General features: G+C 71.8%; 104 protein-coding genes, 1 tRNA gene and 2 riboswitches. Of the genes, 49 read left to right on the top strand and 56 right to left on the bottom strand.

From position 1 onward, the window contains the following. Positions 1-54 precede the first annotated feature (54 nt). Positions 55-1,290, top strand: a complete 1,236-nt coding sequence (locus EBO15_RS02685; protein WP_233615885.1) for a L,D-transpeptidase — start codon at positions 55-57, stop codon at positions 1,288-1,290. Between the two features lie 202 nt (positions 1,291-1,492). Next, complete coding sequence (locus tag EBO15_RS02680; protein WP_122192662.1) at positions 1,493-2,146, top strand: rhomboid-like protein; 654 nt, start codon at positions 1,493-1,495, stop codon at positions 2,144-2,146. Positions 2,147-2,171: 25 nt separating this feature from the next. Here EBO15_RS02680 and EBO15_RS02675 read toward each other — a convergent pair whose 3' ends face one another. The 7 genes from EBO15_RS02675 to EBO15_RS02645 form a co-directional block, all read right to left on the bottom strand. Then, positions 2,172-3,398: a hypothetical protein gene (locus EBO15_RS02675; protein ID WP_147481352.1), complete on the bottom strand. Its 1,227-nt coding sequence runs from the start codon at positions 3,396-3,398 to the stop codon at positions 2,172-2,174. Positions 3,399-3,735: 337 nt separating this feature from the next. After that, positions 3,736-4,446 carry a hypothetical protein gene (locus EBO15_RS02670; protein WP_122192660.1) on the bottom strand — a complete coding sequence of 237 codons (711 nt, stop codon included), beginning with the start codon at positions 4,444-4,446 and terminating at the stop codon, positions 3,736-3,738. A gap of 83 nt (positions 4,447-4,529) precedes the next feature. Then, on the bottom strand, positions 4,530-5,807 hold the full coding sequence (locus EBO15_RS02665; RefSeq protein WP_233615883.1) for a molybdopterin-dependent oxidoreductase: 1,278 nt from the start codon (positions 5,805-5,807) through the stop codon (positions 4,530-4,532). Then, entirely contained in the window at positions 5,804-6,430 is a 627-nt protein-coding gene (locus EBO15_RS02660; protein ID WP_122192659.1) for a class I SAM-dependent methyltransferase, read from the bottom strand. The genes EBO15_RS02665 and EBO15_RS02660 overlap by 4 nt, the downstream gene beginning before the upstream one ends. Continuing rightward, a complete protein-coding gene (locus EBO15_RS02655) occupies positions 6,427-7,443 on the bottom strand; it encodes a TIGR04282 family arsenosugar biosynthesis glycosyltransferase (RefSeq protein WP_233615882.1) in 1,017 nt (338 codons plus the stop codon). The genes EBO15_RS02660 and EBO15_RS02655 overlap by 4 nt, the downstream gene beginning before the upstream one ends. Next, a complete protein-coding gene (locus EBO15_RS45705; protein ID WP_233615881.1) occupies positions 7,440-8,216 on the bottom strand; it encodes a glycosyltransferase family 2 protein in 777 nt (258 codons plus the stop codon). Before EBO15_RS45705 ends, EBO15_RS02655 begins: the two co-directional genes overlap by 4 nt. Continuing rightward, positions 8,213-9,220 (bottom strand): NAD-dependent epimerase/dehydratase family protein, encoded by a 1,008-nt coding sequence (locus EBO15_RS02645; protein ID WP_122192658.1) that lies wholly within the window; start codon positions 9,218-9,220, stop codon positions 8,213-8,215. The genes EBO15_RS45705 and EBO15_RS02645 overlap by 4 nt, the downstream gene beginning before the upstream one ends. 164 nt (positions 9,221-9,384) lie before the next feature. Here EBO15_RS02645 and EBO15_RS02640 point away from each other — a divergent pair, with 164 nt between their 5' ends. Next, complete coding sequence (locus EBO15_RS02640) at positions 9,385-11,346, top strand: ABC1 kinase family protein (RefSeq protein ID WP_122192657.1); 1,962 nt, start codon at positions 9,385-9,387, stop codon at positions 11,344-11,346. Positions 11,347-11,354: 8 nt separating this feature from the next. On the opposite strand, the gene EBO15_RS02635 is transcribed toward EBO15_RS02640, so the two are convergent. The 3 genes from EBO15_RS02635 to EBO15_RS02625 form a co-directional block, all read right to left on the bottom strand. Further along, positions 11,355-12,443 carry a lysylphosphatidylglycerol synthase transmembrane domain-containing protein gene (locus EBO15_RS02635; protein ID WP_122192656.1) on the bottom strand — a complete coding sequence of 363 codons (1,089 nt, stop codon included), beginning with the start codon at positions 12,441-12,443 and terminating at the stop codon, positions 11,355-11,357. Positions 12,444-12,490: 47 nt separating this feature from the next. Then, positions 12,491-13,213, bottom strand: coding sequence for a phosphatase PAP2 family protein (locus tag EBO15_RS02630; protein ID WP_122192655.1), 723 nt, complete (start codon positions 13,211-13,213; stop codon positions 12,491-12,493). A gap of 112 nt (positions 13,214-13,325) precedes the next feature. After that, a complete protein-coding gene (locus tag EBO15_RS02625; protein ID WP_122192750.1) occupies positions 13,326-14,495 on the bottom strand; it encodes an FAD-dependent monooxygenase in 1,170 nt (389 codons plus the stop codon). Between the two features lie 578 nt (positions 14,496-15,073). Here EBO15_RS02625 and EBO15_RS02620 point away from each other — a divergent pair. Continuing rightward, on the top strand, positions 15,074-15,475 hold the full coding sequence (locus EBO15_RS02620; protein ID WP_233615880.1) for an ATP-binding protein: 402 nt from the start codon (positions 15,074-15,076) through the stop codon (positions 15,473-15,475). A gap of 30 nt (positions 15,476-15,505) precedes the next feature. Here the strand turns inward: EBO15_RS02620 and EBO15_RS02615 are convergent, their stop codons facing one another. Beyond that, on the bottom strand, positions 15,506-17,239 hold the full coding sequence (locus EBO15_RS02615; protein WP_122192653.1) for a pyruvate dehydrogenase: 1,734 nt from the start codon (positions 17,237-17,239) through the stop codon (positions 15,506-15,508). A gap of 89 nt (positions 17,240-17,328) precedes the next feature. Here EBO15_RS02615 and EBO15_RS02610 point away from each other — a divergent pair, with 89 nt between their 5' ends. The 3 genes from EBO15_RS02610 (at position 17,329) to EBO15_RS02600 (ending at position 19,165) form a co-directional block, all read left to right on the top strand. Further along, positions 17,329-17,682, top strand: a complete 354-nt coding sequence (locus EBO15_RS02610; protein ID WP_233615878.1) for a DUF488 domain-containing protein — start codon at positions 17,329-17,331, stop codon at positions 17,680-17,682. Between the two features lie 130 nt (positions 17,683-17,812). Next, positions 17,813-18,478 carry a hypothetical protein gene (locus tag EBO15_RS02605; protein ID WP_122192651.1) on the top strand — a complete coding sequence of 222 codons (666 nt, stop codon included), beginning with the start codon at positions 17,813-17,815 and terminating at the stop codon, positions 18,476-18,478. A 111-nt stretch (positions 18,479-18,589) separates the two neighbouring features. Further along, positions 18,590-19,165 carry a hypothetical protein gene (locus EBO15_RS02600; RefSeq protein ID WP_122192650.1) on the top strand — a complete coding sequence of 192 codons (576 nt, stop codon included), beginning with the start codon at positions 18,590-18,592 and terminating at the stop codon, positions 19,163-19,165. 91 nt (positions 19,166-19,256) lie between these two features. Here the strand turns inward: EBO15_RS02600 and EBO15_RS02595 are convergent, their stop codons facing one another. Both EBO15_RS02595 and EBO15_RS02590 read right to left on the bottom strand, forming a co-directional pair. Beyond that, the gene (locus tag EBO15_RS02595) at positions 19,257-19,469 is read right to left on the bottom strand and encodes a hypothetical protein (protein WP_122192649.1); all 213 of its coding nucleotides are present in this window, start codon (positions 19,467-19,469) and stop codon (positions 19,257-19,259) included. 164 nt (positions 19,470-19,633) lie between these two features. After that, positions 19,634-20,236: a TetR/AcrR family transcriptional regulator C-terminal domain-containing protein gene (locus EBO15_RS02590; protein ID WP_199744292.1), complete on the bottom strand. Its 603-nt coding sequence runs from the start codon at positions 20,234-20,236 to the stop codon at positions 19,634-19,636. 88 nt (positions 20,237-20,324) lie between these two features. Between EBO15_RS02590 and EBO15_RS02585 the strand changes: the two genes are divergently transcribed. Next, a complete protein-coding gene (locus EBO15_RS02585; RefSeq protein WP_122192648.1) occupies positions 20,325-20,744 on the top strand; it encodes an ester cyclase in 420 nt (139 codons plus the stop codon). Between the two features lie 113 nt (positions 20,745-20,857). On the opposite strand, the gene EBO15_RS02580 is transcribed toward EBO15_RS02585, so the two are convergent. From EBO15_RS02580 to EBO15_RS02570, 3 genes are all read right to left on the bottom strand, one after another. Then, positions 20,858-21,463 (bottom strand): dihydrofolate reductase family protein, encoded by a 606-nt coding sequence (locus tag EBO15_RS02580; protein WP_122192647.1) that lies wholly within the window; start codon positions 21,461-21,463, stop codon positions 20,858-20,860. 243 nt (positions 21,464-21,706) lie between these two features. After that, complete coding sequence (locus EBO15_RS02575) at positions 21,707-24,010, bottom strand: hypothetical protein (protein WP_158628106.1); 2,304 nt, start codon at positions 24,008-24,010, stop codon at positions 21,707-21,709. A gap of 361 nt (positions 24,011-24,371) precedes the next feature. Then, positions 24,372-24,602 carry a DUF6243 family protein gene (locus tag EBO15_RS02570; RefSeq protein WP_122192645.1) on the bottom strand — a complete coding sequence of 77 codons (231 nt, stop codon included), beginning with the start codon at positions 24,600-24,602 and terminating at the stop codon, positions 24,372-24,374. Between the two features lie 231 nt (positions 24,603-24,833). Here EBO15_RS02570 and EBO15_RS02565 point away from each other — a divergent pair, with 231 nt between their 5' ends. After that, positions 24,834-25,940, top strand: coding sequence for a quinone-dependent dihydroorotate dehydrogenase (locus tag EBO15_RS02565; RefSeq protein WP_199744291.1), 1,107 nt, complete (start codon positions 24,834-24,836; stop codon positions 25,938-25,940). A gap of 353 nt (positions 25,941-26,293) precedes the next feature. Then, complete coding sequence (locus tag EBO15_RS02560; protein WP_233615876.1) at positions 26,294-27,634, top strand: sodium:proton exchanger; 1,341 nt, start codon at positions 26,294-26,296, stop codon at positions 27,632-27,634. Here EBO15_RS02560 and EBO15_RS02555 read toward each other — a convergent pair. The 4 genes from EBO15_RS02555 to EBO15_RS02540 all read right to left on the bottom strand — a co-directional run bounded on the left by EBO15_RS02555 (position 27,623) and on the right by EBO15_RS02540 (position 32,101). Continuing rightward, positions 27,623-29,125 carry a DUF7059 domain-containing protein gene (locus EBO15_RS02555; RefSeq protein WP_122192643.1) on the bottom strand — a complete coding sequence of 501 codons (1,503 nt, stop codon included), beginning with the start codon at positions 29,123-29,125 and terminating at the stop codon, positions 27,623-27,625. The genes EBO15_RS02560 and EBO15_RS02555 overlap by 12 nt on opposite strands. A gap of 150 nt (positions 29,126-29,275) precedes the next feature. Beyond that, positions 29,276-30,142, bottom strand: coding sequence for an N-acetylmuramoyl-L-alanine amidase (locus EBO15_RS02550; RefSeq protein WP_325051862.1), 867 nt, complete (start codon positions 30,140-30,142; stop codon positions 29,276-29,278). Between the two features lie 302 nt (positions 30,143-30,444). Further along, positions 30,445-30,678 (bottom strand): hypothetical protein, encoded by a 234-nt coding sequence (locus EBO15_RS02545; protein WP_122192641.1) that lies wholly within the window; start codon positions 30,676-30,678, stop codon positions 30,445-30,447. A 322-nt stretch (positions 30,679-31,000) separates the two neighbouring features. Continuing rightward, on the bottom strand, positions 31,001-32,101 hold the full coding sequence (locus EBO15_RS02540; RefSeq protein WP_233615875.1) for a LacI family DNA-binding transcriptional regulator: 1,101 nt from the start codon (positions 32,099-32,101) through the stop codon (positions 31,001-31,003). Between the two features lie 301 nt (positions 32,102-32,402). On the opposite strand from EBO15_RS02540, the gene EBO15_RS02535 reads away from it, so the two are divergent. After that, a complete protein-coding gene (locus EBO15_RS02535; protein ID WP_122192747.1) occupies positions 32,403-33,119 on the top strand; it encodes a TetR family transcriptional regulator in 717 nt (238 codons plus the stop codon). Between the two features lie 390 nt (positions 33,120-33,509). On the opposite strand, the gene bldC is transcribed toward EBO15_RS02535, so the two are convergent. Both bldC and EBO15_RS02525 read right to left on the bottom strand, forming a co-directional pair. Then, positions 33,510-33,713, bottom strand: a complete 204-nt coding sequence (gene bldC / locus EBO15_RS02530; RefSeq protein ID WP_012850682.1) for a developmental transcriptional regulator BldC — start codon at positions 33,711-33,713, stop codon at positions 33,510-33,512. Between the two features lie 255 nt (positions 33,714-33,968). Next, positions 33,969-34,988 carry a hypothetical protein gene (locus EBO15_RS02525; RefSeq protein ID WP_233615874.1) on the bottom strand — a complete coding sequence of 340 codons (1,020 nt, stop codon included), beginning with the start codon at positions 34,986-34,988 and terminating at the stop codon, positions 33,969-33,971. Positions 34,989-35,241: 253 nt separating this feature from the next. Between EBO15_RS02525 and EBO15_RS02520 the strand changes: the two genes are divergently transcribed. Then, on the top strand, positions 35,242-36,324 hold the full coding sequence (locus EBO15_RS02520; protein ID WP_122192640.1) for a Glu/Leu/Phe/Val family dehydrogenase: 1,083 nt from the start codon (positions 35,242-35,244) through the stop codon (positions 36,322-36,324). 366 nt (positions 36,325-36,690) lie between these two features. Beyond that, the gene (locus tag EBO15_RS02515; RefSeq protein WP_026412776.1) at positions 36,691-36,903 is read left to right on the top strand and encodes a DUF3073 domain-containing protein; all 213 of its coding nucleotides are present in this window, start codon (positions 36,691-36,693) and stop codon (positions 36,901-36,903) included. Positions 36,904-37,039: 136 nt separating this feature from the next. Here EBO15_RS02515 and EBO15_RS02510 read toward each other — a convergent pair whose 3' ends face one another. Both EBO15_RS02510 and EBO15_RS02505 read right to left on the bottom strand, forming a co-directional pair. After that, positions 37,040-37,660 carry a SanA/YdcF family protein gene (locus EBO15_RS02510; protein WP_233615873.1) on the bottom strand — a complete coding sequence of 207 codons (621 nt, stop codon included), beginning with the start codon at positions 37,658-37,660 and terminating at the stop codon, positions 37,040-37,042. A 186-nt stretch (positions 37,661-37,846) separates the two neighbouring features. After that, the gene (locus EBO15_RS02505) at positions 37,847-38,725 is read right to left on the bottom strand and encodes a helix-turn-helix domain-containing protein (RefSeq protein WP_122192639.1); all 879 of its coding nucleotides are present in this window, start codon (positions 38,723-38,725) and stop codon (positions 37,847-37,849) included. Positions 38,726-39,199: 474 nt separating this feature from the next. Here EBO15_RS02505 and EBO15_RS02500 point away from each other — a divergent pair, with 474 nt between their 5' ends. Beyond that, positions 39,200-39,853, top strand: coding sequence for a hypothetical protein (locus EBO15_RS02500; RefSeq protein WP_147481351.1), 654 nt, complete (start codon positions 39,200-39,202; stop codon positions 39,851-39,853). On the opposite strand, the gene purM is transcribed toward EBO15_RS02500, so the two are convergent. Both purM and purF read right to left on the bottom strand, forming a co-directional pair. Next, positions 39,844-40,875 carry a phosphoribosylformylglycinamidine cyclo-ligase gene (gene purM, locus EBO15_RS02495; RefSeq protein WP_122192744.1) on the bottom strand — a complete coding sequence of 344 codons (1,032 nt, stop codon included), beginning with the start codon at positions 40,873-40,875 and terminating at the stop codon, positions 39,844-39,846. The genes EBO15_RS02500 and purM overlap by 10 nt on opposite strands. Before the next feature lie 147 nt (positions 40,876-41,022). Next, complete coding sequence (gene purF / locus EBO15_RS02490) at positions 41,023-42,480, bottom strand: amidophosphoribosyltransferase (protein ID WP_122192637.1); 1,458 nt, start codon at positions 42,478-42,480, stop codon at positions 41,023-41,025. A 138-nt stretch (positions 42,481-42,618) separates the two neighbouring features. Between purF and EBO15_RS02485 the strand changes: the two genes are divergently transcribed. Continuing rightward, on the top strand, positions 42,619-43,023 hold the full coding sequence (locus tag EBO15_RS02485; RefSeq protein ID WP_122192636.1) for a hypothetical protein: 405 nt from the start codon (positions 42,619-42,621) through the stop codon (positions 43,021-43,023). A 67-nt stretch (positions 43,024-43,090) separates the two neighbouring features. Here EBO15_RS02485 and EBO15_RS02480 read toward each other — a convergent pair whose 3' ends face one another. Together EBO15_RS02480 and EBO15_RS02475 are read right to left on the bottom strand one after the other, a co-directional pair. Beyond that, on the bottom strand, positions 43,091-43,738 hold the full coding sequence (locus tag EBO15_RS02480; protein WP_122192635.1) for a LamG domain-containing protein: 648 nt from the start codon (positions 43,736-43,738) through the stop codon (positions 43,091-43,093). A 100-nt stretch (positions 43,739-43,838) separates the two neighbouring features. Beyond that, complete coding sequence (locus tag EBO15_RS02475) at positions 43,839-44,279, bottom strand: sterol carrier family protein (RefSeq protein WP_199744290.1); 441 nt, start codon at positions 44,277-44,279, stop codon at positions 43,839-43,841. A 346-nt stretch (positions 44,280-44,625) separates the two neighbouring features. Here EBO15_RS02475 and EBO15_RS02470 point away from each other — a divergent pair, with 346 nt between their 5' ends. The 7 genes from EBO15_RS02470 to EBO15_RS02440 all read left to right on the top strand — a co-directional run bounded on the left by EBO15_RS02470 (position 44,626) and on the right by EBO15_RS02440 (position 53,718). After that, positions 44,626-46,761 carry a serine/threonine-protein kinase gene (locus EBO15_RS02470; protein ID WP_158628105.1) on the top strand — a complete coding sequence of 712 codons (2,136 nt, stop codon included), beginning with the start codon at positions 44,626-44,628 and terminating at the stop codon, positions 46,759-46,761. A gap of 153 nt (positions 46,762-46,914) precedes the next feature. Beyond that, positions 46,915-48,090 carry a S8 family peptidase gene (locus EBO15_RS02465; RefSeq protein ID WP_122192633.1) on the top strand — a complete coding sequence of 392 codons (1,176 nt, stop codon included), beginning with the start codon at positions 46,915-46,917 and terminating at the stop codon, positions 48,088-48,090. Positions 48,091-48,295: 205 nt separating this feature from the next. Continuing rightward, positions 48,296-48,463: riboswitch (cyclic di-AMP (ydaO/yuaA leader) on the top strand. Positions 48,464-48,469: 6 nt separating this feature from the next. Then, positions 48,470-49,441: a coiled-coil domain-containing protein gene (locus EBO15_RS02460; RefSeq protein WP_233615872.1), complete on the top strand. Its 972-nt coding sequence runs from the start codon at positions 48,470-48,472 to the stop codon at positions 49,439-49,441. Between the two features lie 201 nt (positions 49,442-49,642). Beyond that, the gene (locus tag EBO15_RS02455) at positions 49,643-50,743 is read left to right on the top strand and encodes a tyrosine-type recombinase/integrase (RefSeq protein ID WP_199744289.1); all 1,101 of its coding nucleotides are present in this window, start codon (positions 49,643-49,645) and stop codon (positions 50,741-50,743) included. Then, entirely contained in the window at positions 50,743-51,078 is a 336-nt protein-coding gene (locus EBO15_RS02450; protein ID WP_122192632.1) for a helix-turn-helix domain-containing protein, read from the top strand. Before EBO15_RS02455 ends, EBO15_RS02450 begins: the two co-directional genes overlap by 1 nt. Next, the gene (locus tag EBO15_RS02445; protein ID WP_122192631.1) at positions 51,075-52,862 is read left to right on the top strand and encodes a hypothetical protein; all 1,788 of its coding nucleotides are present in this window, start codon (positions 51,075-51,077) and stop codon (positions 52,860-52,862) included. Before EBO15_RS02450 ends, EBO15_RS02445 begins: the two co-directional genes overlap by 4 nt. 271 nt (positions 52,863-53,133) lie before the next feature. Further along, entirely contained in the window at positions 53,134-53,718 is a 585-nt protein-coding gene (locus EBO15_RS02440; RefSeq protein ID WP_122192630.1) for a LysE family translocator, read from the top strand. A 54-nt stretch (positions 53,719-53,772) separates the two neighbouring features. Here EBO15_RS02440 and purL read toward each other — a convergent pair whose 3' ends face one another. From purL to purS, 4 genes are all read right to left on the bottom strand, one after another. Beyond that, positions 53,773-55,962 carry a phosphoribosylformylglycinamidine synthase subunit PurL gene (gene purL, locus EBO15_RS02435; protein ID WP_233615892.1) on the bottom strand — a complete coding sequence of 730 codons (2,190 nt, stop codon included), beginning with the start codon at positions 55,960-55,962 and terminating at the stop codon, positions 53,773-53,775. 1,172 nt (positions 55,963-57,134) lie between these two features. Next, complete coding sequence (gene purQ / locus EBO15_RS02430) at positions 57,135-57,815, bottom strand: phosphoribosylformylglycinamidine synthase subunit PurQ (RefSeq protein WP_122192629.1); 681 nt, start codon at positions 57,813-57,815, stop codon at positions 57,135-57,137. A 119-nt stretch (positions 57,816-57,934) separates the two neighbouring features. Then, a complete protein-coding gene (locus EBO15_RS02425) occupies positions 57,935-58,513 on the bottom strand; it encodes an ATP-binding protein (RefSeq protein WP_158628104.1) in 579 nt (192 codons plus the stop codon). A gap of 419 nt (positions 58,514-58,932) precedes the next feature. Continuing rightward, positions 58,933-59,175, bottom strand: a complete 243-nt coding sequence (gene purS / locus EBO15_RS02420) for a phosphoribosylformylglycinamidine synthase subunit PurS (protein ID WP_122192627.1) — start codon at positions 59,173-59,175, stop codon at positions 58,933-58,935. Between the two features lie 113 nt (positions 59,176-59,288). Here purS and EBO15_RS02415 point away from each other — a divergent pair, with 113 nt between their 5' ends. Together EBO15_RS02415 and EBO15_RS02410 are read left to right on the top strand one after the other, a co-directional pair. Then, positions 59,289-60,902, top strand: coding sequence for a hypothetical protein (locus tag EBO15_RS02415; RefSeq protein ID WP_122192626.1), 1,614 nt, complete (start codon positions 59,289-59,291; stop codon positions 60,900-60,902). A gap of 65 nt (positions 60,903-60,967) precedes the next feature. Next, entirely contained in the window at positions 60,968-62,659 is a 1,692-nt protein-coding gene (locus EBO15_RS02410) for a plasmid pRiA4b ORF-3 family protein (RefSeq protein WP_199744287.1), read from the top strand. A 37-nt stretch (positions 62,660-62,696) separates the two neighbouring features. Here the strand turns inward: EBO15_RS02410 and EBO15_RS02405 are convergent, their stop codons facing one another. Further along, complete coding sequence (locus EBO15_RS02405) at positions 62,697-62,948, bottom strand: DUF397 domain-containing protein (protein WP_122192625.1); 252 nt, start codon at positions 62,946-62,948, stop codon at positions 62,697-62,699. A gap of 14 nt (positions 62,949-62,962) precedes the next feature. Further along, a complete protein-coding gene (locus tag EBO15_RS02400) occupies positions 62,963-63,844 on the bottom strand; it encodes a helix-turn-helix domain-containing protein (protein ID WP_122192624.1) in 882 nt (293 codons plus the stop codon). A 160-nt stretch (positions 63,845-64,004) separates the two neighbouring features. On the opposite strand from EBO15_RS02400, the gene EBO15_RS02395 reads away from it, so the two are divergent. From EBO15_RS02395 to EBO15_RS02375, 5 genes are all read left to right on the top strand, one after another. Further along, positions 64,005-64,808: an ATP-binding protein gene (locus EBO15_RS02395; RefSeq protein ID WP_122192623.1), complete on the top strand. Its 804-nt coding sequence runs from the start codon at positions 64,005-64,007 to the stop codon at positions 64,806-64,808. 60 nt (positions 64,809-64,868) lie between these two features. Then, a complete protein-coding gene (locus EBO15_RS02390) occupies positions 64,869-66,452 on the top strand; it encodes a P-loop NTPase family protein (RefSeq protein ID WP_199744286.1) in 1,584 nt (527 codons plus the stop codon). 451 nt (positions 66,453-66,903) lie between these two features. After that, entirely contained in the window at positions 66,904-68,040 is a 1,137-nt protein-coding gene (pdhA, locus tag EBO15_RS02385) for a pyruvate dehydrogenase (acetyl-transferring) E1 component subunit alpha (RefSeq protein WP_122192621.1), read from the top strand. Then, positions 68,037-69,026, top strand: coding sequence for an alpha-ketoacid dehydrogenase subunit beta (locus tag EBO15_RS02380; protein WP_122192620.1), 990 nt, complete (start codon positions 68,037-68,039; stop codon positions 69,024-69,026). The genes pdhA and EBO15_RS02380 overlap by 4 nt, the downstream gene beginning before the upstream one ends. 5 nt (positions 69,027-69,031) lie before the next feature. Further along, positions 69,032-70,507 carry a dihydrolipoamide acetyltransferase family protein gene (locus tag EBO15_RS02375; RefSeq protein WP_122192619.1) on the top strand — a complete coding sequence of 492 codons (1,476 nt, stop codon included), beginning with the start codon at positions 69,032-69,034 and terminating at the stop codon, positions 70,505-70,507. Positions 70,508-70,604: 97 nt separating this feature from the next. Here EBO15_RS02375 and EBO15_RS02370 read toward each other — a convergent pair whose 3' ends face one another. After that, on the bottom strand, positions 70,605-70,847 hold the full coding sequence (locus EBO15_RS02370) for a DUF6458 family protein (protein WP_122192618.1): 243 nt from the start codon (positions 70,845-70,847) through the stop codon (positions 70,605-70,607). A gap of 227 nt (positions 70,848-71,074) precedes the next feature. Then, the gene (locus EBO15_RS02365; protein ID WP_122192617.1) at positions 71,075-72,910 is read right to left on the bottom strand and encodes an acyl-CoA dehydrogenase; all 1,836 of its coding nucleotides are present in this window, start codon (positions 72,908-72,910) and stop codon (positions 71,075-71,077) included. Positions 72,911-73,207: 297 nt separating this feature from the next. Then, positions 73,208-73,273: riboswitch (guanidine-III (ykkC-III) riboswitch) on the top strand. A gap of 35 nt (positions 73,274-73,308) precedes the next feature. Between EBO15_RS02365 and EBO15_RS02360 the strand changes: the two genes are divergently transcribed. The 3 genes from EBO15_RS02360 to EBO15_RS02350 all read left to right on the top strand — a co-directional run bounded on the left by EBO15_RS02360 (position 73,309) and on the right by EBO15_RS02350 (position 76,057). Then, positions 73,309-73,635, top strand: a complete 327-nt coding sequence (locus tag EBO15_RS02360) for a DMT family transporter (RefSeq protein ID WP_122192616.1) — start codon at positions 73,309-73,311, stop codon at positions 73,633-73,635. 91 nt (positions 73,636-73,726) lie between these two features. Next, positions 73,727-75,187 (top strand): hypothetical protein, encoded by a 1,461-nt coding sequence (locus EBO15_RS02355; RefSeq protein ID WP_122192615.1) that lies wholly within the window; start codon positions 73,727-73,729, stop codon positions 75,185-75,187. 90 nt (positions 75,188-75,277) lie between these two features. After that, the gene (locus tag EBO15_RS02350; protein WP_122192614.1) at positions 75,278-76,057 is read left to right on the top strand and encodes an SDR family oxidoreductase; all 780 of its coding nucleotides are present in this window, start codon (positions 75,278-75,280) and stop codon (positions 76,055-76,057) included. 66 nt (positions 76,058-76,123) lie between these two features. Here the strand turns inward: EBO15_RS02350 and EBO15_RS02345 are convergent, their stop codons facing one another. Together EBO15_RS02345 and EBO15_RS02340 are read right to left on the bottom strand one after the other, a co-directional pair. Next, positions 76,124-76,726 (bottom strand): rhomboid family intramembrane serine protease, encoded by a 603-nt coding sequence (locus EBO15_RS02345; RefSeq protein ID WP_122192613.1) that lies wholly within the window; start codon positions 76,724-76,726, stop codon positions 76,124-76,126. Between the two features lie 266 nt (positions 76,727-76,992). After that, positions 76,993-77,313: a WhiB family transcriptional regulator gene (locus EBO15_RS02340; RefSeq protein ID WP_122192612.1), complete on the bottom strand. Its 321-nt coding sequence runs from the start codon at positions 77,311-77,313 to the stop codon at positions 76,993-76,995. Between the two features lie 154 nt (positions 77,314-77,467). Here EBO15_RS02340 and EBO15_RS02335 point away from each other — a divergent pair, with 154 nt between their 5' ends. Together EBO15_RS02335 and EBO15_RS02330 are read left to right on the top strand one after the other, a co-directional pair. Then, positions 77,468-77,968, top strand: coding sequence for a GNAT family N-acetyltransferase (locus EBO15_RS02335; protein WP_233615871.1), 501 nt, complete (start codon positions 77,468-77,470; stop codon positions 77,966-77,968). Between the two features lie 104 nt (positions 77,969-78,072). Further along, positions 78,073-79,587 carry a CYTH and CHAD domain-containing protein gene (locus EBO15_RS02330; protein ID WP_122192610.1) on the top strand — a complete coding sequence of 505 codons (1,515 nt, stop codon included), beginning with the start codon at positions 78,073-78,075 and terminating at the stop codon, positions 79,585-79,587. A 9-nt stretch (positions 79,588-79,596) separates the two neighbouring features. Here EBO15_RS02330 and EBO15_RS02325 read toward each other — a convergent pair whose 3' ends face one another. After that, positions 79,597-80,574, bottom strand: coding sequence for an NUDIX hydrolase (locus tag EBO15_RS02325; RefSeq protein ID WP_122192609.1), 978 nt, complete (start codon positions 80,572-80,574; stop codon positions 79,597-79,599). Further along, positions 80,567-82,657: an RNA degradosome polyphosphate kinase gene (locus EBO15_RS02320; protein WP_122192608.1), complete on the bottom strand. Its 2,091-nt coding sequence runs from the start codon at positions 82,655-82,657 to the stop codon at positions 80,567-80,569. The genes EBO15_RS02325 and EBO15_RS02320 overlap by 8 nt, the downstream gene beginning before the upstream one ends. A gap of 416 nt (positions 82,658-83,073) precedes the next feature. On the opposite strand from EBO15_RS02320, the gene EBO15_RS02315 reads away from it, so the two are divergent. After that, positions 83,074-84,675: a pentapeptide repeat-containing protein gene (locus EBO15_RS02315; RefSeq protein ID WP_158628103.1), complete on the top strand. Its 1,602-nt coding sequence runs from the start codon at positions 83,074-83,076 to the stop codon at positions 84,673-84,675. Positions 84,676-85,386: 711 nt separating this feature from the next. Here the strand turns inward: EBO15_RS02315 and EBO15_RS02305 are convergent. Next, complete coding sequence (locus tag EBO15_RS02305) at positions 85,387-86,538, bottom strand: CU044_5270 family protein (RefSeq protein ID WP_122192606.1); 1,152 nt, start codon at positions 86,536-86,538, stop codon at positions 85,387-85,389. Positions 86,539-86,557: 19 nt separating this feature from the next. Continuing rightward, the gene (locus EBO15_RS02300) at positions 86,558-87,127 is read right to left on the bottom strand and encodes an RNA polymerase sigma factor (protein ID WP_233615870.1); all 570 of its coding nucleotides are present in this window, start codon (positions 87,125-87,127) and stop codon (positions 86,558-86,560) included. A gap of 317 nt (positions 87,128-87,444) precedes the next feature. Here EBO15_RS02300 and EBO15_RS02295 point away from each other — a divergent pair, with 317 nt between their 5' ends. Beyond that, positions 87,445-88,221: a L,D-transpeptidase gene (locus EBO15_RS02295; RefSeq protein WP_122192605.1), complete on the top strand. Its 777-nt coding sequence runs from the start codon at positions 87,445-87,447 to the stop codon at positions 88,219-88,221. A gap of 117 nt (positions 88,222-88,338) precedes the next feature. Then, positions 88,339-89,172, top strand: coding sequence for a choice-of-anchor P family protein (locus EBO15_RS02290; RefSeq protein ID WP_122192604.1), 834 nt, complete (start codon positions 88,339-88,341; stop codon positions 89,170-89,172). A 120-nt stretch (positions 89,173-89,292) separates the two neighbouring features. On the opposite strand, the gene EBO15_RS02285 is transcribed toward EBO15_RS02290, so the two are convergent. Together EBO15_RS02285 and EBO15_RS43510 are read right to left on the bottom strand one after the other, a co-directional pair. After that, on the bottom strand, positions 89,293-89,694 hold the full coding sequence (locus tag EBO15_RS02285; protein WP_122192603.1) for an ATP-binding protein: 402 nt from the start codon (positions 89,692-89,694) through the stop codon (positions 89,293-89,295). 160 nt (positions 89,695-89,854) lie between these two features. After that, positions 89,855-91,537 carry a helix-turn-helix domain-containing protein gene (locus EBO15_RS43510; protein ID WP_199744285.1) on the bottom strand — a complete coding sequence of 561 codons (1,683 nt, stop codon included), beginning with the start codon at positions 91,535-91,537 and terminating at the stop codon, positions 89,855-89,857. 192 nt (positions 91,538-91,729) lie between these two features. Between EBO15_RS43510 and EBO15_RS02270 the strand changes: the two genes are divergently transcribed. After that, on the top strand, positions 91,730-93,418 hold the full coding sequence (locus EBO15_RS02270; protein WP_158628102.1) for a BTAD domain-containing putative transcriptional regulator: 1,689 nt from the start codon (positions 91,730-91,732) through the stop codon (positions 93,416-93,418). Between the two features lie 54 nt (positions 93,419-93,472). Next, entirely contained in the window at positions 93,473-93,694 is a 222-nt protein-coding gene (locus EBO15_RS02265) for a hypothetical protein (protein WP_122192601.1), read from the top strand. Positions 93,695-93,702: 8 nt separating this feature from the next. On the opposite strand, the gene EBO15_RS02260 is transcribed toward EBO15_RS02265, so the two are convergent. Together EBO15_RS02260 and EBO15_RS02255 are read right to left on the bottom strand one after the other, a co-directional pair. Then, positions 93,703-94,473, bottom strand: coding sequence for a methyltransferase domain-containing protein (locus EBO15_RS02260; protein WP_122192600.1), 771 nt, complete (start codon positions 94,471-94,473; stop codon positions 93,703-93,705). Positions 94,474-94,475: 2 nt separating this feature from the next. Continuing rightward, the gene (locus EBO15_RS02255; RefSeq protein WP_122192599.1) at positions 94,476-94,658 is read right to left on the bottom strand and encodes a DUF1737 domain-containing protein; all 183 of its coding nucleotides are present in this window, start codon (positions 94,656-94,658) and stop codon (positions 94,476-94,478) included. Positions 94,659-94,709: 51 nt separating this feature from the next. Here EBO15_RS02255 and EBO15_RS02250 point away from each other — a divergent pair, with 51 nt between their 5' ends. After that, a complete protein-coding gene (locus EBO15_RS02250) occupies positions 94,710-95,048 on the top strand; it encodes an Imm51 family immunity protein (protein WP_122192598.1) in 339 nt (112 codons plus the stop codon). Between the two features lie 26 nt (positions 95,049-95,074). Here EBO15_RS02250 and EBO15_RS02245 read toward each other — a convergent pair whose 3' ends face one another. Further along, positions 95,075-95,545, bottom strand: coding sequence for a hypothetical protein (locus EBO15_RS02245; RefSeq protein ID WP_122192597.1), 471 nt, complete (start codon positions 95,543-95,545; stop codon positions 95,075-95,077). A gap of 76 nt (positions 95,546-95,621) precedes the next feature. Between EBO15_RS02245 and EBO15_RS02240 the strand changes: the two genes are divergently transcribed. From EBO15_RS02240 to EBO15_RS02230, 3 genes are all read left to right on the top strand, one after another. After that, entirely contained in the window at positions 95,622-96,161 is a 540-nt protein-coding gene (locus EBO15_RS02240) for a hypothetical protein (protein WP_122192596.1), read from the top strand. 33 nt (positions 96,162-96,194) lie between these two features. Further along, on the top strand, positions 96,195-96,779 hold the full coding sequence (locus EBO15_RS02235; RefSeq protein WP_122192595.1) for a flavoprotein: 585 nt from the start codon (positions 96,195-96,197) through the stop codon (positions 96,777-96,779). Positions 96,780-96,864: 85 nt separating this feature from the next. After that, entirely contained in the window at positions 96,865-97,071 is a 207-nt protein-coding gene (locus tag EBO15_RS02230; RefSeq protein ID WP_122192594.1) for a hypothetical protein, read from the top strand. A 147-nt stretch (positions 97,072-97,218) separates the two neighbouring features. Here the strand turns inward: EBO15_RS02230 and EBO15_RS02225 are convergent, their stop codons facing one another. Then, complete coding sequence (locus tag EBO15_RS02225) at positions 97,219-97,434, bottom strand: hypothetical protein (protein ID WP_122192593.1); 216 nt, start codon at positions 97,432-97,434, stop codon at positions 97,219-97,221. A gap of 126 nt (positions 97,435-97,560) precedes the next feature. Between EBO15_RS02225 and EBO15_RS02220 the strand changes: the two genes are divergently transcribed. After that, on the top strand, positions 97,561-98,121 hold the full coding sequence (locus EBO15_RS02220; protein WP_122192592.1) for a hypothetical protein: 561 nt from the start codon (positions 97,561-97,563) through the stop codon (positions 98,119-98,121). Positions 98,122-98,269: 148 nt separating this feature from the next. Here EBO15_RS02220 and EBO15_RS02215 read toward each other — a convergent pair. Continuing rightward, positions 98,270-98,343 (bottom strand) — tRNA-Gly (locus EBO15_RS02215). A gap of 113 nt (positions 98,344-98,456) precedes the next feature. On the opposite strand from EBO15_RS02215, the gene dcd reads away from it, so the two are divergent. The 3 genes from dcd to EBO15_RS45700 all read left to right on the top strand — a co-directional run bounded on the left by dcd (position 98,457) and on the right by EBO15_RS45700 (position 102,379). Further along, positions 98,457-99,032, top strand: coding sequence for a dCTP deaminase (gene dcd, locus EBO15_RS02210; RefSeq protein WP_122192591.1), 576 nt, complete (start codon positions 98,457-98,459; stop codon positions 99,030-99,032). A 241-nt stretch (positions 99,033-99,273) separates the two neighbouring features. Beyond that, positions 99,274-100,614, top strand: coding sequence for a quaternary amine ABC transporter ATP-binding protein (locus EBO15_RS02205; RefSeq protein ID WP_456047862.1), 1,341 nt, complete (start codon positions 99,274-99,276; stop codon positions 100,612-100,614). Next, positions 100,607-102,379, top strand: coding sequence for an ABC transporter permease/substrate binding protein (locus EBO15_RS45700; protein WP_122192589.1), 1,773 nt, complete (start codon positions 100,607-100,609; stop codon positions 102,377-102,379). Before EBO15_RS02205 ends, EBO15_RS45700 begins: the two co-directional genes overlap by 8 nt. 126 nt (positions 102,380-102,505) lie before the next feature. On the opposite strand, the gene EBO15_RS02195 is transcribed toward EBO15_RS45700, so the two are convergent. Continuing rightward, the gene (locus EBO15_RS02195) at positions 102,506-103,261 is read right to left on the bottom strand and encodes a ZIP family metal transporter (RefSeq protein ID WP_122192588.1); all 756 of its coding nucleotides are present in this window, start codon (positions 103,259-103,261) and stop codon (positions 102,506-102,508) included. A 383-nt stretch (positions 103,262-103,644) separates the two neighbouring features. Further along, complete coding sequence (locus EBO15_RS02190; RefSeq protein ID WP_233615869.1) at positions 103,645-105,780, bottom strand: (Fe-S)-binding protein; 2,136 nt, start codon at positions 105,778-105,780, stop codon at positions 103,645-103,647. A gap of 236 nt (positions 105,781-106,016) precedes the next feature. Between EBO15_RS02190 and EBO15_RS02185 the strand changes: the two genes are divergently transcribed. Further along, positions 106,017-106,613, top strand: a complete 597-nt coding sequence (locus EBO15_RS02185; protein ID WP_122192587.1) for a TIGR03086 family metal-binding protein — start codon at positions 106,017-106,019, stop codon at positions 106,611-106,613. 24 nt (positions 106,614-106,637) lie between these two features. Here EBO15_RS02185 and EBO15_RS02180 read toward each other — a convergent pair whose 3' ends face one another. Continuing rightward, on the bottom strand, positions 106,638-107,849 hold the full coding sequence (locus EBO15_RS02180; RefSeq protein ID WP_122192586.1) for an acetyl-CoA C-acetyltransferase: 1,212 nt from the start codon (positions 107,847-107,849) through the stop codon (positions 106,638-106,640). Positions 107,850-107,985: 136 nt separating this feature from the next. On the opposite strand from EBO15_RS02180, the gene EBO15_RS02175 reads away from it, so the two are divergent. Further along, positions 107,986-109,554, top strand: coding sequence for a 3-hydroxyacyl-CoA dehydrogenase (locus EBO15_RS02175; RefSeq protein ID WP_122192585.1), 1,569 nt, complete (start codon positions 107,986-107,988; stop codon positions 109,552-109,554). Here the strand turns inward: EBO15_RS02175 and EBO15_RS02170 are convergent. From EBO15_RS02170 to EBO15_RS44005, 4 genes are all read right to left on the bottom strand, one after another. Beyond that, on the bottom strand, positions 109,512-110,564 hold the full coding sequence (locus EBO15_RS02170) for a CU044_5270 family protein (protein WP_147481348.1): 1,053 nt from the start codon (positions 110,562-110,564) through the stop codon (positions 109,512-109,514). The genes EBO15_RS02175 and EBO15_RS02170 overlap by 43 nt on opposite strands. A gap of 2 nt (positions 110,565-110,566) precedes the next feature. After that, complete coding sequence (locus tag EBO15_RS02165) at positions 110,567-111,130, bottom strand: RNA polymerase sigma factor (RefSeq protein WP_122192583.1); 564 nt, start codon at positions 111,128-111,130, stop codon at positions 110,567-110,569. A 153-nt stretch (positions 111,131-111,283) separates the two neighbouring features. Beyond that, complete coding sequence (locus EBO15_RS45085) at positions 111,284-112,777, bottom strand: CU044_5270 family protein (RefSeq protein WP_199744284.1); 1,494 nt, start codon at positions 112,775-112,777, stop codon at positions 111,284-111,286. 150 nt (positions 112,778-112,927) lie between these two features. After that, on the bottom strand, positions 112,928-114,043 hold a 1,116-nt coding region (locus EBO15_RS44005), incomplete at its 5' end, for a CU044_5270 family protein (protein WP_158628101.1).

Here is a 114,043-nt window from a genome sequence, read left to right as displayed (position 1 = left end):
GCATTCTTGTCGCTAATGTGCTTTCTGCGGATTGCGTGCTGATGAGGGAGAACCGTGCGAGGTAAGGCCCTGGTGGTGGCGACGCTGGTCCTGGGACTGGCGACGGCGTGCGGCGGCGGTACGGACGGCAAGGCCAAGACCGCCGGACACGACGAAGGCGTCCCCGAGATCTCGATCACCCCGGCGAACGGCTCCGCGAAGGCGAAACCGGACGCCGGCGTGACCGTGACGGCGTCCGGCGGAACGTTGAGCCAGGTGCTGGTCAAGCTGAAGGACGCCGACGTGCCCGGCGTCCTCTCGGCCGACAAGAAGACGTGGAAGTCGTCCTGGACGCTGATCCCGGGCGGGAAGTACACCGTCCAGGCGGTCGCGGCGTCCAGCAAGGGCAAGACGGCGACGGCGACCAGCTCGTTCAAGACCGTGAACGACACCGCGCGGACGACGATCAGCAACGTCATCCCGAGTCCGGGCGAGAAGGTCGGCACGGGCATGCCGATCTTCATCCAGTTCAACAAGGAGGTCCCGGACAAGGCCAAGCCGACCATCGAGAAGGCCATCGAGATCACCTCGACCTACCCGACGGTGGGCGGCTGGCGGTGGCTGAGCGCCGGCGAGTCGTTCAACGGGCTGCCCTCGGTGGTGTTCCGCCCGAAGAACCCGTGGCAGGCGAACCAGAAGGTCGAGCTCAAGGTCCACTACGCGGGCCTGAAGATCGGCGACTCGGTCTACGGCGACAAGGACGTCACCCGCAAGTTCAAGATCGGTGACTCGCACGTGATCACGGTCAACAACTCGACGCACCGGCTGACCGTGAAGAAGAACGGCACCGTCGTCCGCAAGTGGGGCGTCAGCCTCGGCAGCGGCGGCGAGGTCCAGAGCGACGGCGTCGACCACCTGAAGACCACGGCGGGGGTCCACCTGACCATGGACCACGTCCGGCTGGAGCGGATGGTCGCGCCCGGCAAGAAGAAGGGCGAACCCGGCTACTACGACGAGCAGGTGCCCTTCGCCACGCGCATCTCCAACAGCGGCGAGTACATCCACCAGAACATGGACGACCCGTCCTGCCTGGGCAACCGCAACTGCTCGCACGGCTGCGTCCGTTCGCCCGCCTCCGACGCGGAGTGGTTCATGAGCTGGTCCTACCGGGGCGACATGGTGACCATCGCCGGGACCGGCCGCAAGCTGCAGTGGTCCAACGGCTGGGGCTACTGGCAGATGCCGTTCCAGCAGTGGGTGGGCGGCAGCAAGATCGGCCAGGCCATCACCACCGCCGCCCTCGGCCAGTAACTCCCCGCCGACGACGTCACCCCCGCCCCTCCGGCTCCCCGACGCGGCCCGGTGCCTCTCCTCCCCGAGAGCGCCGGGCCGTCTGCTTTGTCCGGACGGGTGCGATCCGGCCGGTTCCGAATCCGCTCTGAAGGCGCTCTGAAGGCGCTCTGAGGGCGCGCTCCGCCCTCGTGGCGGGTCCCCGAAGGTGCACTATGGAAGCGTGCTGAGGACCAGAGCGGCCACCTGGGGATACGTCGCGGCACTCGTCGTGGCCGAGGTCGCGGTCTGGTTACTGTCACCCGAGGGCAAGGCACATGTCGTCGACTGGGTGAGCACCAATGTGGCCAACCTGTCCCACCATCCCCTGGGCTCCCTGGCCGGATCCGCGCTCGTCCCCGACTCCTATCCCCTCGTCTGGGCGGGCATGGCGGTCGTGGCCCTGCTCCCCGTCAACGCGCTGCTCGGCAACCGCCGGACGGTGCTGCTGTTCGTCCTGCTGCACGTGGTCGGGACGCTGGTCAGCGAGGGCATCGTCGCGTGGCGCGTCACGCACGGGGCGCTCCCGGAGGCCGCCCGGCACCAGCTCGACACCGGTCCCTCGTTCGTCCTGGTCCCCGGCCTCGTCCTGGTGATCATGTTCGGGACGTGGTGGTGGCGTCTCGCCGCGGCGGCCGGCCTGTGGGCCCTGTGGCCCTACCTGTTCGAGGGGCTTCGCCAACTGGACGTCGCCGCGGTCGGCCACGTCACCGTGATGCTGCTGGCCGTCCCCCTGTTCCTGGTGTTCCGCCGCGGCCGCCGCGCCGCCATCGCCCGCGACGCCGAGGCCGCGTCCCCGCCAACGGACACCCCCGCGACCGAACCCTCGTCCCGCTAGGCGGGTCTTTTGCGGGTGGCTCGGCTCACCACTCGGAGAGCACGAGGGCCTGGACGAGGATGGCGGTCACGGCCTGCGCGGCCAGCCAGCCTCGCGCGGGCGCGCGGAGAACGCTCGCCATCGGCAGCAGCCACGCCGCGAACGGAAGCCAGATGCGTTCGACCTCGCCTTTCGTCACGCCCGCCACGTCCAGGCTGAGGACGGCGACTGCGGCGGCGGCCGCCAAGAGGAGAACCGGCTCCGTGCGTAGTTCTCGCCGGGTCGCGACGCCCCGCTTGATACATGAGGGCAGCACATAGGCGATGGCCGGCCCCGTGAGGATTCCTAGGACGGCGAGGTCCGCGACCAGGAAGTAGGAGTAGGACCTGCGCGCCGAGCCGCCGCTGACGAGATACGTGTCGAGCGTGGCGTGAACGCCGTTCGGCCACCAGAAGCCTCCGAGCGTGAAGGCCGTGGGAACGACGGCGAATCCGAGCGCCATCACTAGCCAGAACCTCACAGGTGGACGCGTCATCCACAGAACGACGCTCGGTACGGCCAGCAGGGGGAGCAGTCCATAGCTTAGGAAGGGCAGGGCACCGAGCAGCAGACCACCGGTCAGTGGCCGGCGCAACGCGAGGAACGCGACGCCCCAGGCCCCGACCGCGAGGAAGAACGCGTCCATCGACGTCGCGATCCAGAGCGAGAGAGGAGACAGCGCCAGGAACGGCAGCGCCCGACGCGCCACCCGTTCCCCGGCCAGCACCCGCACCGTCACCGCGATGGCCACCGCGGACGACGCCCCGGCGACGATGATCAGCGACGCGGCCCAGAGCGTGCCGTGGAGCCCCACCGCGTCCAACGCCCAGAACAGCAGCGTCGGCAGCGGCGGATGGCCCCGCACATGCGTCGGGTACGCGTTCAGGTCATGAGTGAACGTGCGCAGCCAGCGCAACGGATGACCACCGATGGCCGCCAGCCCCGCCGGGTACTCGGTCGGCGCGTCCAGCGGACGCGCCAGCGCCCCCGGCCCGTCACTGACCGCCAACGCGACGGCCCACCCGGCCGCCGCCCCCCACGACACCGCAAGGAGGCTCCGCCATGGCATCACCCGCACGAGAACCGGCAGCACCCCGACCGCGACGACCGCGTACCCGACGGCCGGCGCCATCTGCCAGGTCAGCAACCGCGCCTTCGCGTGCAGCGGCGGCAACGCGTCCTCCGTGGCCAACCCGGCCCGCCGCATCACCTCCCCGACGACGAACGCCCCCACGATCACCCCGGCCCAGACCCCGAGCCCCCACCTCCCACCGGGCCGAAGGCTCCGAACCAGCCCTCCAACACCGAAGCCCCCCTCAGCAAGGGCCCCGGCACTGCAGGCCTTGGCACCAGAGACCCTGGTGTCGGAGACCCTGGTGTCGGAGACCCTGGTGCTGGAGGCGTCCGCATCGGACGTCCCGGAGCCAGAGGCGTGTGAAACGGAGGTCCCCAAGCCCGACGCCTCAACGTCGCCTGCCGACACCGTGCCGACAACCGATCCGTCATGACCCGCCACCGACGCGCCGACGTCCGACTCCGTCGTCCGCATGCCACCGGGTCCAGGCCTCTGCTCAGTCATCCGTCCCACCTCCCGCTTCCTGCTCACCGGCCCGGCCGTCCCCTCGTCCATCCCGCCGGTCGGCAGATTCGCCGCCCGAGCGCCCGCCGTCCGACTCGTCCGCCCGACCAGCGCCCTGCCCCTCGGCTTGGCCTGAGGGGCGCTCGTTCACTCGGCCTGGGGCCGAGGTGTCGGCTCGGCCTGGGGCGTGCTCGTTCGGCCGGTCGGCGTGGGAGTCGTGCTCGGCGTGGGAGTCGTCCTTGGCGTCGGGCTGCGGGCGGGGCTCTTCGGTTCGAGCTCCTGGTGGACGGTCTCGACCGGCAGGGCCTCGCGTGATCGCGGTGGTCAGGGCGTGGGCGGTCTTGCGCCACGGAACCGCTGCCGCGACCGCGACGAGCGCCACGGCGACGATCAAGTTGGGGAGGTAGTGCAAGGGCAGGATCGAGGGATTGTCCGGGTGGCGGCCGTAGCCGAGCACGAGCGGCAGGGCCACGAGCGCCAGGACGCCGGCCACGAACAGCCAGAGCCGGAACCGCCACCACCACCGCCGCACCACCATCCCGGCGAGGAGCACGACCGGCGTCAGCACGCCGTCGTGCGCGACGACCGCGCCGCCGACCCACACCGCCCACCCGATCGGACTCGAATGCGCCACCAGACCGGAAAGGCCCAGAGCGATGAACGCTCCACCCACCACGTACGCGACCAGACGCCCGGCACCCACCTGCGGCAACCTGAATGCACCGCTCCTCGCGTCGCCGATACGCGGCTTACCGCCCGAGGGGCGCTGGGGGCCGGTGTCGTGACTCATTCGGCGACCAAGGTCGTGAGCCATTTGGTCTGGAGGACGCCGGGGCGATCGGGGGCGATCAGGCGGCATGGGAAGCCGTGGTCCAAGTCCAGGGGCTCGCCGTTCAGCGACAGGGCCAGAAGCGTGTCGGGGTCATGCCAGTGCCTGGGGTCCACCTCGGACGTCCGGTAGGCGCCGCCGCCCTGCAGGGACACGGCTCGGATACGTGCGTCAGCCGGCGCTTCGGCCCTGGTCAGGACGTCGCGCATGCGGACGCCCGTCCAGTCGCCGGACGCGGACCAGCCTTCGACGCACGTGATCGGCAGGCGGACGGTGTGCTGCGGCATCGCGCGCAACTGAGCGAGCGAGAGCGAGAGCTCCCGTCGGACGCTTCCGGTCACCTGGAGCCTCCAGCCCGGGTCGCGAGCGGTCTGTGTGACCCCGGCCTCGAGCGCGGTGCGGTTCACCGGGAGTCGCTGCGGGCCGACGCCCGGACGGCGCGGAGCCAGCAGGGCCAGGCGAGCGAGGGGCGAGACCGCCTCGCCGACGGTGAACAGGGCCACCGCGCCCGACGCCGCGAAGACCGAGAGGAGGAAGGAGCGGCGGTCGAGGCCGTCCTCGGGTTTGCGCATCACGGTCCGGCGCGCCTTGGCCCACTCGTTCGCGATGTGGATGATCAGCGCCCCGAAGACGACGTAGGCCGTCCAGTAGTGGGCGACCGTGAAGAAGAACGGGAAGGGGTACCAGTAGGCGATGTCCAGGACACCCGTGACCAGCTGGAACAGGGCTCCGCCGATCAGCAGGAGGATCAGGCCTCGCTCCACGGCATGGGCCGCTGAGCGGAACGGCGGCCACTGGAGGAGCTTCGGGTAGACCGTCCAGAGCTTGGCCAGGAGAAGCGGCACCGTCGCCAGTCCGCCGATGACGTGGACGCCCTGGGTGACGCGGTACAGGTTCACCGGACGGGACGGCCAGTGCAGCCAGTCCGGCGGATACTGCATGAAGTGGCTGATCAGGCCGGTGATGAACGCCGTCCCGAACGAGACGCCGAGTGCCATGCCCAGCCACGCCGCGATCCGCTCATCGTGGAAGCGGCTGGTGAAGCGTGATCCGGCGGCCGTGACGAGATGGCCCACCTGATCGTTCACCTGCCGGACCGACCCGGCGCGCGGTCGATCGCCCATGGCCCTGGCCACCGAGGACGCACGGCCGGCCAGCGCGCCGCCGGGTTTCCAGACGGCGCGGAGGCGCCCGGGACGTCCCAGGTCGTCGAGGGCTGAGTGGGGCGGAGTCATGGCGTCAGGGCGACGAAACATCGGGTTGCCTCTTCCCAGCGTTCGGACACGGTCAGGCCGCTTTGGGGGAGGTCGTCGGCGGCCACCTGGGCCCAGGGAAACCAGGGGCCCACGGTCGCGCCGCTGCGCAGGCGGACGCGTTCGCGCCGGGACGTGCCACCGGGGGCGTTCACTTCGGCGAGGATCAGGCCGCCGGGGGCGAGGAGCAGGGCCAGGCGGCGGAGCAGCGTGGCCGGGTCGCCGCCGATGCCGATGTTGCCGTCCGCGAGCAGGATCGTCCGCCAGAGCCCCGCACCGGGGATCTGCTCGAACACGTCCCCGACCAGCGCGGGGGCTCCGGCGGCCACGGTCATCGCGACGGCGGCAGGCGCGTTGTCGATGCCGACGGCGAGGACGCCCCGTTCGGTGAGCGCGACGGTCAGCCTGCCCGGTCCTGAACCGACGTCCAGGACGGGGCCCTCGGAACGTGACAGCAGGCCCTCGTCGCCCGGACGCAGCCGCAGCCAGTCCGTCACCGGCAGCGGACGCCGCGCGCCCGTCGCGTCCTCGATCTGGACGGACGCGGCTCCTCGTTCGCCGAGGAGCTGCTCGTCCAGTGCCCTCTCGTACAGCTCACCGATCATCGACGGTCACCGCCCGTCCCCGGGCCGAGCCGCAGCACGTCGGGAGGTCCACCGCCAGCGCCATCCCTACCAACCGCCTCATGACGTTCAGAGACCTCGTGCTGTTCGGAAGGCTCACGTGTCGGAGGCTTCTGCATGCCGCCGGTTCTCGGGGCCGAGGGCCCGGGGGAGTCGGTGGCGATCGGGCCGGAGCGCACAGTGCGCGACGGCCGCCGCTGCGACGGCTGCGGCTGCGGCTGCTCTGCGGGCTGGTGAGGATGCGCTGGTTCGGCCTGTTGGGGATGAACGTTGGCGGGGGTTTCGGGTGTGAGGTCGCTGGTGCGAAGGGGGGTGGTGAGGGTGCGGTAGGTGGTGGCGAAATGTGTTGTGGGGGCTTGCGCGGCTACTTGAGCGGCCTCTTTGTGGGTGTCCACGTCGGTGAGTTCGGGGAGGTGCGCGACGGTCAGGGCGGCCTCGGCAAGACGACACAGTTGGAAGTGGCCGGTGTCCGGACGGGACATGGGGACGCCTCGGAGGAGGGTCGCGTCCGGGGTGCGGAGGCCGAGGAGCCAGAAGCCTCCGTCGGCGGCACGGCCGAAGGCGGCGTCGTGGCTGGTCAGGGCGGCAGCGGCGGTGGCCAGCAGGGTCGAGGTCAGCTGCGGCGTGTCCATGCCGACCAGGAGCAGGGGACGGCCTCGGTGGGCGTCGTCGAAGGCGTTGGCCAGACGCTCGTCCAGCCCGTCCCCGCGTTGCGGGATGACGTCGAAGCCGTCCGGGAGCCAGGGGCCTGGCGAGCCCGCGAGGGCCAGGACGCGGCGGACGGCCGGGGTCGCGGCCACGCACGCGAGGGTGTCCTTGAGAGCGGCCTCGGCGAGGGCGGCGGCCTGGTGCGGGGTGAACGGCGGGGTCAGGCGCGTCTTGACGCGGCCCGGCACCGGCTCCTTCGCGATGACGATCAGGTCGACGTCGTCCGGGACGGCGGAGTGCGCGGCCGGGTCCGAGGCCGTCCCGGGGGCGGCGGGTGCGGTGTTCACGCGCCACCGACCTTGGTCAGGACGTCGCGCATGTCGTGGACGGCCCGGATCGTGCCGCGGAGCGTGCCGGTGACCTTGGAGCGGCCCGTCCTCGGGTGGTAGGGGACGTCCAGTTCGGTGATGTGCCAGTTCGCGCGGGCGGCCTTGAGGACCATCTCCAGCGGGTAGCCGAAGCGGCGGTCGGTCAGCGCGAGGGCGAGCAGGTCGGTGCGGCGCGCGGCGCGCATCGGGCCGAGGTCGTGGAGGGACGTGCGGGCACGGCGGTTCAGCTCGCGGGCCAGGATCCGGTTGGCGACGCGGGCGTGCGGCGGCCAGGAGCGCCATCCGGTCGGGCGGCGGCGTCCCAGAACGAGAATCGGCCGGTCGACGACGTCTTGAGAGGAGGGCCCGGTCACACGCCCCGACGCCGGGGTGGCGGCGGTGAAGGTGGTGGCGGTGCCGGTGTGAGGGCTGGTCAGAGGCGCCGCCCCTCGGCCTTCTCCAAGGACGGCGACCAGAAGCGGAAGGTCTTGAGGGTCCAGCGAGGCGTCGGCGTCCATGAAGCAGACGGTGTCGGCGGTGGAGGCGAGGAGGCCGGTGTGGCAGGCCTCGCCGAAGCCCCGGCGGGCGGCGTGGACGACGCGGGCGCCATGCCCGGCCGCGATCTCGGCGGACGCGTCGGTGGAGGCGTTGTCCACCACGATCGGGGCGTAGCCGGACGGCATCCGGTCCAGGACCCAGGGCAGGGCGTCGGCCTCGTTCAGGCACGGCAGGATCACGTCGATGGTGGTCACGCGGTCACCGCCGCGAACTCGGCCATGCCGTCCTCGAAGCCGATCTCCGCGGAGAAGCCGAGGTCGGCGGCGGCGCGGCGGGGGCTGGCGACGATGTGCCGGACGTCGCCCAGCCGGTACGCCCCGGTGACCACGGGCCGCGGGCCGTCGCACGCGGTCGACAGCGCTTCGGCGAGGTCGCCGATCGTGCGCGGGCGTCCGCTCGCGATGTTGTAGGCGGCGAAGGGCGCGTGGGACGGGTGTTCCAGTGCCAGGACGTTCGCCCGTGCGACGTCCCGGACGTGGATGAAGTCACGGCGTTGGAGGCCGTCCTCGAAGACTTTGGGTGCCTCGCCGCGTAGCAGGGCCGAGCGGAAGAGCGCGGCCACGCCCGCATAGGGGGTGTCGCGCGGCATTCGTGGTCCGTACACGTTGTGGTAGCGGAGAGCGAGGACGGAGCCGCCCGTCATGCGCGCCCATGAGGTGGCCAGGTGCTCCTGGGCGAGTTTGGTGTCCGCGTACACGTTGCGCGGGTCTGCGGGTGCGTCCTCGTCGATCGTTCTGGGGCTCAAGAGCTGGGCGCAGCGTGGACAGGCCGGTTCGAAGACGCCCGACGCCAAAGCCGACTCGGCGCGTGGGCGCGGCCGGACCGAACCGTGGACGGCGCACTCGTACGTGCCTTCGCCATAGACGACCATGGACGACGCCAGCACGAGCTTCCGGACGCCCACGCGGGCCATCTCCGCCAGAAGAACGGATGTCCCCAGCACGTTGACAGACGCGTATCCGGGCAGGTCGTACACGTCCACACCCAATCCAACCATCGCGGCCTGGTGGCAGACGGCGTCCACGCCTTGGAGGGCGCGCGCGACCGTCGCCGCGTCCCGCACATCGCCGGGCATGCCTCCGCCACCGTCCGCCGGTGTGGCCAGATCCAGGGGCAGGACGTCATGGCCGGACGCTTCCAGAGCGTCCGCGATGTGCGAACCGATGAAGCCCGCCGATCCTGTGAGCAGCACTCGCATGGCCCGAACGTAGGTCGCGGACGCGGCCGTCAGCGCGAATCCACGCGAGCCGTATGAACCTCGTAAGAACTTCTGAACCGCAGATAGAACTTCGCCCGGACGGGGGAAGCGTCTCGCTCGGACGGGGGATCCCCCCAGGTCACAGCGCCCCTACGTTATCGATCATGGCGATCTGGATAGGTTTCGTCGCGGGTTCCGCGCTGATCACCGGGTTCCTGGCCTTCGGGGCCAGGCGGTTGCTCAACACACGGTTCTCGCTGTTCAGGACGGTTCTGGCGGCGTCCGCCGGGGAGACCGTGGCGAGTCCCGTCCTCAAGGGCCTGATGCACGGGCTGAACCCGGACAGGCCGGACCACACGGCGGCGATCTGGTTCCTCGTGCTCGGCTGGGCGTGCGCGCTGCTCATCGCGATGATCGTGCTGGTGGTGTGGGAGGCGTTCGTTCCGACCGGGACGATCCCGTCGCCGTTCCTGTGGGTGCGGTCCCTGCGTGCACGAGCCGAGCGGACGCGTCGCTACTGGCAGATCACGTGGATCTTCGCGCGGGCCGGGCTCGGTCCGTATCTGCGTGGACGGACGCGACCGGAGGGTGAGTCGCGGTCGCGTCTGGCGCATTCGCTGGCCGCGGCGCTCGACCGTGGCGGCGTCACGTTCGTGAAGCTGGGGCAGGTGTTGTCGACGCGGCGGGACGTCCTGCCGGAGGAGTTCGTCGCCGAGCTGGGGCGCCTGCGCGACCGGGCGGCGCCGGTTCCGTGGGAGCGCATCGAGCAGGTCCTGCGGGACGAGCTGGGCGCGCCGGTCGAGGAGGTCTTCGCCGAGTTCGAGCGTGAGCCGCTCGCCGCGGCGTCCGTCGCGCAGGTCCATACGGCACGGTTGCGGACGGGTGAGGAGGTCGTGGTCAAGGTGCAGCGCCCAGGCGTGCGGACGGTCGTGGAGCGTGACCTCGACATCGTTAGGCGACTGGCCCGGACGCTGGACGCCCGCGCCGGATGGGGACGTTCCCTGGGAATCGTCGAGCTCGCAGAGGGATTCGCGAACGCACTCCGCGAAGAGCTCGATTTCCGTATCGAGACGCGGAACATGGCCGCCGTCGCGTCCGCGCACCGGAACAGTGAAGGCAGGGTCCATATCCCGCGCCCGCACGAGGATCTGTGCAGCACGCGCGTTCTCGTCATGGAACGCCTCCAGGGGGTTCCCCTGGGCCAGGCCGCCCCGGCGATCACGCGCCGTGGCCTCGACCAGGCGGAACTCGCCCGCGATCTCCTGGACGAGATGCTCCGCCAGATCATGCTCGACGGGGTGTTCCACGCCGATCCGCACCCCGGGAACCTCCTGCTGCTCGACGACGGCCGCCTCGGAATGATCGACTTCGGCTCGGTGGGACGTCTCGACACCGGGCTGCGCGCCTCGCTCGGCCGGATCCTCCTGGCCGTGAACAGGGCGGATCCGATCGCGCTGACCGACGCCCTCCTCGAGGTGACGGCACGTCCGGACGAGCTGGACGAGCAGGCCCTGGAGCGTGCGCTCGGCGCGTTCATGGCGCGGCATCTCGCGGCGGGCCAGACGCCGGACGCGGCGATGTTCACCGAGCTGTTCCGGGTGATGACGCGGTTCGCGCTGGCCGTCCCGGCGGAGTTCGCGGCGGTGTTCCGGGCGCTCGGCACCCTGGAGGGCGGCCTGACCGAGCTGGCGCCGGGCTTCGACATGGTCGGCGAGGCGCGCGCGTTCGGCGGCGCTCACCTGGGCGAACGGCTCCGTCCCGAGGCGCTGCGCGACGCCGCGGCAAACGAGCTGGCGGCGATGCTGCCGACGCTGCGCCGCATCCCGCGCCGTCTCGACCGGATCACCTCGGCGATCGAGGGCGGGCGGCTCACGGTGAACGTCCGGCTCTTCGCGGACGAGCGGGACCGCGCGACCGTCACCGGCCTCCTGCACCAGTTCCTGTTGACGCTGCTGGCGTCGACCGCCGGTGTCATGGCCGTTCTCTTGCTCGGCCTCAAGAACGGCCCGGCGATGACCGATTCGGTCGGCCTGTACCAGTTCCTTGGTTACGGGATGCTCGTGGTCTGTTCCGTGCTCGCGCTACGCGTCCTGGTCGGTGTGTTCCGTCCGAGAGCCCGTCACTAGGCGCGGCCTCAGAGCGCGTCGATGCGGCGTAGGCGACGGGCCGCGAGGAGCCCGAACGGGACGGGCGCCCAGAACGTGATGGCGCGGAAGAGCAGAACACCTTGGACGGCGGCGCTCCCGGCGATACCGGTCGCCACGAGCGCGCCGATCAGGGCGGCCTCGTTCGCGCCGGTCCCGGCGGGCAGCGGCACGGCGGTCCCGGCGGCCGTGCCGACGAGGTAGACGAGCAGCAGCGTCCCGGCGTGCCGGAATCCGGGGCCGCCGGGCGAGGCGATGACGCTGACCGCGAAGGCGGTGCCGAGCGCGAGCGGGGTGCCGAGCGTCGCGAGGATGAGCGTCGCGCACGCGCGCGGACGGTGCCGGAGTTCGGTCGCCTGGTGGACGGCGTCCGCGACGGCCCGCCGGACGCGCCGGCGCAGGCGCGCGAGCCGTCCGTCCGGGGTGGAGCGGCGGCGGACCACGTACGTCGCGGTGGTCGCGCCGAGCACCGCGACCGCGAGCCCGGCGGGCGCGACCTCGGGGACCCGGACGTGCCGCAGCTGCGAGCCGATCGCGGACGGGTCGGGCAGATGCCCCGCCCCGAGCGCGAAGAACAGCCCGAGGCTGGAGACCCCGCCCGCGAGCCGGGTGAGCCCGACGACCGCGACGGCCTCGGCGCCGGAATGGCCGCGCCGGGTCAGGAAGCGGCTGAGGACGGCGAGGCTCCCGATCCCCGCGGGAACGAGGCGGCTCGCCACGGCCGCCGCGGTCTGCACGAGGAACGTCTCGCCCTTGGGCAGCGGACGCCCGGACGCGGCCCGCAGCGCCTTCGCCGTGCACGCGTAGTGCGTGACGGTCAGGAACACCAGCAGCGGGACGACGGCCCAGGGCACCCCGTCCAGGCCGCCGACCACGTCGCGTCCCCAGCCTCCGAGCAGGTCGAGGACGTCGTCGTCGGCGTAGGGGGCGTCGGCGGAGACCGCCGCGACGGCGCACGCGGCGCCGGTCGCGAGGAGCAGGCACCAGGGCCACATCCAGAGCGCGGCGGTCCGGACGCCCGGCCTCCGCCCTTCGTCGGCGTCGGTACCGGAGCCGGCGGGAACCTCGCCACTCGTCATGAGGCCGATGGTAAGCACACGACGGTTATGGGTGCGTTATACGAAAGTCACGCCTGGGCGTCCTGTTTTGTTCGCCTCCTGGAAAGGACCCCCACGAAGCACCCGATCGCGGCCACGAGGAGCCACCCGCCGAGGACGTCCGTGGGCCAGTGAACGCCCAGGTAGATCCGGGTGAGCCCGACCAGGACGGCCCACACGGCGGCGACCGTCACGACCACGGCGCGCGCCGCGCCGCGCAGGACCGACAGCGCCGCCACGATGAGGAGCAGCGCCGCCATCGCCGACGTCGTCGTATGCCCGGACGGAAACGACATCCCGGACGGATGTCCGACCCAGTCCCGCATCGGCGGACGAGGCCGTCCGACCCAGCTCATCAATCCGGATCGGACGAGCTGGACCACCACGAGCAGGACCAAAGCCGCCAGAGCACCCCAGACCCGCCACACCCATCCCGTTCCACCGCGCGGCGCCGCCCACACCATCCCGGGCAGCGCGGCACCGGCCAGCGCCCCCGCCGCCAGCGCCACGAGGTAGGGAACGATCCCGGTCCCGGTGTCGGTGATCGCCACCGCGACCGTCCGCATCGCGTCCGGGCGGTGCGCCACCGACCAGTCGTGCAACCCGAGATCGCCCGGCAGCGGCCGTCCGTCCCGCAGCGCGACCACCACCGCGAGGACCGCGAACAGGACCGCCGCCCCACACCCGGCGATCGCCCACCGCGTCCAACCCGCCGCCGCCGATCGTCCATCACCGTCGCGCGCGTCTGCCATATCTCCGGAGTAGCCGACAAATACGCCGCCCCGCACCCCCGACACGCGGGAACGACGCAAGCCGTCGCCGCCCCCGCCCCCGCGCCACCGCCGTGCCACGCCCCCGCGAGGGTCAGTAGGTCTTCAACGCCAGGGAGTTGACGATCTCGCCGAAGTCCTGGAAGTCGACGGCCTCGTCCGGGTGACCGGCGTCGGCGGCCTGCTGGGCCTCGACGCGGGCCTTGTTGGTGAGCGCGAGCTCCTGGTTGGCCGTGACGTAGCCGCGGAGCTCGCGCTCGTACGCCGCGAACGCCGCCTCGTGGTCCCCGCCGGCCGCCTTCAGCTCACCGGCCAGGACGTACGCGCCGACCATCGCCATGGACGTCCCCTGCCCCGACAGCGGCGAGCCGCAGTACCCGGCGTCCCCGAGCAGGACGACCCGTCCGGACGACCAGGAGTCCATGTGGACCTGCGCCATCGCGTCGAAGTGGAAGTCCGGGGCGTCCTTCATGCTGTCCAGGAGGCGCGGCAGCTCCCAGCCGCCGCCCGCGAGCCGCTCGGCGAGCAGCCGCTGCTGCGCGGCCGTGTCGCGGTGGTCGTAGGCGATCGGCTCCACCGACTCGAAGCCCAGGTAGACGCGGACCTCCCGGTTGTCCCGGACGCTCATCACGCCGCCGCCCCAGGAGCTGCCCGCGACCTGGTGGAAGACCTGCCACTCGTCCAGGCCGAGGAAGTTCGGCGCGGTCCACACGCCGAGGTAGGTGCCGAGGTGCCGGATGAACCGGTCCTCCGGCCCGAAGACCAGCCGCCGCGTGTTGGAGTGCAGGCCGTCCGCGCCGACGACCACGTCGAAGTCGCGCTGGACGCCGGACGCGAAGTACACGCGCACACCGTCCGCGCCCTGCTCCAGGCCCGCGATCGAGTCGCCGTACAGGTACTCGACGGAGTCCCCGGCGGCCCGGGCCAGGATCAGCGACAGGTCGTCGCGCAGGATCTCGACGTCCGGGCTGTCCAGGTCGCCGCCGGTGATGGTGCGCTCCTCGCTGCGGAACAGCTCCTTGCCCTCGCCGTCCACCATCGACATCCCGCGCATCCGCACCCGCGCCGCGCGGATCTCGTCCAGGACGCCCATCCGGGCCGCGACCTCCAGCGCCGGACCGCGCACGTCGATCGCCTGCCCGCCCGGACGCGGGCCGTCCGAGATCTCCACGACGGTGACGTCGAAGCCGTGCCGGGTCAGCCAGTACGCCAGGGCCGGGCCGCCGACGCTCGCACCCGAGATCAGCACGCTGGTGTTCTCCATGTCCCGCTCCATCCGCTCGTTTCGCTTGCCTGACTACAAGGTCGCCGGGGGCGCTGACGGGACGCTGACCGTTCGCGCACCGCCGGTGCACGGCGGCCCATCGGCCCCGGGACCGGCGGGACGGCGTCCGTGACACGCCCGGACCTCCGACGAATCGTCGGTGGGAGCGGCGGTAATTCGCGTTCTTCAGCACCCGGCGAGCACCCGCCGTACGCGGCGTTCACGCACGTCACAGGCGTTGAGGTGGATCCCGGGCGGGGAGGTTCCGGGGCGTTGTGCTGCGCGGCGTTCCGAATCCGGCCTATCTTGGAGCGGTCTCCGCCGGTGCCTCGCACCGAGGGTCCGGCACCGGCCCGGCGCGCCCACCAGGCGCCCGCGGCCGCCTCCGGGGACAGGCGGGACCCCGGCCGGAACAGGTCAGGACCATGGTCTCGTGGCGCGTTGCCCGGTCACGCACCGGAGGTGAATGATTGCGATGCGTCTCCGCTCTCACAGTGTGGTGATCCAGTGACTCTCGGAAGAACGGCATCCGCTCCCCGCCCGCCCGCCTCCGCGCGCGTCCGCCCCGGCTGCGGGTCGTGACCGGCGTGATGCAACTCCTCGGCGAGGAGCTCGTCCTCACCGGCGGCCGGACGGAGGGACAGGCCGTGCGGCGCACGGTCCGCGAGCGCGCGGCGAAGATGATCGACGACCCGTCCCTGCTCGACGACGTCGAGCTGATGGGCGCCGAGGCCATCGCGAACGCCGTGCTGCACGGCACCGGGCCGATCCGGGTCCGGGTCTCGGCCGACGGACGGCGGCTGCGGGTCGCGGTCCGCGACGGCGGCCCCGCCCGGCAGGACGACCCGCACGGCACCGACCGCATCGACCACGGCCGCGGCCTCACGGTCATCGACGTGCTCGCCTCCGAGTGGGGGCTGGAGCAGTCGTCCACCGGCACGCATCTATGGTTCGACGTCGACCTGCCCGCCCCTCACTGACCCCCGCGACCCGCGCCTCCGAGGCGGAGGTCAGGGACGGGGGATGTTGCGAAGGTTGCTGCGCGCGAGGTCGACCATCTTGCCCACACCGCCGTTGAGGACGGTCCGCCCGGCGGCGAGCGCGAAACCCTTCACCTGGGCGCCGGTGATCCGGGGCGGGATGGAGAGCGCGTTCGGGTCGGTGAGCAGGTGCACCAGGTACGGGCCGTCGGTCGCGAACGCCTCGGTCATGGCCGACCGGACGCGTCCCGGGTCCTCGACGCGCTCGGCCTCGATGCCGACGGCACGGGCGATGCCCGCGTAGTCCACCTGGCCGTTGTCGGTGCCGTAGGCGGGCAGGCCGTCGACGAGCATCTCGAGCTCGACCATGCTGAGCGACCCGTTGTCGAACAGGACGATCTTCACGGGCAGCCGGTGCTGGCGGATCGTGATCAGGTCGCCGAGCAGCATGCTGAGGCCGCCGTCCCCGGAGACCGAGACGACCTGGCGATCCGGATAGGCGAACTGCGCGCCGATCGCGTGCGGCATCGCGTTCGCCATGGAGCCGTGCAGGAAGGACCCGATGATGCGGCGGCGTCCGTTCGGGGTGAGGTAGCGCGCGGCCCACACGTTGCACATGCCGGTGTCGACGGTGAAGACGGCGTCCTCGGCGGCGACGTCGTCCAGCACGGACGCGGCGTACTCGGGGTGGATCGGCGTGTGGTGCTCGATGTCGCGCGTGTAGGCGTCGACGACCTTCTCCAGGGAACGGGTGTGTTTACGCAGCATCCCGTCCAGGTACGACACGTCCGTTTTCTGCCGGACCTTCTCGATGAGCTGCCGCAACGTCTCCCCGACGTCCCCGTGGACGGCCAGCTCCAGCGGCGTGCGGCGGCCGAGCCGGGACGCGTCGACGTCGATCTGGACGGTCCGCTTCCCCGGCAGGAACTGGTCGTAGGGGAAGTCCGTGCCGAGCAGCAGGACCAGGTCGGCCTCGTTCATCGCGTCGTAGCACGCGCCGTAGCCGAGCAGTCCGCTCATCCCGACGTCGAACGGGTTGTCGTACTGGATCCACTCCTTGCCGCGCAGCGTGTGCCCGATCGGCGACAGCACCTTCCGGGCCAGTCCGATCACCTCGCCGTGCGCGCCGCGCACCCCGTCGCCGCAGAACAGCATCACCTTGTCCGCGCGGTTCAGCAGGCTCGCGAGCTGGGCGACCTGGTCGGCGGGCGGATGCAGCACGCCCCGCCGGACGAGCAGGTCCGAGTGCCCGACCGGCGCCGCGACGTTCCGTTCGGCGACGTCGCCGGGCAGCGCGAGCACCGACACGCCGCCGAGCCCCACCGCGTGCTGGATCGCCGTCCGGACGATCCGGGGCATCTGCTCCGGCCCGCTGACCAGCTCCCGGTAGACGCTGCACTCGGCGAACACGCGCTCCGGATGCGTCTCCTGGAAGAACCCCATCCCGATCTGCGCGCTCGGGATCTGGGAGGCGATCGCGAGCACCGGCGCCCCGGTGCGCTGCGCGTCGTACAGGCCGTTGATCAGGTGCGTGTTGCCCGGCCCGCAGCTGCCCGCGCAGACCGCGAGCCGCCCGGTGAGCTGCGCCTCCGCCGCTGCTGCGAACGCCCCGGCCTCCTCGTTGCGGACGTGCGCCCACTCGATCCCGTCCGCCCGCCGGACGGCGTCCACGACCGGGTTCAGGCTGTCCCCGACCACCCCGTAGATGCGCCGGACGCCCGCCTGCCGGAGGACCTCGATGAGCTGCTCGGCGACCGTCGCCATGTCCGCGCCTCCCGATAGGAACGATCTTCCCGGGCAAGATCCCCGGGCCGGGGCGCGGCTAACCGTCACGGCGCGGGTAGGACGCGTCCATGAGGGAATTCCGGATGCGGCGCGCGTACGACCCGCCCGAGGCGGCGGACGGCGCGCGCGTCCTGGTGGACCGGCTGTGGCCACGCGGTCTGTCCAGGGAACACGCCGAGCTGACCGAGTGGGACAAACAGGTCGCCCCCTCGGACGAACTGCGCAGGTGGTACGGCCACGACCCGGCGAAGCGGGCCGGGTTCGCCGACCGCTACCGCACCGAACTGGACGACCCGGAACGCGTCGAGATCGTCCGCCACCTGCGCGAACTCGCCGAGAGCGGGCCGGTCACCCTGCTCACCGCGACCAAGGAGATCGAGGCGAGCCACCTCCCCGTCCTCCGCCGCCGTCTCCTCGGCTGAGCCGGGTTCCGCCCTCCCCGGCCGAGCCGACTTCCCGAACGCAGACCTTTCCGTCGAACCTCAGGAGTACCGTTTTGAACCACTTCTCACCCTGAATCGTCCTAGTCGTGACGTCGGGGACGCGCACGACATGGGGGACATCACCGTGACGACCAGGCCGAACAACTACTCCGGTCCAGGCTGCCTCCTGTGGCCCGTCATGGTGATCGTCCTGCCGTTCCGGCTCGCCTGGGAACTGCTCGTCCTGCTCGGACGCGGGATCGGCTGGGTGCTCGTCCAGTTCGGCCGGTACGTCCTGCGGCCGATCGGAATCGCGCTCCACTTCCTCCTGATCAAACCCATCGTCTGGCTGTGGCGGACGCTCCTGCTCCCGCCCCTGCGCCTGCTCGGCCAGTTCCTCGCCTGGATCGGACGCGGCGTCTGGGCGGGTCTGGAATGGTTCGGCCGCTACGTTCTGCTTCCGATCGCGACCGGAATCGCGTGGGTGCTGAACATCCTGATCGTCGTGCCGCTGACGTTCCTCTGGCGGTACGTCCTCGCCCCGATCGGACGCGGCCTGGCCTGGATCTGGGAGAACGGCCTGTTCCCGGTGCTGAGCTGGGCCTGGTGGGCCTCCGGGCGCGTGCTGTACTACACGCTGGTCGTCCCGCTGAAGTACCTGGTCGCGCTGCCCGTCCGCTGGGTCTGGGTGAACGTGGTACGCCCGATCGGCCGCGGAGTCCGCGCGATCTGGGACGCGACGCTCGGCCCCGTCTTCCGCTGGCTGAACGAGATCTTCTCCACCCCGGGACGCTGACCACTCAGCGCCGTCTGAGTACTCCAACGGATACCGGACGCCGCCGTGCGCTCGCCATGATGACCTTCCTTCGTTGAGTCGTTCCCGCGCCGACAGGAAGAACCATCCCTCATGCGACGCGTCACCCTCGGCCGCCTCCTCACGGCCGTCCCCCTCGTCTACGCCGCCGTCCTGGTGTCGATGTCGGTCCTGCCGTCCGCCGACGGGGAGGGCGAGCGCCAACGCGTGCTGGCGGACCTCACCGGGCCGGCGTCCTACCTGCTCAAGCCCCTGGGCCTGCACATCGACGACGGCGGACCGGACCGGACGGTCGAGACCGCCCTGCTCATCCTCGCCCTCCTCCAGGCACTCACCTTCTGGGGCCTGCTGCGGTGGCGGACGCGCGACTGGCACGAGCCGATCGGCGCCTACGTCCGCCGCTTCGGGCACGGGCCCGCGATCTTCCGCGTGGCCACGTCCTACGGCCTGCTCGTGTCGGCGGTCGTGGTCTGGGACCTCTCCACCTCGGTCACGTCCAGCGGCAGCATGGCCGGGATCTGGGTCTTCCCCCTGATCGGCCCCGCGATCATCCCGTTCTTCGCCCTCGACTTCTCCGTGCCGGGCTTCCTGACCTTCGCGGGGCCCGTCCAGGCGTGGCTCTTCTGGCGCCTGCTCCGAGGGCGCCGCCTCCCGGTCGAATCTGAGTAGAAGAGCGGATACGCGGACCGGCGACGGCCCGCGAGGATCGATCACGGCGCGGATACCACGGGGGCATCCGCGCCACTTCCCTTTCCGGGGCTCACCGGCTCAGCAGGCGCTTGGTGACCTCGCGGGCGGCGGACTCCTCGTCGCCCTCCCCGACCGGAACCCAGAGTCGCCGGACGGTCCCGTCCGCCAGCTCCCCCCGCCACCAGCCCTCCTTCTCGGCCCAGAACTCCGCGAGCAGCCGCATCCGGTCGTCCCTGACCGCGTAGGTGCCGTCACGAGTGCGCCACAGAGTGACCACCCTCATGCGCCCTCCCGTCAGCACCCAAGCCCGACTTCCAAGCATGCGCCGCACCACCCACCCCGCGGGCGGGAATTCACTGACCTCCCGTTTCGAACACCTCGCCACTCCGCCATCCGCCGCGGCCCGGTCGCCCGCCTTCGACCGGCCTGATCGAGATCATCGGACCATCATCGTTCACCTACCGGGGCAAGGCCGGTCAGAATGGCGGTGAGGGCCCGTTCGAATCGGGCCTCGTGGTCGGACGGGGTTCCCAGGCCGTCCGCGACCGCCTGCGCGACGCGCGGGTGTTTCTCCAGGTCGGGCAGCTCAGGCTCATGGCCGGCCGGCACCTCGGCGAGGACGTGGCCGACCGTGAACGTCGCGACCGTGTTGAGCAGGCCGAGGGACTCGAGCGGCGTCAGGCCGATATCGGCCAGCGACGCAAGCGCCTCCTCGATCATGTCGAGGCCGCCCGGCGTGCCGATCGGACGGGACGCCAGCAGCGACACCACGCGCGGATGCGCGAGCAGTTCGCGGCGCAGCGAGCGGGCGAAGTCGGCGATCCAGCCGAGGCCGGGCCCGGGACGCGGGCGGGCCCCGGCGATCACGCGCTCGACCAGACCGTCCAGCAGCGCGTCCTTGTTCGGGACGTAGTGGTACAGCGTCATCGCCTCGACGCCCAGCTCGGCCCCCAGGCGGCGCATCGACAGCTTGGCCGGGCCGTCGCGGTCGACCAGGGCCAGCGCGGCGTCCAGGACCCGGTCCCGGGTGAGGCCGACGGGTTTACCCACAGGTTCTCCTTCCGACTTGACTCTCTTACGGCGTAAGACGCATCATAGACGCGTCCGAACGCCTTACACCGTAAGAGGGAGGGTGGACATGTCCGCCACCGATGTCGTCACCGCGTTCTTCGCCGCCGTCAACGAGCGCCGCCTCGCCGACCTGCGCCTGTGCATGGCCGCCGACGTGATCGACCACAACAAGATCATCCACGGCGAGCCGGACGAGCCCGGCGCGGCGTTCGACGCCATCGCCATGCAGCTCGAGGCGTTCCGCGACTACCACTGCCGGGTCGACCAGCTCGTCGTCTCCGGCGACACGGCCGTCGCCCGCTGCACGCACTCCGGCACCCACACGGGGCCTCACCCCCGCATGCCCGTCCCGACCGGCCGCGCCTTCGAGACGGAGATGATCCTCGTCTTCACGCTGGAGGACGGCCTGATCAGCGAGATCCGCGCCGTCTCCGACCGCCTCGGCCTGTTCGCCCAGCTCGCCTGGCCCTGGCCCACAGCCGCATGACCGCCACCCCAGCGCCCCGCCCCGCTCACCCGCCCGGAACGCCCGCGCCTCCGCCACGTCCGACCGGGCGTCTCGGCGACTCCGCCTCTCCCCACGGGAGACGGCCGCGATGGTCAGTCGCGGCGCACGCGGTAGCGAAGGTGCGTGACGTCCTTGCCCTGAACGGTCCAGATCGGCCCTTCCAGGTCGAGCGGGCCGTTCTCGAGCGGGCCGAAGTAGGGCACGCCGCCGCCCAGCAGGACCGGGACGAGCGCCATGCCCACCTCGTCCAGCAGGCCCGCGTCGAGGCACTGCGTGGCGATCGTGCCGCCGTTCACCCCGACGTCCCCGCCGTTCGCGGCCTCCTTGGCCGCCGCGACCGCCGCCTCCACGCCGCCCTCGGTGACGAACGTGAACGGCGCGGTGCCGAGGTGCGGCCAGTCCTTCGGCACGGCGTGGGTCAGCACGACCACGGGGACGTCGAACGGATGCCGCCCCTCCCACCCGTTGGTGATGTCGAACAGCCTGCGCCCGACGACGAAAGCACCCGTGTCGGCGAGCCTCGCCCGCATCGCGCGCATGCTCACCTCGGTCATCCGGAAGGTGAGCCCCGGCATGGCCGTCTCCCAGACGACGTCACCGTTCTCGTACCAGCGGAACAGCCGATCGAAGCCCGTCTCGTCGGGCCCCGCGATGTATCCGTCCAGCGACACCGACATCTCGGTGTAGACGATGCCCATCACTCCACCCTTCCGTCCAACGCCAGATCCCCCCACAAGCCACCCCGAACAGCCCGCGCACCCACCCTCACCCCGGACCTACCCACCCCGGCCGCGTCCACCTCAATCCCCCGTCCCCACCGGTCACCCCACAGCTACGGCCGCCCTCACACACCCATCTCCGCCACAGACACGCGCGCCCACCCCAAGGCCAACTCCGCAGCCACGTCCAGCCCGGGGGCACCCGCCTCAGGGGTATCCGGCTCAGGGGTATCCGCCTCCGGACGCGCCCGACGCGTCCGCACCGCCATCCCGCCCGGACGGCATCGCCGACCCCGTCAGCCCAGAGATCGCCTTCGGCACGTCCTGAACCACTGCGGGCAAGTCCTGCACCACGCGCGGGACGTCCTGGAGTGTCCTCGGGACGTCTTCGACCGTCCTCGGGAGGTCCCGCACGATCTCCGGAACGGCCTGAACGACGCGCGGCACGGCTTGCACCACGCGCGGAAGGTCCTGGACGACCCCGGGGACGTCCCGCACGACCTGCGGAACCGCGTCGACGATCTGTGGCACCGCCTGGAGAAGGCGCGGCGGCGTCAGAGGCCCTGGAAGCGGCCCCGGAAGCGGTCCCGGGACGGGCAACACCGGAGGCTGGACCGGCACCCCGGGCAGCACGGGCCCGCTCGGCACTCCCCCGGAGATGGCCGGGACCTCCGGATACTTCGGCGTCTCGCTGATCGCCGGCGCCCCCGCCCCCTGCGGCGGAGTCAGGACCACGTCCGGCGCCTCACCGGCCGGGAGGAGGACGCCCGAGCCCGAGCCATGCGCCACCTTCGCCGGGAGCGGTTCGGGGAGGTCGCCGTTCAAGGGGCTCGCGATGCTGTGCCCACCGTGTCCCCCCGGCGCGAGGCCCACTCCGGTGGTCGGCGTGGACGCGGGCACCAGGAACAGGGGAACGAGCGCGGTGCCGACCGTCGCGGTGGCGGCGGCGGACGTGCGGACCCCGGTGACGGCCGCGGCCCCGGTCAATGTCGTACGCAGGCCGGCACGACGCGTCCGCCGGATGACCGGCGAGGTCGCGTCCACCTGCCGGGGCAGCCCCTCCGGAGTGAGCCGTCCGCCCCGCGCACTGATCTCCGCCCGGTACGGCGCGAGCTCAGGGTCGGCGAGCGTGTGCAACACGCGCATCCGCAATCGCTGCGGCGGAGCCGGGACGGCAGGAGCGACCAGCAGTGCCTCCACCCTCAAGGCCGGATCGACGACACCGGCCTCAGCTTCGGCCCCCATCCACGAATCCCCTCCGACATGCCGCCCCTCCGCCAGCGGCGCCCCATCGGCACCCCCATCACGCACGCCCTGCGCCCCCGAAGCGGCAACCTCCCTGCGCTGCCCGTCCGGCCAGGCTCCCGGCTCCACGGGTTCACGACGCCGCACGCTCGCCCACGGCCCCGAACCGGCGGGCGAATCAGTCTGCGCATCCGACCAGGGCGAGAGCCTTCCGGAGGCCGCATCGCGCTTCGCGTGGCGCCACGCCACGGAATCGGTGCGCCTGCTGCTCTGCGCCGCTTCACTCAGGGCCGAGTCAGTGGCACCGCCCCACGCCTCCGGCCGCTGCGGCGCGTCGGCACGGCCGTTGTTCCAGTCCCCGCCGCTGAAGTCTCCACTCCTCGGTGCCTCATATGGGCCGACCGAGTACCCGGCAGGCGGGTAGGGCCCGAAGAGCAGTTCCTCCGGCTCGTCCGGGAGGACGCCGGAGGAGAACCCGGGCAGTGGGAAGGGCAGCTCCTCGAAAGCCGCCCCTCCGAGCGGATATGCCATTTGACGTGCGGGATCGCTCGCCACATACGGAAGACCGTTCGGCGGCGTCGAACCGCTCACCTTGTACGGGGACGGCGTTGGCCGCGTGGACGCGCACAGGGCCCCATCGGCGGCGGGCGGGACGGCCGCGTGGACGGCGACGATCTCAGCGGCGCGACGCCAGGCGAGGACGCAGCGGCGGCGGAGCCCGCGGGCCGGTCGGCCGAGGACGCCCTCCAGGTCGTCAATGGTGAGGCCGTGCCGTCCGGTGAGCAGGAGCAGTTCCCGCTCGGTCGGGCCCGTGACCGCCATCAGGTGGTCGAGGGCGTCACGCACCCGCGCGGGGACCGCCGGACGCGTCTCCCCGGGCGCGGCCGACCAGTCCCAGTGCGGACGCGGGAAGGTCCGGCGGCGGATCCGGGCGCGCGTCGCGCCGTACAGCCACGCGCCGAGCCGTTCCCGATCGCGGGCCCGCGCGGCCCGCCGCGCCGCGTCCACCAGGACGTCGTGGACGACGTCGGCGGCCGGGCCCTCGCGGAGCACGGACGCGGCGTAGTCGTGCAGGCGGGCGGCGTACGCGTCGTACAGCCTGGCCTCCGCGCCCGCCTCGCCGGACGCCAGGTCGCGCATGATCTCGCGGTCGCGGGCCGGATCGGGAGCGGGCCAGAGCGGCTCCGCGGGCCAGGGGTCGACGCGGCCACGCCGCCGGACCCGGGCGTGCCGGCCCGTCGCGTCGTCGGTTCCGGTGCCGGTGGAGAAGGTCAGCCTCACAACGCCCCCCAGTGGTGTCAGCTCCCTACCAACGACTCCACCGTGACGCATTGCCTTTACTGATCGTGATGGTTTTCTTGCAACAGGTGGCGAATAAACCCGAAATCTGACCCAACGTATCGACTCAACTACATAAAGAAACCGGCGTCCGTGCCCCGCACGGCACGGACGCCGGTCCAAATCACTCGCGAGTCAGCCAACGAAAGGCGTCACGCCGTCCCAGAACCCATCCGGAACGCCATCCCGCCCGATCCAGCGGAGCCGTCACCACATGCCGCCCGGCGGGGGCGGCGCCAAGTGGTCGCCGGCGCCGCTCCCGCGGGCCGCCGGCTACTTGCCGGTGTCGCTGGTGCGGCGCGGGTCACTCGTTGGCAGTGTCCTCGGCGGTCTCGCTGTCCTCGGCGGTCTCGCTCTCGGCGGTGTGACGCTTGGCGTCGAGGCGCTCGCGCATCGACTCGGCCAGCATCCGCTTGGTGTCCGCCAGGCTCCTCGCCTCGCCGCGTTCGCCGCCCGGCGCGCCGCGCAGGTCGGCGCGCGAGACCTTGCGCCGCTGACCGCCGACGCCGAGCATGTTGTTCCTGTTCTTGGCCATGGTTAAGCCGCTCCCGTATTGGCAGGCGATGACTGTCCTGTCGCCGTCCGGCCCGGGCGGGAGTACCGCAGGGGGCCGTCCGTCAGACGGCGGCGCGGTGGCGGACGATGCGCTGGGGCACGGCCACACAGGCGGTGGCCAGGAAGTTCTCGATCATGTCGGCCAGCGTAGGCGGCACCATGACGCGACCTCAAACCGTTTTCGGTCCGGCCGCCTGGGATACTCGAGGTGATGCTGTACTCACTGCTGTTCCGCCACGTCATCGCCCGGTTCATGGACGCCGAGGACGTCCACCACCTGACGATGCGCGCGCTCCGGACCATCCAGGCGACGCCCGGCGCGGCCCCGCTGGTGCGCCGCGTGCTCGCGCCGCGCGACCCGGCGCTGCGTATCGCGGCGCTCGGCCTGGAGTTCCCCGGGCCGCTCGGCCTCGCGGCGGGCTTCGACAAGGACGCGGTCGCCTACGAGGCGCTCGGCGCGTTCGGTTTCGGACATGTGGAGATCGGCACGCTGACCGGGCAGGCGCAGCCGGGCAACCCGCGTCCGCGCCTGTTCCGGCTGCTCCCGGACCGGGCGATCATCAACCGGATGGGCTTCAACAACCGGGGCTCGGCGGACGCCGCGGGCCGCCTGCGCGCGCGCCGCCGCACGTCGGACGGCACGATCGTCGGCGTCAACATCGGCAAGACCAAGGTGGTGCCGGAGGCCGAGGCCGCCGCCGACTACGTCGCGAGCGCCGAGCGGCTCGCCCCGCTCGCCGACTACCTCGTGGTCAACGTGAGCTCGCCGAACACCCCCGGCCTGCGGAACCTCCAGGCCGTCGAGGTCCTGCGGCCGCTGCTCACCGCCGTCCGGGAGGCCGCCGACCGCGCGGCCCCCGAGCGCCGCGTCCCGCTGCTGGTGAAGATCGCGCCCGACCTCGCCGACGAGGACGTCGACGCCGTCGCCGACCTCGCGCTCGAGCTCGGTCTGGACGGCATCATCGCCACCAACACCACGATCTCCCGCGACGGCCTCGCCGCCCCCGCCGCCCTTACCGAGGAGACCGGCGGACTGTCCGGAGCGCCACTGAAGTCCCGCTCCCTGGAGGTGCTGCGCCGCCTGCGGGCCCGCACCGGCGACCGGCTCGTCCTGATCTCCGTCGGCGGGATCGAGACCGCCGACGACGTGTGGGAACGCGTCCGCGCCGGCGCCACCCTCGTCCAGGGCTTCACCGGCATGATCTACGGCGGCCCGCTCTGGGCCTGGCGCGTCCACCGCGACCTGTCCCGCCGCCTCCGCGCCAGCACCTTCCGCACCCTCACCGAAGCCCGAGCCCCCCACCGCCCCACCCCCTAACGGGAGCTACCGGGTCGGGTAGTGATGCCAGACTCGGCGCCTGGCAGCTGCCGGCGAGTGAACACTCTCACCCCCAGGACCTCGATTCCTTGGGTCAGATCGTGTCCTCGCCGCTGGTCAGGGGCTGTTGATCCTTGAGGGGATGCCGTGCCCGCCGGTTGTCGGCGTGAGCACTGGTCCATTAGGTCGCCGACACTCTCCTGCGGAACATCAAGACCGAGGGCGTGAACGGGCGGCGGCCTCGATCGGGACGCTGACGGACACGGACGCCCTCAGCGACCTCACCGCAGGGCGGGGTGATCTTTGCTCAAGGGGGGACGTAGCTCGACCCGGACGGCGGGAGGGTTCCGGGTATGTCGGCTCTGACGCCGTTGTCGGACAGGACGATCGCGGCACGGATGGCGGGGGTCGTCGTGCTCGCGGCCCCGGCGGTCGTGCTGCGGCTGACCGGGACGCATCCGTCCCCGGTGCCCGGCATGATCCTCTTCGGCGCCGGGGTGCTGGGCGCGGCCGTCCTGCTGATGTGGGCGGCGGAGACGGCGCGGCGGGACATGTCGGGGGCGCTCGCGCTGGCGCTGCTCGCCCTGATCGCGGTGCTTCCCGAGTACGCCGTCGACCTCTACTACGCCTACGCCGCCGGGTCGAAGCCCGAGTACGCGGCGTACGCGGCGGCCAACATGACCGGCGCGAACCGGTTGCTCGTCGGTGTCGGCTGGGCGCTGGTCGTCCTGGCCTTCACTCTGGGCAGCCGCCACATCGCACGGAAACGCGGCGTTCCGCCCGAGGAGCGGCGGGAGGTCCGGCCCGTCCTCCTGCGCAGGCATCACCGCATCGAGCTGGGCTTTCTGGCGGTCGCCGCGGTGATCGCGTTCATCCCCGCACTGGTCGGAGAGATCGGGTGGTACGTCGCACTCGCCCTGATCTTCCTCTACGTCCTGTACGTGGTCCGGATCGCGCGGAGCCCTGACGAGGACGAGGAGGAACCGGTCGGGGTCGCGGCCGCGCTCAGCGCGCTGCCCACCGAGGCGCGGCGCGTGACGACCGCGGTGCTGTTCCTGCTGGGCGCGGTGGTGATCTTCGCGTGCGCGGAGCCGTTCGCCGAGTCGCTGGTGAACGCCGGGTCGTCGCTCGGCATCGACCGCTTCCTGCTGGTGCAGTGGCTGGCGCCGCTGGCGTCGGAGGCTCCGGAGCTGATCGTCGCGGTGGTGTTCGCGTGGCGGCTCCGGGACGCGGACGCGATGGGGGCGCTGCTGTCCAGCAAGGTCAACCAGTGGACGCTGCTGATCGGGACGCTGCCGTTCGCCTACCAGCTGGGCGGCGGCAGCTGGTCGCTGCCGCTGGACTCGCGCCAGACCGAGGAGGTGCTGCTGACCGCCGCGCAGACCGTGCTCGGCCTCGCGGTGCTGGTGGACCTGGTGTTCCGGCGCCGCGAGGCCGTGATGCTGTTCGCCCTGTTCGTGGTGCAGTTCGTCCTGCCGTGGCACGGTGCGCGCCTGTTCCTGTCCGCGGTCTACCTCGCGGCCGGGTTCACGATCCTGTTCCTGAAGAAGGACGATCTGCTCGCGGCGCTCCGCACGGTCGTCCAGCCCGCCGACGCCCGCCCGGACGACGGCGGCGGCGGCGGCGACGGCAGCAGCGGCAACGGAAACGGCAAGGGCAAGGGCAAGGGCAACGCCGACCGGTCAGCCGAGTGAGGCGACCTCGAAGAACCCGTCCGCGATCAGCTCGGGCAGGACGCCCGCGGCGTGCGCCCGGATCTGGTCTCCGTCCATGTCCATGAGCTGCGCGATCGCGTCGAGCAGCGGGGCGAGCGGAAGCGACCCGTCGCAGACCCCGGCGAGGCCCGCCTCGGCCGTGCCGACCCCGACGGCGCGCCGCAGCCCGCCGGCCTGCCGGAGCAGGATCCGCTCGGGGTGCTCCTCGCCGGGCGGCCCGATCTGCTCCTGGACGAGGCCGGGCACGGACCGCAACCGGATCTGCTCCAGCCCGTCCATCCGTCCACAGGCTGTGGAAAACTCTCGCGCGGCGACGAGGCCGTCCAGGACGGCGTCCGCGTACGCGCCGACGGGCTGGTCGACGGTGTGCCGCAGCTCCTCGATCCGGACGGCCGGACGGTCACTTCCGGCCGTCCGCAACGTGACCCAGCCGAAGCCGACCGCCTCGACCTTCCGGGCGTCGAAATAGTCCAGCCACTCCTTGTAGCGGCGGCCGTGCTCGGGCGTGCCCGCCTCCGCCGAGTCGCGCAGCCACAGCTCGGCGTACTCGGCCGGATCCTGGACGTCCCGCTGGACGACCCACGCGTCGCATCCGGACGCCTCGACCCACCCGCCGACCCGCTCCTGCCACGGTTCGCCCTGGATGTGCAGCCAGTTCGCGAGCAGCTGGACCGTCCCGCCCTCGTTCAGGAGCGCGGGCGCCTCGGCGATCAGACGGCGGCAGAACTCGTCGCCGTGCATGCCCGACTCGCGGTAGGTGAAGCCGCTTTCGGGCGGCCCGACGACGAACGGCGGGTTCGACACGATGAGGTCGAACCGGCGGTCGAGGACGGGCTCCAGCAGCGATCCCTCGAGCAGTTCGACACCCTCCAGCCGGGACAGCGCGAAGCTTCTCTCGGCCAGCTTCAGGGCACGCGGATTGATGTCGGTGGCCGTGATCCGGGCGGGTTTCGGACGGATCGCCGGGTCGCACAGATGCAGCACCTGGACCCCACACCCGGTCCCCAGATCAAGGACGTTGTCCACAGGCTTGTGGACAACGAGACGGGCCAGGCTCGTCGCAGCGCCGCCCATGCCGACGACATGGTCCGGGCGCGGAAGCCGCCCCTCACCGGGACGCACCTTCAGGTCCGAGACGACGTATCCGAGATGCCCCGACCCCAGGACGGACTCGACCGGCTCGACGTGGAACACGGGATACAGCTCGTCCGAATCCAGCGTGGCGAGCCCCGCCTCCACCAGGTCCCCGGCGAGGTCGGCCAGCCGGGACGCGCCGACCGGCGCCTGCAGCCAGAACAGCCGGATCAGCTCGTCGAGCGGCGCCCCTCCGGCGGTCGCCCGCAGCGCCGGGACGATCTCGTCCCGCGCCAGCGCTCCGCCCGCGACCGGGCCCAGCGCCTCCCGGACGCCCGCGACGGTGTATCCGGCCTCTTCGAAACGGGCTCCGAGACGCCCGAGCAGTTCACGCACCCGTCCATCCTGCCGCCCGCGCTCCCGGCGCGCCGGACCGCCCCGCCGATCAAGCCGGCGGCCGACGGCGGAGCCCCGCCCACGGCGGATCAGCGGCCCCGAGGAGGGCGGCACACCTCAACGACCCGCCGAGGAGGACGGCGCTCCCTCTCAGCGGCCGCTGAGGAAGGCGGTGATCCCCTGGTCCAGCGCCACCGCGGCGCGCTGCCGGAAGGACGCGTCGGACATCTTGGACGCGTCGCCCGGGTTCTGCATGTTGCCGCACTCGATGAAGATCTTCGGGACCGTGGACAGGTTGAGCCCGCCCAGGTCGTCCCGCTTGTCGATCGCCTTCTTCCCCAGGTAGGTGGAGTAGGCGATGCCCGTCCCTGAGTGGTAGGCGTCGCGGACCGCCTCGCCCAGCCGCGCGGACGGCTCGACGATCTTGGTGTTGCCGCCCGCCGGGACCGGCAGCGGCTCGATGATGTGGAACCCGTGCCCGGACCGGGCGGCGCCGTCCCCGTGGATGGAGATCGCGGCGTCCGCGTGGGCGTTGTTCCCGGTCGCGGCGCGCTCGGTCACGCACGGCCCGACGCTCGTGTCGTTCTTCCTGGTCATGACGACCTTGGCGCCCTGGGCCTGGAGCAGCTTGCGCAGCCGCTTCGACACGTCCCAGGTGAAGGCGTGCTCGGTGTACCCGGACGCGGTGGCCGTCCCGGTCGTGTCGCACTCCTTGTGGCCGTTGCCGACGTTCACCTGCTTGTTGATCGCGGACGGCGCGTTGTCGTTCCCGCCGTTGTGCCCCGGATCGATCGCGATGACCTTGCCGCGGAGCGACCCCGCGGGCGCGACGGGCTGCTGCCCGTCCCCGGGTTTCGCCGCACCCGAGGCCCCGGGCTCGCCGGGCGCCGCCGGAGGCAGGGCCCGCTCCGCTCCGGCCGCCTGATCCCCTGACGACCCGCCCCCGCAGGCGGTCAGCGCCCCGAGACACAGGGCCAGTCCGACCGCCACCGGGCCGCGCGCTGAATGAATGCGCACCGAGTCGTCCTCTCGTGATACTTCCGTGACAAACGCCCCTGTCAGTTTGCACATCACGAAGCGTTCGTCAAACGAACTCCACGAAAACGGTGTCCGGGAGCGCACCTCCCGAAGCCGCTCCGCCCAAGCCCAGAAGGCACATTCGTCCGGACGGGCAGAAGACCGAAACCTCGGCGCCACCCCAGTCTCACCGCGCACGAATCGCGCGCTCCGGCAGGCCCGGAACTCCTGCCCCTGGCGCCGGAGAACCGCGCCCCCGGGCACCGGAGAACTCCGCCCCGGGCACCCGGACACACCGAGGCTCAGAGGCCCCGCGGGGTGGCCAGGAGCGCCGCGAGCGCCCGCGCCTCGTCGGCGTCGAGGCCGAGGACGACGCGTGGACGGCCCCACGGATGATCGATCGAGTGGGCCACATAGCTCGCGACCGACTCCGACACCTGCTCGGCGAGCCCCCGCTGGTTGCGCCACTCCGACCAGGCGCGCTCGAGCTCGTTCGCCGCCCGCTGCGCGCACGACACCAATTCCGGATCCCGCACGGAACTCGCCCCCCTGGGTGAACCCGATCTTCCCCGTGTCCGTTCCACGGGACCCGCCCGGACCGTCCTCCCCGAGAATTCGGCCCGTCCCAGCGATGGCCCCGAATCCGCCGAACGGTGCACCCATTAACCACCGGTCGGCGCGGCCCGGGCCACCGATCACGGCAGGCTTGGCGAGCCTCTTACCCGGGGGCCACCACTTCGGGACGATGATCGACCGATCCGCTACCGACCGCTGAACGACCTTGCTCCGCCCCGCCGCCAAGCCCACGACCAGCGCCGACACCGCCGACACCACCGAGGGAGCCGAAGCCGGGACGGATCACAGGGCCGGGACGGGCCCCGTCGACGAGCGGACCACCAGGTGCGGCACGACGAGGTTCTGCCGCGCGACCCGAGCCGGATCGCCGATCCGGGCGGTGAGCAGCTCGGCGGCCACCCGTCCCATGTCGCGGCGGGGCTGGTTCACACTCGTCAGCGAGATGTGCCGGATCGCGGCGAGATGGGTGTTGTCGTAGCCGACGATCGACACCTTCTCCGGGACGGGCAGGTCCAGCTCGTCCGCCGCCGACAGCGCGCCCGTCGCGACCAGGTCGTTCGGCGCGAAGATCGCCGTCGGACGGTGCGGACGGGCGAGCAGCGTGCGCGCCGCGCGGTAGCCGCCCTCCTCGGTGAAGTCGCCGCGCTCGACGACGATCTCGTCCTCCAGTCCGTGCCGCCGCATCGCCTTCTCGTAGCCCGCGCGCCGGTACCGGGCCGTGGTGGAGCGCGCCCCCTCGATGTGCGCGATCCGCCGGTGACCGAGGTCGACCAGGTGGTCCACGGCGAGGGACGCGCCGAGCTCGTCGTCGTCCACCACGATGTCCACGCCCTGGACGTCGCGTTCGCCGACGACCACGACCGGGACGGACGACGCCGCCTCCTTCAGCGAGTCCGGGACGACGCTGAGCAGCACCAGGCCGTCCACCCGCATCTCCAGGAACGCCTCGACGGCCTCGGCCTCGAACAGCGGGTCCCAGCGGCCGGAACCGACCAGCATCCGCAGGCCCGCGCCGTGCAGCGACTCCTGGAGGCCGTCCAGGAACTCGGCGAAGAACGGGTTGTGCAGGTCGGCGACGATCGCGCCGATCAGCCGGGTGCGGCCCTCGACCAGGCTCCGCGCGACCGCGTTCGGCCGGTAGCCGAGCTCGCGCGCCGCCTGGAGGACGGCCGCCCGCCGGCGTTCGCTCACGTGCGGGGAGCCGCGCATCACCAGCGACACCAGCGATTTGGACACCCCGGCGCGCTCGGCCACGTTGCGGATCGTCGGTTTGGGCGCGGGCAGGGGCAGCGTGCCCGCGCGCGCTCGCGGGACCTGCGCGCGCGGGATCTCCCTGTGCAGCGTCTCTCCGCGGCGCGGCGGGGTCGTTTCTCCGTCAGACATGGCACTCCGTCCGGGGGGGCCTTGCGGGTCATGCCACTCGCGGGGTTTCGGACGCACGATCCGCCCGGAACACCGTCCTCGCTCGGGAGGAGATGCCATGATGCCTCGCCTTCGCCCGAAATCGGCGCAACAGCGAGTAACGGGCAGCCGCCAATCGGAGTTCAGGGCACGCGGACTCGGAACGTTCCCGCCGTTTCCGCCCGTCACCGAGGGGGCGGCCCTCCGGGAGGCCCGGGAAAACGGACAGGCCCCGCGCGTCGCCGCGGCCGTGGCCGGACGCGCCCTCGGATACCCTTCCTGCGTGGCAGATCGTGCAGTGACCGGCGGCGGTCGGCGAGCGAACACCCGCGACCGGCGGGCCGGCGGCGCCCGCCAGGGCAGGCGCCGGCTCAGCGTCGACGAGCGCCGCGACGAGCTGATCGAGGCCGCGCTCCAGCTGTTCAGCACCCGTCCGCCCGAGGACGTCTCCATCGACGACGTCGCGGCCGCCGCGGGCGCGTCCCGCGCGCTGGTCTACCACTACTTCGGCGGCAAGTACGAGCTCTACCTCGCCGCCCTCGGCAACGCCGCCAACAAGCTGTCGGTCCTGCTCGAGCCCCCCACCGAGGGCTCCCCGATCGACCGCCTCCGGGTCTCCCTGGAGCGCTACTTCGACTTCGTGGAGAGCCACGCCGCGGGCTTCACCGCGCTCCTGCGCGGCGGTCCGGCCGACCGTTCGGGCGAGGTCGGCGAGATCGTCGACAACATCCGGCAACTGCTCCTCGGCCGCACCCTCGCCGCGATGGAGGTCGAGACCCCGACGCCGATCCTGCGCATCACGCTGCGCTCCTGGATGGCCTCGGTCGAGACCGCCGGCCTGGACTGGCTCGAGAACCGCGACATCACCCGGGCCGAGCTCGAACGCCTCCTGGTCGACCAGCTGATCGTCCTGCTGCACGTCGCGGGCCAGCACGCCCCCGACATCTCCGACCTGTTCGACCGCCTCGCCGAAGAGGAACTCGGCCCCACCACCGCCTGACGGCCCCGCTCCGGCGCACCGTCCCACTCCGGCCTGAGCGTCCCCGCTTCAACGCACCGTCACGGCCTGCCCGCTCGGATCGACTTCGCTGCGTGACCGGCCCTGGTGAGGCCTGTGCGGCGCGAGGTGACGGCGTGTGCGGATGGTGACGCTGTGGAGTCAAAGGCCGGGCATGGCGAATGTCCCGGTCGCGGGGCGAACGGGACATCCGATCTTTCCGGTGAGTGGCCCGGGACCGCGGTTCTCGGATGACCGTGGTGCCGGACCGTCGGCCAGGAAGCGGCTGAACTCCCGCCCGCTGGGACGGTTCCGTTCAGCGGCCTCCTGGCCGCCCCCCTTGTTGCGCTGTACACGACCGTCCGTGCCGAGGGTTCGGCGGGACGGCGCGTCTCACTCCGAACGCTGCTGCGGGATGCCCGCGAGCAGTGCCCGCACCTCCGCCTCGCGGTAGCGGCGGTGCCCCCCCAGGGTGCGGATGGACGTCAGCTTGCCGGCCTTCGCCCACCGCGTCACCGTCTTGGGGTCGACACGGAACATCGTCGCCACCTCCGCCGGCGTGAGCAGCGGCTCGGCCTCGGGTGTACGTGCTGACATGTGTGCGGCCTCTCCTCCGTGGACCGAATGACAGCGATCCTGCGATTTGATCTCGCGCGGTCACTGATGTCCCCTATGGCCCGAAAGAGCCACTATGACATCACAACGTGTAACCTTGCCACCACTCATCGCAACAAGCAAGTACCTTTGCCACCCCTCGTAGGGATTCATGTCGCATCCTCGTGGTCACTGGGTCACGCTCAGTGATTCTAGCGACACGTATAGTCGTATCGCGCAGGGATTCAGGAAATTTGTTCAGTTCGCCGTCCGGCGGGCCCGTACGGGCCGCCAGCGGGCGAGCAGACGCTGGTACATCGCGACGGTCAGCTCGACCTCACCGCGCGCCATCGCGGCGAGCGCGACACCGGTCTCGGCGACCGAGTCGTCGGCGCGGAGAGCGGCGTCGTCCAGCAGGTGGACGAGGCCGCCGTAGTCGAGTTCCACCAGCGAGCGCGGGTGGAAGGCGTCCAGATGGGAGCCGAGCGCGGCGAGCCGCCCGGTCGTCGGCGCGACGGGCTCGCGCGGGTCCGCGGCGAGGTCGTCGCGGAGGACGGGGAGTGCGGCCGCGATCCGGCGGCGCGCCTCCGCCATCGTTGTGACATAGATGAGGGTACGCGTGGCGGACGCCGTCGTCGGGCCACGTCGGGCGTGTTCACCCCGCTCGTCCGGTGCGTCCCCTCCGGGGGCCGCGTCCGGTTCCGTCCCGACGGCCGGTCCGGCGCTCGCCGCGGCCCCTCCCCCCGTGCCGCGCGAGGCCAGCCCGGGTTCCTCCAGGTGGCCGCGTCCCGGGGTCCGGCCGAGCAGCAGGCAGCGTTCGGCGCGGTCGAACGGCACGAACCAGGCGAGCGGAACGTGCCAGGTGGCGGTCAGGATGTGCGGACGCAGCGGCCGGTCGCCGTCCCGCCAGTGCGCGAAGGCCCGCTCGGCCCGCTCCGTCTCGTCCGGCGGGACGAACGCCGAGGCCACGGCGGACGAGGTCTCCTCACGGAACCGCTCGAACGCCAGCCAGGACCGCAGCCGCGTCTCCCACGGGCAGATGTAGATCATGTCGTCCGTCCGCCGGACGTAGGCGTCCTGGCACTCCAGGCGGGGCGCGACCTCCGGCGGGTACCCGGCCAGGCGGCGCGCGGCGCGGCGGTGCTCGACCTCGAGGGCGTGGACCCGGCGGGGCCGCCGCCGCGACTCGGCATAGGCCGTCCACAGGGTTCGAGCCGGTTCCGGGTAGGCGGTAACCGGCTCATATACCCGTAGGTACGCGGCGTACGGAAACACCACCGCATCGTTACATGAGTCCGGCCGAAATGCTGCCGCCTTGGGTGTCGCGAGATGCGCGTGTTACCTCGTCCGCAGCTGAGTCCGCGCCCGTTCAAGGTCCCGGTCACGGGCACGGGGGCGTCCTTCCGGAGGCCGGTGCCCCTCCGTGAGGGCCGTCCGGTGGGAGTCCTGGGACGGTCGTAGCGGGGTTCTGCCAACGGGGTGACATCCACCACCTTTAGGCTGATCTCAAGACAGAGAGGAGGGCACCACCATGCCCAATGTCTTCGGGTCGCCCCACAAGGGCACCGAACCCCGACACGAGCAGGTCGTCTTCTGCCAGGACGAGGCCAGCGGCCTGCGCGCGATCATCGCGATCCACTCCACCGCACTCGGACCGTCCCTCGGCGGGACGCGTTTCTACCCCTACGCGTCGGAGGAGGAGGCCCTCACCGACGTGCTCAACCTGTCGCGCGGCATGTCCTACAAGAACGCGCTGGCGGGCTTGGACCTGGGCGGCGGCAAGGCCGTGATCATCGGTGACCCCGACACCGACAAGAACGAGGCGATGCTGCGCGCGTACGGACGCTTCGTCCAGTCGCTGCACGGCCGCTACATCACGGCCTGCGACGTGGGCACCTACAGCCCCGACATGGACATCGTCGCCCGTGAGAGCGAGTACGTCACCGGACGGACCGTCGAGCACGGCGGCGCGGGCGACTCGTCGATCCTGACCGCCTTCGGCGTGTTCCAGGGCATGCGGGCCGCCGCGCAGCACGTGTGGAGCGGCCCGACGCTGCGCGGCAGGCGCGTCGGTGTCGAGGGCGTCGGCAAGGTCGGCCACCGGCTCGTCCAGCACCTTCTGGAGGACGGCGCGGAGGTCGTGATCAGCGACGTCGACGAGGCCGCGGTCGAGCGGATCCGCGAGCGGCACCCCCAGGTCGCCGTGGCCGCCGACGGCGCCGCCCTCGTCCGCGAGCAGCTGGACGTCTACGCCCCCTGCGCCCTCGGCGGGTCCCTGTCGGACGACACCGTCGCCGTCCTCAGCGCCAAGATCGTCTGCGGCGCGGCCAACAACCAGCTCGCCCACCCCGGGATCGAGAAGCAGCTGGCCGACCGCGGCGTCCTCTACGCCCCCGACTACGTCGTGAACTCCGGCGGTGTGATCCAGGTCGCGGACGAGATCGGCGGCTTCGACTTCGAGCGCGCCAAGTCCCGCGCCACGAAGATCTTCGACACGACCGAGAAGATCTTCGTTCTGGCCGCCGAGGAGGGCGTGCCGCCCGCGGTGGCCGCCGACCGGCTCGCCGAACGCCGGATGTCCGAGATCGGCCGCCTGCGCGGAATCCTGCTCTGACGCCCGTCCGCCGGGGAGCGCGCGCCCTCCCGGAGCGCTCTCCCCGGCGGTCGGCCGGCGGTCTCCAGGCCGCCTCCGCCCCGGTTCCGCCGGGGTTCCGCGGGGGTTCGGCGGGGCTTCCGGCGGGGTTCCGGAGGCGGAGCGGCGGGGCGTGTCGGGGCCCGGCCGCGGCCCCGCGACCACCGGATACACTGATGTCCTCCGCAACGAGCGTCGCCGCCACGGACTGACGATGTACCGAGCCGGGCGCAAAACGGGTACGGTTGTATCCGTGACTGACGCATGGCTCATCAGGCATCGGTTCGTGTGGTACACGCGCGCGTTGATGGGCCCACGAAAGCCCTGACCATCGAGGGGGTCGAGCCAATGGGTCGCGGCCGAGCCAAGGCCAAGCAGGTAAAGGTTGCCAGGCAGCTCAAGTACAGCAGCGGCGGCACAGACCTCGATCGCCTGCAGAAAGAGTTGGGTGTTCCGGACGACTCTCCGGCCGACGACGCCTATGACGAGCTCGCGGAGAAGTACGCCGACTATGCCGACGACTACGAGGACCAGCGCAAGAACGGCACCTCGGGTCACTGATCGGCTCCTGGCGAAACGCCACCGCAGGGACTTCGGTCCCGCGCGGTGGCGTTCGCGTTTCTCCGGCCCGTCGGGGGCTCTCCCGGCCTGGCCAGGGGTTTCGCGGGCCTGGCGGGGCATGACTCGCGTCACATTTCTAGTGCGGCGGTGACGCCAGGGCGGTGTGGACCCCGGGTTCGGGCTCGCCGCCGATCGTGGGGCCCGGCTTCAGGGCCACGCTGCCGACGGCCTTGAGCATCGCGAGCGGTTCCCGCAGATAGCCGTTGATCGTCGCGTCGGTGCGTCCGCCGCCCATGCTCTGGTCGCCGACGCCGTACGCGTCGATCCCGGCCGCGCGGCACAGCGCGACCGCCCGCGGCAGATGGAAGCGCTGCGTGACCACGGTCACGCGCCGCACCCCGAAGATCGTCCTGGCCCGGACGCACGAGTCCCAGGTGTCGAGGCCGGCGAAGTCCCGGACGATGCGGTCCTTGGGGATTCCCGCGCGCATGAGGTAGTCCCGCATGGTCGTGGGCTCGTCGTACTCCTTGACCCGGTTGTCGCCCGAGACGAGCAGCACCTTCACCTTGCCCCGGCGATACAGTTCCGCCGCGAGATCGAGACGGCGCGCCAGCAGAGGCGACGGCTTCCCGTTGGCGATCCCGGCGCCCAGCACCAGCGCCACCGGCGTCTCCGGGACGTCCGCGGGGGTGTGCCGGTACCGCGCGGTGTCCGCGTACGCCCACCCCGTGGGCAGCAGGACCGCGAAAACGCCCAACCCACCCGCTACCAGGACGGGCCCGACACGATGCCGCAGCCGGGCCCTCAAGCCCGCCAGGGCCCGACGGGCCGTCCGCACGATCTTCACGCTGCCGGTCACACCGGGTTGGACGCCTCGGAGATCCACGAAGTTCGCTTCTCGGGCCAAGACCTCGACTCTCGGACAGAGCGGGCGCGTGTTCGGTTACAGGGACGCGATGATCTTCTCGATGAAGGTCGGTGTGTGCCCGGCCGGAAGCGCGATCTGGCGGAGCCGCTTGAAGGCGGCCCTGTGCTGCGCGACGCGGACGCCGCCGTCCGTGACGGTGAGCGAGGTGCCTCCGACGGTCTCCTGGCACAGGACGTCGTCGAGCCGGGCGTCGTCGAACCGGAGGATCGTGAAGTCGCCCGCCATCCCGAAGTGGGCTCCGGCCGAGAACGGGATGACCCGCACGCACGCGAGCGACTGGTCGTGCAGGTCCAGGATGCGGCGGAGCTGGCGGGGCATGATGCCGGGGTCGGACCGGACGCCGACGTGGCGGCGCAGCACGGCCTCGTCCACGATCATCGTGAGGCGGGGCGGGTCGTCCCGTCCGAAGATCTCGTCCTGGCGGCGCATCCGGACCTCGACGAGCACCTCGCGGTCCGTGTCCGACGCGACGAGTTCGCGGGTCAGGGCGTCGGCGTACTCCTCGGTCTGGAGCAGGCCCGGCATCAGCAGCGCGCGGAAGCCGCACAGGCCCGACGCCCCGGACTCGTAGCCGATGTACTGCCGGTATCCCGGTGACAGCGCCCGCTGGTAGAGGGACCACCAGCCCGGCTGCCGCGCGTCGCGCGCCAGAACGGTGAAGGCGTCGGCCCGCTCGTCGTCGGCGGAGACGCCGTAGTGGAGCAGCAGCGCCCGCAGGTCGGTCATCGACAGCCCGACGGCGCCGCTCTCGATGCGGATCACCTTGGACGCCGACCAGTCGAGCGCCGCCGCCACCTGCTCCTGGCTCTGGCCGCTCGCGAGGCGAAGCCGCTGCAGCTCGCCCATCAGGATCGCGCGCTGGACCATCGGTTCCCGTCCCGAAGCGTTCGGCATTCACACCCCTCGTCCGGCAACCGGTCACCGCATCGGTCGCGTCGTGGCCCCCGCCCGTGTCCCGCTCTCGCCTCGAGTAAAACAGCGACCTGGCGGTCTGCCAAGTGGCAACCTGCATTCTCGCTTTCCGGTGGTCCCCGAATGGGAGTTCGCCGATTGTGGTGTGGCGTTCGGCGTGGTCGCGCTGTGCGGGCGGGACGCCTCTCAGGCATCCGGAGCCTCTGTGGTCCCGGGCGTCCCAGGGGTTGCGTGGTGGCCGCCACTATGCCAGGTGTCCGGCGGCCAGCAAGCAGGACGCGGGAGGTCCGACTGCCATGTCTCCGCATGGCAGCAGCCAATCGGATACCCCGCCATTCTCCGGACGGCAGATTTCCTCACGGCAATCAGCCGAAATCAGATGCCATTTTGAAGCGGGTGGACAATTGCTTTCAGGGGGAGATCGTGTTCCCGAGCAAGAAAGGTGTCGTGACGAACATGACCATGCAGCCCGTCGACCGGCAGGTGGGTCTTCCGCAGGACTCCGCCCGCGTCTACACCTCGATGGTGGCCGTCGACATCGTCGGGTTCACCCACCAGAGCCGGGACGACGAGATCCGGCGCCACCTGCGTCACCGCCTGTACGAGCAGCTTCGGGACGCGTTCGGCATGACGCTGCTGCCCTGGGACGCCTGCCACCGTGAGGACCGGGGGGACGGAGCGCTCGTCGTCGTTCCGGCGAACGTGCCGCCCCACCTCCTGCTGGACCCGCTCGCACACCACCTGCTCGCGCTGCTCCGCCGGGGCAACCGGTTCGCGAGCGATCCCGCCCGCATCAGGATGCGGATGGCGGTCCACTCGGGACACGTCGAGAACGACCCCTACGGGCTGGTCGGCGGCGCCGTGAACCACCTCTTCCGGCTGCTCGACGCGCCCCTGTTCCGCGAGGTGGCCACCAGGTCCGGCGCGGAACTCAGCATGATCGTCTCCGATCGGCTGTACGAGGAGGTGCGGTCCGGCTGCGGCGTCCTCTTCCCCGAGCTGTACCGGCAGGTCACGGTCAGCTGCAAGGAGACGTCCGCCCAGGGATGGATGTGGCTGTCCCCGGACGGACGTCTTCATGACGCTCTCGACACATCCGGTCAGGCGTAGGCGCACGCACCGGTGCCGGGGACGGTCTCGCCCAGGAGCCAGGACGGGACGCCGCGGTCGTTCAGGAGACGGAGCGCGGCGTCGGCCGTGTCGGGCGCGACGATCGCGACCATGCCGACCCCGAGGTTGAAGGTCTTGTCCATCTCGGACCGCGGGACGTCGCCGTGGGCGCGCAGGATCTCGAAGAGCGGCGGGATCGTCCAGGAGTCGCGGCGCAGGACGGCGTCGACGGAGTCCGGGAGGGAACGGGCCAGGTTGTTCGTCAGGCCGCCGCCGGTGATGTGGGCGAACGCGTGGACGCCGCCGGTCTCGGCGACCAGGGCGAGCATGTCCTTGGCGTAGATGCGGGTGGGCGTCAGGAGCTCCTCGCCGAGCGTGCCGGACAGCTCGTCCGGGGTCGACTCGATCGTCAGGCCGCTGTTCGCGAGGATGTGCCTGACCAGCGAGTACCCGTTGGAGTGGATGCCGGACGAGGCCATCGCGATCACCGCGTCGCCGGAGCGGACGCGGTCCGGGCCGAGCAGGCCGTCCGCCTCGACGACACCGGTTCCGGCGCCCGCGACGTCGAACTCGTCCTCCCCGAGGAGGCCGGGGTGCTCGGCGGTCTCGCCGCCGACCAGGGCCGCCCCGGCGAGCGCGCAGCCCTCGGCGATGCCGCCCACGATGTCGGCGATCCGCTCCGGGACGACCTTGCCGCAGGCGATGTAGTCGGTCATGAACAGCGGCTCGGCGCCGCAGACCGCCAGGTCGTCCAGGACCATCCCGACCAGGTCCCGCCCGATCGTGTCGTAGATCCCCAGGCGGCGGGCCAGGTCGACCTTGGTGCCGACGCCGTCGGTCGAGGTCGCCAGCAGCGGACGGCGGTACTTCAGGAACGCCGAGGCGTCGAACAGGCCCGCGAAACCGCTCGCGTCGTCCACGACCTCCGGACGGCGCGACCGGGCCACGCGCGCCTTCATCAGCTCCACGGCGCGCTCGCCCGCCGCGATGTCGACTCCGGCCGCCTCGTACGAGGTGCTCATGATCCCCCCGGCCCGCCGCACGGCGGGTCGTCTCGTCGGCCCGCCCTGTCGCGAGCCTCCTCCTCCACCCGCAGGGATCTGCGGGCTCTCCTGCGTCCGCACGGTTCTGTCCGCACGATGCTGCGGGACGCCTCCGGCGTGACCGCGTCAGGTTCGGGTCGGCTCCAGCAGGTGCTTGCCTCGGGCGGCCTCATCGACCGGGATCGGGTAGACGCCGTCGAAGCAGGCCCGGCAGAGCCGGTCCTTGGGGATGCGGGAGGCGGCGATCAGCTCGTCCAGCGAGATGAAGCCGAGGGAGTCGGCGCCGATGGAGTCGCGGATGCCCTCGACGTCGAGGTTCCCGGCGATCAGCTCGGCGCGGGTGGCGAAGTCGATGCCGTAGAAGCAGGGCCAGGAGACCGGCGGGCTGGAGATCCGCACGTGGACCTCGGCGGCGCCGGCGTCGCGCAGGAGCGCCACGACCTGCCGCTGGGTGTTGCCGCGCACGATCGAGTCGTCCACGACGACCAGGCGCTTGCCCTCGATCGCCTCGCGGAGCGGGTTCAGCTTCAGCCGGATGCCGAGCTGCCGGATCGTCTGGGACGGCTGGATGAACGTCCGCCCGACGTAGGAGTTCTTGACCAGGCCCTGGCCGTAGGGGATCCCGGACGCCTCGGCGTAGCCGATCGCGGCGGGGGTGCCGGACTCGGGCGTCGGGATGACCATGTCGGCCTCGACCGGGTGCTCGGCGGCGAGGCGGCGGCCGACCTCGACCCGGGTCGCCTGGACGGACCGTCCGGCGATCGTGGTGTCGGGCCGGGCCAGGTAGACGTACTCGAACAGGCAGCCCTTGGGGCGGGCCTCGGCGAACCGCTCGGACCGGACGCCGTCGGCGTCGATCGCGATCAGCTCGCCCGGCTCGAGTTCGCGGACGAAACGGGCGCCCACGATGTCGAGTGCGGCCGTCTCGGACGCCACGACCCAGCCGCCGTTCTCCTCCAGGGAGCCCAGGACCAGCGGGCGGACGCCCTCGGGGTCACGGGCGGCGTACAGGGTGTTCTCGTCCATGAAGACCAGCGAGAACGCGCCCCGCGTGACCGGCAGGATCTCGCGCGCGGCCGCCATCGTGCCGCCCTCGCGGGTGGCCAGCAGCGCGGTGAGGACCTCGGTGTCGGACGTCGCGGTGAGCGCGTCGCCGTCCAGCCGGGAGGCCAGCTCGGGGGTGTTGATCAGGTTGCCGTTGTGCGTGAGGGCCAGCCCGCCGTGCCCGGTGGAGCGGAAGGTGGGCTGGGCGTTCTCCCAGGTCGGCGAGCCGGTGGTCGAGTACCGGCAGTGCCCGACCGCGATGTGGCCGCGCAGGGTGTTCAGGACGGATTCGTCGAAGACCTGGGCGACCAGGCCCATGTCCTTGAACACCACGATCCGCGAGCCATCGCTGACCGCGATGCCCGCCGATTCCTGTCCGCGGTGTTGCAGCGCGTACAGGCCGTAGTAGGTGAGTTTGCTGACCTCCGCCCTGGCCGCCTGGTCCTGTGGGACCCAGACGCCGAACACACCGCAGGCGTCCTGCGGCGGGCGGTCGGAGGGGTCGATGTCATGGCTCAGTCGTCCATCACCGAGAGGCACGCTGGCCAGTCTAAAGGCCCGTCCGTTCTGCTCCGATCGGTGGAGTCCTTAATCGACATTTACCCGCCCTCGCCACGGGCGGACGTCCCGGCGCGCGAGTGTGGATCACGACTCAGGGGGACGCAGGGGGGCGAACCGATGACCATGCCGGGATACCGAACGCAGACGCCGCCGAGCACACCGGAACGGCAGGGCCTCGCGACGGCGTCCCTGGTGCTCGGACTGGCCGGGCTGCCCGCCCTGCTGCTGTGCGGGATCGGCCTCCCGGCCGCGCTGGTCGGCCTCGCCCTCGGCGTCGTCGCGCTATGGCGGGGAAGGCCTCGCGGGGCGGCGCGGGGGCGGCCGGCGGGAGGCGCGCGGGGGACGGCGGTCGCCGGGGTCGTCTGCTCGCTGGTGACACTCGCCATCGGGACGGTCGCGATCTTCTGGCTGCTGAGCAAGGCCGTCGAATGCGCCGACAGCCACCGTTTTCCGGACGAGTTCACCCGGCGGGAGTGCATCGACCGCACGTTCCCCTTCGCCCGGGAGTCGCACGCCCCTTAGGGGTGACTGTGAGATCCGCAACAGGTCGATGGCGATCCGATGCGGGCGTGACTCCTGTCTCTGTTCTCTACTCGGTGGCCAGGGCCCGGATGGTGCGCTCATCGAGAGCCTCGGCATAGATGCGGACGTTCGCCATCAGGCCTGACATGCCTGGCTTGCCGGGTTCGGCGCCCAGGGACAGCGGGCCGCCCGGCGTCACCACGGGGTGTTCCAGGGGGATGGCGACGTCCGGCCTGCCGTCGACGTAGAGCGCCATGCCCTGAGCGTGGACGACGAGGGCCAGATGCGCCCACTCGTCCCGAGTCAGGCGCGCGTGACCGTCCATGTACTCGGGGCCCTTGGTCGTGAAGAGCTGGACGCGCAGGCGGTCGGCGTCCGGATGCAGCCAGACGCCGAGGGCCCGGGCGTCGGCGTCCGCGACCTGCTTGAAGAGGAGCGCGCGCCACTCCCCTGTCGGGCCGTCCGTGACGCGGACGTGGAACGCGACGGTGAAGCCGAAGAGCTGGCTGAGGGCCAGTCGCGGGGCGGCCTCGACGATCGCGCGGCCCCTCGTCCCGCCGAAGGCGAGGGCCTCCCCGTCTCCGTCGCGTCCGGGGACGATGCGGACGCCCTCGTCCAGGGTCATCGTGAGGCCGCCGCCCGTGGCGTCGGCCACCCGGCGTCCGTCGATGTCCTCGACCGCGAAACTCCAGCGCGCGACGAGCACGGCGCCCACCTCCTCGGTATGGGACCGAAGTCTGGACCACCGTCGCAGCGACCACCACCGCGGGCAAGACCCAAGGATTCGCCCCCAACGTTCCGGGGCCGCCAGTCGTTCAGGTAGGTGGGAGGGGGAGGTGAGCGGAGAGGTCGGCGCGTGACCCGCTGGCCTTGACGCGACGGTCGCGGAGTGCGTCGTCCCAGGTCAGATCGCCCAGGGCGAGGGCGATCCAGGTGTCGGCGTCCATCTCGACCACGTTGGGCGGGGTGCCGCGGGTATGCCGCGTGCCCTCGATCGCCTGGACGGCCGCGTGCGGCGGGACGCGGATCTCGACCGACCGTCCGGGGGCGAGCTCGGCGAGCCGGTCGAGCAGCAGCCGCACGGCCCCGGTCACGACCGGCCGCGCGGGCTCGACCCCCGCCGACCGCGCGGCGATCAACGTGTCGAGCGCCGCCCGCCGCAACGCCGGCGCCTCGTCCGGCCCCACGTATCCGGGCAGTCCGAGCAGAGCACGCTGCTCGTCCAGCAGCTCACGAGAAAGAGGTTTACGCGCCATCCCCACCGACGCTATCCGACCCCCGCCCACCCCACCCAAGCCGACCAGACACACGAGCCGAGACCGGTCACGCGAGGCGCGGGCAGGCGGGACGCGAGGCGGACGCGGCAGGCGCGAGTGCGAGGAGCGAGGGGGCGGGGCGGTGTCGGGGGGCCTGATCGTGGCGTGACGGGTCGGCGGGTGGGACGGGCTCGGGGGTGGGGGTGACGGATCGGGTGCGGGCGACTCAGCCGCGCCATCCGCCATCAACCGGTAGAAAGGGACCGGCGCCGACGCGGGGGATGAATCAGATTTCGCGGAAGCGCAGGGGACATCTCCCCAGATGGCAGAACACGGAGGGCGTGTGATGGCCGAGGCGCTGCCTCTGCAACCCGGCGACCCGGAACGGCTGGGCGACTTCTCGATCACCGGCCGGATCGGCGTCGGCGAGCAGGGCGCGGTCTTCGTCGGCCGCGACGCGTCCGGACGGTCCGTCGCGGTGAAGCTGCTGCATGTGCGGCTGAGCGGGGAGCCGGATGCGCGCACCCGGTTCGTCGACGCGTTCGCCGCCGCCCGTCGCGTCAGCGGGTTCTGCACTGCCGGAGTCCTCGCCGCGGACGTCGAGGGTGACCGTGCCTTCGTGGCGTCCGACCTCGTGGACGGGCCGTCGCTCGCCGAGCTGGTCGCGGCCGAGGGGCCTCGCGGTCCGGTCGTCGTCGAGCGTCTCGCGGTCGGCCTGGCCGTGTCGCTGGCCGCCGCGCACCGGGCCGGGGCCGTCCACCACGATCTGAAGCCGGCGAACGTGCTGCTCGCGCAGGCGGGTCCGCGCATGACCGACCTCGGGGTGGTCACCGCCCTGGACGCCGTGAGCGCCGGGTCCGGAACCCGCGCCGAGGACGGCCCGTCCTTCCTGGCCCCTGAGCAGCTCAGCGGGCACGGCATCGGGCCGGCGGCCGACGTGTTCGCCTGGGCGACGACCCTGCTGTTCGCGGCGGCGGGCGAGCCCCCGTTCGGGGAGGGCTCCCCCGCCGAGATCATGCAGCGGATCGTGTACGACGACCCGAGCACGGACGCCCTGCCCGAGTCCGTGCGTGACGTGGTCGCGGACGCGCTGGACAAGTCCCCGTCCGAGCGTCCTACGGCTGCCGACCTGCTGCGTCGCATGCTGGACGGTCCCCTCGCCGCCCGCACGCCCGCTCCCCTGCGCGCCGAGGCCGAAGCCCTGGCCACCGGCTCCTCGGAGTCGGCGCCCGCCCCGACGGCCACTCCATCCCTCGGTGCAGGAGGAGCGGCGTCCGGCACCGCCCTCGATGGGACGTTCGTGTCGGCTCCTCCCGCTGGTGCGGGGCTTGGTGGCGGGGCACCGCAGAGCGTTTCGGGGCCGGCTGGTGACGGCCCGTTGTCGACGCCCGGCGGCGGCGTGGGTTTGTCTGGCGGAGCGCCACACGTCGCCTCTGGGGATGGCGGGTCTGCGTCGGCTTCTGGTGTCGCGAGCAGTGGGGCTTGGCAGCCCGCTGGGGCACCGCGTGCCTTGTCTGGGGGCGTCGCCGGTTCGTTCGGTGGGGGGCCGTCCGGTGCGGGGCTGGGCGGGGGGTCGTCGGCCTCGGTTACGGGTGGAGGTGCCCCGGGCTCGGTGGCGAGGGTTTTGGCTTCTGCCTCCGGGGCTTGGACGCCTGGGGGTGGGGCGTCCGCGGTTGGGGATGGTGGGCCGAGCACGATGCTCGACCTGCCGAAGCCCTCCGCGGGGGATGGCGGGGCCGCGTCCGGTGATGACGGTGGGCCCAGCACTGTGCTGGACATGCGTGCCGCGCCCGCGGCAGGTGGGCCGCCGGTGCCGAGTGCTCCTCGTCCTCCCGAGGGGTGGCGGAGCAGTCGTGCGACCGCGCGGGATCTTCCGGTGTCGGTGGGTGCGGCCGGTGTGGCTTCCGAGGGGTCCTTGATTCCCGGGATGCGGCCCGCTGAGGACAGGGGGTCGGAGACGGCCGTTCTGTCGTTGCCCGGGTTGCGGGCGGCGAAGCCTCGGTGGCGGCGGCCGGGGAACCATGTGGTCGGGGTGGCGGTCTCGCTGGCCGCCGGGGTGCTGGTGGGGGTCGCGATCATCGCGCTGGTGCTCTGGCCTCAGTTGCGCGGGGACGGCGGCGGCAGCAAGCCCTCCGGGCATGGCGGCGCGGACGGGAAGCCCGTGAGCACGATCCCGGACACGTTCGCCGGGACGTGGAAGGGGACGGCCGTGAACGCGCAGCGCGGTGAGTCGTTCCCGTTGCAGGTCACGTTGCAGGCCGGGGCGAAGACGGGGACGGCGGTGTACCCGAAGGAGGGGTGCACCGGGACGCTCGCGCTGACGAAGGGGACCGGGGCGGAGCTCCAGCTGGCGCTGTCGGTGAGCCAGCCGTGCACGAGCGGGGACGTGAGGATCAGTCGGCAGCCGGACGGGTCGCTGAAGTACGACTGGTCGAAGCCGGGGACGGCGCTGGCCTACCGGGGCAGCCTCACCAAGGGGTGAACGGCCTGGTCGAGCCCGCTCGGCCGGGGCCACGTTGATCCGATTGATATGTGCCTTATGCGTCTTGTGGGATGGAAGGTGCATTAGGGTTCCGGGGTCGGTGACCTCGATCTTGGCCGCGGCTCATCCGACTCCGCGGCAGAAGGAGCTCTCTTGCGGCCCGTCTCCCGAAGGCTGCTGCTGGCCGGCGCGATCGCGTCCTCTGTGGGCGCGGCGGCGGCGATCCCCGCGCTGGCCTCCGCCGATTCCACGCCCAAGGCGGTCCAGGTGACCGCCGCCGAGGGCTCGCCCATCGCAGGCCAGTACATCGTCACGCTCAAGGCCGGCACCTCGCCCAAGACCGCGGCGGGGCAGGTCGGCGCGTCGTCCGCCCAGGGCTTCGGCGACGCCCTCAACGGGTTCGTCGCCCGCCTGAACACCCAGCAGCTCGACAAGCTGCGTCATGACAAGCGCGTCGCGGCGATCGAGCAGGACCAGCTCGTCCACGCGACCACCACCCAGAAGACGCCGCTCCCGTGGGGCCTGGACCGGATCGACCAGCGCAAGCTGCCGCTGTCGAAGTCCTACTCCTACAAGGCGACCGGCAAGGGCGTCACCGCGTACATCGTCGACAGCGGTATCGCCTGGTCCCACCCGCAGTTCGGCGGGCGTGCCAAGGTCGCGTGGAGCGCGTCGCGCTTCAAGGGCAACGGCTGGGACTACAACGGCCACGGCACGCATGTGGCCGGCATCCTCGGCTCCGCCAAGTACGGCGCGGCCAAGGGCGTCCAGCTGCGCGCGCTGCGGGTGCTCGACAAGGACGGCAACTCCCCGGTGTCCGACGTGGTCGCCGCCGTGAACTGGCTGCGCACCCACGCCGCCAAGCCGGCGGTGGCGAACATGTCGATCGGCGGAGGCAAGTCCAACGCGCTCGACACCGCCGTCGCGAACCTGTCCAAGTCGGGGGTCTTCGTGACCGTCGCCGCGGGCAACGACAACCGGGACGCCTGCAAGTTCTCGCCGTCGGGCGCGGGCTGGGTCGAGGCCGTCGGCGCGACGACCTCGCACGACAACCGCGCGGACTTCTCCAACTACGGCAAGTGCGTGGACATCATGGCCCCCGGCTATGGCATCACGTCCACCTGGCCGGGCGGCGGCACGCAGGTCGAGAGCGGCACGTCCATGGCGTCGCCGTACGTCGCCGGTGTCGCGGCGCTGTACCTGCAGACGCACCCGAAGGCGACCTTCCCGACCGTTCAGAAGTGGCTGTACGACAACTCCACCAAGAACGTCCTGAAGAAGCTCGGGAGCGGCACGGGCAACCGGCTGGTCTACAAGGGCTCACTGTAAGGCGCATAGCGCTTACGCACGGTCATCATGGCCCGGTCCCGTTCTCGGGGCCGGGCCATCGCGCATCCTGCGGATCCGCGCATCGCGTTGCCCTCCGGGGGTCGTCCCAACAGCCCCAGGGGTCTAATCTTTGGCGAGGCAACACCCAGTTCCTTGCAGTTTGTTGGTGTCCGATCCATGACTGTCCGTGATCGAAGCGGCAGGCTGGCCGGACGTGCCGAGTCCCGGACGCCCCCGTCCGGGAGCCGGGGACCCATCCGCCGGACGCCCGTCCGGCCGGGGTGAATTCGCCGGCGCCGCACGGCGTCGCGATAGGGCGGACTCCCGCGCCCGAACCCGTCAGCTAACCCGGTAGGCCGACCAGAGGAGAGGAGAGGACGTGGAGCGCCCGACCTCCACCCGCCACCACCGCTTCGCCCTGGCCGTCCCCCCGGCGCGGCGTGGACGACGCGGACGGCGTGCCGCGCTCGCCGCGGCCGCGCTCGCGGTCGTCCTGCCGATGCTGTCCGGCACCGTCCCGGCCGACGCCGCTCCCGGCGACAGCGGCCGGATGGACAAGCTGAACAAGCAGATCGCCCAGCTCGACAAGGAATACGGCGGCGACCTGGCGCAGCTGAAGGACGCCCAGTGGGCCGCCAAGCAGGCCATCAAGAAGGCCGACTCGCTGCGCGGTCAGCTCGAGGCGTCGCGGACGCTCGCCGCGCGGCTCGCCGCGAACCAGTACATGAGCGGCGGGCAGGATCCGGGCATCACCATCGTCGCGGCGGGCGACCCGTCCGAGCTGCTGAACACGATGAGCCTGGCCAGCCATGTCGCGCAGAACCAGTCGGCGCGCGTCCAGCAGATCACCAAGCTGGTCGCCGACCAGGAGAAGGCGCGGCAGCTGGCGCTGGCGAAGATCACCGACCTGCAGAAGAACCTGACGGACCTGAAGTCCCGGAAGGCGCAGGTCAAGAAGCTGATCAAGAAGTACAAGCCGGAGTCGCCGAGCGTCGGCATGGGCAGCGTGACCCCGCGCATGATGCACGTCAAGCAGGTCATCGACAGCGAGTTCGGCCCGTTCCCGACGATCGGCTGCTACCGCGGCGGCGCGGACGCGCAGGACCACGCGACCGGCACGGCGTGCGACTTCATGGAGTCGTCCGGTGGCGTCTCCCCCACCGCCGCCCGTAACGCCAACGGCGACCAGGTCGCCAACTACGCGATCGCCCACGCCTCCGAGCTGGGCATCAAGTACATCATCTGGCAGCAGCGGATCTACGACATGCGCAGCCCCGGCTGGCGTGGCATGAGCGACCGCGGCGGCATCACCGCGAACCACTTCGACCACGTCCACATCTCGGTCTTCTAGTAAGGGGGCGAATAGCATCTGGTGAGCTATTCGCCGACTTGAAGATGACGTTTGTGCTGGTCATCGACTGTCTGTGTGAGGTGCTCCGAGGCTGTCGTGTGGTCCGGGTGGATGGCTGCTGACCTGCTGTTTCCCGCTTCACCTGAAGGGATCTCGCATCAGATGCGAGCATGTCGCGTCTGATGCGAGGTGGTGTTTGGGGTGAAACGGGTTTCTGTTGAGGGTGCGGCGCACCTGGTGCTCGCGGACGGCGTGGCGCCGTTGCATCCACAGGAAGCGGTGTTCGTGGCGATGCTGACGGGTTGGGAGCGGCAGCAGAGGGCGAGGTTGCTGGCAGCTTCGTCGATCACGACGCGGGTGGCCCTGGTGCGCCGGTTCGCGGCGTTCACCGGCACGCCGCCGTGGGAGTGGCTACCCGGGGACGTGGAGGATTGGGCGACGGAACTGTTGTCGTCGCCGGGACCGCTGGCAAGGTCGACGGTCCGGAACTACCTGAACCAGATCGCGATGTTCTGCGACTACCTGACCGACGCCCGCTACGGGTGGGGTGAGCAGTGCATCGAGTACTTCGGGACGCACCCGGTGCAGATCTGCCACGAGGACAACATGCCGTCGCATTCGGCGCCCTATGAGGGACGGCCGGAGGTTCGGGCACTGACCCGCCGGGAACTGCAGGACTTCTTCGACCACGCAGACGAGCAGGTGCTCCGGGCCCGTGCTTCGGGCCGGAAGGGCTGGTTGCCGGCGTTCCGCGACGCGACACTCTTCAAGGTGATCTACGGGTGGGGGCTGCGTCGCCGCGAGGCCGGGAACCTGGATCTCGCGGACTTCTCTCGCAATCCCAAGGCCCCGGAGTTCGGCCGCTACGGCGCCTGTTATGTGAGGTTCGGGAAGGCGGTGAAGGGGTCGCCGCCGCGCAGACGCACAGTGTTGACGGTCTGGGACTGGTCGGTTGAGGCCGTCGCCGAGTACGTCGAGGAGGTCCGGCCGCTGTTCGGGGTCGGGAGACGGCAGCTTCTGTGGCCCTCCGAACGGGGCGGACGGGTCACCGGGCGGCACATCACCCGCCGGTTCGCCGAGTACCGGGACGCGCTCGGTCTGGAAGAGGCGCTGCATCCGCACTGCCTGCGGCACTCCTACATCACGCATCTGATCGAGGACGGCGCCGATCCGTTCTTCGTTCAGCGGCAGGTCGGGCACGCGTGGGGGTCGACGACCGCCATCTACACCCATGCGGGATCGGACTTCATGAACAATGCCCTGCGAGAGGTCCTGGACGCCGGGCTGAGGGGAGCGGACTGATGCCGACGATCCGCTACCGGTGGCATCTACGGGAGCTGATGGCCCGCCGCGGCATGTTCAACACCACCGACCTGGCACCGCTGCTGGCCGAACGCGGCATCGAGATGTCGGCCTCGCAGGTCCACCGGCTGGTCACAGGCACCCCCGAGCGTTTGAACCTGCAGGTGTTCGCCGCGCTCTGCGACATCCTGGACGCCACCCCGGCCGAGTTGTTCGAGCCGGTCGTCCTCGCCGGGGCCCGGCGCAAGACCGCCGAACAGGCCGGGCCGCTGCCCGCCCCTTCGGGTGAGGTCCGCCGCCCGCGCCGGGCCCGGATCGTCCCCGACGAGCCGTGACCCGGCGGCGGGGGCGGTGCGCCGACTGCGGCCGGGAGGGTCTGACGATCACCGGGCCCCGCCCGGACGGCGCGGGGGTCTGTGGTGCCTGCTACCGCGTCCATCGGCCCAAGGCCCGCTGCGAGGAGTGCGGTGCACTCCGTTTCCCCGCCGTTCGGGCGAACGGCCGGTCGGGCAGTCCCCACACCCTGTGCTCCCGCTGCTACCGGGCCAAGCGGCCCCAACGCGTCTGTGACGGCTGCGGACGCCTCCGGAAGATCAACTCCGGGCGGGTCGGGCACGCCGAGCTCTCGCTCTGCACGACCTGCTACATCCGCTGGCAGTCCCCGGTCACCTGCGGAAAGTGCGGGCAGCTCGCGCCGCCGGCGGCGGTCCCGGGCGGCCGGACCGGCACCGCCCTGATGGTCTGCGCCCGCTGCTATGAGCCACCCGAGCGGCCCTGCGGGGTCTGTGGCCGCACTCGACGGACCTCGGCCAAGGCCACCGCCGACCACCCTGACCTCTGCCTCACCTGCAACCAGGCCGCCACCGTCACCTGCCGGGCCTGCGGGCGGACGGCCCGCGGCAGGCGCACCGGCCTGGACGGCAGGCCGGGCTGCTTCGCCTGCATCCTCGCCGACCGCCTCACCCACCAGCTCACCGGGCCCGACGGCCGGATCCTGCCCGCGCTGCTGCCGCTCCGCGAGGCGATCCTGGCCACCGGCAACCCCCAGGCCGCGCTCTCCAACCTGGGCCGCAGCAGCAGCCGAGCCCACCCCGTCCTGACCGATCTGGCGGCCGGACGGCTGCCACTCACCCACGCCGCCCTCGACAGCCGCGGCACCAGCCGCTCCATCGACTACCTGCGCGTCCTGCTGGTCGCCGCGGGCGCCCTGCCCGACCGCGACGAGCACCTGCACCGGCTGGAAACCTTCGCCCGCACACTCACCACCGCCGCCCACCCCGACGACCGGCAACTCATCGCGCTGTTCGCCCGCACCCACGTGCTGCGCCGCCTGCGCCGCAATCTCGACGGCGCCCCCCTCCAGCCCGGGCCCGCCTACCGGGCCCGCGCCGAACTCGCCGCCGCCAGCCACTTCCTCACCCACCTACGCCACCAGGACCGCACCCCGGCCACCTGCCGCCAGAGCGACCTCGACGCCTGGCTCGACGAGACCCGCCGCGCCGACAGCACGCGCGCCTTCTGGTCCTGGGCCACCCGCACCCACCACATGCCGAACCTGGACATCCCCACCAAGACAGGCACCGAGCCGTCCCACTTCACCCCCGACGACCACCGATGGGCCCTGGCCCGCCGCATGCTGGCCGACGACACCATCCCCGACGCCGACCGGACCGCCGCCCTGCTGATCCTGCTGTTCGCCCAACACCTCACCACGATCAGCCGCCTCACCCGCGGCGACCTCCACCACACCCCCCAAGGCACCACCGAACTGACCCTGGGCCCCACCCGCGTCGTCCTGCCCGAGCCCCTCGCCGACCTGATCAACCGACTGCCCACCCCACGAGCAGACCGGACCGCCGACCACCTTCACAACCACGACTGGCTGTTCCCCGGCCGCCACCCCGGAAAGCCCCTCCACCCCACCAGCCTGGCCCGCCGCCTCACCACCCTGGGCATCGACCCGCGCCCCGACCGCAACGCCGCCCTGCTGGACTACGCCCGCCAACTCCCCCCACCCGTCATCGGCCGGCTCCTCGGCCTCGCCCCCGGAACCGTCGACCGCTGGGCCACCATCGCCGGCGGCAAATGGGCCCGCTACACCCCACCCCGCCCCACCTGAGACGATCTACCCCAACAACCAACCCCACCGCCCCACAAGACCAGAGTGGCCCCAGAGACTCAGCATTCACACACTCTGAATATGTCTCTCCGCCACTCCCGGCCGCGACGCTGCCTGGACGGGCTGGGCGCGTTCGCCGCCAGGCCCGGCTCCGGGAGATCCGGTTCGTGGTGCGGGAGGCGATCGGGAACCTGCGGTACGACGGGCGGTAGTCTGGCCGTCCGTGGCAATTTCTACTGCTCTGTGGTCTTTCGCCGTAGTCGCCGGGTTGATGACGCTCACGCCCGGCCTCGACACGGCCCTGATCCTCCGGACCGCCGCGCTCGGGCAGCGGCGCCGCGCCTGGGGCGTCGTCCTCGGCATCCAGACCGGGACGCTCCTGTGGGGCGCGTTCGCGTCCCTCGGCGTCACCGCGCTGCTCACCGCGTCCCACCTCGCCTACACGACGCTGCGCCTCGTCGGCGCCGCCTACCTCGTCTGGATGGGCCTGCGCATGCTCTGGACGAGCCTGCGGCGCCTCCCGGACGCCCTGGCCGCCGAGGCCGGGGCCGAGCCCGACCGGCTGCGCGACGGCTGGCGGCGCGGCGCCCTCACCAACCTGCTCAACCCCAAGGTCGGCGCGCTCTACATGGCGCTGCTGCCGCAGTTCATCCCGGCGGACGTCCCGCATCTTCCGTTCGGGATGGCGCTGGCGAGCATCCACGTCGCGTTCGGGGTCGTCTGGTCGGCCGTCCTCGTCACGTTCGCGCACGCGCTGCGCTCGTGGCTCGCCAAGCCGTCCGCGCGCAGGCTCATGGACCGGATCACCGGCGGCGTCATCGCCGCCTTCGGCCTCCGCCTCGCCTTCGGCGAATAGCGGGAGGAAGGGAGAAGCCCCGGACCGTCGGCCCGGGGCTTCTCACCTGCTCTGTCAGCTCGCGTAGCTGGGCAGGGTGCGCTCGTGCGCCTCGCGGAGCTCGGCCAGGGAGATCGAGAAGACCTCCTGCTGGTCGCCTCCGTTGACGGTGAGCGAGTCGCCGCCGACGACGCCGAGCTGGCTCACCGGGACGCCCGCCTGCTCGCACAGCGCGGCGACGCGGGCCTCCGCGCCCGGACGGATCGCCACGACGGCGCGCGCGACCGACTCGCTGAACAGCTGGACGAACGCGTCGCCGTGCAGCGTGACCTGCGCGCCGAGGCCGCCGCGGAGGCAGGACTCGACGAGCGCCTGGGACAGGCCGCCGTCCGACAGGTCGTGCGCCGCGGCGAGCAGGCCGTCGCGGGCGGCGGCGACCAGCACGGACGCCAGGGCGGCCTCGGCGGCCAGGTCCACCTTCGGCGGCAGGCCGCCCAGGTGGCCGTAGACGACGTGCGCCCATTCGGACCCGCCGAACTCCTCGCGGGTCTCGCCGAGCAGCGCGAGCGTCGCACCCTCGGTGACGAACGCCATGTTCACCCGGCGGCGGACGTCGTCGTGGACGCCGAGGACGCCGATCACCGGGGTCGGGTTGATCGGCTGGTCGCCGGTCTGGTTGTAGAACGAGACGTTCCCGCCGGTGACCGGGGTGCCGAGGTAGCGGCAGCCGTCCGCGAGGCCCTCGACGGCCTGCGCGAACTGCCACATGACGCCCGGGTCCTCCGGCGAGCCGAAGTTCAGGCAGTTCGTCACCGCGAGCGGGCGGGCGCCCGTCGCGGCCACGTTCCGGTACGCCTCGGACAGCGCGAGCTGCGCGCCCGCGTACGGGTCGAGGCGGGTGTAGCGGCCGTTGCCGTCCAGGGACAGCGCGATGCCGAGCCCGGACGCGTCGTCGATGCGGACGACGCCCGCGTCCTCCGGCATCGCCAGGACGGTGTTGCCGAGGACGTACCGGTCGTACTGCGAGGTCACCCAGGCCTTGCTGGCCAGGTTCGGGGACCCGGCGAGCCACAGCACCGTCCGGCGGATCTCCTCGCCGTTGGACGGCCGGGTCAGCCGGCCCGGCGTGTCCGACTGGAGCGCGGCCAGGTCGGCGGGCAGGGCGATCGGACGCTCGTAGACGGGGCCCTCGTCGGCGGCGGTGCCGGGCGGGATGTCCACGATCGTCTCGCCGCGCCAGGTCATGACGAGGCGTCCGGTGTCGGTGACCTCGCCGATGACCGTCGCGGGGATCTCGTACTTGGCGCAGATCGCGAGGAAGGCGTCGACCTTGGCGGGCTCGACGACCGCCATCATCCGCTCCTGCGACTCCGACATGAGGATCTCTTCGGCGCGCAGGCGCTGGTCGCGCAGCGGGACGGCGTCGAGGTCGACCTTCATGCCGCCGGTGCCGGCGGCGGCGAGCTCGGTCGTCGCGCAGGACACGCCCGCGGCGCCGAGGTCCTGGATGCCGACGACCAGGTCCGCCCGGAACAGCTCCAGGCAGCACTCGATCAGCAGCTTCTCCATGAACGGGTCGCCGACCTGGACGCTCGGCCGCTTGGCCTGGGACGCGTCGTCGAAGTTCGCCGAGGCGAGGACGGACGCGCCGCCGATGCCGTCCGGGCCGGTCATGGCGCCGAACAGGATCACCTGGTTGCCGGGGCCGGGGGCCGCGGCGAGCTTGATGTCCTCGTGCTTCATCACGCCCACGCAGAGCGCGTTGACCAGCGGGTTCGCGGCGTAGCAGGCGTCGAAGACGGTCTCGCCGCCGATGTTGGGCAGGCCGAGCGAGTTGCCGTAGCCGCCGACGCCCGCGACCACGCCCGGCAGGACGCGGTGGGTGTCGGGGGCGTCGGCCGGGCCGAAGCGCAGCGCGTCCATGACGGCGACGGGCCGCGCGCCCATCGACATGATGTCGCGGACGATGCCGCCGACGCCGGTCGCGGCGCCCTGGTAGGGCTCGACGTAGGACGGGTGGTTGTGCGACTCGACCTTGAAGGTGACGGCCCAGCCCTGGCCGACGTCGACGACGCCCGCGTTCTCGCCCATGCCGACGAGCAGCGCGTCGGTCTGCGGGGCCTTCTCGCCGAACTGGCGCAGGTGCACCTTGGACGACTTGTAGGAGCAGTGCTCCGACCACATCACCGAGTAGATCGCCAGCTCGGCGGAGGTCGGGCGGCGGCCGAGGATGTCCCGGACGCGCCGGTACTCGTCCTCGGCCATGCCGAGCTCGGCCCACGGCTGCGGCTTGTCGGGCGTCCGGACCGCGATCTCGACGGTGTCGGTGCCCGGCTCGGGCTCGAACCGGCGGACGGGCTCGGAGCGCGGCGGCTCGGGCGGGGTCGGCCCGCCGGCCTCTCCCGGGCCCTGCGCCATCGCGGCGAGGGCGGCGGTCGGGCTCGCGGCCGGGTCGCCCGGGACGGCGGCCTGCGGGCCCGTGTTCGCGGCGATGTGGGCCTGCGGGCCGCTGTCGGAGCCGATCGCGGGCTGCGGCCCGGTGTTCGGACCGACCGAGGGCTGCGGGCCCGTGGCGGAACCGAAGGACGGCTGCGGGCCGGAGCCCGCTCCGCCGGCGGTCAGCGGCGACGCGTCGAGCCCCGCGGTGGGCAGCGGGCCCGTGTGCGACGCGACGTTCTGCCCGGCAGCCGCGAAGGCGTCCTGCCCGCCGGGTGCGAAGGCGCCCTGCCCGGCGGGCGGGAAGGCGTCCTGACCGGTGGGCGCGTAGGTGTCCTGCGGGCCGAAGCCCTGGCCGAGGGCCTGCGCGCCGGAGTCGAAACCGGACCCGAAGGTCGGCTGCTGCGGAGCGGCCGGAGCCGGGGCCTGGGGGGCGCCGTTCCCGGTCGCGGACGCGGCGAACAGCGCGGCGGCCTGCGGGTCCGGGAAGATCACGGCCTGCGGGCTCGCGCCCGGGACGGGCGAGACCCGCGGGGACGCGACCGGCGCCGCCTGCGAGCCGGAACCGCCGTGCGGCACGGCGCCCGGGCCGGACACGGCGGACCGCCGGCCGGACGCGTTGTGCGCGGCCGCGGCCGGCTCGTCGAGACCGGGGACGGGCACGTCGGCGGCCTCGTCCAGCATCGCGCGGACGAGGTCGGGGTCCGGGGTGGCGGGGGGCGGGGGCAGCGGGGTGTCGTCGGACGGCTCGTCCGCGGCGAAGGTCTGCGGGGCCGCCTGCTCGAGCGGCGCTCCCGGGGGCCGCTCGTCGCTCGGCACGCCGGGGATCGGGCCGGTGGGGGGCGCGGCGTCGGCCTCGTCCACGACCGCCTTGAACGCCTGCGTCACCGACGGGTCGACGGGCTGCAGCTCGGGGTCGTCGGAGTCGTCCTTGAGGTCGGCGAACCACTCGAGGGTCGCCTCCTCGTGGCTCGCGCCGGACTTGTCGGGGCGCTGCTCGCTCATGCGTTGACCAGTCTCTTGACGATCGAGGTGAAGAACCCGAGGCCGTCGGCGGACGGCCCGGTGAGGGACTCCACGGCGTGCTCGGGGTGCGGCATGAGGCCGACCACGTTCCCGGCCTCGTTGGTGATGCCCGCGATGTCGTTCTGCGAGCCGTTCGGGTTCACGTCGAGGTAGCGGGCCACGATCCGGCCGGACGCCTCCAGCTCGGCGACCGTGTCGGCGTCGGCGACGTAGCGCCCGTCCGCGTTCTTGATCGGGATCACCACCTCCTGGCCGGACCGGTACTCCGAGGTCCAGGCGGTGTCCGCGTTGTCGATGCGGAGCCGCTGGTCACGGCAGACGAAGTGGAGTCCGGCGTTGGGCAGCAGCGCTCCGGGCAGCAGGTGCGACTCGCACAGCACCTGGAAGCCGTTGCAGATGCCGAGCACCGGCAGGCCGCTCCGAGCGGCCCCGACCAGCTCCGTCATGATCGGCGCGAACCGGGCGATGGCGCCCGCTCGCAGGTAGTCCCCGTAGGAGAATCCTCCCGGCAGCACGACCGCGTCGACCCCTTGCAGGTCGTTGTCCGCGTGCCACAGTGCGACCGGTTCGGCTCCCGCGAGCCGCACGGCCCGCGCGGCGTCACGGTCGTCGAGAGAACCAGGGAAGGTGATGACCCCAACCCGGGCAGCGTCCATCTCTTGTCATTCCTCCGAAATGAGGGCGGCCGGGACGGGCGGTTCCAGCCCTGGGCTGCAGCTCTTCGCCGCCGTTCACTCCCGCGCGCGCGTCACAATCCCCCCGCGCGTGTCCCAATCTACCCGGCGCTGCGTGCGAGGCGGTGCTCCAGTCGTCGGATCAGCGCCTCGTCTCGCCAGGTCAGCCGCTTGTGCATCTGGACGACGGTGCCCCGGTCGGGAGCGGATTCGATGCTCAATTCGTCGACCAGGGCCCGCATGATCCTAAGTCCGCGCCCAGACTCGCGCAAAGCCCCGGGGTCGAACGGTCCGCCCGACGCGTCGAACGGCCCGGGACCGTCGAACGGCCCGGCCGCCTCGAACGGCCCTGATTCGTCGAACGGCCCGGATTCGTCGTAGGGGACGGGTTCCTCACAGGGGGCGAGGGCGGCGGACGCGTCGAACGGCCCGGACGCGCCGGACGAAGGGGACCCGCCGTCCGCGGCGGGGTCGGGGGCCTGCCGGGGGCCGCGCCCCCAGTCGAGGATGCGCAGGAGGCAGACACCGCCCGCGACGTGCCCGATCACCTCGTAGTCGGTGCTGTTGCGGGCGTGCTGGACGACGTTGGTGCACGCCTCGGACGTCGCGACGAGGATGTCGGACACGCAGTCCTCGGAGACGCCGAGCCCGCGCAGCGCGTCCCCGACCACCCGTCTCACGACGGGGATGCTCAGGGCTTCTCGGGGCAACGCGAGGGAGAACTTCATGTCCACCGGGCACCTCGGTCCGTCCCCCGGGCCGCTTCCCGCCGTGCGCGGACTCGGCCCGGAGAGCGCGCTCGCTGGCAACGTCTCGACTCATGTAAGGCTTCCCCGGTGAAAAGCACCGTAATCGCCAGGGTGTCAGGTCTTTACGTGACGTAAGCGTGAGACGAAGGAAAAGTCTGATCGACTTATCGGTGCCGCCGGTTTGTGGAACGCGCCACATTTCCGGTCAGGGGCCGTCCCGAAGGTGACCGACCGCTCTCGCGGACCGTCCGGGCGGACCCGCCCGGACGCACTCCGGACCGCCCGCCCACCGGCCCCACCTGCCGGTTCCGGGCGCGGCGGGGATGCCCCGCCGCGCTACCGGCCGCGCGTCAGAGCGCGTGGATCTCGAAGGTCTCGATGACCGGGTTCGCCAGCATGGTCTCCGCGATCTTGCGGACCTCCTCCAGCGCGGCCTCATCGGCCGGGCCGTCCAGTTCCAGCTCGAACCGCTTGCCCTGGCGGACGGCCGCCACGCCCTCGAAGCCCAGCTGCGGGAGCTTGCGGGCGATCGCCTGGCCCTGCGGGTCCAGGATTTCCGGCTTGAGCATGACGTCGACGACGACGCGCGCCACGACCGCCCCCCTCGTTGATCTGCGCCTACCTACGAAAGTGAAGCGTACGGCACCATGGCAGGGCACATGCCGCAAGGCAGCCCCCGAACGCCCCCCGTCTCCCAGGAGCGCCCATGAACATCGAGGAGTTGTCCCCGGCGGAGCTCAAACTGTGGGAGGCGTTCCCGCGCGGCGAGGCGGTGGACCTGAGCGCGGGCGACCCGACCGTCAGCGACCAGGTCGCCCACTGGGGGCCGGACCGGACCGTCCGGGCGGAGGTGCTGGTGGCGCTGCTGCTCGGCGCGGTCGAACCGTCCCCGGGGCAGGTGCCGGGCGTGCGGCTGTCGGGCGCGCGGATCACCGGGTCGCTGAACCTCGGGCACGCGCAGGTGTCGGTGCCGCTGGCGCTGACCGGCTGCGTGTTCGACGAGGCGCCGCACCTGTACTGGGCGCAGATGAACAGCGTCCACCTGATGCGCTGCCGGCTGCCGGGGCTGGTCGCGTCCGGGACGCGGATCGACGGGCACCTGTGGCTGGAGGGCAGCCGCGTCCACGGCGGGCTGTGGCTGGACGGGGCGCACATCAGCGGCATCCTCAACATGTCCGGCGTGTACCTGACCAACCCGCAGGGCGACGCACTGCTCGCCGACCGGATGCTCGTGGACGCCAACGTCTACTGCGACCGGGGGTTCACCGCGCAGGGCGAGGTGCGGCTGCCGGGCGCGCGGGTCGGCGGCCAGCTGATCTTCCGGGAGGCGCGGCTGCACAACCCGGGCGGCGTCGCGCTGTACGCGTCCCGGCTGGACGTCGCGGCGAACGTGTTCTGCGACGGCGGCTTCTCGGCGCAGGGCGAGCTGCGGATGCGCGGCGCGCGCGTCGGCGGTTACCTGTCGTTCGTGGGCGCCGAGCTGTCCCACCCGTCCGGGACGGCCCTGAACGCCGACGACCTGGGCGTCGAGACCGACGTGTACTGCTCGGACGGCTTCGCCGCGGACGGGACGGTGTCGTTCGCCGGGGCGCGCATCACCGGCCAGCTGAGCCTGCGCGGCGCCCGCCTGGGCGTCAAGGAGGGGACGGCGCTCAGCCTCCAGCGCCTCCAGGCGGAGGAGGTGCTGCTGCGGCCGACCGAGCCCGTCCGCGGCACCGTCGACTTCTCCTACGCCAAGATCAGCCTGTTCCGCGACGACCCGCGGACCTGGCCCGAACGCCTCCAGCTGGACGGCTTCCAGTACGACAACCTCGACCCGGCCCTCAACGCGCGGCAGCGCCTGGACTGGCTGCACCGCGACACCGACGGCTACGCCCCGCAGCCCTACGAGCGGCTCGCCACCGCCTACCGGACGCTCGGCCTCGACGCCGACGGACGGGCCGTCCTGCTGGCCAAGTCCCGCGACCGGCGCGCCTCGCAGGGCCCGGCGCGCAAGGCGATCGGCTGGCTCCAGGAGGCCCTGGTCGGCTACGGCTACCTGCCGTTCCGCGCCGCGTCCTGGCTGATCGGCCTGATCGTCTTCGGCTCCCTCTACTTCCACTTCCGCCACCCGCCGGCGCTGGACACCGGCCAGAACCCGCACTTCAACTCGCTCTGGTACACGGTCGACCTGATCCTCCCGATCGGGAACATCGGCCTGACCGTCGAGTACGCGCCCAAGGGCGTCGACCAGTGGGTCGCCTACACGATCTCGATCCTCGGCCTCGTCCTCGGCTTCACCGCCGCCGCCGGAATCACCCGAGCCCTCTCCCGCGAGTGACACGACCGGGCCGCCCCGGTCCGACTATCGTCGGATCGCCCGCACCCGGCCCGAAAGGTTCCGCGTTGGTCGACTGGAAGCGCGCCGGCGATCTCAAGGAGTCGCTGGTGGAGTTCGGCATGTCACCCAGGTTCGAGAGCGAGTTCTCGGACCTGGTCGCCCAGGCTTTCCCGGACGGGACCGCCGACGAGGCCGCCTTCGACGTGCTGCTCGACGCGTTCATGCTCCAGCACGAGCTCCGGTCGGGGCGAACGGTGGTCGAGGAGTTCGTCGCCGACCATCCCGACCTTCCGGACGACGAGAAGCGGACGCTGCTGGGCTGGCGGGACGTCGTCCAAAGCGTCTTCGAGGTCACGGAGAAGCGGGGCGACCGCGTGACGCTGGTCGACCTCGCCGACCAGCGCGCCTATCCGACCCTGTCGAACATGGGCCGGGACGGCCTGAAGCCCTTCCGCAAGGGGAAGTTCGCGATCGGCCGGATCGTCCCGCTGGGCGACGCCTGGATGCTGTCGGGCCCGACCGAGCTCCTCCCGCCGTCCGCGCGGGCCCTGGCGTTCGCCATGGCCACGATGCCCCCGGCCTTCCCCGAGGAGGCCCTCCACGCCCCCGAACGGCAGGCAAAGGCGCCGCACACCCCCGCCGAGCAGCACGAGGCGTTCGTCGAGGAGTTCGGCACCGATCTGATCGTCGTGCCCGGGCCGCAGGTGGACGAGGTCCTGCGGCGGCTGTACGACCGCATCGCCCTGCGAGCGGACCCGGAGGCCGGGCCGTCCGACGTCCCCGCCCCTGACCTCCCGGATTTCCTGCTGGACTCCGAAGGCGTGGGGATCCACTCCCTCCAGGGCGCGGGCGTCGCCCTCTACCCGGACTACCACCTGGCCGAGGCGGCGTTCGCCGATCCCGCCCTCGTCGCCCGCCGCCGCCCCCGCGAGACGCTGACCGAGCTGCTGGAAGACCCGGAGATCCCTCCGGACGCGCTGCGCCGCCTGGCGGACCGCGCGCCCGACGCGGCGAGCAAGATCTTCGCGCGGCTGCTGAAGCGCAAGGGCTTCTCCTGGCCGGACGAGGGCGAGGAGCTGCTGCGCGAGTACAAGCCGGACCACTTCGAGGACGACGCCCAGACGCCTGGGACGGTCGTCCTGTCGCCGGAGACCGGCGAGAACCTCCCCGATTCCGGCGGCGCCGTGCCGTCCCCGACCGTCCATCGGATCAAGGTGTCGCTGGCCGGTGCGCGCCCGCCGATCTGGCGGCGGCTCGAAGTCCCCTCGGCCATTCGCCTGCGCGACCTGCACCTGGTATTCCAGACGGCGTTCGCCTGGGAGAACTACCACATGTGGCTCTTCGAGACCCCTGCGGGCGACTTCGGCGTCCCCGACCGGGAGCTGGGCCACCGCAACGCCGCGGCCGTCAGGCTCGACAAGATCGCCCCACATCCCCGGGACGAGTTCGCCTACGTCTACGACTTCGGCGACGACTGGGGGCACAAGGTCCTCGTCGAGGCCGTCTCCCCCGCCGAACCCGGCGTCGCCTACCCCCGCTGCCTCACCGGCCGCCGAGCGGCCCCACCCGAGGACTGCGGCGGAATCTGGGGCTACGCGGACCTGCTGGACGTCCTCGCCGACCCCGAACACGAGAACCACCAGGACATGCTCGAGTGGCTGAACCTGGACTCACCGGACGACTTCGACCCGGCGGCCTTCGACGCCGCCGAGATCAACCGGGAACTCTCCGAAGGCACCCCGACACCCCGGCACTGAACAGGACGCCCACCACCCGGCCCGGCGGACGGCCCGGTCAGCGCAACCTCACCTGCCCAAGCAGCCCCCGGAACGACTCGACGTCGACCGAAAGCACCGGCCCACCCGGATCCTTCGAATCCCGAACGGCCAGCCCCTTCGAGCCAGCCGCCCCAGCGACCTCCACGCAGTTCGCCCCCTCGGCCGAGTGGGAGCTGCGTCGCCAGGCGTCCTGAGTTACCTCGATGCAGTTCAAGGAATCCCCTGAGTAGGAACTGCGCGTCCAGCCAGAAATGATCACATGTCCCATATGTGGAAATACTGTCACCCCGATGAGGCTCCAGCCAGGTCCGCAATGAATTCCCGCGACTCATCCACACCGATCGCGCTCATGGCGAGCTGATTGAACGCCAGCGAGTAGTGGTAGACGTGCCGGTCGTTCTCCTCGTACAACGCGCTGGTCAATCCGTCGAGGTAGACCACGTCAGGCATGTGGGCATCCGCGAAGTCCATGATCGCGAACGTGCCGGTGACCGCCGCGTGCGCTCCCGCCTCGAAAGGGAGGACCTGGAGCATGACGTTGGGCAGGTTCGCCACGTCCAACAGGGCCTCGTACTGCTTGCGCATCACCTCAGGACCCCCGACCTGCCGACGGAGTGTCCCTTCATCAAGGATCGACCACAGCCTCAACGGTTCGGGTTCACGATCATCCAGCACGCGCTGGCGAACTCGCCGGACATCGATCCGCCGCTCGATCGCCGTCTGCGTCCCGAACTGCATCATGCCCACACGGCAGACCTCACCCGTGTACTCGTCCGTCTGCAAGAGACCGTTGATCACGAGGCCGTCGAAGCAGCGGAGCGATCTCGCCTCCGCCTCCAGGCGGATGTAGGTCGTGTAGTCGCTGTGGATCGTGTCGGCATACGCATCCCACCAGCCGCGTTGGCGCGCGCCACGCGCCAACGCCTGTAGCCCTTCACGGCGTTCCGGAGGCACCTCATAGAGGTCCAGCAGCTGGTCCAAGTCCTGCGACTTGATGCGCTGCGCCGCCCGTTCGATGCGAGAAAGCTTCGCGACCGACCAACGCCCTCCGCCGCTCGAATGAAGCGCGGCCACCACCTCATCGAGATTCAGCGTCGCACGCTCGCGGAAGAGCCGCAGTTCGGACGCCAGCCGCCGGGTCCGGATCGTTGGGCGATCGGTCATGCACCCAGTGTGCACACTCGTCCAGCAGCCGCGCAGGCGATCCTCCGGACGAGCGGCCACCGACATGAGAATTATCGGTTCTGATTGCACGAGAACAGCCAGCGGGCCATCATGCAGGAGACATAGCTGTCCGTAGTCAAACGATCACGAAGGTGATGCCATGTGGGCTTCTGAGGGGCGGGCCGCCGCGCGGCGGAGGGCGGCGGACGCGGTGGCCGGAGGCGAGTGCGTGGCCTGGGTCCTGCCCCCGGACGAATCGTGCGCCGGACAGGCGCGGCGGTACGTCCGGGAGGTCATGTCCGAACTCGGGCTTCCGAACGGGACGGTCGATGACGCCTGCACCGCCGTCTCAGAGATCGCGACGAACGTCTACGTGCACACCTACGGCCGCCGCGCACCCATCGTCACCGGCCCGGTCGGCCTGCCGGAGATCTACCTCTACCTCCGCAACGGACGCAGCGAGCTGATCACCAAGATCTTCGACACGTCCCCCTGGCGCGGCCCACTGCTCAGGGAACCCCGCCTCTCCGACCTCGACGCCGAATGCGGGCGGGGCCTCGGGATCGTGGACGCACTCGCGCAGGAGCACCGGGGCGTTTGGGGCGTCCATCGGACGACCGCCCGGCTCGGCGGCGTCGCCGTCCCCGGCAAGGCCGTCTACTTCGCCCTGCCGTTCACGCCCAGCGTCCCCGCCCCCTTCGTGCCGCAGCAACCGATCGACTGCCGTGGAGCCGCTCGGGCACTGGAGAACGAGCTGCTCGCGCGGGGCGTAGGACCGATCCATCGCTGCGAGGGATGGAACATGGCGGTCCTGTCCATCCGTCCGGAGATCACCCTGTGGGCGAGAGCCGGTGGCCTGCTCCTGACGACGCCCCACACCGGCACCGTCCGCTACCCCCTGGAGGACGTCGCCGAACTGGTAGAGGTCATCGTCCAGTGCAACGAAGACCTCAATGCGCGATGAGGTCCGCGGAACCCGAGCAAGCCACCAGCCGCGCTCACTGTGACGGGTAGCGTACAGAGCGTGAAATTCTTCAACGTCGCGGGTCCGTGCCGTCCCGACCGGCACTACATGCTGCCACCGGAGCCACGTCTCCCCGAGGCCCGCGAGTTGATCGAGGAAGGTCTGTACTTCGTCCTGCACGCGCCCCGGCAGACGGGGAAGACCACAACGCTCTCCTCCCTCGCGCGCGAACTGACCTCCGAGGGCCGGTACCTGGCCATCCACTTCTCTTGCGAGAACGCCAGGGTCGCGGGAGACGACTACGCCGCAGCCGAGGAGATGGTCCTCGATGCGATCCTCGACGCCTGCGGCACGTTGGAGGTTCCGCCCGACTGCCTGCCGCCCTCTCCCTGGCCTGACGCAGTGCCCGGCGTGCGGGTTCAGGTCGCGTTGAGGGCGTGGGCGCGGCGTTCGCCTCGACCGCTGGTTCTGTTCTTCGACGAGATCGACGGGTTGACCGGGGCGGGTCTGGTCAGTGTGCTGAGTCAGCTCCGTAACGGATATACGACGAATTCGGCGGTGTTTCCACATTCAGTAGCGCTCTGCGGAATGCGGGACGTCCGTGATTACAAGATGGCCTCAGGCGGAGATCCCACAGGGGCGCGGAGCACGAGCCCCTTCAATATCAAGGCTGCGTCGCTGCTGCTCAGCGACTTCACTTTCGGCGAGGTCGCCGACCTTTACGGCCAGCACACCAAGGAGACCGGGCAGGAGTTCGAGGACCAGGCCGTCCAGCGTGCCTTCGAGGCCAGCCAGGGACAGCCCTGGTTGGTGAACGCGCTGGCCCGGCACATCACGCGTCACATGCGGGTACCGCTGTCCGAGCCGATCACCGACGCTCACATGGACGAGGCGGTCGAGCGGCTCATCCTTGAGCGCGCCACCCATCTGGACTCGCTGGTCGATCGGCTCGAGGAGCCTCGGGTGCACCGGGTGATCGAGCCGATCCTGGCCGGGACGAGCCTTCCGCTGGACGAGCGGTACAACGACGACCTCTCTTTCGCCCGCGATCTCGGCCTGGTGTCCCGGGGGCGACCGGTCCAGATCGCCAACCCCATTTACCAGGAGGTCATCGTCCGGGTGCTGTCGCAAGGGGTGGAGACGACGATCGACGCGGACCCGCGTGCCTTTCTCCTCCCGGACGGGCGGCTCGACATTCCCCGCCTTCTCACGGAGTTCGTCGCTTTCTGGAAGGCCAACGGGGAGATCCTGGACAAGCGCGAGACCTATCACGAGTTCGCCTGTCAGCTGGTCTTCATGGCGTTCCTCCAGCGGGTGGTGAACGGCGGCGGCTTCATCGACCGCGAGTACGCCGTCGGGCGCGATCGCGTGGACATCGCCGTCCGCAAGCCTCACCTGGACGAACAGGGACGCCGTGCCGTCCAGCTTTCGGCGTTCGAGCTCAAGGTCCGGACGGACAAGTCCGGTGACCAGGTCGACAAGGGCCTCGCCCAGCTGGACGGCTACCTCGACAGCCTCGGCCTCGACACGGGCACGCTCATCGTCTTCGACCGGCGCGGGAGCGCCGCGCCCATCGTCGACCGCACCTCGATCGGCCGGTCCACGTCTCCCTCCGGCAGGGTCATCACCCTCATTCACGCCTGACGCGCCGGTCCGGCGGCTGATCTCCGTCCTGCCAGACGGCCACCCGCTTCATCCGTCCCGCCCTCGGCAGCCGTCCGGGGGCGGGACGTTCGTTGGGCCCACCTGAGCGGGGCCGTCGGCCGCTGCCGCGCGGGGGCCGGGGCCCTTAGCGGTCTTGCTCAGGGGTTCTGGGGTGCTTTCGGGCTGTCGGATCTCTCGGGCCGTCCGCGGGGGCGTTCGGGGTGGGGTCGGCACGTTGGGGGTCGATGTCGTCACCTGGGGTGGTTGTCGGGTGATGGACGGCCGGGTGGGGGTAAGGAAACCCGTAAGCAGGGTCTTGCGTTCTTAGGTGTGATGTCTGCCACGATGGCATGAGCGGCATTCGTCCCCTTTTACCCGGGGGAAGAAGGCCACTGAGGTCGGTCGGTTCGCGGCGATCCCGGGGGCCGGCCCCGAACGAGGAGTGTCATCAATGACGATCGACTCCGTGCGCGGCGCGCCGGGCAGCGGCGAGCTCGCCGACTCCGAACTCGTGCAGTTGCTCACCCCGGAGGGTGAGCGCGTCGACCATCCCGACTACCCGCTGGACATCACGGCCGAGGAGGTGCGCGGGCTCTACCGCGACCTGGTCACCGTCCGGCGGATCGACCTGGAGGCCGTGGCCCTCACGCGGCAGGGCGAGCTCGGCATCTGGGCGTCCCTGCTCGGCCAGGAGGCCGCGCAGATCGGCTCCGGGCGGGCGCTGACCGGCAACGACATGGTGTTCCCGACCTACCGGGAGCACGCCGTCGCCTACTGCCGGAACGTCGAGCCGCTCAAGCTGCTGGGCCTGTTCCGGGGCGTCAACCATGGCGGTTGGGACCCCAAGGAGCACGGCTTCCACCTCTACACCATCGTGATCGGCTCGCAGACTCTGCACGCCACCGGGTACGCGATGGGCATCCAGAGGGACGGCGTCCTCGGCAGTGACAAGGCGGGCGCGACCATCGCCTACTTCGGCGACGGCGCGACGTCCCAGGGCGACGTGAACGAGTCGTTCGTGTTCGCCAGCGTGTTCAACGCGCCGGTCGTGTTCTTCTGCCAGAACAACCAGTGGGCGATCTCCGAACCACTGGAGAAGCAGTCCCGCATCCCCCTGTACAAGCGCGCGCAGGGCTTCGGGTTCCCCGGCGTCCGGGTGGACGGCAACGACGTGCTCGCCTGTCTCGCCGTCACGCGGAAGTCCCTCGCGCACGCGCGCGACGGGCAGGGCCCGACGCTGATCGAGGCGTACACGTACCGGATGGGCGCCCACACCACGACGGACGACCCGACCCGGTACCGCCTCAAGGCCGAGGAAGAGGCCTGGAAGGCCAAGGACCCGATCGAGCGCGTCAAGAAGTACCTGGTCAAGGAGGGCGAGGCGGACCAGGCGTTCTTCGACGAGGTCGAGGCCGAGGCCAAGAAGATGGCGACCGAGCTGCGCAAGGCGTGCCTGGCGCTGCCCGACCCCGAACCTCTGGCGATCTTCGAGCACGCGTACGCCGAGCCGCATCCGCTGCTCACCGAGGAGCAGGAGCAGTTCGCCGCCTACCTGGCGTCGTTCGAGGAAGAGGGGACGGCCCGATGAGCGCGGAGAACATCGCCCTGGCCAAGGGCATCAACCACGGCCTGCGCAAGGCCATGGAGAACGACCCCAAGGTCGTCGTCATGGGCGAGGACGTGGGCAAGCTCGGCGGCGTGTTCCGCGTCACCGACGGCCTGCAGAAGGACTTCGGCGAGGAGCGGGTGATCGACACGCCGCTCGCCGAGTCCGGCATCGTCGGCACCGCGATCGGGCTGGCGCTGCGCGGCTACCGGCCCGTGGTCGAGATCCAGTTCGACGGGTTCGTCTTCCCCGCCGTCGACCAGATCATCACGCAGCTGTCGAAGATGCATCTGCGGTCGCTCGGCACGACACAGGTGCCGGTCGTGATCCGGATTCCGTGTGGCGGCGGCATCGGCGCGGTCGAGCACCACTCCGAGTCGCCCGAGGTGTACTTCACGCACACGGCCGGGCTGCGCGTCGTCGCCTGTTCGAATCCCGGCGACGCGTTCACCATGATCCAGCAGGCGATCTCCTCCCCCGACCCGGTGATCTTCTTCGAGCCGAAGCGCCGCTACTGGGACAAGGCCGCGGTCGACCTCGAGGCCGCCCCGTCGAGCTGGACGCCGCTGTACGACGCGCGCGTCGTCACGCCGGGCGAGCACGTGACCGTCCTCGCCTGGGGGCCGTCGGTGAAGACCTGCATGGAGGCGGCCGCGGCGGCCGCCGAGGAGGGGCGCTCCATCGAGGTCATCGACCTGCGCTCCCTGAACCCCCTGGACATCGACACGATCACCGCGTCGGTGAACCGGACCGGCCGGTGCGTGGTCGTCCACGAGGCCCCGGTGTTCAGCGGCTTCGGCGCGGAGCTCGCGGCGCGGATCACCGAGCGCTGCTTCTACCGGCTGGAGGCGCCGGTGCTGCGCGTCGGCGGGATGTCCACGCCGTACCCGCCGTCCCGGCTGGAGGACCACTACCTGCCCGATCTCGACCGCGTCCTGGACGCCGTCGACCGGACGTTCGGCTGGTGACTCCGATGACCGAGCGCAAGCAGTTCAAGCTGCCCGACGTGGGCGAGGGCCTCACCGAGGCCGAGATCGTCAAGTGGCACGTCAAGCCCGGCGACCAGGTCGAGGTCAACCAGACCATCGTCGAGATCGAGACCGCCAAGGCCGTCGTCGAGCTCCCGTGCCCGTTCGAGGGGACGGTCGGGGAGCTGATGGTCGAGGAGGGACAGACGGTCGACGTCGGCGTCCCGATCATCTCCGTCGACGTCGCCCCCGACGGCTCCGAACCCGCCGCCCCCTCCGCGAGTGCCGCGGCGGACACGTCCGAGGACCTGGTGCCTCAGGCGGACGAGCCGGGCGTCGTTCAGCCCGAGCAGCCTAAGCGGCAGCCCGTCCTCGTCGGCTACGGGGTCAAGCCGGGCGCGACCAAGCGCCGTGCGCGCAAGCAGGCCTCGCCGCCGCCCCCCTCCTCTCCTTCCCCGGCGCCCGCGGCTCCGGCCGCTGCTCAGGCGGCCCGTCCGGCACCCACGGCAGGCGGCGCGGGCACGGCGACGAGAAGTTACCCACAGGTTGTGGACAACGGACTGCCGTTGGCCAAGCCGCCCGTCCGGAAGATGGCCAAGGACCTCGGCGTCGACCTCGCGACGATCACCGGGACGGGCCCCCGCGGCTCCATCACCCGCGAGGACGTCCAGCAGGCGCTGGCCGCCCCCGCGGCGGCTCCCGTGGCGGCTCCCGGCGTCCAGGCGGGTGCCCCGGCCGCGGCGGCCGGTGTCCGTGAGGAGCGGATCGCGGTCCGGGGCGTGCGGAAGGCCACCGCGAACGCGATGGTCGCGTCGGCGTTCACCGCGCCGCACGTCACCGAGTTCGTGCAGGTGGACGTGACCCGCACGGTCGAGGCCGTCCGGCGCCTGCGCGACCTGCCCGAGTTCGCGGACGTGAAGATCTCGCCCCTGCTGCTCGTCGCGAAGGCGCTGCTCACGGCCGTGGCGCGCTACCCGATGGTCAACTCGACCTGGGTGGACGCCCCGAACCCGTCGAACGGCACGAGCGGCGGCGGCGCGGAGATCGTCGTCAAGCACTACGTGAACCTGGGGATCGCGGCGGCCACCGAGCGCGGACTGATCGTCCCGAACGTGAAGGACGCGCACACGCTCTCGCTGCCCGGCCTCGCCCGGGCGCTCGCGGAGCTGACCGCCACGGCCCGCTCCGGGAAGGCCACCCCGGCCGACCTGACCGGCGGGACGATCAGCATCACCAACGTGGGCGTGTTCGGCGTGGACACCGGGACGCCGATCCTCACCCCCGGCGAGTCCGCGATCCTCTGCATCGGGCAGATCCGCGACATGCCGTGGGTGCACGAGGGTGAGCTGGCCATCCGGAAGGTGACCACGCTCGCGCTGTCGTTCGACCACCGCGTCATCGACGGCGAGCTCGGCTCCAAGGTGCTCAGGGACGTCGGGGCGATGCTGGAGGACCCCCTCCACTTCCTCGCCTGGACGTAACCGGGCGCACCGGGAACGACGGGACGGCCGGGACGGGCACCAGCCCGCCCCGGCCGTCTCGTTCACCGAGCGCCACGCTGTCGCCTGGGCGGTGAGGTCACGGCGGGGGGCGGCGCTCGTCCCGGTAGGAGCGGTCGCGGTCTCGGTCGGGCGGGTCGCGGCGGCGGGGCTGGACGCCGGTCATCATCAGCAGCTGGAGCGCGAGGGTGATGCCGCCGACGATGATGAGGATCACTCCGATGACATGGATGTCGACCGGGTTCCGCATCGCGCTCGGCTGGATCGCGAACTTGAGGATCAGCCCGAGGGTGATGGTGAAGACGCTGACGCCGAGCCCCATGGGTGACCTCCGCCGTGCGAACCGCGGGCGTGCTCTCCTCGTAGCGTTCCCGGAGGTCATCCCGCGTACGCGGAACGGTGACGGAGCACCTACCCGCGGACACGGAGCCCGTTCCCACAGGCGTCGACACCCGGCCCACGAACGCGAGGCGCTCACCCGTGTCACACGCGAACGGCCCCCGCCGAAGATGCCGGGAGCCGTCGCTACTTCACTTGCCTAGGCGTGGATCAGAACGCCTCTTCGGCGAGCTCCATCACGTCGAGGTTGGTGGCCTCGGTGGCGGCGCGGTCGGAGGCGATCCGCGGCAGGACGGTCTGCGCGAAGAACTGCGCGGCCGCGACCTTGCCGGTGTAGAAGGCCTTGTCGGCGTCGGAGACGTCGTCGCCGCCGAGCTTGGCGAGGGCGACCTCGGCCTGGCGGAGGAGCAGCCAGGAGATGACGACGTCGCCGGCGGCCAGCAGGAACCGGGACGAGGTCAGGCCGATCTTGTAGAGCTCCTTCGGGTTCTCCATGGAGGAGATGGCCCACCCGATCATCGGGTTCAGGATGCCCTGCAGGTCGTCGAGGGCCTTGAGGAGCGCGGCGCGCTCGTTCTTGAGCCGGCCGTTGCCCGCCTCGGACTCGGCGAACGCCTTGATCTCGTCCGCGAGGACCTTCAGCGTGGCGCCCTGGTCGCGGAGGATCTTGCGGAAGAAGAAGTCCTGGCCCTGGATCGCGGTGGTGCCCTCGTAGAGGGTGTCGATCTTGGAGTCCCGGATGTACTGCTCGATCGGGTACTCCTGCAGGAAGCCCGATCCGCCGAGGGTCTGGAGCGACTCGGCGCCGAGCAGGGCGTAGGCGCGCTCGGAGCCGAAGCCCTTGACGATCGGCAGCAGCAGGTCGTTGATCTTCTCGGCGAGCTCGTTCCGCTCGCCCGCGTGCTCGGCGACCTGGACGGCGTCCTGGTAGGTCGCGGTGAGCAGGACCAGCGCGCGCATGCCCTCGGCGTACGCCTTCTGCGTGAGCAGGGAGCGGCGGACGTCCGGGTGGTGGGTGATGGTGACGCGCGGCGCGGCCTTGTCCGTCATCTGGGTGAGGTCGGCGCCCTGCACGCGCTCCTTGGCGTACTCGAGCGCGTTCAGGTACCCGGTGGAGAGCGTCGCGATGGCCTTGGTGCCGACCATCATGCGGGCGTTCTCGATGACGAGGAACATCTGCTTGATGCCCTCGTGGACGTCGCCGACGAGGGTGCCGACGGCGGGGTGCTTCTCGCCGAAGGTGAGCTCGCAGGTCGTGGAGACCTTGAGGCCCATCTTCTTCTCGACGTTGGTGACGTAGGCGCCGTTGCGCTCGCCGATCTCACCGGTCTCGAGGTCCACGTGGTACTTGGGCACGAGGAACATCGACAGGCCCTTGGTGCCGGGGCCGGCGCCCTCGGGGCGGGCGAGCACCAGGTGGAAGATGTTGTCGGCCATGTCGTGCTCGGCCGAGGTGATGAAGCGCTTGACGCCCTCGATGTGCCAGGTGCCGTCGGGCTGCTGGATCGCCTTGGCGCGGCCGGCGCCGACGTCGGAGCCGGCGTCCGGCTCGGTGAGGACCATGGTGGCGCCCCAGCCGCGCTCGATGGCGAGCTCGGCGAACCTCTTCTGCTCGTCCGTGCCGATCGTCCAGAGGAGCTTGGCGAAGGACGGGCCGCAGCCGAACATGTGGACGGCGGGGTTGGAGCCCAGCACCATCTCGGCCACCGACCAGCAGACCGTGCGCGGGGCGTTGGTGCCGCCGAGCGCCTCGGGCAGCTCCAGGCGCCACCACTCGGCGTCCATCCAGGTCTTGTAGGACTTCTTGAACGACTCCGGCATCGTCACCGTGCTGGTGGCCGGGTCGAACTTCGGCGGGTTGCGGTCGGCGTCGGTGAACGACTCCGCGAGGGGCCCCTCGGCGAGGCGGTTCACCTCGTCGAGGACGCTGCGGATGGTGTCCTCGTCCAGCTCGGCGTACGGGCCGCTGCCGAGCAGCTCCTGGCGATCGAAAACCTCGAAGAGGTTGAACTCCAGGTCCCGGAGGTTGCTCTTGTAGTGCCCCATCGAACACTCCGTGGGTTTCGGCGGCGGCTGAGGGCCCCGCAAGACGTACTGGTCAGTAACTCGTCATCATGCTACCCGCTGGTAACCAGGTGCAACCCGCAGTCCGCGGGCGTTTCGCCGACGAGTTCGCCGAAAGTGGCCCACCTCACAGATCACGGACATCGCCCGGCCGGAACAGGCCAGGCGGACCCGACGCACGCGTAACGGCAGGGCCGACACGAGGTGAAAGGCGGCGAACGGAAGACCCGCCCGGGGCGTCGCGCGAGGAACAACGGCCTCACCCGGCCCGTTGGACGAGGCGAGGGCCGACGTGCCCTCCCGGACGAGGAGCGCGCCGTACCCGGAAAGCGAAGACGACGCGTCGTGCACCGTCGTCGTCTTCGTCCGGGAGTCGGATCATGGCTTGGGTCCTCATCGTCGTCGCGGGTCTGCTCGAGGTCGCCATGGCCTCCTGCCTGAAGCTCAGCAAGGGCTTCAGCCAGTTCTGGCCGTCCGCGGGGTTCCTCTTCTTCGCCGTCGCGAGCTTCGGGCTGCTCAGCCTCGCCCTCAAGTCCCTCGACGTCGGCACCGCCTACGCCGTCTGGACGGGCATCGGCGCGGTCGGCACCGCGACCGTCGGCATCGTCGCCCTCGGCGACGACGCGTCCCCGCTGCGCCTCGGCGCGCTCGCCCTCATCGTCCTCGGCATCATCGGCCTGAACCTGGCCGGCTCCAACGCGCACTGAGACCCGGCAGGTTTCCAGCGCGCACTGACCGATCGCCCGAAACGCGGCGATAGGGAACCTCTGGGACGGTTCGGGCGTCGTACTCCTCGCGATGAGCGAACCCCCCGGCCTCACGCCCGCGGAACGCCGCGTCTGGCATGCCTTCCCGACCGGCGCGGAGATCGTATTCGGGGACGGCCTGCCGACCGGCCCCGATCCGAACCGGACCGTCCGCGCCCAGGTGATCAACCAGCTGCTGCTCGGCGGGGGCGAGACGCGCGACGGGTTCGTCGCCGCCGTCCGGCTCCGCGGGGCCTACGTGATCGGGCAGGTCGACCTGTCCGGCGGGACCGTCCGGCACGAGCTGCGGCTCCGCTTCTGCCGCCTGCTCGAACAGCCGCTCGTCACCAACTGCCGCACCAGCACGCTCCGGTTCACCGACTGCCTGCTCCCCGGCCTGGACGCGGGCGGCCTCCACGCCGACGGGACGGTCAGCCTGTCCCGGTCGGTGTTCGAGGGCGGGATCAAGCTGCCTCGCGCCCAGCTCCTCGGCGGGCTCACGCTGAACGACACGGTGATCACCGAGACCGTCCCCGAGCGGTGGGCGGTGTTCAGCGGCGGGATGATCGTCGAGGCCGGGTTCTTCGCCCGGAACGCGACGATCACCGGCGGCGTCCGGCTGGTCGGGGCGCGGATGAACGGCGGCCTGTTCATGGAGGGCGCGACCCTCTCCAACCCCGGACGCATCGCGCTGGACGGCGAGAACATGGTGGTGCAGGACGCCGCCGAGCTCTCCAAGGGCTTCCACGCGGAGGGGACCGTCCGGCTCCGCAACGCGCGGATCAACGGGACGCTGTCGTTCGACTCGGCCGTCCTCGACTCGACCGACCCGGGCCGGATGGCCCTGCACGGCAGCCACATGGTCGTGGACGAGCTGCTCATGAACCTCGCCGAGCCGATCAGGGGCCGGCTGTCGCTGTCGTACTCGCGGATCGACGTCCTGATGGACCATCCGCGGATCTGGCCCGAGCGGATCTACCTCGACGGGCTCGTCTACCAGACGCTGCGCGGCAAGGCCACGCCGAAGGACCGGCTGCGCTGGGTGTCCCGCGACCCGCAGTTCCACCTCCAGCCGTACGAGCAGCTCGCGGCCTGGTACCACGGCATCGGCCACGACGACGTGGCGCGGAGGGTGCAGCTGGCGAAGCTGCGGGCGCGGCGGCGGCGCCTCGGCTCGGTCGCCCGCGCCTGGAGCCTCGTCCTCGACTGGACGGTCGGGTTCGGGTACCGGCCGTGGCTGGCGTTCGCATGGTTCGCGGCGCTCGTCGGCGTCGGCACGGCGGTGTTCTCCGCCGACCACCCGCACCCCATCAAGGACACCGTGGAGCTGCCGCACTTCCACGCCCTGGTCTACAGCCTCGACCTGCTCATCCCGCTGGACTCGTTCGGGCTCCAGGGCTCCTACGACCCGGTCGGCTGGACGCGCTGGGTGGCGTACGCGCTGATCACGGCCGGCTGGGTGCTCGCGACCGCGCTCATCGCCGGGGTCACCCGCGTCCTCCGCCCCGAATGAACGACCGGGCAGGCGGAACAGGCAGGGGGCCGGGGGAAAAGTCGCGCGGGCCGCGTCGATCATGTTGAGTGGGACCGCGAGGGGAGAGTCATGGGCACCTATCTGATCACCGGCGCGACCGGGGGCATCGGCGGCGCGGCCGCCGAGCTGCTGCGCGACCGTGGGCACGAACTGATCCTGACCGGGCGGTCGCCGGAGCGGCTGGCGGCCGTCCAGGCGCGGCTGTCGGGGGGCGCGCACGCGCGCACGCAGGAGATCCGCCAGATCAACGCGGACCGGGCGGCCGGGCCGGCGGGGGGTGGCACGGGCACGGCGACCGACGCGCGCGTGACGACGCTGCCGCTCGACCTCGCCGCGCCGCGCCGGCTGGAGGCCGCGCTCGCCGCCGCCGGGCTCCCCGCCCGGCTGGACGGCCTGGTCTACGCGGCCGGGGTCGCGCACCTGGACACGGTCGCGGAGACCGAGTCCGACGAGTGGATCGAGCACCTGTCGGTGAACCTGGTGTCGGCGGCGGAGCTGACCCGGCTGCTGCTGCCCGCGCTGCGCGCCGCGCGCGGCCAGATCGTCTACGTGAACTCGACGGCCGGGCTGCGCGCGAACCCGCGCTGGGGCGCGTACGCGGCGAGCAAGTGGGGCCTGCGGGCGCTGGCCGACTCGGTGCGCGCCGAGGAGCCGGAGATCCGCGTGACGTCGTTCTTCCCGGGACGGACGGCGACGGAGATGCAGCGCCGCGTCCGCGCCCAGGAGGGCGTGGCGTACGACCCGTCCGACTTCGCGTCGCCGGAGACGATGGCCCGCACGGTCGTCGCCGCCCTGGAGACGCCGCACGACGCGGAGATCACCGAGATCGTCGCCCGCCCCCGCCCCTGACCGTCGCGGATGGGCGCGGGATCGGGCGGTGTGGGATCACGCGGTGTGGAGTCAGGCGGTGCGGGATCAGGCGGTGCGTGACCTGCGGAGCATCCAGGCTCCGAGGACGCCGCCGATGAGGCCGAAGAGGTGGCCCTGCCAGGAGATGGTGGGGTCGCTCGGCAGGACGCCGACCAGCATCGTCCCGTAGACGGCGACGACGGCGACCGCGATGACGATGTCGAGCAGGCGGCGTTCGAACAGGCCGCGGCCGATGAGGTAGCCGAAGAAGCCGAAGATCAGGATGCTGGAGCCGAGGGTCAGCGCGGAGCTGGTGAACCAGACGCCGAGGCCGCCGACCACGATGATGACCAGGGACGCGGCGAGGAACCGGGCGATGCCGCGGACCGCGGCGAGGAAGCCGAGGATGACGAACGGCACCGTGTTGGCCATCAGGTGCCCGAAGCCGACGTGCAGGAACGGCGCGGTGAAGATGTCGGGCAGGTCGCCGACGTCGTGCGGGTGGATGCCGTACTGGTCGAGGCGTCCGTTCGCGACGTAGTCGATGCCTTCGAGCACCCACATGCCCGCCGTGACGAGCAGGATGAGGGTCGCCGCGGCCAGGGCCCTGGTGCCCTGCCCGGCCAGGCCCGTGCTCTCACTCTCCCGTTGGACCGGGGAGTAGCTCATCTTTTCCCACCCCGTCGCCGTGTGTCGGACTGTCGCCGTCCTGTCAACGATCGTCCCCCGCCCGGGCGTTCCCGTCCAGGGTGCGTTCGCTGGGGCGGACGTCGCGTCCCAGACGCCGAAACCGCCGTCCGCGTCAGTGCGGACGGCGGGAGAACGTGACGTTCGACTCGGTGTGGGCGTCTGCTGGGGTCCGCTGCGGTCCGCTTTCGGCCAGACGGCCTCGGTCGTCGGTTCCGGCGGCGGGTTCCGGCAGGTGCGGCGGACGGCTAGGCGGCGACCTCGGCGATGTCGCCGCGGACGGTGATCGCCGGCAGGTGGTGCCGGACGGGCGCGTCGGCGCGGCGGCGGAGGAGGCGGCGCTCCTCCGGGGTCGTCCCGCCCCAGACGCCGTCGGGCTCGCCGACGCGCAGGGCCCACCGGAGGCAGTCGGCGACGACGGGGCAGTTGGCGCAGATGGCTTTGGCCTGGCGTTCCTGCTCGCGAAGGACGGGGGCCGCGTATCCGATGGGGAAGAACAGGTCCGGATCGGCGCCACGGCAGATGGCGTGGTCGCTCCAGTGTTCTTCGGCGGCGTTGGGGTTCGGCATGAGGCTGTGCTCCCTGCGACGGCCCGGCAGGTCACGCCGGGCGGTTCGGGATGGGGTGGTTGTCCACCCAACGTAGTACTACGAACCGTAGTACTACAAGTCGCGGCGCCGGGTGGCGTGAACCGGCCGGAAATCGTGCGGATAACCTGTCGGCGTGCGCCCAGATCGAGATGTGACCTTCCGCGAAGCCACCCGCGATGACCTGCCCGTCGTCGTCCGGCTGCTGGCCACCGACCCGATCGCCGCGAACCGCGAGTCGGTCGGGGACGCGACCGGGGAGGCGGGCGTGCCCGAGGCGTACTTCACGGCCTTCGCCGCGATCGAACGCGACCCGAACAACTCGGTGATCGTCGCCGAGCTGGACGGCGAGATCGCCGGCTGCCTCCAGCTCACCTACATCCCCGGCCTCACCTACACCGGTGGCGAGCGCGCCCAGATCGAGGGCGTGCGGGTCGCCGCCGAGCAGCGCGGGCGGGGCATCGGCCAGCTGATGGTCGGCTGGGCGATCGAGCAGGCCCGGACGCGCGGGTGCCGGCTGGTCCAGCTGACGACCGACCGGCAGCGCCCCGAGTCCATCCGCTTCTACCAGAAGATCGGCTTCCGCCCGTCCCACATGGGGATGAAGTACCACCTGGACGTGTCCGAGTCGTCCTGACCCGGCCGGGGTCAACGGTCCTCGGGGATCGAGGGGTGTCGTCGTGATGGTCGTCATGAAAAGCTGACTGAACGGACAGTGGTACGACACCCGGAGGCCCTGCCGTGACCGAGAGCCATCTGGAGATCGAGCGCAAGTACGACGCCGCCGCCGACTTCACGCTGCCGGACCTGTCCGGGCTGCCGGGCGTCGAGGGTGTCCGGGACGCAGCGTCCGTGCGGCTGCACGCCGCCTACTTCGACACCGCCGACCTGCGGCTCGCCGCGCGCGGGATCACCCTGCGCCGCCGGCGCGGCGGCGAGGACGCGGGCTGGCATCTCAAGCTCCCCGCCCCGGCCGGACGGCTGGAGGTCCGCGCCCCGCTCGGCCGCGCCCGCTCCGTCCCCGGGCGCCTCGCCTCCCTCGTCGCCGCCTACACGCGCGGCGCCCCCCTGCGGCAGGTCGCCGCCCTCGACACCGACCGCCGGACCACCCTCCTCCTGGACGCGGACGGCGCCCCGCTCGCCGAGGTCGCCGACGACGCGGTCGTGGGGACCGTCCTGGACGCGGAGGCGGTGACCACGCGGTGGCGGGAGGTCGAGGTCGAGCTGGTGAACGGCCCGCCGAAGCTGCTGGCGGCCGCGGGCAGGCGGCTCCGGAAGGCCGGGGCGCGCGAGTCGTCCGCGTCGTCCAAGCTCGCCCGCCTGCTGGACGGCAGGATCGAGCGCCGCGGCGGTGTCCCGAAGGCCGAGGCGAAGGGGCGGTGCGTGGGCGACGTCGTCGTCGCGCGCCTGTCCGCGCAGGTGGACGCGCTGCTCCGGCATGATCCGGCGGCCCGGCGCGGCGAGGACGACGCCGTCCACCAGATGCGCGTCGCCGCGCGCCGGGCCCGCGCCGTCCTGCGCGCGTACGCGCCGCTGTTCGAGCGCGAGCGTGTCCGGCCGATCGGGGACGAGCTCAGGTGGCTGGGCGGAGTCCTCGGTGAGGTCCGCGACCTGGAGGTGCTCCGGGCGCGCCTGACGAAACGCGTCGGGGAACTCGCCCAGGCGGACCCGGCGGCCGAGCCCGTGGCGGCCGAGCGGGTGGCGGCCGAGCGGGTGGCGGCCGTGCCGTCCTGGCTGGACGATCTGGCCCGGCAGGAGCGGGCCGCGTACCGGCGGATGAACGCCGCGCTGGGCGGCCTCCGGTACTTCGCGCTGCTCGACGCGCTCGATGCGCTGGTCGCCGAGCCGCCGCTGACCGCCCGCGCGCGGCGTCCGGCGGACGAGGAGTTCCCGGGGTTGCTGGACCGGTCGCGGCGGCGGCTCGTCCGGGAGCACGACGTCCTGACCGGTGACCCCGAGGACGTCGAGACGGCGCGGCACGACGTGCGGAAGGCGGCCAAGCGCGTCCGGTACGCGGCGGAGACGGCCGTCCCGGTCCTCGGCGCGGACGCCGAGCGGGCGATGCGGGACGCGAAGGCCGTGCAGACCGCGCTCGGCGAGCACCGGGACGCGCTGATCACGATGCGCCGGATCGAGGAGATCGCGGCGGCCGTCCGCGACCCTGCCGAGGCGTTCGCGCTCGGGCGGATCCACGAGGTCGAGCGGCGGGCCGCCGACGCGTCCCTCACTCGTTTCGCCGCCGCCTGGAACGCCTGACCGGCCCCCCTAAACGCGGGCCTCGTGGTGTTCCAGCGCGGCCAGCGAGTCGCCGGCGAGGTGCGCGACCCAGAACGCGCCCTTGCGCAGGGACGCGTCCTCCGGCGGCTTCTCCCCGAACCGGCGGCACAGGCCGTCGACGAGTCCGCTGACGACCTCGCCGTGCGTGCAGACGATCAGCGGGCCGTCCGCGGCGAGCGCCAGCAGCCGGTCCAGGGCGCGGTCGGGCGAGGTCTCCCCCACCGTGAACGCGAGGTCGGTCGTCACGTCGGCGCGCGCCCGCCGCGCGTACGGGAGGACGGTCGCGACGCAGCGCGCGGTCGCCGAGCTCACCACACGCGCGGTCCCGAACATCTGGAGGAGGGGCGCGAGCCGGGCGGACTGGACGCGTCCGCGCTGGTCGAGCGGGCGGAGTTCGTCGGGTTCGCGCCAGTCGCGCTTCCCGCCCGCGTCGCCGTGCCGGACGATGACCACCGGGCGGGTGCGGCGCGGCCCGGCCGTGAACGCGCGCAGCAGGTCGCGGTCGAGGGAGTAGCTGAGCCGCCGGTCCGCCTCGTCCGGGGGGAGCCACTCCAGGGCGTCCACCTCGTGGTTCGGGACGAACGCGGGCCCGGTGGACGCGACGGCCGACGCCGCCCACCAGTCCACCCTCTTCGGACGTCCCTGGACAAAGTAGTCCGCGGACGGCAGCCGCCGCCCGAGCTCCGTGACGAGCCCGGTCTCCTCGGCGATCTCCCGGACGGCCGCGCGCAGCACGTGCTCGCCCCGCTCCACGTGGCCCTTCGGGAACGTCCAGTCGTCGTGCCGGGGCCGGTGGATCACCGCGACCTCGAGGCCGTCACGCTCCGGCGGGGCGTCGCGCCACACGAGGCCGCCGGCGGCGTGGACGGCGTCCGGCTCGGGCGGGATCCGCGAGAGGAGCGCGCCGCCGTCCTCCTCGTCCGAGGCGGGGCCCCCCGCGTCCGTCCCGGGTCCGGGGTCACGCATCGACGGTCTTCCAGCGGTGCGAGCGGACCAGGTGGGTCTGGATGTCGAGGAGCTTCTCGCCGGGCGCGGCGGCCCGGCGGGCCCAGTCGCCGTCGCCGTCGAGCCACCAGGAGCCCGTGCCGTCGTCCATCGCGAGGTCCAGCAGCTCGACGAGCCGGTCGCGCTGCGCGCGGTCGGCGACCCGGACGAGCGCCTCGACGCGCCGGTCCAGGTTGCGGTGCATGAGGTCGGCGCTGCCGATCCACACCTCGGGGTCGCCGTCGTTCTCGAACGCGTACACGCGGGAGTGCTCCAGGAACCGGCCGAGGACGCTGCGGACCCGGATCGTCTCGGACAGGCCGGGCACGCCGGGGCGCAGCGCGCAGATCCCGCGCACCCACACGTCCACCGGGACGCCCGCCCGGGACGCCTCGTACAGCGCGTCGATGACGACCTCGTCGACCAGGGAGTTGCACTTGATGCGGATCCGCGCGGGACGGCCCGCGCGCCGTGTGCCGGTCTCCCGTTCGATCCGCTCGACCAGGCCCGGGCGCAGGGACCGCGGCGCGACCAGGAGCCTGCGGTAGCCGTCGTTGCGCGAGTAGCCGGTGAGGTGGTTGAACAGCGCCGACACGTCCTCGCCGACGCCGGGGTCGCTGGTGAACAGGCCGAAGTCCTCGTACAGGCGGGCGGTCTTGGAGTGGTAGTTGCCGGTGCCGATGTGGCAGTAGCGGCGCAGGACCCCGTCGGCGTCCTGCCGGACGACCAGGGCGATCTTGCAGTGCGTCTTCAGCCCGACGAACCCGTACACCACGTGGCAGCCGGCCTGCTCCAGCTTGCGCGCCCAGGCGATGTTCGCGCGCTCGTCGAACCGGGCCTTCAGCTCGACGACGACCACGACCTGCTTGCCCGCCTCGGCGGCGTCGATGAGCGCGTCCACGATCGGGGAGTCGCCGGACGTCCGGTACAGCGTCTGCTTGATCGCCAGGACGCGCGGGTCGGTCGCGGCGTCCTCGATCAGCCGCTGGACGGTCGTGGTGAACGAGTCGTACGGGTGGTGGACGAGGATGTCGTGCTCGCGGATCGCGCCGAAGATCGAGCCGTCCTGCGCGATCGCCTCCTTCGACGGGACGAACGGCGGGTAGCGCAGCTCGGGCCGGTCCAGATCGGCGATCGCCGACATCCCGGCGAGGTCGAGCGGGCCGGGCACCCGGTAGATCTGGTCGTCGTCGATGGTCAGCTCGGTGGTGAGCAGCTCCAGCACGGCCGGGGAGATCGACTCCTCGACCTCCAGCCGGACGACCGGGCCGAACCGGCGGCGCAGCAGCTCCCGCTCGAGCGCCTGGAGCAGCCCCTCGCTGATGTCGTCGTCGATCTCCAGGTCCTGGTTGCGGGTGACGCGGAACGCGTGGTGCTCCAGCACCTCCATGCCGGTGAACAGCTGCCCGAGGTGCGCGGCGATGACGTCCTCGAGCGGGGTGAACCGGTCCGGGGACGCCTCGATGAACCGCGGCAGCACCGGCGGGACCTTGACGCGCGCGAACATCGACGTGCCGGTCTCGGGGTCGCGGACGATCACCGCGAGGTTCAGCGACAGGCCGGAGATGTAGGGGAAGGGGTGCGCCGAGTCGACGACGAGCGGGGTGAGGACGGGGTAGATCCGGTCCCGGAACAGCCGCCGCATGCGCTCCTGCTCGGTGTCGGCGAGCTCGTCCCAGCGCAGGATCTCGATGCCCTCCTTGGCGAGGCCGGGCAGCAGCTCGCCGCGGAAGCACGCGGCGTGCCGCAGCATCAGCTCGTGCGCGACCTGGGAGGTGCGTTCCAGCACCTCGCGGGGGCGGCGGCCGGACGCGGACTTGACCGCCAGGCCCGTCGCCATCCGCCGGGTCAGGCCGGCGACCCGGACCATGAAGAACTCGTCCAGGTTCGACGCGAAGATCGCCAGGAACCGGACCCGTTCGAGCAGGGGCAGCCCGGGGTCCTCCGCCAGCTCCAGGACCCGCTGGTTGAACCGCAGCCAGCTCTCCTCCCGGTCGAGGTAGCGCTCGTCGGGCAGCGCGTCCGGGCCGGAGGTATGGGGGAAATGTCCTGGATTGACGGTCATGCGGCACATGCTCCCCGGTCAAGGTGAACGGTGATGAAACGGCTGAGTCTCGTCCCCCGTTTGCGGCGCTTGTGGCGGTTACTCCCGATCATGCCCGCCGAAGAGCGTGATCACTCGGCCCCGCGGACCTCGGATGATCGACGTTCACCCCAGGGCCGATCGACGTTCGCCCGACCCCGCGGTCAGCGCCCACCCCTCGCCCGAGGGGCGTTCCAGACAGGTCCGAACATGCGTTCCGGACAACCTGATCAACCTCTTCTCCGGCCGTGTCCGGACCGGGACCGCCGTGAACCCCCACGTACGGCGGGGCGTCCACCAGAAAAGACAGGATCTCGTCGCCGATCGGCGGCGGGGAGTAACGACCTGTCCACAGAGAGAGATTGGGACGGGAACCATCCGTGGGTAGAACCAGAGACGTGGCCCCTCAGGAAACCGCCCTCGCATCGCTCGCCGTCGCCGCCGCGCCGTCCGCGGCGACCGTCCCCTGGCCGCGCTGCCGCGCGGTCTTCGGCTGCTCCGGACGCGTCGTCGAACCGTTCCGCGGCTGCCCCGCGCACCTGCGCCCCGGCGAACGGGCGCTGTTCGTCGGGCGGCTGCGCCCCGGCGGCGACCTGGACCTGCGCGGCGTGACCGTCCCGGCCGACCTGCTGTCGGACGTCCTGGACGCGCTCACCGGCCCGGACCGCCGCCCGCACCTCGGCCGCACCCGCCTCGACGGGGCGGTGCTGCCGTCGGCGGCGTCGCTGCGCGGCGCGTGCTTCGAGGGCGACAGCTCCTTCGACGGCGCGGCGTTCGTCGGCGGCGTGTCCTTCTACGACGCCCGGTTCTTCGGGAACGTGTCGTTCCGCGGCGCCCGGTTCGGCGGCAACGCCTCCTTCCACCAGGCCCGCTTCCACCGGCACGCCGCGTTCACCGAGACCGTGTTCGCCGGCGACGCCCTGTTCGGCGAGGCGACCTGGGTCGCCGACGCCGACTTCACCCGCGCGGTGTTCATCGGCGCCGCCGCGTTCGACCGCGCCCGCTTCGGCCGCGACGCCGGGATGCAGGCGGCCTGCTTCGGCGGCGCGCTGTCCTGCCGCCGCGTCCGGGTCGGACGGCACGCCCGGTTCGACCGCGCCCGCTTCCGGCGCGGCCTGTGGCTCGGCCCGCTCACCGCCGGGGAACGGCTCGTCCTGACGGGCGTGTCCGCGCACGGCGGCGTCCAGGTGCAGGCCGGCGCGGGCCGCATCGAGGCGGACGGGCTGACCGTCCGCGGCGACGCCGACCTGCGCGTCCGCGGCGGCGACCTGGACCTGACCGGCGCGGTCTGCTTCGGGCGGCTGCGCGTCCGCGCCCAGCAGCGGCCGTTCTGCGGCCTGCCCGAGAGCGCGGGCGAGGTCCCGGCCGTCCGGGTGCTGTCGGTCCGCGACGTCAGCGCCCCGCGCGTCGACCTCACCGACGTCGACCTCAGCGACTGCCGGTTCCTCGGCCTCGAACACCCCGACGACCTGCACATCCGCGGACGCTGCGCGTTCGCGTCCCGGCCCGGCCGCCGCGCGCTCACCGGACGCGCCCGCGACCGCGCCGTCCTCAGCGAGGACACCGGCGCCGAACCCCCGTCCCGGCTGGCCGTCCTGTACCGGCAGCTGGCCCGCGCGACCGCCGACGCCGACGGCGGCCCGGCCCGCGACTTCCGCTACCGCGCGCTGGAGCTGCGCCGCCGCAGCGACCCCGACCAGTGGCACCGCTGGGCCCTCCACCTGCTGTGGATCACCTGCGGCTACGGCCTCCGCGCCGGGCGGACGGTCGCGTGGGCCGCCGTCCTCGCCGCGCTCGTCCTCGGCGGCGCCGGCCTCATGGGCCACACCCACCGGCACGCCGCCGCGCATCCACGCGGCGGGCACCACCGGGCCGGACCCGATCACCACAGGCCGGCCGGAAGCCTCGCCCGGCGCGTCCCGGCCCGGACGGCCGAGGCCACCGAGGACGCTCCGGGCGCGCCCCGCCGAACACGCGGAACGACCGCCCGGCGCCTCTGAAACGGCACGATCGCGATCGTCTTCCGAGCCCTCGCCTAACGCCCGCGGACAGGTGACCTAACCTCCCGGATCCGCCGCCTTTACCGTCGGACTACGGCACGACACACGGCGTTCACTGGGCCGAACGCGTCAAATGTCAGACCCTTGGGTAATGATGCGGAGTATGAGCAGGGAAACCCACCAAGGGTTGCGGTGCCCGCACTGCGAAACGCCCCTCACTCTCGTCACCGCGCCCACTCACGACCACTCGCCCGCCACACCTGACGCATTCCCCCCTCCTCCCCCGGCCCCCGCTCCGACCACGATCGGCACGGGGCTGCCCCTCCGGGTGCGCGACGAATCACCACCCCCGGTCGCCGAAGTCCTCGCCGAATACGCCGGACGTTCCAAAGACCCCCTCATCAACGCCCGCGGAATGGCGCGCGTCCGGGAAAGCCTCGAACGCGGCCGCTCCGCCGCCGCCCAGCGCCGCCTCGCCCAGCGAACCGCCCGCCGCACCATCCGCTCCGCTTAGAAACCCGCAGGCGGCAAACGGGCGCGGTGGGTAAACGGCGCGGTGGCAAGCCGGCGTGGGCGGTAAACGGTAAAGCGCCGCGCGGGTGGCGCGGCGCTCGTTCCGAGTGACCGGTGTTCCTCGGGTTTCAGGTGTTCCCTGGGGGTCCGGTGTTCCTTGGGTCCCGTGTTCCTTGGGTCCGGTGTTCCGGGTGCCGATCAGCTCGGCGCCACGGCCGTCCATTCCGTGGTGACCAGGGACGAGTTCAGCACCGTTCCCGCCCGGACACCCGGGTAGCTGGAGCTCGCCTTGACCAGGACGTCCTCCTCGCCGAGCCCGCGGCCCGCCGACGGGTCGACGATGAGGCGGGTCTGGTGCAGGTCCCCGTACGTCGTGGGACGGGTCAGGCCGATCGCCACGCCCTGGCGCCCCTGGCCGTCGGTGACGCGGCCGAGCGAGACGACCGACGGGAGCCCGGCGAGCAGCCGGAACGCCGCCGCCCGCACCTTCGGCGTCACGGGCATGTCGGTGACCAGCCCCCGGGCGACGTCGAACAGCCACTCGTCGCGGGTGCTCTTCTGTCCCTCCGCCTCCGTGCCGTGGCCCCGGTACCACTTCGACAACTGTGACTTGAGCTTCTTCGGGTCGGCCGGAAGCTCCCTGACCTGCTTCATCGTCACGTTCCGGCCGAGCCAGTACACCTCGCCGGAACGCACCGGAGTCTGTCGCGTACGGGCCTTGCCCGGAGCCGCCGTCAGCCCCATCTGCTTGTAATGCCCGCCTCCGGCGGGCAGCTTCAGCGTCCAGGACGTCGGAGAGCCCGCCTTCCGCCATAGGACCTTGTCGGCGTTCGTGGCGGGGTGCGCCCCGAGGTCCTGGTCCCGCGTCACCAGGGACCCGGCCGGATCGTTCGGCGTCCAGGCCTCCGAGCGGCTCTCGGAGGCCACGGTGTAGGCGGACGCACCGGTCCCGGCCCGCACGAACTGGCACTGCACCCGCGACACCCGCCAGTACGCGCCGGACGCGGCGGGCTGCCGGTCGGCGGTCTCGGCCGCGGTCAGCAGGGCGTTACGGCCGGTGAGCTGCAACGCCGCGTCGTGCTTGCTCAGCGGAGGGGCGTCGCCGCCGTCGCCGCCGCCGGTCGGGACGAGCACCGCGGCCGCGACGGCCGCCGCCGCGACACCGGCCACCCCGATCCCCCACACCGGGCGGACGCGCCGCCGCGCTGGGGCCGTCACCGTCGTTCCTCCGTGCGCGCCGTGCCGGGCGCGCGCCAGTTCCCGCTCGCGGGTCGCGGGGTCGACGGGGGCGTTCGGGTCGAGATCGTCGGGTCGGGCGTCCATCAGCATCCTCATCGCGTCGCGCTTCATGTTCCTGCCTCCTCGCGTGTCAGGCCGCATGGCCGACCCGCTCCACTCCCTGATCACGTTCCGTCCTCGGCGTCCGGGCGGGGGCGGCCGCCGCACGCTGCGGTCCGTCCTGCTCGACGGCCTGCTGGAGGCGGCGGCGGGCCCGGTGGAGCCGGACCCGGAAGGCCGTCTTCGAGCAGCCGAGGACGCGGGCCGCGTCGCGCGGCGTGAGCCCCTGCCACGCGGTGAGGATCAAGATCTCCCGGTCGTCCGCCGACAGCCCCGCGAGCGCCCGCAGCACCCCCAGCCGCTCGGCGACCTGCTCCGCGACGTCCCCGGCCGGGCCGGGCGCGTGCTGCCACAGCTCCTCGGCGACCTCCGCGCGCCGGACCTCGGCGCGGTGCCCCTCGCGCAGGACGTTCCGCGCGACGCCGAGCAGCCACGGCAGCGCCGGCTCCGGCACGTCCCCGATGCGCCGCCAGGCGATCGCGAAGGTCTCGCTCACCACCTCGTCGGCGATCTGCCTGCCCGCCCGCGCGGTGGCGTACGCCCACACGCGCTGCCGGCAGGCGTCGTAGATCGCGGTGAACCGCTCTTCATCGGCCGTCACCTGCTTCTCCGTCCGTCCCGGTGTGTTCCGTCACCAGGTAGTGGTGCGACGGAGGCCAGTGTTACCGGCGGGATCGCGGGACGTCGCGGGGCGTCGCGGCACCCCGGACGCCCGGTCCGAGCGGATTTCCCCGACTTTCGGCCGAATTCCAGTAATTGAAGGGAATTGATCGACGTTCATCGATCAGCCACGGAAACGTTTCCCGGTTTCCCACTACGGCACCCCTTCCCCACCGCTAGCATCCCGCGAGTTGGCGATCGCCGACTCCTTTAACCCCTTCCTCAAGGAATGGGAAAGACTCTTCCCGGAGGGAATCAATGAACAGACGCGCCGTCCGGTCCGGGGTGCTGCCGCTTGCGGCGGCACTGCTGCTCGGCGGATGCGGCGGACAGGGCGGGGGCCACGCGGGCGCGGCGTCCGGGCCCGGCGGCAAGGGGGCGGACGCGCCGGAGGCGACGACCTTCGCGACGCTCCCCGGCGCCCAGGCCGACCCCGCGCCGGACGCGGACACCTCCGGCCTCGTCGTCCACCCGGACGCGGCCCGGCCGGTCCTGGACCGTCCCGGCGGGAAGCCCGTCGCGGTCCTGCCGCCCACCGAGCTCAGCGGGCCCACCTGGGTCCCCGCGGTGCAGGCGGACGGCGACTGGCTGCGCGTCCTGCTGCCGAGCCGCCCGAACGGCGCGACCGGCTGGATCACGACCCGGGGCGGGGGGCTCCGGACGGCGCACACGCCGTACGTGATCAGGGTGGACGTCACGCACCGCGCGCTGACCCTGCTCAAGGACGGCAAGCAGGTCGGCCGCTGGACGGTGGCCGTCGGGGGGCCGAGCACCCCGACGCCGCCCGGCCGGACCTTCGTCATGGCGTCGCTCGCCCCGGCGAAGCGGACGCCGAGCCCGGTCGTCCTGCCGCTCGGCACGCACTCGGCGACGCTCGACAGCTTCGGCGGCGGACCGGGCACGGTCGCGCTGCACGGCTGGCCGGACGCCTCGGTGTTCGGCAAGCCGGTCACGCACGGCTGCGTCCGGGTTCCGCCGGACGCGCTGCGGCAGTTGTCGGGGGTCCCGCTCGGGACCCTCGTCCACCTGACCTGATCTCACCGGCCTGATCTCGCCGGCTGATCTCGCCCAACCTTCACCGGACGGGCCTCCCCGGCCGCGCTCCCGCCGGCCCGTCCCGATCCCTTTCGCTTTCTCGAACGGAGAACATCCATGCGCTTCGGAACGGCCACCGCACGTCTGACCAGGGCCGTCGTCCTCGCCACGGCGGGCGGCCTGCTCGCCGCGAGCCCCGCGTTCGCGGCCGCCCCCGGCGACGCGTCCGGGGACTCGACCGGCACGGCGGCCGCCGTGCCGGGCCAGGGCAGCGCCTTCGGCCTCGCCCTGAGCGGTCCGGTCCCGCTCGCGCCCAAGCCCACCGTCGCCTCGGCGAAGGGCACCCGGCGCGCGTCCATGCTGAACGAGCAGCGCAGCAAGGTCCTCAAGGCCGCCGCGCTGGACGTCGCCGCGTCCCCCGACAAGTCCCAGGCCAACGTCGCCCGGCTGCGCGTCCCCGGCGCCCAGCTGGCCGCCGAGGCCGTCCGCGCCCACTGCGACGGCGCGAAGGGCGCGTCCAACCTGGTCGGGGCCACGATCGGCGGGAAGCGCCTGCCGGTCGCGCCCGCGCCCAACACGACCGTCCCGGTCGACATTCCGAAGCTGGGCCGGGTCGCGCTCGTCCTCAACAAGCAGGAGCGGACGCCGAACGGCACGCGCGTCACCGCGATGGAGCTGACCACGCCGCTCGCCCACCTCGGCCCCGAGGTCGTGCGCGTGTCCTCGGTGACCTGCAACGCCGCGAACGGGCCCGGCCCCGGCGGCAACGGGCAGCCCGGTGGCCCCGGCCAGTCCGGTGGATCTGGACAGGCTGACGGTCCCGGCCGGCCCGGTGGTCCCGGCCACCCGGGCGGGAAGGGCGCGCACGTGATGCGGGCGCCGTCCACCAACGGCGTGCACGAGGCCCCGCGTCCGAAGCCCGTCCGTCACGAGCTCGCCGTCACCGGCTGACGTCATGGGAGCCGTCAGCGGCTGACGGCTTGAGAAAGGCCCCGTCTCCCGTTTCCTGGGGGCGGGGCCTTTTCCGTTCCAGCCGAATAGCGACCGTCTTCGGCGGTCCTTTACCGGTGGTCAGTCGAAGGACTTCTCGAAATGGACGACCGACCCCTCCTTGTCGGCGCGTCCGCTGATCTCCAGGTCGTCGGTGAACGCGTGCATGAGCGTCAGTCCGCGGCCGTTCTCGTCATGGACGGGATCATGCGTCCCGGTCCAGCTCTGCGGGGCCTCCCCGCCGCCGCCGTCGATGACGTCGACGACGCAGCGGCCCGGGTCGAGCTGGGCGCGGATCTCGTAGGCGGCACTGGACACGGCGTGCTGGATGACGTTCGCGCAGGCCTCGCCCAGGGCCAGCGCGATGTCGGCGCGGACGTCCGAGCCGACCCCGAGCCCGCGGAGCGAGGCGTCCAGCGTGTGCCGTGCGAGGGGCGCGCTCTCCGCGTCCCTGGGCAGGGTCATTTCGATGACGACCTCCATGGGGCCCGCCTCCGTTCCCTCGATGGGAGCAGAATTCCCGGCACGCACCACGGGAAACGCCTGGTACCGGCAATGTGACCGTGACCGTACGCAATGTGAACGCTGACCGGCGTCATCCGGAAGGGCCTCCTTGGCCCAATCCGTCCGTGGCCTCGGGAAATCAGCTCGACGTGAGGAAGACGGGCGCCTCGGTCACTCGGAGATTGCTTCCGGCGGGGATCGTCGCGGTCGTGCCGTCCAGCCTGTGGACGACGACGGAGCGCGCGCCGACCGGCATCGTCACGCCGCCGCGCGCGGACCAGCGGATCGTCCCGGTCGTGAACCGGCACTGCCAGACGCCGGCGGGCAGGCCGTCGGCCGTCCCGTGTCCGCAGCTCTGGACGGACGCCCCGGCGAGCCACCGCTCCAGCGTCTCGACACCGCGCGCGGCGGGCGTCGGCGGCTCGCCCTCCACCTGCAGGACGACCGGGACGCGGCTGCCGCCCCAGTTGTAGAAGTACGTCCGGCGCAGGTCGAGGTCGAGCCCGTAGAGGCCGACGAGGAAGAACCGGACGGCGAAGTCGCGCGCGTCGTCGTCCTGGAGCCGGTCGAGCAGCGGGACGTCGAAGTTCGGTCCGGTGTCCCAGAGGGGGATGCCCGTCCCGGCCGCGTGCAGCGTCCTGTTGAGGGACTCGAGCACCGGGACGAGCGTTTCGGGCGGGTCGTGCGGGCCGCGAGGGAACAGTTTGATCCCTCCGGCGTCACACTTCCGGTAGCCGCCGAGCTCGGCGAACCGCGCCACGAACGCCAGGCCGTCCTGGCTGGTCAGACGCCCCATCGAGGGGCAGACGACGGTCGCGCCCGGATCGGCCGCCTTGATGATCCCGGACGCGTGGTCGACCATCGCGACCAGCGAACGCGGATCCCCGTTGAAGAAGTGCCGGTCGTTGGCCGAGTCCCAGAGCTCGTACGCCTCCAGGCGGCCCTTGTACCGGCGGGCGAGCGCGCGGACGAACGCGTCCCAGTCGGCGAGGTCGTCCGGCGGCGCGGCGCGGGACCCGTCGGTGTACACGGTCGGCGGGCCGCCCGGCGCCGCCCACCGCGGGGTGCCGCCGAACGTGTAGAGCGCGGGGAGCCCGGCTCGCCGCGCGCCGTCGACGAGCCGGTCGAGCGGCGCCCAGCGGTACGTCCCGCGCCGCGGTTCGAGGTCGGCCCAGCGGGTCGCGCCGTCCCAGAACCGCACCCCTCCGACCCGGAAGGACGGCATCGTCCCGGTGTTGCTGTTGATCGTCACGCCGAACATCGAGGACGGCACGGGCCACGCCGCCCACGTCCACCGGCCGCCGGGATCCGGCGGGCCGTCCGGCGCGTCCCGCCGCGACACGCCGAGCCACACGCCCGCCCCGGCCAGCACGGCGACCGCCGCCACACCCCCGGCCACCCGCAGGAACCGCGGCCGTCTCCACCACAGCCGTTTCGACCATGGCCGTTTCGACCATGGCCGTCTCCACCACCGCCGCCCCGTCTCGGGCCGAGGCAGAGGCGGAGGCGGAGGCGGAGGCGGAGGCGGAGGCTCGTCCGGGACGGGCCGGTCCTCCTCGATCGCGCGGCCCTCGGCGACCGCGACGGCGATCGTCCAGCGGCGGAAGAGGTCGTTGAGCTCGCGCGGGGACGCGCCGCACTCCCTCGCGAACGCCAGGACGATGTCGTACCTGTCCTTGTCCGGGACGCTCACCCCCGTGCAGTAGCGGTGCAGGGTGGAGCGGCTCGTGTGGGTGCGGCGGGCGAGCTCGGCGAAGCTCAGCCCGCTGCGCTCCTTCAGCTCCGACAGCAGCCCCGCGAGGCTCTCGGCTCCGTCGTCCACCGCTCTCCTCCCGCTCGCGCCGGGGGCGGACCGCGCACAGCATGCCACGGCGTCCCAACCTTCGACCATCACCGCAGGTCGGCACCGGTGGGACCGTCCCACGGCCGGAACCGCTTGCCGCCGCCCCGCGCGCCGATCCACGCTTCTCTCGAGGGGCCGCCTGCCGAGACCGGCGCGGAGCGGAGGGGGAGCGTGATCCACGTGGGCGAGAGCGGACCGGCGACGGTCGCCCTGGAGTTCGCCGTGCTCGGACCGCTGGAGGTCCGGCACGACGGGCGGGCCGCGCCGCGCGGCACCCCGAAGGTCCGGGCCGTCCTCTCGGTCCTGCTCTGCCGCGCGGGCCGGACGGTCCCCGTCGACACGCTCCTCGAGGCCCTCTGGGGCGACGCGCCGCCGAGCAGCGCCCTCAAGAACGTCCACGGGTACGTGCACACGCTGCGGCACACGGTCCTGGGCGACCCGGCGCGCGTCGAACGGCGCGGCGACGGCTACCGGCTCGTCGTCCACCCGGGCGAACTGGACGTGGACCGCTTCGAGGCCCTCGTCCGCGAAGGACGCGCCGCCACCGACCCGCGCGAGGCCGCCGCACTGCTCAGGGGTGCCCTCGACCTGTGGCGCGGACGCGACGCCTACGAGGACGTCCCCGAGACACCGCCCACCCACCTGGACGCGCGCCGCCTCGCCGAACTACGCCTCGGCGCCCTCCTGGACTGGGCGGACGCGGAACTCCGGCTCGGCCGCGCGAGCGACCTCGCGCCCCGCCTCGTCGAACCGACCGCCGAGCACCCGCTGAACGAGGAGCTGTGGGCCCGGCTGATCACCGCGCTGCACGCGTGCGGCCGGACCGCCGACGCCGTCGCCGCGTTCGAGGACGCCCGCCGCGTCCTCGCCGAGGAGGCCGGCCTCGCCCCGGGACCGCGCCTGTGCCGGCTGCGGCAGCGCCTCTCCCCGCCGTCCGCCCGCCGTTCGCCGCAGGACCTGCGGACCGCCGAGGAGGCCAGCGCCACGGCCTCCGAGCTGCTCGCCCCGCTGAACCTGGACCCGGTGGGCGAGACGTCGTTCCGCGGCTCCCTCAACGCCGTCAAGGCGGGCCCGCTCGTCGTCGGACACCTCCGCTGCACCCCGCACACCGTATCCCGCGGACCGCGGGCGATCAGCTCCACCGACCGCGACCTGCTGAAGGTCGTGCTGAACCGCTCCGCGTCCCGGATCACCGTCCACCAGGACGGCCGCGAATCCCGGATCGGCCGCGGCGACCTGGTCGTCTGCGACATGACCCGGCCGTACACCATCAGCGTCCCGGGACCGTGCGACGTGACGTTCCTCGGCGTCCCGCGGCCCCTCCTCGGCGACCGCGCGGACGCCCTGGCCCGCCGCACCGCCCTCCGCCTCCCGTCCGACGCGGGCCTGACCTCCCTCATCACCACCTGCCTCGCGGGCGTCACCGACCGCCTCGGCACCCTGCCCTCCCCCGCCGGACGCCACCTCGCGGACGCGCTGACCTCCCTCGTCCTCGCCGCGCTCACCGCCTCGACGCCCGAACGCGCCGAGACCCCGGCCGGGCTCGCCGACCGCGTCCTCGCCTACGCCACGGCGAACCTGCACGACCCGGCGCTCTCGGTCGAGTCGGTCGCGGCCCGGCACGGCATCTCCCCGCGCCACCTGCACCAGCTCCTCCGCGACCGGGACCTGACGTTCATGCGCTGGGTCCGCCGCGAACGCCTGTCCCGGATCCGCCGCGACCTGCTCGACCCGGCCCTCGCCCACCGCTCCGTCGCGTCCATCGCCGCCCGCTGGGGCGTCCTGGACGCCGCCCACGTCAGCCGCGCCCTCAAAGCCGAGTACGGCCAGACCGCCGCCGACCTCCGCCACTCCGCGTAACGGCGCGGCGAACAGGGAAGAACCCCCAGGTCAGCACAGCATTCGGGGGGAACGTTGAACGCGACCGAGACCAACCTGGAACGCCTGATCGAGCACGCCCAGGCCGAACTCCACTGGCGCCGCCGCCGCGACGACGAGAAGGCCAACATCGCCGACCACTCCAAGGACTTCTCCAAGGTCCTGGAGAACGCCGACAAACTCGACCACTACGCGGGCCTCGTCCACGACGAGCACGACAACGAGTTCAAGGACGGCTGGCGCACTACGTCCACCTGAACCGCCGGCTACGCGCCCGGCCCGGTCCCCGGCTTCCGCGCCTCGATCAGGGTCCGGGCCGAGTGCGCGACGAACGGCCCGTCCCGCCGGATCCGCTCGTCCAGTTCACGCAGCCTGTCGCGATGCCTCTCGACGGTGAACCCGGGCACGATCCAGATCACCTTGCGCAGGAAGTAGACAACGGCGCCGATGTCGGAGAACTCCATCCGCAGCCGTTCGGTCCGCAGGTCGACGATCTCCAGCCCCGCCGCCCGAGCGGCCGCGCCCTCCGCCTCCGGATCCCGCAGGCTCCGCGCCTCCGGCTGCGGCCCGAGGAACCACTCCGTCACCTCGAACACGCTCGCCGGGCCGACGTGCTGCGCCAGGTACGTCCCGCCGGGCTCCAGCACCCGCGCGATCTCGTCCCACCACACCGTCGCCGGATGCCGGGACGTGACCAGCTCGAACGCGCCGTCCGCGAACGGCAGCGGCGGCTCGTCCGGCGTCGCGACGACCACGACCCCGCGCGGCCCCAGCAACGCCGTCGCCCTGGCCGCGTTCGGCGGCCACGACTCGGTCGCCGCCATGGTCACCGGCAGCCTCCCGGCCAGCGCGAGCACCTCCCCGCCGCCGGTCTGGACGTCCAGCGCCGACCGGACGTCCGCCAGCCGCGCGGCCATCACGCCCGCGTACTCCCAGGACGGCCGCGCCTCGGTGGCCCGCCCGTCCAGCCAGGAGAAGTCCCACCCGTCCACCGAGACCCCGGACGCCTCGGCGACCAGCTCCTCGAATCCGCGCATCCTCAGGCGTCCCGGTTCCGGACCAGCGCCTGAGCCACGATGACCCGCTCCCCGTTGAACGTCACGGAAGGCGGCCCATGCAGTTCGTATCCCAGATCCAGCGCCTCGCTCACCCGCCGGCAGAACGCGGCGTCGTCGGGCCCTGTCAGCACGCGGTACCGCGGCAGTTCACGTTCCTCGCTCATGCCGCGATCTTACGAACCGGGACTGTCACACCTCTCTGCGATGCTCCGCCCATGACCTCGGTGAGACTGATCGAAACCAGCCCCGGCTCGTTCTCCCTGCTCCTGGACGCGGGAACCAACCAGGTGGACGAGCTGGTCGAACAGCGCGGCCACGAACCGAACGGCTACTTCTGGGAAGGCGTCGCCCGCTTCCTGGTGACCACCGAGGCCCCGTCCCTCCAGGACCGCGTCTCCTACGACCCCGAGGGCAGCATGTTCTGCGCCTACGGCACCGACCGTCCGGCCCTGGAGGAACTGGGCACCCTCCTCACCGACCTCGCCACCACCCCCACCCGCATGGACGCCCTCATCACCGCCGCCAAGGCCGCCGACTTCGACTTCGACGACTGAGGAGCGTCCTCCTCGGAGCCCCCTGCCTAACCCGGCGGCTCCCGCCTCAACGGCCCGTCCGCCACACCAAGCTCCCCCCGAGCAGCTTCCATGAACGCGAACCGAAGCTCCCGCTTGGACGACCCACCCTCCACAGCAGCACGCCCACGAACCAACGCATCCAGCGCATGCGTGTAGTCATGCGCCGCCTGCGCAACCCCCGGCGAACACACCAGCTCAGGAACCTTCTTCGCGAGCCAGAGCTTGTGCAGCAGGTCCCACGCCTCGGGCTCCTCCACCCGCTCGCCCATGGAGCGCCTGTCCAAGCACATTTCCACCTGCTGCGCCGCGGCGAGGAACTCCATGAGCGCCTCTTTTCGCTCCGACCGCTCCGCCTTGGCCTGCTCGAACGTCGTCCGCCGCACCTCGACACGCGTCGAGAGGTACTGACCGACCAACGACCCGGCGGACCCGAGCGCGACTCCCGCCAGCGGCAACACCGTCGTCGACACACTCATGGCGCTGGGACGCCCCAGCCCCGATGAGGGTTCCTGACCCTGTCGAAATGTCCGACCGGGCCGTCAGACTCGGGCCATGGCGAAGGTGACGAGCCGGATCATCGCGGACCGGCTGGTGGAGCTCGGCATGGTCACCCGGGCACGCGCGGACGAAGCCCTGGCGAAGATCGCGACGTACTCACCGGACCACGACGCGGAGATCGCCCCCGAAGACGTCGTGGACTTCCTCTACGAATTCGGTGTGACCGTCGTCGTCCACGGCGACGACGTCACCAACCTCGAAGACAGCTACAGGGGCATCCTGGAGAGCGCGGCGGCATGCTCGGGCGAGGTCACCGTCACCAACGTCCAGCTGGTCGAAGAGGACGACGAGGAGATCCTGAAGTTCCGCCTCAACGGCGAGCCCACCTCCTGGATCGTCGACCACCTCATGGACCACTACCTCGACCGGCTCACCGTCTGGGAGTCCATCGACGTGCTGGGACCCGGCGGGGACGACCCGCGCGTCTTCCACACGATCATCGACGACGGCCACACCGCCGACATCTACGTCCTGGCCACCCCCGCCCAGGCCGCCGCCCTCCGAGCCGACTTCGGCCTGGCCCTGGAACCGTGACAGGCTGAGATCAGCCCATGAGAGGGAGGACGCGTGTCGGACGGACCGGTGCTCTACCTGATCGCCTGCGGCGGACGGCCCGCCAAGGACCTGCCCGCCCTCATCCCCCGGCTCCAGAAGGACGGCTGGACGGTATGCGTGATCGCCACGCCGTCCGGCACGAAGTTCATCCCGGGCGACGCGCTCCGCGACCTCACCGGCCATCCGGTGCGCTCCGAGTACAAGCGTCCCGAGGACCCGGACGTCCTGCCGCCTCCCGACGCGCTCGCGGTCGTCCCGGCGACGTTCAACACGATCAACAAGTGGGCTCAGGGCGCGAGCGACACCCTCGCGCTGGGCCTCCTCAACGAGGCCATCGGACTCGGGCTGCCGATCGTCGCCGTCCCGTGGCCCAACGCCGCCCTCGCCCGCCACCCGGCCTTCGTGCGCAGCGTCGCCGACCTCCGCTCCTGGGGCGTCAACGTCATCCTCGACCCCGAACGCCTTTCCGCCCCCGACCGAACCAAAGAGCCCGAGGGCGACTTCCCGTGGAACGACCTAACGGAAGCCCTGGCGAACCTCCTCCAGCACCTAACAGCGCACCAGCCGACACATAAAGCAAGCAACCACGGTGCCTGACACCCACCTCCGGGCACAGCATGTGTGTGAACATGCGCGGGTAGTGACACCAGCGGCCGACCCACAGACGAAAGGATCCGTGCGCATGGCGAGCTTCCTTGCCCGACTGGCACTGACCGCAGGCGTCACCCTGACCATCGCCGCCCTGGTCGGCACCACCCCGTCCTCGGCGTCCGCGCCCGACGACATCACGATGCTGCAGTGCGTGCAGGGCGGCGGCAGACCGATCGGCCCACCCGGAGCCACCGCCTGCTGGGGCGGCACCTACAGCGGCCAAAAAGTCATCGGCTAACCCCAAGGTGACAGGCCCAACAACCTGCCCCCGCCACACCAGACTGCCCGCCACTCCCGCCCGGGGAGTGCACCCCACATTCACAAGGCCGCCGAATACTGGGCCCGTGCACATCACGGGCCCATCAAAAGCCGTGCTGTCGGCTGGTCAGAAGCTCTCGCCATAGTGGTCCTCTTGGGCGCGAAGCCAGTGTTCTTCGGCGTCCCTGGCGGCGGCGATGGCTTCCACGCAGCGCCTGCACGTGACGCGAGCCGGGTCGTCGCTGATCACGTCCTCAGCGGCGGCCCGGTGACACAGCGGCATGGCGACGTCGTTCTTGACCTTGCCCACCATGTGGACGACTCGCTCCGTCGACTCGCTCATACCCGGAGACAGTACGTCGTTCTCCCCGAAGCTCCTCGAGGAGAGCCATAGCGCGCTTTCGACGGATGAACCAGATTCGGGTGTGGCGCGTCCCATCGGCATCACACCCACCGCCCAGGAGCCGCCATGACCGCGCGGATCGCCGCCGTCCTCTCCATCCTCGGCCTCGCCCTCACCGCCTGTTCCAACCCGCTCGCGCCAAAGGCCGAGCCCAGCCCGTCCAAACCCCAGGAATCCGCGACGACACCCGCGCCACCGAGCACCCCCGCCGCGCTCCAGCTCGGAACCCCGGGGACGGCCGCGACGCCGTACATCGCGGCGTCCGTCACCGCGTTCACCTACCGGCAGCCACTGCCGGGCAGGCACCTTCCGCGCGTCGGCTACGAATGGGCGGGGGCGGAGGTGGAGACATGCATGAAACGGTCCACCACGCAGTTCACGACCGTGGCCGTCCAGGCATGGTTGCTGCGCCTGCCCGACGGCTCCACCCTCCAGCCTGAGGAGCCGCTGTCCAAGGACTACGAGGTCACCTTGTACCCGGTCAGCCCGCGCAACATCCAGCCAGGAGTCTGCGTGCGCGGCTGGGCCGTCTTCGAGGTGCCGGCCAAGCAGCGTGCCAACGGCATCGTCTACAAGGCCCCCAACCCCGACAGCCCGATCGCCCCGATCACCTGGGCGTTCACCTAAGCCGACTCAGACCCTCAACGCCGAGACCACAACACCCTCCACCCCAGCCACTTCACACAGCCAACTCGCACCCCAAGGCACTCGGCGGAGCCCGAAACGACGAAGGCCCGGGCTCAGGGAGCATGTCCCTGGCCTGGGCCTTGGTGTGTGGAGCGGGTGACGGGAATCGAACCCGCGCTGTCAGCTTGGGAAGCTGAAGTTCTACCATTGAACTACACCCGCGTGGTTCGCCTTGTGGTGCGGGCGAACGGGGACATGCTACCGGACGGGTGGGGGTGCGTGCATGTCGGTTGCTCGCGCGGCGGGGTGGGGCGGGGAGGCGGTACCTTTCTGACGTGCTGCTTTCCGATGGCGATATCAGGTCAGAGATCGAGTCCGGACGGGTTCGGATCGAGCCGTTCCAGTCCGAGATGGTCCAGCCGTCCAGTGTGGACGTGCGTCTGGACCGGTACTTCCGGGTGTTCGAGAACCACCGGTACCCGCACATCGACCCGGCGGAGGAGCAGCCCGGCCTGACGCGGCTCGTCGAGGTGGCGCCGGACGAGGCGTTCATCCTGCACCCGGGCGAGTTCGTGCTGGCCTCGACGTACGAGGTGTTCGGGCTGCCGGACGATCTGGCCGCGCGCCTGGAGGGGAAGTCGTCGCTCGGACGGCTCGGGCTGCTGACGCACTCGACGGCGGGGTGGATCGACCCCGGGTTCACCGGGCACGTGACGCTGGAGCTGTCGAACGTGGCGACGTTGCCGATCAAGCTGTGGCCCGGGATGAAGATCGGGCAGATGTGCCTGTTCCGGACGAGTTCGCCCGTCGAGCACCCGTACGGGTCGGACCACCACGGGTCGCGGTACCAGGACCAGCGGGGGCCGACGCCGTCGCGGTCCTACGTGAACTTCCACATCACGGAGATCTGACCAAAGCACTCCGGAAGGCCGTCTACGCGCGCACGCGTAGGCGGCCTTTTTGCGTTCTAAACCTCAATGTGACCGAGGTCACTTGAAGATGAAACTTTCTCGATATACGGGTAAATTCGCTCGACGCACAGCTCCGCCGATTGGTTGACAGCCGTATCGGACATCCTGATTGGCGGCGCCGTGCCGGGAGAGCCCCGCAAAAGCGCAAAGCACGGACAAGCACAACTCGAGACGAGTTCCCTTGCCCGCGCTCAGGGTTCCGCACCGGGTATGTACCCAGCGCGGTGCCCTGAACGCGGGCCTTGGCATCCGGCCCCAACCGGCGCCCGTGGGAACGAGAGAGGAGAACGTGTCCACACTCCGCGCGGTAAACGTCTACAAAGTGTTCGGCCGCAAGGCCGGAGAGGCCATGCGCCGGCTGAAGGCCGGCGCCTCGGTGGATGAGGTACGCGAGCTGGGCGTCACGCCCGCGGTCGTCGAGGTCGACTTCGACGTCCGCGAGGGCGAGATCTTCGTGGTGATGGGCCTGTCCGGATCGGGCAAGTCCACGCTGATCAGGATGCTGAACGGCCTGCTGGAGCCCACCTCGGGGCAGGTGCTGATCGACGGCACCGACCTCACGCAGCTCTCCGCCAAGGAGCTGCGCGAGGTGCGGCAGAGGAAGGTCAGCATGGTGTTCCAGCACTTCGCACTCTTCCCCCATCGCACCGTTCTGGAGAACGCGGCGTACGCCCTGGAAGTGCAGGGCGTATCGAAGAAGGAACGCCACGAGAAGGCTGGGAAGTTCCTGAAGACCGTCGGACTGGGCGGGTGGGAGGACAAGTTCCCGCACGAGTTGTCCGGTGGTATGCAGCAGCGTGTCGGTATCGCTCGGGCGCTCACGTCCGACACCGGCATCCTGCTGATGGACGAGGCGTTCAGCGCCCTCGACCCGCTGATTCGGCGGGAGATGCAGGAACTCCTTCTGGAGCTCCAGAACGAGCTCGGCAAGACGATTGTGTTCATCACGCACGACCTCAACGAGGCCATGCGCCTCGGCGATCGCATCGCGATGATGCGGGGTGGCCGGATCATGCAGATCGGCACCGCCGAGGAGATTCTGATGGACCCGGCGAACGACTATGTCGCGCAGTTCGTCGCGGATGTGGACCGTTCCCGGGTCCTGACGGCGAGCTCCGTCATGGAGAAGCCGGTCGCCGTGGTGAACCCCGCCGCGGGGCCGCGCGCGGCCGTCCGGGCGATGCGCGAGGCCCAGGTGGCCGGCGCGTTCGTCGTGGGACGCGACCGCAAGCTGATGGGCGCGGTGTACGCCGAGCGGGCGGCCCAGGCCGTCCGGGACGGCGCGACCACGCTGGACGAGGTGATCGAGGCCGGGCTGGAGCCGGTGACGCCGGACACGCCGGTCGCCGAGCTGTTCAGCGCGTCCGCCGAGAGCGCCCTGCCGCTGCCCGTGTGCGACGGCGCCGGGCGGCTGCTCGGCGTGATCCCGCGCGTGACGCTGCTGGCGGCGCTGGGCCAGGCGAACAACACCGGCGAGAACCGCATCGTCGAGGACGAGGCGGAGGCGATGGCCCGTGCATAAGATCCCCGTCGGCGAATGGGCCGACGATGCCGTCAACTGGCTGACCAAGCACGGCGAACCCGTCTTCCACGCGATCAACGTGGTGATCGGCGGGTTCGTCAGCCATCTGGAGGCCGCCCTCCAGGCCCCGCCCGCGGTCGCGTTCGCGCTGGTCGTGGCGATGATCGGGTTGTGGCTGCGGGGTCCGCTGGCCGCCGTCCTGGTCTTCCTCGGCATGATGCTGATCGACAACCTGGGCGAGTGGGACGCGGCGATGTCCACGCTCGCGCAGGTGCTGGTGGCGTCGCTCGCGGCGCTGGTCGTCGGCATCCCGGTCGGCATCCTGGCCGCGCGCTCTTCGCGGTTCGCGGCGTTCGTCCGGCCGGTGCTGGACTTCATGCAGACGATGCCCGCGTTCGTGTACCTGCTGCCCGCGGTGTTCTTCTTCGGCATCGGGCAGGTGCCGGGCATCATCGCGACGATGATCTTCTCGCTGCCGCCGGGCGTCCGGCTGACCCAGCTGGGCATCAGCCAGGTGGACAAGGAGATGGTCGAGGCGGCCGACGCGTTCGGCACGCCGCCGGCACGGACGCTGCTGCGCGTGCAGCTTCCGCTCGCCCTCGGCACGATCATGGCCGGCGTGAACCAGGTGATCATGCTGTCGCTGTCCATGGTGGTCATCTCCGGCATGGTCGGCGCGCAGGGCCTCGGCACCGAGGTGTTCGGCGCGATCACCCAGCTGGACATCGCGGGCGGCGTGAACGCCGGTCTCGCGGTCGTCGTCCTGGCGATCACCCTGGACCGGCTGACCGGCGCGCTCGGCGAGCGGCTGAACCCGGTGACCCGGCGCAAGGCGGCCGGGATCCACACCCGCGGCTGGGACATGGTCCTGCACTACCGTCCGCGTCCGGCGTTCGCGCTGTCCGGGCTGCTGGTGGTCGTGCTGCTCGCGGCCGGGCTCGGCATCGCCGGGACGGGCGGCACGGGCTCCGGTGGCGGCAAGGGCAAGACGATCACGATCGGCTACATCCCGTGGGACGAGGATGTGGCGATCAGCCACCTGTGGAAGCGGACGCTCGAGGACAAGGGCTACAAGGTCAAGCTGGAGCAGGTGGACGCCGGTCCGCTGTACGCCGGCATGGCCAACGGGAACGTCGACCTGTTCCTCGACTCGTGGCTGCCCGCGACGCACGCGGACTACTACAACAGGTACAAGGACAAGCTCGAGAACCTCGGGCCCTGGTACGACAACGCGTCGATGCAGCTGGCCGTCCTGAAGGACGACCCGGCGAACTCGGTGGAGGACCTGGCGAAGGACCCGGCGCGGTACAAGAACCGGATCGTCGGCATCGAGCCCAGCGCGGGCGAGATGAAGATCGTCCGGACCAAGGTGATGCCGCAGTACGGGCTGGACGGCAAGTTCACGCTCGTGCAGAGCAGCACCCCGGCGATGCTGGCCGAGCTGACCCGCGCGTCGAACTCGAACACGCCGATCGTGGTCACGCTGTGGAAGCCGCACTGGGCCTACGCCAAGTTCCCGATCAAGCCGCTGGCCGACCCGAAGGGCGCCTTCGGCACCGCCGAGAAGTCGTACATGCTGGCCCGCAAGGGCTTCAGCACCGACTTCCCGGAGGTCGCTGGCTGGCTGAAGAAGTTCAAGATGACCGACCAGCAGCTGTTCCCGCTGGAGGACGACGTCATGAACAAGTACAAGGGCCGTGAGCAGCAGGGCGTCGAGGAGTGGCTCAAGGCCAACCCCGACTTCATGTCCAAGATCACGTCCTGATCCGCGGCACCTCCGCGACGAGCGGGGCCGTCTCCCACCCGGGACGGCCCCGTTCCGCATTCTCCGGCCCCGGCGCGGACGCATTCCGGCCCCGGCGCGGACGCTTTTCGGCTCCCGGAGCGGGGGCTACTCGCCGAGGGACATGATGCCCATGACGGCGAGCAGGCCCACGCCCGTCGCGCACAGCGTGAGGACGCGCGGGTGGCGGCTGTGCGCCTCGGGGAGGATCTCCCCCGCCGCCAGGTACAGCAGGATCCCGGCGAAGAACCCCAGGTAGATGCCGAGGACCGACTTCGGGACGGTCACCAGCAGCGTCAGGGCCGCCCCCGCGACCGGGGCGACCGCGTCCAGGCCGAGCAGGATGATCGCCGGACGCCGGTCCGCGCGGTTCAGGGACGCGGCGGTGAAGGTGTTGAAGCCGTCCGCGAAGTCGTGCGCGATGACGGCGAGGGCCACGAACAGGCCGACGTCGCCGCCCGACTGGTAGCCGAGGCCGATGCTCAGGCCGTCCACCAGGCTGTGGCCGACCAGGGCGCACGCGGCGAGGATCCCGATGTGGCCGCCCTTCCCCGGGTGCCCGTGGCCGTGGGGGTGCCGGTGCGGCGCGTACTCGCCCTCGTGGGCCTGGTGGATCGCGGAGAGCTGCTCGACCACGTGCAGGACGAGGAACCCGACCGCGAACCCGACCATCGGCGCGTCCACCCGCAGGACGCGCAGGTGCGTCAGCTGGAGCGACTCGGGGACGAGGTCGAACGCCGCGACGCCGAGGATGAGCCCGCCCGCGAGGCCGAGGACGAGGTGGCGGCGGTCGCGGACGCGCATGGCGACGACCCCGCCGAGCAGGGTCATCAGCAGGGACACCAGCGCCATCACGATCGCCATGCGTCCGGTCCTACCAGGGCGGGGGGACGGCGCGGGCGGGAACCGCGTCCCCAGGCCCCCATGATCTCCCCAGGGATCTCTTGACCCCGCGCGAGCGCCTCACGAGCACCTCGCGATCGCCCCTCGAACGCCCCTCGAACGCCGCGTGTGCCCCGCTTCCGAGGCCGTCGGCGCCCGTATCGGCCCGAGGCGCGGACGGGCCGATACGGGCGATGCGTCCCACAGTACGGCGCGGCCCCCGAACGCGAAGAACTTTTCACAACAGTCGGGTGACGGCCGTCCGGAACACGAACGGCCCCGATCCGGAAAGGGTCCGGATCGGGGCCGTCAGGTCGTGCTCAGGCCGTCACGCTGTTGCTCAGGCCGTCACGCCGGCAGGGGCGTCACTCGGCCGAGGCGGCGACGGGCTCGCCCTTGACGGAGCGGATGAGCAGCTGGGAGACGTCCACGACCTCCAGCGACTCCTTGGCCTCGCCCGCGTTCTTCTTCTCGTTGATGGCGTCGCCGAGCATCACGAGGCAGAACGGGCAGGCGGTGGAGACGGTGTCCGGGTCGGTCGTGAGGGCCTCGTCCACGCGCTCGGTGTTGATGCGCTTGCCGATGCGCTCCTCCATCCACATCCGGGCGCCGCCGGCGCCGCAGCAGAAGCCGCGGTCCTTGTGCCGGTGCATCTCCTGCGTCTGGACGCCGGGGACGGTCGCCATGATGTCGCGCGGCTGCTTGTAGACCTTGTTGTGCCGGCCCAGGAAGCAGGGGTCGTGGTAGGTGATCTTCTCCTCGATCGGCGTGACCGGGGTGAGCCTGCCCTCCTCGACCAGGTGCGCGAGCAGCTGGGTGTGGTGGACGACCTCGTAGTTCCCGCCGATCTGCGGGTACTCGTTGGCGAGGGTGTTGAAGCAGTGCGGGCAGGTCGCGACGATCTTCTTGACGCCCGCCTCGTTCAGCGTCTCGACGTTCTGCTGGCCGAGCATCTGGAAGACGAACTCCATGCCCAGGCGGCGCGCCGGGTCACCGGTGCAGGCCTCCGCCGGGCCGAGGACGGCGAACTTGACGTCCGCGATGTGCAGCAGCTCCGCGACGGCCTTGGTGGTCTTCTTGGCCCGGTCCTCCAGGGCGCCGGCGCAGCCGACCCAGAAGAGGTACTCGGTGTCCTCGGGCATCGTGTCCTCGACCACGGGGACCTCGAAGTCGAGCTCCTCGATCCACTCGAGGCGCTTCATCTCGGACATGCCCCACGGGTTGCCCTTGTTCTCGAGGTTCTTGAGCATGACGCCCGCCTCGCTCGGGAACGAGGACTCGATCATGACCTGGAAGCGGCGCATGTCCAGGATGTGGTCGATGTGCTCGATGTCCACCGGGCACTGCTCGACGCAGGCGCCGCAGTTGGTGCAGGACCACAGGACGTCCGGGTGGATCACGCCGTCCTCGGCGACCAGCTCGCGGTCGACCTGCATGGCGAGCTTCTGCTCGTCGGTGAACTTCTCGCGCTCCTCCTCGGAGGCGAGCATGTACGGGGCCTTGGCCATGGCGTGGTCGCGCAGCTCGAGGATGACCATCTTCGGCGACAGCGGCTTGCCGGTGTTCCAGGCCGGGCACTGCGACTGGCAACGACCGCACTCGGTGCAGGTCGCCATGTCGAGGTAGCCCTTCCAGGTGAAGTCCTCGATCTTGCCGCGGCCGAAGGTGTCCTCGTCCGGGTCGGCCTCCTCGAAGTCGAGGGGCTTGCCCTTGCTCATCATCGGCTGGACCGCGCCGAGGCCGTCCGGGCGGCGCTTGAACATGACGTTCAGCGGCGCGATGAAGATGTGCAGGTGCTTGCTGTTCACGACGATGACCAGGAAGACCAGCGCGACGCCGATGTGCAGCAGCAGGCCGACGGCCTCGAGGACGTCCAGGGTGCTGTGGGACATGCCCTTGAACAGCTGGCCGACCGCGTAGGAGAAGTAGGCGCCCTTGCCGTAGGAGAGGTTGCCGTTGGCCCACTCGACGCCCCGGAAGAAGAACATCGTCCAGATGACGTTGAAGATCATCAGGAGGATCACCCACGCGCCGCCGGTGTGCGAGCCCTTGAACCGGGACCTGCGGTCCAGCTTGGCCGGCGAGTTCTTCACGCGGATGATCGCGAAGACGCCCAGGCCGATCGCGCAGGCGAGCGCGATGGTGTCCTGGACGAAGCCGATCGGGCCCCAGGTCTGGAGGCCGGGGATGTGCTTGTCCAGCCCGAACAGCAGCGCGACGGCGGCCTCGAGGTAGACCGTGATCAACAGGATGAAGGCCCACATGACGGCGGCGTGCGCCGCGCCCGCCACGGTCCACTTGAGCAGCTTGCGCTGCCCCATGACCTCGACGACCTGGCCCTCGACGTCACCCTTCTTGTCCCGCCTCACCGTCAGGACGCGGTCGGGGTCGGGCTGGCCGCTCTTGAACCAGTTCCACAGGAACAGCACCCGGCGGCCGGCGAGCGCCAAGGCGACCGCCGTGCCGACGAGGCCGATTATCAACGTCGTGGCGTAGAGCACTTGTTCCGTCCTCCTGGGTACGGGCCGTTGGCTGTCAGCGTAAGGGCTCGCGACATACCGCACTTCATCCGGGTCCCGAATACTACTCGGCAGTAGCTTACGCGAGACAGCCGTCCCGGCCGGACACGGAACGTCACCGGTCGGCGGGAATATATTTTATAAGATCTGCCCGCCGATGAGTCCGGACGGCGGCCCCGGTCCACCTCTGCGAGACACCCGTAGAAGAGGAGCATCAGATGGCCGTCGAGTTCGACTTCGAACCCGCGGCGCACCGGCTCACCGGTGTGCTGGCCGCGATCCCGGACGACGGGATGGACGCCGTGACGCCCTGCGAGGGCTTCTCCGTCGCCACCCTGCTCGACCACATGGACGGCCTCACCGCCGCCTTCGCCCGCGTCGCCCGCAAGCAGGTCGGGCCCGGGGCGTCCCGGCCCCCGGCGCCGTCCGCGGAGCACCTGGCCGCCGACTGGCGCACCCGCGTCCCCGAGCAGCTCAAGGACCTGGTCGTGGCGTGGCGCGAGCCGTCCGCGTGGGACGGCATGAGCGAGGCGGGCGGCGTGCCGCTGCCCAGTGCCGTCCTGGCCCGGGTCGCCCTGGACGAGCTGATCCTGCACGGCTGGGACCTCGCCCGCGCGACCGGGCAGCCCTACGACGTCCCGGCGGACGAGGCCGAGATCTGCCTCGCGCTGCTCGCCGGACAGCCCGCCCCCTCAGAGGACGGCCCGCGCCCGCCGGGCGGAGCGTTCGGCCCGCCCGTCCCCGTGCCGGACGACGCCCCGGCCCTCGACCGCCTGGTCGCGCGCAGCGGCCGCAATCCCGCCTGGATTCCCTAGCCCGCCTATGAAGGCCAAGAAGTCTCAGGGAGTGCGTTCGAAGATGGCGGCCAGGCCCTGGCCGCCGCCGATGCACATGGTCTCGAGGGCGTAGCGGGCCTCGCGGCGGTGCATCTCGCGCGCGAGCGTCGCGAGGATGCGGGCGCCGGTCGCGCCGACGGGGTGGCCGAGGGAGATCCCGGAGCCGTTGACGTTGGTGCGCTCCCAGTCGGCGTCCGTGAAGCCCCATTCGCGGGTGACCGCCAGGACCTGGGCGGCGAACGCCTCGTTCAGCTCGATGAGGTCGAGGTCGGCGAGGGTGAGGTTCGCGCGTTCCAGGGCCTTGGCGGTCGCCGGGACGGGCCCGATGCCCATCGTCCGCGGCGGCACGCCCGCGCGCGCCCACGAGACGAGCCGGACGAGCGGACGCAGCCCCAACTCCGCGGCGCGTTCCGGGGTCGTGACGACGCACGCGGCGGCCGCGTCGTTCTGGCCGGAGGCGTTACCGGCGGTGACGGTCGCGTCCGGGTCGGACTTGCCGAGGACGGGCCGGAGCCTCGCGAGGCCCTCCACGGTCGTGTCGGGACGGGGATGCTCGTCGGTGTCTACGACGGTGTCGCCCGTGCGGGATGTGATCACCACGGGGACGATCTCGTCGGCGAACCAGCCCTCGCGCTGGGCGGCGACGGCGCGCCGGTGGGACCGAACGGCCAGCTCGTCCTGCTCCTCGCGGCCGATCTTGTACTCGCGGCGGAGGTTCTCGGCCGTCTCGAGCATCCCGCCCGGAACCGGGTGGTTCGCCCCGCCCGCGGTCGTCCGGCCTCGGGCGAGGGCGTCGTGGAGTTCGAGGGACGGCGTGCGCACGCCCCACCGCGCGGACGTCGTGTAGAACGGCGCGTTGCTCATCGACTCCGTCCCGCCCGCGATGACCAGGTCGGCGACGCCGGTCTGGATCTGCATCGCGGCGTCCAGGACGGCCTGGAGCCCCGAGCCGCAGCGGCGGTCGACCTGGCCGCCGCCGGTCGTGACCGGCAGGCCCGCGTCGAGCGCGGCGACGCGTCCGATGGCGGGGGCGTCGGCGTTCGGGTTGCACCAGCCGAGGATCACCTCGTCGACGGCGTCGCCGGGGAGGCCGGTGCGGTCGAGCAGCGCGCGGATCACCGTGGTCGCGAGGTCGACGGGGGCGACCGCCCGGAGGGCCCCGCCGAAGCGGCCGATCGGGGTCCGCAGGGGTTCGCAGATCACGACTTCGCGCATGGACGGCTCCTCGGGCGGACGAGACAGACGGGGCTGACTCTTGGCAGGGTATGCCGGACACGGGTGGGATCAACGGAAGCGTTCCGCCTGACGGAGACGAGAGTTTCGTTCTGGGAACGAACCGAGGAGGCCACGGGTGGAGCACTGGGCGGAACGGGCGACGACGGTCCGGGTGGTCGGCACCGGGATCATGGGACGCGGGATCGCGCAGGTCGCGGCAGCGGCGGGGCTGACCGTCCAGCTGGCCGACGCGCGACCCGAGGCCGTGGACGCGGCCGTCGCGCAGGTGGGCGCGATGTTCGACAAGCTCGTCGCCAAGGGCCGGATGGCCGCGGACGACGCGACGGCGGCCAAGGCCCGGCTCGTCCCGCTGGACGATCCGCTCGCGCCCGCCGAACGGCTCGACCTGGTGATCGAGGCCGTCCGGGAGGACCTGCCGGCCAAGCAGCGGCTCTTCCAGGGCCTGGAGAAGGCGTGCCCGGAGACGACCGTCCTCGCGACCAACACGAGTTCGCTGTCGGTCACGCGGATCGCGGCGGGCTTGTCCGATCCGTCCCGGCTGGCCGGACTGCACTTCTTCAACCCGGTGCCGCTGATGAGGCTCGCCGAGGTGATCCCCGGCGCGCGCACGGCCGACTGGATCCCGGACGCGCTGACCGGCCTCGTCCGGCGTCTCGGGCACACGCCCGTCCGGGCGCCCGACACCCCGGGGTTCCTCGTCAACCACGCGGGACGCGGGCTGTCGACCGAGGCGCTGCAGATCGTCGCCGAGGGGACGGCCCGCCCGGTGGACGTCGACCGGATCGCGCGCGACGTCCTCGGCCTGAAGATGGGCCCGTTCGAGCTGATGGACCTCACCGGGCTGGACGTCTCCCACCCCGTCCTCGAGACGATCTGGGAGGGGTTCCACTACGACGAGCGGCTCCGGCCGTCGCACCTCACGCGCGCGCGGTACGACGCGGGCCTGTTCGGACGGAAGACCGGCGCCGGCTGGTACGAGTACGTGGACGGCGTGAAGCGGGAACCCGCCGAAGCCCCGGCCCCGGCGGGCGCCGGGGACTCCCTGCCGCCGTTCTGGATCACCGGCCCGGCCCCCGACGCCGACCGGCTCGCCGGCGTGCTGGCCAAGGCCGGGGTTCCGGTGGAGCGCGGCCCGATGCCGTCCGAGGCGGCGATCGTGCTGGACACCGACGGCGTGATCTTCCCGCACGAGAACAGCCTCGACCCGCGTCGCACCGTAGCCGTGGACCCGGTCGGCGGGTTCGAGCGCCGCCTCGTCCTGACCGTCCACCCGGGCCTGGACCCGGCGGTCGGCGAGGCGGCGCTCGCGGGCCTCGCCGCCACCGGCCTTCCGGTGACCGTGGTCACCGACGCCCCCGTGCCGGTGTCCGAACGGCTTCTCGCGTCGATCGTGAACGTGTCGTGCGAGATCGCGCAGCGCGGGCTGGCGTCCCCGGGCGACATCGACACCGCCGTCCGGCTCGGCCTCGGCTACCCGCTCGGGCCCCTGGAGTGGGGCAACCACAGGGGACCCGAGCGGGTGCTCAGCGCGCTCGGCGCCATGTTCGCCGGGACGGGCGACCCGCGCTACCGGCCGAGCCGCTGGCTCTCCCACCGGGTGGCACTAGGCATGCCCCTGACCGAGCACGGCACCACTCCGGGCTACTTCTTCGGCGACGGGGCGTCGTTGGGCAGCGGCGGGTAGGCGGGCACCTTGTCCGTCCAGCCGTAGGAGAGGACGGCGGAGTAGTTGATGACGTCGCCGGCCTTCTTGTCGGCCCACGCCGGGCCGGTCTTGACCAGCACCGTCCGGTCGGCCAGCACCCGGCCCGCCTTGGTGTCGATGATGAGCTGGTAGTCGTAGACCATGCCGCCGCCCTTGCCCCGCAAGGAGAACGCGGTTCCGCTCCGGCCGAGCGGGTCCTTGACCTTGCCCACCAGCCGGAGCCCCGGCGCGGTCGCGAGGAGCCGGTAGACCGCGGCGCGCACCTGCGGGCCGACCGGTGCGGCGAGAACGGCCGGAGCGTTCGTGAACGCCCACTGTCCCGGTTCGGTGGGGAACCCCGACTTCTTCAGCACCCCGTCCAGATAGGTCTTCGCCCCCGCAGGGGTGCCAGGGATCTTCCGGACGTCCCCCGGGTACCTCGACCCGGGGAGGATCTCGTACATCTCGCCGGGGGTCCAGGACTCCTTCGTCCAGGTGAAGGAGTTCATCATCGCCGTGCGCGAACCCTGATCGCTGGTGGGCCCGAAGTACTTCTTGGAGACCATCTTCTGGGTACCCCAGGCGTCCTTGCCCGGCCCCGCGTCGTACTTCCCCTTGCGCTGGACGAAGTTGTACGACTTGCCGTCCTCCACCATGCGCCCGCCGACCTGCGTCTGGATCTCCCAGTAGCGGCCGTGCGGCTGGACCGACTCGCGCTCCGCACTGTGGGCGGCGGCCAGCATGAGCCGGCTGGCGGACGACGCGTCGTCGTGGTCGGGCGCGCGGGGCGTCGTCCCGGACGACAGCAGCACCGCGCCTGCGGTGACCGCCGCCGCCGCTCCGGCCAGGCCGAAGCCGCCGAACAGCGCGAAGCGGGGCCGGGTCGACGCGCGCAGCCGGGGCGCCGGAGACCCGGTCGTCGCGAAGGTCAGCCTCCTCCGGCCGTCCTGCTCGCCGTGCGCGGACGGTTCCTCGTCCAGCATGGCCACGATCATTCCGAGTTCGTCCATGATCACTTTCCCTTCGTGGTGGAGAGGGCGGCGCGGAGTCGTCCGCGCGCCCGGTTGAGGCGGGAGCCGACCGTCCCGACCGGGATGCCGAGTGCGACGGCGATGTCGTCCCGGGTCAGATCGGTGAAGGCGGCGAGGAGCAGGGCGTCCCGCTCCTTCCTGGACAGCGTGCGCAGCGCGGCGGCCAGCCGGGGCTGGGCGAGCTGGGCGTCGACCGCGTCGGCGACCCGCTCCTCCGGCCCCTCCTCGGGACGGCCCGGAGCGACCCGCGCGAGCGTCCGGTACCGGCGCTCCTCGACCCGGCGGTGCTCCCCGACGAGCCGGGTCGCGATGCCGAACAGCCAGGCGCGCACCTCGCCGCGCACCGGGTCGTAGTCGGCGCGGCGGCGGAACGCGGTCAGGAACGTCTCGGCGGCGACGTCGTCGGCCGGCTCGGGGCCGAGCCGGGCGGCGACGTAGCGGCGGATCGCCGCGAAGTGCCGGTCGTAGACGCTGGTGAACCGCTCCGGGTCGTCGCGGGACGCCGCGACGAGTTCCGCGTCGTCCACTATCGGTGGAGCTGACATGGCGAGGGATCCTTCCGGTCGGTGTCACAAGTACTCCGGTCCGCCGTGAGGAACCCTTCGGCGTGATCTCAGAATTTCTCGTGCGCGCGCGAAAACGCCGCACCCCGCGCCCTTCCAGGACGCGGGGTGCGGGGCGGCGGAGCCGTCGCCGGATCAGAAGAGCGACTCGACCGGGGGCTCGGGCCTGGTGTCGGTCCAGCCCGACGACCGGACAGCCCGGTAGCCGTCCACCGCCCCCGGCTTCCGGGACGCGTACGGACCGCCCGGCCGCACCAGCACGCGCTGGCTGGACAGCAGCGCGCCGGTCGCCGGATCGAAGATCAGCTCGTCCTGGACGGTGTAGCTCCCCCGCTCCGCCTTCGGCGCCCCGCTCTCGCCGGTACGGGTGACCTGCCAGGGGTCGGTGACGAGCGCGATGCCGCGGCGGCCGAGCGTGTCGGTGGCCTCCTTGAGAACGTGGACGCCGGGCTGCGCCGCGAGGGTCCGCATGAGCGCCGACCGCTGCTTCGGCGAGACGGGCAGGTTGAGCAGGACCTCGGCCACCTGGTCCATCCGCTCCTCCGGCTTCATCTGCCGGGGCGGGATGTGGCCCCAGTCCACGTTCTTCCCCGCGGCCTCCTGCCTCCGCAGCTCCATGATCTCCTCATACGTCAGGTTCTTGATCCCGTCGTCGCGCACCGGGAACAGGAACCTGGCCAGGGCCGCAGGATCGGTCGGCAGGTTCGCGACCTGGTCGGGCGTCGGCTCCACGCCCTTGCCCGGCAGGAAGAACGAACCGCCCTTGCGCTTCTTGTCGGCCGTCCACGGCGTCGTCCCGGCCTTGTAGACGGCGTAGTGGTCGTTCGACCACACCCGGAAGGACGACGGCGAACCGGCGCGCCTCCATGCCGCCTCGTCCTCCGGCGACGCCGGACGCGCGGAGACCTCGCGGCCTATCACGTCCGAACCGCCCTTCTTGTCCACGCTGGTGTACTGGAAGGACTCGTACTGCGCGCCGAAGATCGTGTACGGGCCGGTCGCGGGCCGCTGCGCGTACGCCTGGCCGCTGATCTGGTCGCTGTGCCAGAACCGTCCGCCGGGTTGCAGCTCGGCCTTGGCCGCGACCTGCACGAACGCGTCCTTCGGGGCCTCGGACGACCCGGTCGCGCCGGGCGCGCGGGGCGTCGCCGTCCCGGACGCCATCATCAGCGCCACGGCGGCGGACGCGCCGGCCAGCGCCGTCCCGAACCCGGTGACCAGCGCCGGACGCGGTACGCGGAAACGTCGCCGCGACGGCCTGCGCGCCTCCGCCAGCAGCCGTGCGCGGCCCGCCGCGACGGTCTCGGCGCCCGGTTCGGCGGTGAGCAGGGTGAGGGCGCGGTGGCGGCGCTCCTCGGCGCGGTGGTGCCGCGCGACGAGCCGGGTGGCGATGCCGAACAGCCAGGCGCGCGGGATCCCGCGCTCCGGGTCGTACCGGTCGCGGCCGCGGAAGGCGATCAGGAACGTCTCGGCCGCCAGGTCGTCGGCGGTCTGCGTCCCGAGCCGCGCCGTCAGGTACCGGTAGACGGCGGTGAAGTGCCGGTCATAGAGAAGGGCGAACCGATCGGGATCGGAACGGGAGGCCGCGACGAGTTCCGCGTCGTCGTCCACGACGGGTGAGGCGGTCATGGCATGGAGGTCCTTCCGGTCGGCGTCACTTCTTCTTCGCCGGAGGGACGATCGGGTTCGGCGCCGGAACGAAAAAGATCCGCGCCCCGGAAGCGGGGCGCGGATCCTGTGGCGACGGCTGTCAGGCCGCCGGGACGCGAGGGGCGTAGATCAGAAGGGCAGGTCGGCCGGGGGCTGCGGCTTGGTGTCCGTCCAGCCGGACTGGCGGAGGATCCAGTAGTTCAGCACCGTGCCCGGCTTCAGCTGGGCGTAGGCGCCGCCGGGGGTCGTCAGGACGGTCTGCTCGGAGAGCAGCTCACCCGTCTTCGGGTCGAAGACCAGCTCGTCCCGCCCCACGAAGGTGCCCTGCTCGGCCTTCGGCGCGCCGTACTCCGCCGTCCAGGTGACGCTCTCCGGCGCGGCCGCGAGGGCGATGCCCCGGCGGCCGAGCGGGTCCACGGCGTCCTTCACCGTCTGGATCCCCGGCTGGGCGGCGAGGGCGCGCATCAGTCCCGCGCGCACCTTGGGCGGCAGCGGCATGTTCCTGATGGCCCCTCCCGCCTCGAAGAGCTTCTGGCGCGGGGTCATCTTCCCGGGGGGCTTCAGGTCGAACTTCTTCTTGAGGGCCGGGGCCAGCGGATGCCCGCCCCACCCCTTGTTGGAGAAGAACGCGTTCGCGAGGGCGGACGGGTCGGTCGGCAGGGTGGCGAACTCCTCCTTCGACAGCAGCGTCCCGCTGGGGCCGTAGAACTTCCCGCCCTTCATGGAGTCGGTCTCCCCTCCGCTCCAGGGCTTCGCCTGCGTCGTGTAGGTCCAGTAGTGGTCGTTCGACCAGACTCGGAGGGACGAGGGCGACCCCGCGCGCCTCCAGGCGGCCTCGTCCTCCTTCGTCGCCGGGCGGGCGGGCAGGTCGCGCTCCATGTAGGTCGTGGTCGCCTTCGCGCCCGTGTCGGTGGTGATGTGGGACTCGGTCTGCGCCCCGAAGATCGCGTAGGCGCCGGTCTTCGGCCGCATGACGTACGCCTGGCCACTGACGTCGTCGGAGAACCAGTACCTCCCCGTCGGCGCCAGCTCGGCCTTCGCCGCGACCTCGGTGAAGCCGTGCCCGCCCTGCGCGAGAGGCGGGGTCGCCTTGCCGGACGGTCCGTCCTGGCCGGTCATGACGATGACGGCGGCCGCGGCCGTCCCGGCGGCGAGCAGGCCGACGCCGAGTTTGAGCCGCCAGCCCCCGAACAGGCGGCGGCGCGGCGCGGCGGGCTCCGCGGGCGGGGCGGCGGGCGCGGCGTC

The organism is Actinomadura harenae, assembly GCF_003696215.1.
Classification (GTDB): Bacteria; Actinomycetota; Actinomycetes; order Streptosporangiales; family Streptosporangiaceae; genus Spirillospora; species Spirillospora harenae.
The sequence above is the reverse complement of the archived record's forward strand: the minus strand, read 5'-3'. Positions and strand labels throughout refer to the sequence as shown.

What these genes read in the sequence shown, in the direction of transcription:
- EBO15_RS02665 (WP_233615883.1), bottom strand. Translation starts at nt 5,807, where the DNA reads ATGACTCCGCCCCACTCAGCCCTCGACGACCTGGGACGTCCCGGGCGC.
- EBO15_RS02660 (WP_122192659.1), bottom strand. Translation starts at nt 6,430, where the DNA reads ATGATCGGTGAGCTGTACGAGAGGGCACTGGACGAGCAGCTCCTCGGC.
- EBO15_RS02645 (WP_122192658.1), bottom strand. Translation starts at nt 9,220, where the DNA reads ATGCGAGTGCTGCTCACAGGATCGGCGGGCTTCATCGGTTCGCACATC.
- EBO15_RS02640 (WP_122192657.1), top strand. Translation starts at nt 9,385, where the DNA reads ATGGCGATCTGGATAGGTTTCGTCGCGGGTTCCGCGCTGATCACCGGG.
- EBO15_RS02635 (WP_122192656.1), bottom strand. Translation starts at nt 12,443, where the DNA reads ATGACGAGTGGCGAGGTTCCCGCCGGCTCCGGTACCGACGCCGACGAA.
- EBO15_RS02630 (WP_122192655.1), bottom strand. Translation starts at nt 13,213, where the DNA reads ATGGCAGACGCGCGCGACGGTGATGGACGATCGGCGGCGGCGGGTTGG.
- EBO15_RS02625 (WP_122192750.1), bottom strand. Translation starts at nt 14,495, where the DNA reads ATGGAGAACACCAGCGTGCTGATCTCGGGTGCGAGCGTCGGCGGCCCG.
- EBO15_RS02615 (WP_122192653.1), bottom strand. Translation starts at nt 17,239, where the DNA reads ATGGCGACGGTCGCCGAGCAGCTCATCGAGGTCCTCCGGCAGGCGGGC.
- EBO15_RS02610 (WP_233615878.1), top strand. Translation starts at nt 17,329, where the DNA reads ATGAGGGAATTCCGGATGCGGCGCGCGTACGACCCGCCCGAGGCGGCG.
- EBO15_RS02605 (WP_122192651.1), top strand. Translation starts at nt 17,813, where the DNA reads ATGGGGGACATCACCGTGACGACCAGGCCGAACAACTACTCCGGTCCA.
- EBO15_RS02600 (WP_122192650.1), top strand. Translation starts at nt 18,590, where the DNA reads ATGCGACGCGTCACCCTCGGCCGCCTCCTCACGGCCGTCCCCCTCGTC.
- EBO15_RS02595 (WP_122192649.1), bottom strand. Translation starts at nt 19,469, where the DNA reads ATGAGGGTGGTCACTCTGTGGCGCACTCGTGACGGCACCTACGCGGTC.
- EBO15_RS02585 (WP_122192648.1), top strand. Translation starts at nt 20,325, where the DNA reads ATGTCCGCCACCGATGTCGTCACCGCGTTCTTCGCCGCCGTCAACGAG.
- EBO15_RS02580 (WP_122192647.1), bottom strand. Translation starts at nt 21,463, where the DNA reads ATGGGCATCGTCTACACCGAGATGTCGGTGTCGCTGGACGGATACATC.
- EBO15_RS02570 (WP_122192645.1), bottom strand. Translation starts at nt 24,602, where the DNA reads ATGGCCAAGAACAGGAACAACATGCTCGGCGTCGGCGGTCAGCGGCGC.
- EBO15_RS02565 (WP_199744291.1), top strand. Translation starts at nt 24,834, where the DNA reads ATGCTGTACTCACTGCTGTTCCGCCACGTCATCGCCCGGTTCATGGAC.
- EBO15_RS02560 (WP_233615876.1), top strand. Translation starts at nt 26,294, where the DNA reads ATGTCGGCTCTGACGCCGTTGTCGGACAGGACGATCGCGGCACGGATG.
- EBO15_RS02540 (WP_233615875.1), bottom strand. Translation starts at nt 32,101, where the DNA reads ATGTCTGACGGAGAAACGACCCCGCCGCGCCGCGGAGAGACGCTGCAC.
- bldC (WP_012850682.1), bottom strand. Translation starts at nt 33,713, where the DNA reads ATGTCAGCACGTACACCCGAGGCCGAGCCGCTGCTCACGCCGGCGGAG.
- EBO15_RS02520 (WP_122192640.1), top strand. Translation starts at nt 35,242, where the DNA reads ATGCCCAATGTCTTCGGGTCGCCCCACAAGGGCACCGAACCCCGACAC.
- EBO15_RS02515 (WP_026412776.1), top strand. Translation starts at nt 36,691, where the DNA reads ATGGGTCGCGGCCGAGCCAAGGCCAAGCAGGTAAAGGTTGCCAGGCAG.
- EBO15_RS02505 (WP_122192639.1), bottom strand. Translation starts at nt 38,725, where the DNA reads ATGCCGAACGCTTCGGGACGGGAACCGATGGTCCAGCGCGCGATCCTG.
- EBO15_RS02500 (WP_147481351.1), top strand. Translation starts at nt 39,200, where the DNA reads ATGACCATGCAGCCCGTCGACCGGCAGGTGGGTCTTCCGCAGGACTCC.
- purM (WP_122192744.1), bottom strand. Translation starts at nt 40,875, where the DNA reads ATGAGCACCTCGTACGAGGCGGCCGGAGTCGACATCGCGGCGGGCGAG.
- EBO15_RS02485 (WP_122192636.1), top strand. Translation starts at nt 42,619, where the DNA reads ATGACCATGCCGGGATACCGAACGCAGACGCCGCCGAGCACACCGGAA.
- EBO15_RS02475 (WP_199744290.1), bottom strand. Translation starts at nt 44,279, where the DNA reads ATGGCGCGTAAACCTCTTTCTCGTGAGCTGCTGGACGAGCAGCGTGCT.
- EBO15_RS02470 (WP_158628105.1), top strand. Translation starts at nt 44,626, where the DNA reads ATGGCCGAGGCGCTGCCTCTGCAACCCGGCGACCCGGAACGGCTGGGC.
- EBO15_RS02450 (WP_122192632.1), top strand. Translation starts at nt 50,743, where the DNA reads ATGCCGACGATCCGCTACCGGTGGCATCTACGGGAGCTGATGGCCCGC.
- EBO15_RS02440 (WP_122192630.1), top strand. Translation starts at nt 53,134, where the DNA reads ATGACGCTCACGCCCGGCCTCGACACGGCCCTGATCCTCCGGACCGCC.
- purL (WP_233615892.1), bottom strand. Translation starts at nt 55,962, where the DNA reads ATGGCCGAGGACGAGTACCGGCGCGTCCGGGACATCCTCGGCCGCCGC.
- purQ (WP_122192629.1), bottom strand. Translation starts at nt 57,815, where the DNA reads ATGGACGCTGCCCGGGTTGGGGTCATCACCTTCCCTGGTTCTCTCGAC.
- EBO15_RS02415 (WP_122192626.1), top strand. Translation starts at nt 59,289, where the DNA reads ATGAACATCGAGGAGTTGTCCCCGGCGGAGCTCAAACTGTGGGAGGCG.
- EBO15_RS02405 (WP_122192625.1), bottom strand. Translation starts at nt 62,948, where the DNA reads ATGGGACATGTGATCATTTCTGGCTGGACGCGCAGTTCCTACTCAGGG.
- EBO15_RS02400 (WP_122192624.1), bottom strand. Translation starts at nt 63,844, where the DNA reads ATGACCGATCGCCCAACGATCCGGACCCGGCGGCTGGCGTCCGAACTG.
- EBO15_RS02395 (WP_122192623.1), top strand. Translation starts at nt 64,005, where the DNA reads ATGTGGGCTTCTGAGGGGCGGGCCGCCGCGCGGCGGAGGGCGGCGGAC.
- pdhA (WP_122192621.1), top strand. Translation starts at nt 66,904, where the DNA reads ATGACGATCGACTCCGTGCGCGGCGCGCCGGGCAGCGGCGAGCTCGCC.
- EBO15_RS02380 (WP_122192620.1), top strand. Translation starts at nt 68,037, where the DNA reads ATGAGCGCGGAGAACATCGCCCTGGCCAAGGGCATCAACCACGGCCTG.
- EBO15_RS02375 (WP_122192619.1), top strand. Translation starts at nt 69,032, where the DNA reads ATGACCGAGCGCAAGCAGTTCAAGCTGCCCGACGTGGGCGAGGGCCTC.
- EBO15_RS02370 (WP_122192618.1), bottom strand. Translation starts at nt 70,847, where the DNA reads ATGGGGCTCGGCGTCAGCGTCTTCACCATCACCCTCGGGCTGATCCTC.
- EBO15_RS02365 (WP_122192617.1), bottom strand. Translation starts at nt 72,910, where the DNA reads ATGGGGCACTACAAGAGCAACCTCCGGGACCTGGAGTTCAACCTCTTC.
- EBO15_RS02360 (WP_122192616.1), top strand. Translation starts at nt 73,309, where the DNA reads ATGGCTTGGGTCCTCATCGTCGTCGCGGGTCTGCTCGAGGTCGCCATG.
- EBO15_RS02355 (WP_122192615.1), top strand. Translation starts at nt 73,727, where the DNA reads ATGAGCGAACCCCCCGGCCTCACGCCCGCGGAACGCCGCGTCTGGCAT.
- EBO15_RS02350 (WP_122192614.1), top strand. Translation starts at nt 75,278, where the DNA reads ATGGGCACCTATCTGATCACCGGCGCGACCGGGGGCATCGGCGGCGCG.
- EBO15_RS02345 (WP_122192613.1), bottom strand. Translation starts at nt 76,726, where the DNA reads ATGAGCTACTCCCCGGTCCAACGGGAGAGTGAGAGCACGGGCCTGGCC.
- EBO15_RS02340 (WP_122192612.1), bottom strand. Translation starts at nt 77,313, where the DNA reads ATGCCGAACCCCAACGCCGCCGAAGAACACTGGAGCGACCACGCCATC.
- EBO15_RS02325 (WP_122192609.1), bottom strand. Translation starts at nt 80,574, where the DNA reads ATGCGTGACCCCGGACCCGGGACGGACGCGGGGGGCCCCGCCTCGGAC.
- EBO15_RS02320 (WP_122192608.1), bottom strand. Translation starts at nt 82,657, where the DNA reads ATGACCGTCAATCCAGGACATTTCCCCCATACCTCCGGCCCGGACGCG.
- EBO15_RS02305 (WP_122192606.1), bottom strand. Translation starts at nt 86,538, where the DNA reads ATGAAGCGCGACGCGATGAGGATGCTGATGGACGCCCGACCCGACGAT.
- EBO15_RS02295 (WP_122192605.1), top strand. Translation starts at nt 87,445, where the DNA reads ATGAACAGACGCGCCGTCCGGTCCGGGGTGCTGCCGCTTGCGGCGGCA.
- EBO15_RS02290 (WP_122192604.1), top strand. Translation starts at nt 88,339, where the DNA reads ATGCGCTTCGGAACGGCCACCGCACGTCTGACCAGGGCCGTCGTCCTC.
- EBO15_RS02285 (WP_122192603.1), bottom strand. Translation starts at nt 89,694, where the DNA reads ATGGAGGTCGTCATCGAAATGACCCTGCCCAGGGACGCGGAGAGCGCG.
- EBO15_RS02260 (WP_122192600.1), bottom strand. Translation starts at nt 94,473, where the DNA reads ATGCGCGGATTCGAGGAGCTGGTCGCCGAGGCGTCCGGGGTCTCGGTG.
- EBO15_RS02255 (WP_122192599.1), bottom strand. Translation starts at nt 94,658, where the DNA reads ATGAGCGAGGAACGTGAACTGCCGCGGTACCGCGTGCTGACAGGGCCC.
- EBO15_RS02250 (WP_122192598.1), top strand. Translation starts at nt 94,710, where the DNA reads ATGACCTCGGTGAGACTGATCGAAACCAGCCCCGGCTCGTTCTCCCTG.
- EBO15_RS02245 (WP_122192597.1), bottom strand. Translation starts at nt 95,545, where the DNA reads ATGAGTGTGTCGACGACGGTGTTGCCGCTGGCGGGAGTCGCGCTCGGG.
- EBO15_RS02240 (WP_122192596.1), top strand. Translation starts at nt 95,622, where the DNA reads ATGGCGAAGGTGACGAGCCGGATCATCGCGGACCGGCTGGTGGAGCTC.
- EBO15_RS02230 (WP_122192594.1), top strand. Translation starts at nt 96,865, where the DNA reads ATGGCGAGCTTCCTTGCCCGACTGGCACTGACCGCAGGCGTCACCCTG.
- EBO15_RS02225 (WP_122192593.1), bottom strand. Translation starts at nt 97,434, where the DNA reads ATGAGCGAGTCGACGGAGCGAGTCGTCCACATGGTGGGCAAGGTCAAG.
- EBO15_RS02220 (WP_122192592.1), top strand. Translation starts at nt 97,561, where the DNA reads ATGACCGCGCGGATCGCCGCCGTCCTCTCCATCCTCGGCCTCGCCCTC.
- EBO15_RS02195 (WP_122192588.1), bottom strand. Translation starts at nt 103,261, where the DNA reads ATGGCGATCGTGATGGCGCTGGTGTCCCTGCTGATGACCCTGCTCGGC.
- EBO15_RS02185 (WP_122192587.1), top strand. Translation starts at nt 106,017, where the DNA reads ATGGCCGTCGAGTTCGACTTCGAACCCGCGGCGCACCGGCTCACCGGT.
- EBO15_RS02180 (WP_122192586.1), bottom strand. Translation starts at nt 107,849, where the DNA reads ATGCGCGAAGTCGTGATCTGCGAACCCCTGCGGACCCCGATCGGCCGC.
- EBO15_RS02170 (WP_147481348.1), bottom strand. Translation starts at nt 110,564, where the DNA reads ATGGACGAACTCGGAATGATCGTGGCCATGCTGGACGAGGAACCGTCC.
- EBO15_RS02165 (WP_122192583.1), bottom strand. Translation starts at nt 111,130, where the DNA reads ATGTCAGCTCCACCGATAGTGGACGACGCGGAACTCGTCGCGGCGTCC.
- EBO15_RS45085 (WP_199744284.1), bottom strand. Translation starts at nt 112,777, where the DNA reads ATGACCGCCTCACCCGTCGTGGACGACGACGCGGAACTCGTCGCGGCC.